Origin of the sequence: Methylocella sp. CPCC 101449 (genome assembly GCF_031921685.1) — a bacterium.
Taxonomy (GTDB): domain Bacteria; phylum Pseudomonadota; class Alphaproteobacteria; order Rhizobiales; family Beijerinckiaceae; genus Terripilifer.
Genome location: NZ_JAPDHU010000001.1, coordinates 1,429,777 through 1,545,119 on the forward strand (window position 1 = coordinate 1,429,777; position 115,343 = coordinate 1,545,119).

The following is a 115,343-nucleotide window of genomic DNA, read 5'->3' on the forward strand; positions in this document are numbered from 1 at the left end:
CGGCGCCTTCCAGCACGCGCTCGTCGACCTCAGGGCTCAGGGTTTCAAAAGGCAATCGTGCCTCGCGCAGAATCTTGGCGCGCGAGGCGCTGCCGGACGCCAGCACCAGCGGCTGTTGCGCCTGCCAGAGCGAGAACATCGTGTGGATATCCGTAGCCATCGCCTTGTTATGACTCGGCAATGAACTTCAGCCGATGCTCGCGATAGAGATCGATGATCGCCGCAGCGGTTTCCTCGATCGAGCGGCGGGTGACGTCGATGGTCGGCCAGCCGTTCTGTTGAAACAGCCGCCGGCTGTTGTTGATCTCTTCGGCCACGGCCATGCGATCGACATAGGGCGTTTCCTGATCGGCATTCAACGTCAGCAAACGGTTCTGGCGGATCTGTACGATGCGTTCGGGCGAGGCGAGCAGACCAACGATCAGAGGATTGCGCGCCTGCGTCAGCGCATAGGGCGGCGGCACATTGGGAACGAGCGGAATATTGGCGGTCTTGATGCCACGATTGGCGAGATAGATGCTCGTCGGCGTTTTTGACGTACGGCTGACACCGAGCAGGATGACATCGGCATCCTCGAGATTTTCCGGCAATTGTCCGTCGTCATGCATCATCGTGAAATTCAACGCGTCGATGCGTTTGAAATATTCGGCATTGAGCATGTGTTGTGCGCCCGGCCGCGAGGTCGAGGCGGTGCCGAGATAAGATTGAAACAGGTTCAGCACCGGTTGCAGCACATTCAGCGCAGGACTGCCTGTCTCGGCGCAGACGCGTTCGAGTTCGGTCGACAATTCCTCATCGACCAAGGTGTAGAGCACGATGCCCGGCGAGACCGATAATTCCGACATGGCGCGATCAAGCTGCGCGCGATTGCGGATCAAAGGATAGACGTGCTCGATCGCCGAGATCCCCTGAAACTGCGCGGTGACCGCACGACTGACCGCGATAAGTGTTTCACCGGTCGCGTCCGACACGAGATGCAAATGGAAGTAATTGCGGTTCACGAGGCCTCGCTGAAAAATGACGGACGGCGGTTGGGGCCGCTGTGTGTTGGTGTGGACAACTAACCGAGAATTGGTTGCTTCGGACTTATCGGCAAGGCTGCGGGGATAAGCCGGCGGATTCCACCGGGTCGCCCAGGCTGGGGATAAAAGACCAAGTGCCGCAGTCGGAGTCGTTAACGCAAATTAAACATGGGCCCCATCCACAGCAGGGCCTTAACGTATCTTAATGAAATCCTAACGGAAACATTGCTCCGCACAGGCGTGCGCGCGCCCCCTCACAACAGCCTGATGACTGTGGAAGGGAGCGGGGAAGAAACATGGTTAAGAATTTATGAGTCTTATCCCCTGGCTAGGAATCTAATAAACAGACTCTTCAAATCTATATATTTTCTTAAAGAGCGACCGAGTGACGAAACTGTCTGGTGAGGTTAGGTCTGAAATGAAGCCGGGAATGACTCCCAAGCTTCTCTCGGTTCTCGACGGAAGGACCTCCGGTCCACCGCCCATCTGGTTGATGCGCCAAGCTGGACGTTATCTTCCCGAATATCTGGCCATTCGCGCCCAGACGAAGTCGTTCCTGGAATTCTGCTACAATTCGGAATTGGCGATCGAAGCGACCTTGCAGCCGATCCGCCGCTTCGGTTTCGACGCCGCCATCATCTTCAGCGACATTCTCGTCATCCCCGATGCCCTGGGGCAGGACGTCAGATTTGAAGTCGGTGAAGGGCCTCGTCTTGCAGCCATCGAGACTCCCGACCAATTGAAGGGCCTGGCCAGCACACTCGACCTCGATCATCTGGCACCGGTCTACAGGGCCATTGCGGGTGTGCGGGCGAGCTTGGCCCCGGACGTGGCGCTGATCGGCTTCTGCGGGGCGCCTTGGACCTTGGCGACCTATATGATCGCCGGACGTGGCACGCCGGATCAGGCGCCGGCGCGGCTCTTCGCCTATCGTCACCCGGAAGCCTTCAGCCAGCTCATCGACAAGCTCGTCGATGCCGCCGTGGTGCATCTGTCAGCGCAGATCGAAGCCGGCGCCGATGCCGTGCAGATTTTCGATTCCTGGGCCGGCAGCCTGCCCGCTGGGGAACTCGAGGTCTGGTCGGTGCGGCCGATCCAGCGCATCGCCGAGGCGGTGAAGGCGCGCCATCCGCAAACCAAGATCATCGGTTTTCCGCGTGCTGTCGGCGAGCAGCTCCTGCCTTTCACCCAGATTGCCGCGCTCGACGGTCTGAGCCTCGACACGACGGCGGATCGTCGGTGGGCGCGTCAGGTCGCTGGCGGCAAGCCCCTTCAAGGCAATCTCGATCCGCTGGCGATTTTGGCCGGCGGTGCCGCTCTTGACCGGGCGATCGACAGCATTCTTGAAGATTTCGCCTCATATCCCCATATCTTCAACTTGGGACACGGTATTCTGCCGCCGACGCCGATCGCAAATGTCGAGCGTTTGATCAGTAAAGTCAGATCAGGTGGCAGATGATGACTTTCTATACTGTGGTCAAAATCGTCCACGTCCTGGCGATTATTTCATGGATGGCGGCAATACTCTATCTGCCGCGTCTGTTCGTCTATCACGCTGATCAAAAAGCAGAATCCGAGACCAGCAAAGTCTTTTGCGTGATGGAGCGGCGCCTGCTCAACGGCATCATGACGCCGGCAATGATCCTCGCCTGGATCACTGGCGTCACCTTGGCAGTAACCGGCGGTTGGTATCACGACATATGGTTCGCGGTGAAGTTTCTTTGCGTGCTTGTTCTGTCCGGCATGCATGGATTTTTGAGCCGGGAGCGCAAACTGCTCGAGCAGGGGCAGCGGCCGCATACGTCGCGGTTTTACCGGATCATCAATGAAGTCCCGACCCTGCTGATGATCGTCATTGTGATCATGGTTATTGCCAAGCCTTTCTAAATTCGTGATTCCGAAGCCACAACGAAGGTTTCACTTGAAGTCGGGGCGGAATCGCATTATCCGAAAAGTCCCTCCCCAAATCCGGCCTTTCTGTCTTTTCAGGTTCGCTGCCGGCCATCGCCGAATCGTCATATCTGCCTCATTTAGCGATCTGACCGCCCGGTGTGTCATTTCTGTCTATTAGCTACGGCACCACTCAATGCCCGAGATCAAACTCCAAGATTTAAAGAAAAAGTCCCCCACCGAACTGCTTGCGTTCGCTGAGGAGCACGAGGTTGAAAACGCCTCGATCATGCGCAAGCAAGAATTGATGTTCGCCATTCTCAAACAATTGGCGAGCAAGGAAATCGAAATCGTCGGCGAAGGCGTCGTCGAGGTTTTGCAGGACGGTTTCGGCTTCCTGCGCTCAGCCGATGCGAATTATCTCGCCGGCCCCGACGACATTTACGTCTCGCCCTCGCAGATCCGCCGCTTCGGCTTACGCACCGGCGATACGGTCGAAGGTCTCATCCGCAGCCCGAAGGAAGGCGAACGCTATTTCGCGCTGCTCAAGGTTAACTCGATCAATTTCGAGAACCCGGAGAAGGCCCGCCACAAGGTTCACTTCGACAACCTGACGCCGCTCTATCCTGATGCGCGGTTGAAGCTTGAAATCGAAGATCCGACCCGCAAGGATTTTTCCTCCCGCGTCATCGATATCGTCTCGCCGATCGGTAAGGGCCAGCGCGCTTTGATCGTCGCGCCGCCGCGGACCGGTAAGACGGTGCTGTTGCAGAACATCGCCCAATCGGTGACCGCCAATCATCCCGAATGCTATCTGATCGTTCTGCTGATCGACGAGCGTCCGGAAGAAGTCACGGACATGCAGCGTTCGGTGAAGGGCGAGGTCGTGTCCTCGACCTTTGACGAACCGGCGGTGCGCCACGTGCAGGTCGCCGAAATGGTGATCGAAAAGGCCAAGCGCCTGGTCGAACATGGTCGCGACGTGGTCATTCTGCTCGACTCGATCACTCGCCTCGGCCGCGCCTACAACACCGTGGTGCCGTCGTCGGGCAAAGTGCTCACCGGCGGTGTCGACGCCAATGCGTTGCAGCGGCCGAAGCGCTTCTTCGGCGCGGCGCGTAACATCGAAGAAGGCGGTTCGCTGACCATCATCGCCACGGCGCTGATCGACACCGGCTCGCGCATGGACGAAGTCATCTTCGAAGAGTTCAAGGGCACGGGTAACAGCGAAATCATCCTCGACCGCAAGGTGGCGGACAAGCGCGTCTTCCCGGCGATCGACATCACCCGCTCCGGCACTCGTAAGGAAGAACTGCTGGTGCCGCCGGACATCCTCAAGAAGATGTACGTGCTGCGGCGTATTCTCAATCCGATGGGTACGATCGACGCGATCGAGTTCCTGCTCGGCAAGCTGCGTGAAACGCCGAAGGGCAATGCGACGTTCTTCGATTCGATGAACACCTAAGAGATTCATCGGTAAGAAATGTGCGCCGGTCGATTCGGATTCGTGACGAATGGGCCGGCGTTTTCTTTGGTGAAGTATGAGCCTGTGGCTCTGGATTGCTTCGCTTCGCTCGCAATGACGGGCGTTCGTCATTGCGAGGAGCGCAGCGACGAAGCAATCCAGAGCCACTGCTTCAGCCTCAAAGCCTGAGGCATTCGCGTTCGATTGAAACGCGATAGAGGACAGACGCACCATGGCCGATACGATCTTTGCTGTTTCGAGCGGGATGGGTCGATCGGCGGTTGCGGTGATCCGCATCTCGGGATCGCAAGCCGGTCCGCTGTGCCGCAGCCTGATCGGCACACTCCCTGCCCCGCGCCACGCCCATCTCGCCGCGCTGCGCGATCCCCAGACCCAAGACATTCTCGATCGCGGTCTGGTGCTGTGGTTTCCTGGTCCGCGCAGTTTCACCGGCGAAGACAGTCTCGAGCTGCAAATCCATGGCGGACGCGCCAGCATTGCCGCGGTGCTGCGCGTGCTCGGCGCGCATCCGTTCTGCCGTTCGGCTGAGCCTGGCGAATTCACCAAGCGCGCCTTCACCAATGGCAAGATGGATCTCGTCGCTGTCGAAGGTCTCGCTGATCTCATCGATGCGCAGACCGAATTGCAACGCCGGCAAGCGATCAATCAGACCGATGGTGCGTTGGCGCGGCAGGTGGATCGGCTGCGTGAAAGCCTGATCGAGATCATGGCTCTGGTCGAAGCCAGTATCGATTTTGCCGACGAAGGCGAAGCGCCTGCCTTCCAACCGGCTGAGCTCACCACCCTTCTGCAGAATATGCGCGCGCGCCTCATGCAGGCGCTGGCCAGCTATCGTCGCGCCGAAATCGTCCGCGAAGGTTTTACGGTTCTGCTCAGTGGACCGCCGAACGCTGGCAAGTCGAGCCTGCTCAATCATATTGCCGGACGTGAGGCGGCTATCGTTTCCGACGTTCCCGGCACGACACGCGATCTCCTGGAAGTGACCATCGATCTCGATGGCCTGCCAGTGGTGCTGATCGATTCCGCCGGCATTCATGAAGCCGCCGATATGGTGGAGCAGATCGGTATTGAGCGGGCGCGCACGCGCGCGGAACATGCCGATCTCGTGCTGTGGCTCAGCGATCGCGCCGAGACCGATGTGTCTTTGGTGCGGGAACGTGACGAAGGACAATCGATTCGGATCAGAACCAAATCCGATCTGACTGGGCGCACGGCTGATCCGCTCGATATCGCTATCTCGACACGAACGGGTGAAGGCATCGATGCGCTCTTGGCTCTTGTTCGGGAAAGACTGTTTGCTGTAGAGAATTTCGCGGAAACGGCCGTGGTTACTTCGGAGCGGCAGTTCGCGGCGCTCTCGGATGCTGTCGTCGGTATTGACCGGGCGTTGGTTCGGGTTGCGGGGCAGCCGGAGGTCCTGGCGGAAGAGCTTCGGGCCGTTGCTGTCTCCCTTGGACGTGTATCGGGCCGGATCGGAGTCGAGGACCTCCTTGATTCTATTTTTGCCCGGTTCTGTTTCGGTAAATAATTGGTTAACGGCCGGATCGACGGATCAGAGGCCGAGCGTCAGATCCAGAGTGTTTCACGTGAAACATTCCGGGTCGATTCGGAAACGGTTTGATGACCCAGTTCTATGATGTGATCGTCATCGGTGGCGGACATGCTGGCTGCGAGGCCGCGGCTGCAGCTGCCCGCATGGGCGCCCGGACGGCTCTGGTCACCCATTCGGCCCAAACGATCGGTGAAATGTCCTGTAATCCGGCCATCGGTGGTCTCGGCAAAGGCCATCTGGTGCGCGAAGTGGATGCGCTCGACGGTCTGATGGGCCGGGTGGCCGATGCCGCCGGCATTCAGTTCCGCGTGCTCAATCGTTCGCGAGGCCCGGCCGTGCGGGGTCCGCGCGCTCAGGCTGATCGCAAACTCTATCGGATGGCCATGCAGGCGGCGATTGCCGATCAGGCCAATTTGACTGTCGTCGAGGGGGATGTCGAAGAAATCTGCCAGGCGAATGGCCGGATCACCGAGGTGGTGGTCTCGGGCGAACGTCGATTCGGATGCGGTTCGGTGGTGGTGACCACCGGCACTTTCCTGAGGGGTCTGATCCATATTGGTGACCAGCGCGTACCGGCCGGCCGGGTCGGCGAGGCACCGTCCACCCGGCTTTCCGCCTCGTTCGAGCAGTTTGGTCTGCGTCTTGGCCGGTTGAAGACCGGCACCCCTGCCCGATTGGACGGGCGGACCATCGATTGGGCCAGTCTGGAGCGTCAGCCGGGCGATTCGGTACCGGAACCGTTTTCGGAGCTGACCGACAAGATTACCACGCCGCAGGTGGACTGTTTCATCACCCGCACGGTGGACGCGACCCACCAGATCATTCGCGACAACATGCATGTCGCACCGATCTTCAACGGCTCGATCTCCGGGCGTGGTCCGCGCTATTGCCCCTCCATTGAAGATAAGGTGACCCGCTTCGCCGACCGCGACAGTCACCAGATCTTCCTGGAGCCGGAAGGGCTCGACGATCCGACGGTCTATCCGAACGGCATTTCGACCTCCCTGCCCGCCGACGTTCAGGCGGCCTTTCTGCGTACCATCCCGGGTCTCGAACAGGTCGCGATCATCCGGCCGGGCTATGCGATCGAGTATGACCATGTCGATCCGACTGAACTCCGCCCGACTTTGGAAACGAAGAAGGTGGAGGGCCTGTTCCTGGCCGGTCAGATCAACGGTACGACCGGCTATGAGGAAGCGGCTGCCCAAGGGATACTGGCGGGTATGAACGCCGCTGCCAAATCAGCGGGTTCCGAGTCCATCACCTTGAGTCGTACCGAGGCTTACATCGGCGTGATGATCGATGACCTGATCACCCGGGGCATTACCGAGCCGTACCGGATGTTTACCTCGCGCGCCGAGTTCCGACTGTCGCTGCGGGCCGATAATGCCGATCAGCGATTGACCGAGCGCGGTATGACCCTGGGTGTCGTTGGGCCGAAACGAACCGCCTATCATCAAGACAAGATGAAGAAGCTGGCTGGAGCCCGGCAGATGCTGGAAGCCAAGAGCCTGTCGCCAACCGAGGCGCGCCGCCATGGCCTGATGATCAATCAGGACGGCGTGCGCCGGAATGGTTTCGAACTGCTGTCGCATCATGAGATCGAAGCGCCGACCTTGGCGGCCATCTGGCCGGAGCTCGACACGCTCGATCCGAAGATCTTGGAGCTGGTCGGCTGCGAGGCGAAGTATCACGTCTATCTCGACCGGCAGCGTGCCGAGGTTCGTGACAGTCAGCGCGAGGAAAGCCTCGTGATCCCCGCAGATCTCGATTTCGCTTCCATCTCCGGTCTGTCACAGGAATTGCGTTTGCGTCTGTCACAAGTCGCTCCGGCGACCATCGGCCATGCGGGACGGATCGAGGGCATGACGCCGGCAGCCATTGCTCTGCTGATCGCGCATTCACGCAAAAATCCGCGCGAGAAGAATTTGTCCGACAAGAGCCAGCGGCAGGCGGGCTGACGTGGACCAGACGACGGATCGAGAGCGGGCGGCGCGGTGGCTGAATGTTTCACGTGAAACATGGGCCAAGCTAGAGCTTTATGAAAACCGGCTTCGCAGATGGCAGAGGGTGAAGAATCTGGTTGCGCCGTCGACCCTCGACCAGATCTGGTCCCGGCATTTCGCTGATTCCCAACAGATTTTGGCCCATGCGCGGACAGCGGGGGGATATCCGAAAACCTGGGTCGATCTTGGTTCTGGCGGTGGTTTTCCGGGGTTGGTCATCGCCATCTGTCTGGCCGGCACGGATACTCGGGTGCATCTGGTCGAGAGCGATCATCGCAAATGCGCCTTTCTGCGCGACGTAGCGCGGGAAACGCAGGCGCCGGCCGTCGTCCACAACCTTCGCATTGAAGACTGCTACGCAGACGTGGGACGGGTTGATATGGTGACGGCTCGGGCCCTGGCGCCCCTGTGGAAACTGCTCGATCTGGCGGCGCCATTTATCGAGGACGGCGCTAAGTGCCTGTTCCTAAAAGGACAAGATGTAGAGTCAGAGTTGACCGAAGCTACAATATCTAGTAGTCTGAAGGTGAGTCTGATCGAGAGCCAGGTGGATCCGCAGGGCCGGCTGGTGGCTGTGCATAAAGCGGGTCTGGATCAGTAATGCGAGCCATTCAGGCAGCCCAATCGGGCCTGCGGCGAGGCAAGAGACATCATCATGGGTACGCCAGCTAACCTGAGAGTCATCGTTCTCGCCAATCAGAAGGGTGGCGTCGGCAAAACTACGACCGCCATCAACCTCGGCACCGCTCTGGCGGCCATCGGCGAGAAAGTTCTAATCATCGATCTCGACCCGCAGGGCAATGCCTCGACCGGGTTGGGCATCGACCGTCAATCGCGCAAAGTCTCAACCTATGACGTGATGGTGGGCGAGAAGGGGCTTCTCGAAGTATCCCGTCCCACCAGCGTGCCGCGACTTTTTGTCGCGCCCTCCACTCTCGACCTGCTCGGCGTCGAATTGGAGATCGCCGCCGACAAGGATCGCGCCCACCGCATGAAAAACGCCATCCGTGATTTCGCCTTGGCGACCGAGGGCACCGACGATCCTTTCACTTATGTCCTGTTCGATTGTCCGCCGTCGCTCAATCTGTTGACGGTCAATGCGCTGGTGGCGTCCGACAGCGTGCTGGTGCCGTTGCAGTGCGAATTCTTCGCGCTCGAGGGTCTGTCGCAACTGCTGTCGACCATCGATCAGGTGAAACGGGCGCTCAATCCGGAACTCGCCATTCACGGCGTCGTGCTGACCATGTTCGATCCGCGCAACAATCTGGCCACTCAGGTCGTCGCCGACGTGCGCAAGTTCATGGGCGACAAAGTCTACGACACGATCATTCCGCGCAACGTGCGCATTTCCGAAGCGCCGTCGCATGGCAAGCCGGTGCTGCTCTACGATCTGAAGTGTGCCGGCAGTCAGGCCTATCTCAAACTGGCCTCGGAAGTGATTCAGCGTGAACGACGGCTGCGCGCGGCTTGATGAATAAGAAGAGGTTGATGTGATGGCAGAAGAATCGCGCCAGCGATTGGGACGGGGTCTGGCGGCGCTCTTGGGCGATTCGGCGCCCGATCCGGAAGTCAAAACGCCGGCCGTGCCGACGCGGCAAGTGTCGGTCGATCTGCTGCGGCCGAATGCGCATAATCCGCGCAAGATGTTCGATGAAGAGGCGCTACAGGAGCTCGCTTCATCGATCCAAAAGCGCGGCATCATTCAGCCGATCGTCGTGCGCAAATCGACCAATCCGTCCGACACGTCCAACGTCTATGAGATCATTGCCGGCGAGCGGCGCTGGCGCGCGGCGCAACGTGCGGGCCTGCATGAAGTGCCCGTGCATGTGGTCGATGCGGACGACCGGATGGTGCGCGAACTGGCGATCATCGAAAACGTGCAGCGTGCCGATCTCAATCCGATGGAAGAGGCGGCTGGCTACGAACAATTGATGCAGGACTATTCCTATACGCAGCAGGATGTGGCGCAGATCATTGGTAAGAGCCGCAGTCACATCGCCAATACGCTCCGTCTGCTGAACCTGCCCGAACTGACAAAGCAGCTCGTGCTGATTGGTCAGTTGACCGCCGGCCATGCGCGCGCGTTGCTGTCGCTGCCCGATACGGATGCGGTGGCGCAACGTGCCGTCGCGCAAGGCCTCACCGTGCGCGATCTCGAAAAGATGGTGCAGGAGCAATCGGCGCCCAAGGCCGCCGCAGCCCCGCGCAAGCCGAAGGCCGAAAAGGATGCCGATACGCGCCAGATCGAACGCGAGCTGAGCGAAGCGACCGGCCTCAAGGTGACGATCGACGCCAACAATCCCGACAATGGCCAGGTGGTGTTGCGTTACACCTCCTTCGATCAGCTCGATGCGATCATCGAGCGGCTGCGGCAGGGCCTGCATCTGTCGGGTTCGCGCTGAAGGCGCTAGACTCGGGCCAAAGCCGAAACCTTGGTGTCATCCCGGACACGCGCAGCGTGTTAAGGCGTAGGATCGTGCCAGATATGCCTGCGCCACAGGTACTTGTTGACGCTCTGTCGGGCATCAATGGATTGCTTCGTCGCTGCGCTCCTCGCAATGACGGCACGGCGTTCAACGATTCCATTAAACTGTAACAAGGCTCTACTGCTTGCCCTGGTTCCCGGATCGCGCTTGCAGCGCGTCCGGGATGACACCGAAGTTTCGGCTTAAATATCACCGTCCGGGATTGCGTCCCGCGAGCGCGATTGACCAGAGCGCGCGCGTGGCGATCTCCGGCGCCAGATGGGCTTCCAGGCGTGAGCGCTTGATGGCGTCGCCCAGGGTCGTCACCGCGCGGGCGAGTTTCGGCGCGCTCCACTGCCGCGCATGGACGGCGAGGGGCGCGCGGCGCGGAAAGGGCACCGGCATGATGCGCGTCGCCGTTTCCACCGCGCGATCCGCCGGTGTGCCGCTGTCGATTTCGAGTCGGGCGCGATGGGCGATGACGGCATGGCGCAGCGCCTGGATGAGAAAACCGCCTGGATCATTGCCGGCGGCGAAGACCCGCTCAAGGGTTTCGCTGACCGCCGCGTGATTGCCGGCGAAGGCGCCGTCGATCGCTTCATCGATCACCAGGGCCGAGGCGTCGGCGCAGCTCTCAAGCACCGCATCGAGATCGACCACGCCTTTCTGATGCGCATAAAGCAAGAGCTTGTCGATCTCGCTGCGCGTGGTGAGGCGGTCGGCGCCGAGCAACGAGACCAGCAATTCCCTGGCATCGGGATTGATCGTCATCTGCGCCTGCGCCACTTCCGTGTCGATCAGCCGAATGAGGTCTTCCTCGCGGTCCGGATTGCATTCGATGGCGACGGCCTGGCGATGCTGGGTGAACAGCTTGCGCAAGGCGGAATCGCCGCGCAGCGCGCCGGCTTCGACGATGACGGTCGAATCGACCGGCGGCACATCGAACAGCGGTTCGAAGGCCGGCATGAGATTGGCCGAGCCGGCGGTGACGAAGACGGCGCGCTTGCCGCCGAACAGGCCCACCGTATTGGCTTCGTCGAGCAGCTTTTGCGGATCGCCGGCCAGTTCCTCGCTGGTCATTTCGACCACCTGGAACGGGTCCTTGGGGTCATCGACCGACAGGCGCAACGCCTTGCGGGCGCGCTCGCTGATCAGGCCCGTGTCCGTGCCGAAGAACAGATAGAAGCGGATGTGATCTTGCCGCGAAGCGAGAAGGCGATCCGCTTCGCCGCTGCGAATCGCGACCATGGCGGCGGATCAGGCTTTGCGGGCCAGGCCCGCCGCGAGGCGCGTGCGAATCTGGTCGGCGATCACTTTGGCGTTGCGGATTTCGGCATCGCGCGCGGCGCGCTGGTTGGCGAAACGCTGGCTGGTACGATCGTAGCTCTGCGCCGCCACGGCGACGCCTTCGAGAACCGGCTTCTGATCGTCGGTGACGGAATAGAGTTTGTATTCGGCATCGACCAGAACCGTGCCGGCGGTGGCACGGGCAGTGACGGTATCGACCAGCGGCGAACTCACCCGCTCGCGCGCGGTGATGACGAGGCGATATTTCGGAATCACCGTCGATCCCGTGCCGTTGAGCGCGAAGATCAACTCGTTGCCGAGATAGTGGCCGAGGCGATCGGGCACGGGTTCCACCTTGATGGCCGCCAGATCGTCCCGGAGCTGTTCGCCGGCGAGGCCGCCATACATCGGCTGGAAGCAACCGCCGAGCGACAGAGCCAGCGTGCCGGCCAAAGCCAGCGCCGCCACAGATCGAACCCGCCTTGCACGCAGGTCTTGTCGGTTAAACGACCACATTGACGATCCTGTTGGGTACGACGATGACTTTCTTGGCGGCCTGACCATTCAGGAGCTTTTGCACGTCATCGAGTTTCAACGCTTCGGCTTCCAGCAACTTTGCATCAGCATCGCGCTCGATGACAAGCTCGCCGCGCTTCTTGCCGTTCACTTGAACGGGAATGGAAATCGTGTCTTCGCGGGCCAGAGCCGGGTCGACTTTGGGCCAGGGCGCATAGGCGGCGGCGCCGGAATGGCCGAGCCGTTCCCAGCATTCCTCCGCCAGATGCGGCATCATCGGCGCGAACATCAGCACCAGCGCATCGGCCGCTTCGCGACAGGCGAGGCGGAACTGCGGCGTCATCTGTTCGGGCGACTGCACGTCGCCGAGAATCTTGCTCAATGCGTTCGACAGCTTGCGGATTTCCGCGATGGCGGTGTTGAAGCGCAGGCGCTCGATATGATCGGCGATGCGCGCGCAATGGCGATGGGTCAGGCGGCGAATGTCGAGCGCCGCCGCTTCGCTGATATTTTCAATCGGTGTTCCGGCGGGCGCCGCGATCTCGGCGAGCTGGCCGATCAGGCGCCATAACTGCTGCACGTAACGGGCCGCGCCCTGCACGCCTTCTTCCGACCAGATGACGTCGCGATCGGGCGGCGAATCCGACAGCATGAACCAGCGCGCCGTGTCGGCGCCATAAGTGCCGATGATGTCGTCGGGGTCGACGGTGTTGCGCTTCGATTTCGACATCTTCTCGACCGAGCCGATGCTGATCTCGCTGCCGGTGGCGAGCGAGAACGCCTTGCGCACGCCATTCTCGGTGCGCATGTCGATCTCTGAGGGCTGCAGCCAGTCGCCGTTGGGCGAACGATAGGTTTCGTGCACCACCATGCCCTGGGTGAACAGTCCCTCGAACGGTTCGGCGATGCCCAGATGCCCGGTCTTGCTCATGGCGCGAGTGAAGAAGCGCGAATAGAGCAGATGCAGGATCGCGTGTTCGATGCCGCCGATATACTGGTTCACCGGCAGCCATTCATCAGCCACGCGGCGGGTCGTCGGCGCATCTTCCCGCCACGGATCGGTGAAACGGGCGAAATACCAGGACGAATCGACGAAGGTGTCCATCGTGTCGGTTTCGCGCGTCGCCGGCTTGCCACACTGCGGACAAGCGACATGTTTCCATGTCGGATGGCGCTCCAGCGGATTGCCGGGACGGTCGAAGGTGACATCCTCGGGCAGTTTCACCGGCAGATCGTCTTCGGGCACCGGCACGCTGCCGCAATCCTCGCAATGGATGATCGGGATCGGACAGCCCCAATAGCGCTGGCGCGAAATGCCCCAGTCGCGCAGCTTGAAGTTCACCTGGCGGGCGGCGCGCGGGCGACCGTCCAGTGTCTCGTTCTCCAGGCGGCGCGCCACTTCGTTCTTGGCATCCGCGATGGTCATGCCGTCGAGGAAGCGCGAATTGATCATGCGGCCGTCACCGTCATAGGCGGTGTCGGTGATGACGAAGGTCGCGGGATCGACATCGGGCGGGCAGACCACCGGCGTGTTGCCCAGGCCATAGGCGTTGGCGAAATCCAAGTCGCGCTGGTCGTGGGCCGGGCAGCCGAAGATGGCGCCGGTGCCGTAATCAAGCAGCACAAAATTGGCGACATAGACCGGCAAGGTCCAGTTCGGGTCGAACGGATGGGTGACCCGCACGCCGGTGTCGTAGCCCTTCTTCTCCGCGGTCTCGAGCGTGGCCACCGACGTGCCCATGCGATGGCATTCGTCGATGAAGGCCTGCAAGCCCGGATTGCCGACGGCCAGCGACTTGGCGAGCGGATGATCGGCGGAGATCGCCATGAACTTGGCGCCGAACAAGGTGTCGGGCCGCGTGGTGTAGACCTCGATCTCGCGCGCATCGGTTTTGGACGAAGGAGCGATGTCGAAGCGCACCAGCAGGCCTTCCGACCGGCCGATCCAGTTCTGCTGCATCAGCCGGACCTTTTCCGGCCAGCGGTCGAGGGTTTGCAGGGCGTCGAGCAATTCCTGCGAATAGTCGGAAATCTTCAGGAACCACTGGGTCAGTTCGCGCTGTTCGACCAGCGCGCCCGAGCGCCAGCCGCGCCCGTCGATGACCTGCTCGTTGGCGAGCACGGTCATGTCGACCGGATCCCAGTTCACTTTGGACTTTTTGCGATCGACCAGGCCATTGGCCAGGAAATCCAGGAACATTTTCTGCTGGTGGCGGTAGTAGCTCGGGTCGCAGGTGGCGATTTCGCGCGACCAGTCGAGCGACAGGCCCATGGACTTGAGCTGCCCACGCATGGTGGCGATGTTCTGGTAGGTCCAGGTCGCCGGGTGGGTGTTGTTCTGCATGGCGGCGTTTTCAGCGGGCATGCCGAAGGCGTCCCAGCCCATCGGATGCAGCACGTTGAAGCCGGTCGCGCGCTTGTAGCGGGCCACGACGTCGCCCATGGCATAGTTCCGGACGTGGCCCATATGGATGCGCCCGGACGGATAGGGAAACATTTCAAGGACATAATACTTCGGCTGCGGCCCGTCGTTGCGCGTTTTGAAGGTGCCGGACTCCTCCCAGAACCGCTGCCATTTCGGCTCTGTCTCACGTGGGTTATATCGGTCGGAAAACATTCAAGGATCGCAATCTGCTGACGGAGGGCGCACATACGCGCCGAAGTTGGCGTTCTTTTACGGTCCAACACAAGGGCTTGCAACTTGTGGCCAGCAAGTTGTGGCGCAGTTAAGGAGCAGCGATGACGCTGACGAAAATAAGTGATTCCGGCAAAGACGCCGCCGATATTCTGGCACGGTTCCGCACGGTGCGGGAGGATATCGACCGGGCGGCGCGCCACGTGCCGCGCGACCCGGCCGGGGTAACGCTGCTGTGTGCCTCCAAAACCCAAGGTGTCGAGCGAATCGAGCCGCTTTTGGCGGCGGGTCATCGCCTGTTTGGCGAAAATCGGGTGCAGGAGGCCAAAACCAAGTGGCCGGAGCTGCGCGCCCGCTATCCTGACGTGGATTTGCACCTGATCGGCCCGCTGCAGACCAATAAGGTACGCGACGCCCTGAAACTGTTCGATGTCATCGAAACCCTCGACCGCGAGCATCTGGCGGAGGCGATCGCCACTGAGAGCGCCAAGCTCGGCAAGCGGCCGAAACTGTTCGTCGAGGTCAATACCGGCGCCGAGCCGCAAAAGGCTGGCCTTCTGCCGGCCGAGGCCGATGCCTTCATCGCCCGCTGCCGGCAGGTGCATGGCCTGGATGTGGTCGGGCTGATGTGCATTCCGCCGGCCGACGATCAGGCGTCGCCGCATTTCGCTTTGCTGAGCGAGATCGCCAAGCGCAACGGGCTCAGCCAGCTCTCGATGGGCATGAGCGCCGATTTTGGCCAGGCGGTGCAATTGGGCTCGACCGAAGTGCGGGTCGGCACGGCGATCTTCGGGGCGCGGCAGGCTTAATCGACGTAAAGCGCCGCGAGTCTTGCGCCGATCTCCGACATGTCCAACGCCCGGCCCTCGATATGAGTGACGGGGGCGAGGCCGAGGCTGTTGGTGATCACGGCCTCGTGGATCGTGCCGAGTTCGGCGGCGGCGATGCGGCGCTCGCGGGCATCGAGCATTTGGAGGATGCGGGCGCGTGTGAGGCCGTTCAGCACGCCGTCTTCCAGGCGCGGCGTCGCCCAGCCGTTGCCGTCGCGGATGAAGAGATTGCCGACGGTGCAGCAGGCGACATCGCCTTGCGTGTTGAGCAGCACCGCATCGGTGGCGCCGCGCGCCAGCGCTTCACGCTTGGCGATCAGCGCGTCGCCATAGGCGAGAACTTTGAGGCGCGAGAGCGGCGAGTGTTCGTTGCGACGCGTCGTCTGGCTGACGATGAGTTGCGCCGGTGACGCAGCGACATAAGGCGCGATGCTGGCAAGCAAAGTGGGATGCGCCGCGTCTTCGCTCGGCCAGAGACCGCGCTTGTTCGACGGGCCGCGGGTGAGGGTGAGCCGCAAAGCGGCGTCCGATAGGCCAGCTTTTTGGATGAGGCCGTCGAGACCGTTGCCGATCGCGGCATCGGAAAAGGGGATAGGAATATCGAGCTGCTGTGCGCCGGCGCGCAGCCGCTCAAGATGCGACGTCAGCCACAGCACTTTGCCGTTGCGGGCGCGAAAAGTCTCGAACAGGCCGTCCGCCAGCAGGAAGCCACGATCGCTCGGTGCGATGCGGGCTTGTCTGTCGTCAACTAGATGTCCGTTGAGCCAGTAGTAAGTCATCGTTGTCGACTTCGTTGGTCTGGTGGTCTTCCTCGGCGCCCTCGATAATGAAGGCGTTTTCATCGAATGATCCTGTGGCCGCCGTGACGATGGCCTGAATCGAGGCCTTGGCTTTCAGCAACATTTCGTCGAATTCCCGCTGCGGCGTCGATTGCGCGACGACACCGCCGCCGACACCGATGGAAAGTTCGCGTCCCGCCTGGACGATGGTGCGAATGACAATGCTGAGATCGGCGGCGCCATCATAGCCAATCCAACCGAGCGCGCCGGAATAGACACCGCGCGCCCGGCCTTCGAGCTGGTCGATCAAGGCGAGCGTGCGCGTCTTCGGTGCGCCGGTCATCGATCCACCAGGGAAAGCGGCGCGCAAGAGATCGACGATGGTTTTGTTCGGTTCGAGCTGGCCATGAACGGTGCTGACCAATTGATGCACCGTCGCATAGGATTCGATATCGCAGAGTTTTGGCACGGTGACGGTGCCCGGCCGGCAGACGCGCGACAGATCGTTGCGCAACAGATCAACGATCATGACGTTCTCGGCACGGTCCTTGTCGCTGTGCGCGAGCTCCGTTGCGAGCTTTCGATCGCCGATCGGATCGGCATCGCGCTTGACCGTGCCCTTGATCGGTTTGGCCTCGACATGTCCGTTTTTGTCGACATGCAGGAAGCGTTCGGGCGAAGCGCTGAGAACGGCACCGCCTGGCCATTTGATATAAGCGGCGAAGGGCGCGGGATTGATGCGCCTCAACACGCGATAGAGATCGAAGGATTCGATGTCGAGTTCGGTCCGGATCGTGTTGGTCAGGCAGATTTGATAGGACTCACCGGCATGGATCCAATCGAGGCATTGCTCGACGTCGCGTAGATACGTGTCGCGATCGCGGTCGAGCCGAAAGCTCATGATGCGATCTTGCGCGTGTGGTGCGGATTGCGGCACCGCTTGTTGGCGGATCGCCGTTTCGATCTCGCTCAGCCACGTCTGCGCCTCCTGCCCCTGCTCCACCGTACAGACCGCATACATCTTGCCGGTTTCGTGATCGAAAGCCAGGAAGCGATCGACATGCTGTAAAAGCGCATCGGGCATGGTGCTGATGCCGTGCGTGGCGCCGCCGAAGTCGCGTGCCAATTCGTAGCCGAACCAGCCGATCCAGCCGCCGACGAACGGACAAGGCGGGGAATTGTCGATTTCGGCTGGAAGCCGATGCGCGAGAAGATCAAGAATACCAGGGGTTTCTTTGTCTTCGCTCTTCGCCTTGTAAAGATCGAGCGCGCTGGCCTCGCCGAAGTAAGACCAGCGTGCTTGGCTCTGTTCCGCCGCGCTGTCCAACCAGAAAGCGCACTCTTTCGCCGCAAAGGCATTGGTATAGGCGGTCTCGGGCGATGGCGGATCGATGATCTCGGCCCAGGCCAATGACACCTGCTGCTTCGCTTTCGCCTTTTCCGGCACGAAGTGCGAGACAGGATGCAGGCTGCGCGGCGCGGCCGCCTGCGACAGATCGCGGAAATTGCGCAGCAGCCGGTCACCGCCTTCGCAGATGATCGATTCCGGATGGAACTGCACGCCCCAGAGCGGGCGCGCGCGATGCATCAGCGCCATCACCAGATCATCGTCGCTCCACGCGATCTCGATGAGATCGCCAGGCAGCGGGCGCTGCACGGTGAGCGAGTGATAGCGCGCGGCCAGGAAAGGCGACGGCAGGCCTTGCAGCAGGCCGGTGCCGGTGTGGCGCACGGGCGTTGCCTTGCCATGGACGGGGCGCGGTGCTGGGATTACCGCGCCGCCCGCCATCGTGGCGATGCCCTGATGGCCGAGGCAGACGCCGAGGATCGGCTTTTCGCAGTGGCTGAGAACGTCAGCGCAAACGCCGAAATCGCCAGGGCGGCCGGGATGGCCGGGGCCGGGCGAGATGATGACATTGTCGAACGCCATCGCGCGCAAGCTCGCCCAGTCGCAGGCATCATTGCGCAAAACGAGCGGCATCTCCTGGTTCACCACGGCGACCAGATGCACGAGGTTGTGGGTGAAGGAGTCGTAATTGTCGATGATCAGGGTGCGCATGAGGTCAGCCGATGATCATGCGGCAGTCGCGGGCGAGGCGCGGCAGCAGCCGGCGCATGGCGTCCGCTGAGACAGCGACGCAGCCGGCGGTCGGGGCCGGCGGGGTTCGGGTCAGGTGGAAGAAAATGGCGCTGCCGCCGCCTTTGATCCGGGGCTGGTGGTTATGGTCGAGGATCAAAACAACGTCGTAAATCGGCGCCTCCATCCACATCGCCTCATGGCTGGCGGGGAAAGGCCGGGTGACCAGGCGGTTGTATTGGCCGCTTGCCCGGTCGTCACACCAGCCGTCCTGACGGCGCAACGGCCGGATCGGGATTGCGATTATGGGTCGGGGGAGGCGATCCGGGCGGTAAAAGCCACGGTAAAGGTGATAAATGCCGGCCGGCGTCGCCCCGTCGCCCTCCCGCTTGGCATGGACGATCCCGGCCGGGCCCAGTTTGCAGGGAAGGGTTAACGCGCCGATGGTCAGCCGGCCGTTGGCGCGGCCGCCGAGAGCTTGGAAAACGCGGAGACGGGAAATCGGCTTCACGGCGACACGGGGCTGCGGCATTCACCTGTTTGTGCATGGCATTTGACGGCAGATCAATCAGTTCGGGGCACCGTCGCTTGCGGATCGGGCCGATTTCCTCGAATATCGTGCAGCGCAAATCATTTGCGTTTCGCAATTTCCGCGCTTCGTGGCTTCGCCCAGCGCCCAGTTGGACCGGCACCGCACTTGATCCGAAAAATCCTCATCACCGACGATGACGTCGATTTGCGCACCGCTTTGGCCAGCCAGCTCGATTTGCATGAAGAATTCTCGACCATCGAGGCCGATACGGCGACCAAGGCGCTGCAAATTACCCGCGCCCAGACGCCCGATCTCGTCATCATGGACGTAGGCCTGCCCGACATGGATGGACGGGAGGCGGTGCGGATCATGCGCAAGGACGGGTTCAAGAACCCGATCATCATGCTGACCGGCCAGACCTCCGATGCCGATGCGGTGCTGGGGCTCGATTCCGGCGCCAATGACTATGTCAGCAAACCGTTCAAATTCGCCGTGCTGCTGGCGCGCATCCGCGCCCATCTGCGCCAGCACGAATCGAGCGACGACGCGACTTTCCAGATCGGCATCTATTCGTTCAAGCCGAGCAGCAAAATGCTGGTCAACGACAAGGGCAGCAAACTGCGGCTGACGGAAAAGGAAACGGCGATCCTGCGCTTCCTCTATCGTGCCGGCCAGCAGGTGGTGACGCGCGACGTGCTGCTGCGCGAAGTGTGGGGCTATAACGCCAATGTCACCACGCATACGCTTGAAACGCATATCTATCGCCTGCGCCAGAAGATCGAGAAAGATCCCGCCAGCGCCCAATTGCTGGTGACGGAAGCGGGCGGCTATAAGCTGGTGCCTTGACGCGTTGAGAGAGTAATGGTTCGCCATGTCCCTAGAAGACGATATCCGAACCCTGTCGGCGGTGCCGGTTTTCGATCAGATGGAAGTCGAGGCGATCCGTCTGATCGCTTTCTCAGGGATAACGCGCAATCTCAAAGCCGATGACGTGCTGTTCAAGGCGGGCGATCCGTCGGAAGGTGGCTATCTGGTGTTGAGCGGCCGCGTCGCGCTCGATCAGGGCGGCAGCGTCGCGCGCCATATCGCGGGTGCCGGCACGCTGATCGGCGAAGTGGCCTTGATCTCGGAAACCGAATGCGGCGCCACTGCCACGGCGCTGCAACCTTCGCAGGTGCTGTTCGTGTCGCGCGCGCTGTTTCGCCGCGTGCTCGGCGAATTTCCGGTGAGCGCCAACCGGCTCAAGACGCGCATGACTGAACGGCTGACGCGCACCAGCCGCGATCTGGCGCAGATGCGCGGCGTGTTGGAAGGCTGATGTAGGCCGCTGTGTCATACCGGACGCCGCAGGCGATCCGGTATCCAGGGGCGAGCGGTAAAGCGTTCAATCGCGCTAATATCCGCCTCAACGCTTCAAGACAATTCTCATTCGTCACACGCCCCTGGTTCCCGGATCGCTTCGCGTCCGGGATGACACCGAGGCTTCGAATTAATCCTCGAGATCGACGGTGACGGGCACGTGATCGGAGGGGCGATCCCAGCCGCGTGCGTCTTTCAAAATTTCCATCGTCTTCAATTGCGGCGCCAGGGTTTTGCTGAGCCAGATGTGATCGAGGCGGCGGCCTTTGTTGGCGGCTTCCCAATTGGGCGAGCGATAGCTCCACCATGTGAAAAGCCGCTCCGGCTCGGGCACAAGATGGCGGATGGCATCGACCCAGGGACCGGCGCCGAAGACGCGTTGCAGACGGTCCACTTCGATCGGCGTGTGGCTGATGATTTTCAGCAGCGCCTTGTGATTCCATACGTCGGTTTCAAGCGGCGCGATATTGAGATCGCCGACCAGGACCGACTTGCCATTGGCAAGGCCGTCGCTCTTCGTCCAGGCTTCAAGCTCGTCGAGGAAACTGAGCTTGTGTTCGAATTTCGGATTGAGCTGCGGATCGGGAATGTCGCCGCCGGCGGGAATGTAGAAATTATGTACGGTCACCGGTTCGGCGCCGAGCACGCCGGGATCGAAGGTCGCCGCGATATGGCGCGCGTCGCCCTTCTGGCAGAATTCCCGCGTGAACGATCTATCGAACGGCACGCGCGAAGCGATGGCGACGCCGTGATAGCCCTTCTGCGCATTGATCGCGATGTGCTTGTAGCCCATGGCCGTCAACGGCGCGGAGGGAAATTCCGCCTGCCGGCATTTGATTTCCTGCAGACACAGAATGTCAGGCTGATGCGATTGAACGAATCGCTCGATCAGCGGCATGCGCAGGCGGACGGAATTTATATTCCACGTGGCGATACGTTTGGTCATCGACTATCCAAGCTTCTCTCATGCATCCGATAGCATGCGAGGCGCTGAAGTCGAAATGGCCGAGCTGTGGTCGCTCGGCGGCCGATCAGTTGTTGTCGGTGCGGTCGTAGTTGATGCGGAAGAGGCTCGGGTCCGGCGTCTTCTTCAGGTCGACATTGCTCAGCACGACGCGGGTTTCATAACCCTGCGGGTCGGTGACGACCCAATTGCGCAGGCTGAAATCCGATGAGTTGAACACCAGCGAGATGCGCGATGTGCCGCCGAAAGTGGCCTTGTCCTCGATCTTGATCGTGGTCACGTCGGCAGCCTGGGTGACATCGAGAATCTTGGTGTCGCGGGCGAGGTCGATGTTCTGCTTGAGCAGGAATTTCAGCGGCGTCTGGCCGATGAAATAGAGATCCTGGGTGGCCAGCTTGCGATTGCGGATGGCGACGCTGGTGCCGTCGGCGATGATTTCCAGCGGCGAGGGCCGGTCATATTCGAAGCGCAGCTTGCCCGGCTTCTGCACCGAGAGCGTGCCGGACGTTTTCTTGCCGTCGTTGCCGGTCTGGGTGAAATCGCCGACCAGCGTGGTCACGCCGTTGAAATAGGCGTTGGCGCGCCGGACGGCCGCGGCGCCGTCTTGCGTGGCGATGCGGGCCGGCGGGGCGGCCTTGTCGATCGCCTGGGTGGCTGGTGCGGGCTTTTTGCCGCCGCCCAGAATATCCATCTGCGCCCAGGCGGGACCCATCGCGGGCGAAGCTGCGGAAATCGCGGCTCCAAGGCCCAGAACGAGCATAAAATGGCGCATTTCAACTGCCTTTCGAACGGTCATGGGCTTAAATAGGCACCGGTTATGGCGAATGTTCGGCCGTTACACGACCGTTTCAGTCATCCGGACCCGGGTCGAACGCGCCACGATCTACGCCACCACCCACCAGGATTTCACGTTTGCCGGCGTGATTTGCCGCACTGACAACGCCTTCTTGCTCCATCCGCTCGACCAAGGAGGCGGCCTTGTTGTAGCCGACCGACAGGCGCCGCTGGATGTAACTCGTCGAACATTTGCGGTCGCGCAGCACGATGGCCACGGCGCGGTCGTAATAGTCGCCCGATTCCTCGGCGTCCATCGAGCCGGGATAGGCCGCTTCGCCACCGCCGTCGTCGCTTTCGTCCTCGGTGGTGATGGCTTCCAGATATTCCGGCGTGCCCTGGGTCTTGAGATGGCCGACGATCTTTTCGACTTCCTGGTCCGAGACGAAGGGTCCGTGGACGCGCGAGATGCGGCCGCCGCCGGCCATATAGAGCATGTCGCCCTGGCCCAGCAGTTGTTCGGCGCCCTGCTCGCCCAGAATGGTGCGGCTGTCGATCTTCGAGGTCACCTGGAAGGAAATGCGCGTCGGGAAGTTGGCCTTGATCGTGCCGGTGATGACGTCGACCGAGGGGCGCTGCGTCGCCATGATGAGGTGGATGCCGGCGGCGCGCGCCATCTGCGCCAGACGCTGGATCGCGCCTTCGATGTCCTTGCCGGCGACCATCATCAGGTCGGCCATTTCGTCGACGATGACGACAATGAAAGGCAGACGGTCGAGATTCATCTCTTCCGTCTCGAAAATCGCTTCGCCGGTCTCGCGGTCATAGCCGGTCTGCACGGTGCGGGTGATGACCTCGCCCTTGGCGGCCGCTTCCGTGACGCGCGCGTTGAAGCCGTCGATGTTGCGCACACCGACCTTCGACATTTTCTTGTAGCGATCCTCCATCTCGCGCACGGCCCATTTAAGAGCCACGACGGCTTTCTTCGGATCGGTGACGACGGGGGTCAGCAGATGCGGAATGCCGTCGTAGATGGACAGTTCCAGCATCTTCGGATCGATCATGATCAGTTTGCACTCGTCGGGCTTGAGCCGATAGAGCAGCGACAGGATCATGGTGTTGATGGCGACCGACTTGCCCGAGCCGGTGGTGCCGGCGACGAGCAGATGCGGCATGCGCGCGAGATCGACGATGACCGGCTCGCCGCCGATGGTCTTGCCGAGCGCGATGGTCAGGCGGTGCTTCGACTTCTCGAAATCTTCCGAGGCGAGAAGTTCGCGCAGATAAACGGTTTCGCGACGCTGGTTCGGCAGTTCGATGCCGATGGCGTTGCGACCCTGCACGACGGCGACACGCGCCGAGACCGCTGACATGGAGCGGGCGATGTCGTCGGCGAGGCCAATGACGCGCGACGATTTGATGCCGGGCGCCGGCTCCAGTTCATAGAGCGTGACGACCGGGCCGGGGCGCACATTGATGATCTCGCCCTTGACGCCGAAGTCGTCGAGCACGCCTTCGAGCAGACGCGCATTCTGTTCGAGCGCGTCCTCGGAGAGTTTGCCGACGCTGAGCTTCTTGGCTTCGGCGAGCAGCAGCAGCGGCGGCAGTTCGTAGCGTGAACGGTCGAGGAAGGAGGGCTGGGCTTCGCGCGAGGCGCGCTTGCCCGGCTTGATCGCGGCCGCCGGTTTGGCGACGCGCGATTCCGCCGTCAGTTCGAGGTCTTGATTGGCGGCATCATATTGCGCGGCTTCGCGGGCGACGGGCACGTCGAAGGAAACCGGCGCATCGATGGTGATGCGGCGCGGCGGCTTGCGCGGCGCAGGCTCCGGCTCATAGTCGGGTTCGACGGGCGGTGTCACGCGGGCGCGGGGTTTCGGCTCGAAATCCGGCTCGTCGCGGTCGTCGTAAGTGGAACGTGCCGCCTTGCGGCTGAAGAGGCGGCCAAGAGTTGCCTTGCTGCGCAGCGCCAGATGGATGGCGCCACCGAGCAAGGTCAGCGCGAAGCCCGGTTCGCTGCCGCGATCTTCCTCGTCTTCCGGTTCGGCCGCGGCGCGGGCGCGCTTCTTCTTCGGCGGCAGATCGTATTCATCGGCCAGGGCTTCCTGCGGATCGTCGGCGACGCGGCCCATGGCGGCGGTGAAGGCGACGATGGCGACGGCACCGATGATGGCGGCGAAAACGCCGACGATGATGGTGCTGCCGCCGAGCCCGCGCCGGGGCAGCGCCAGCATGGCATCGCCGATGACGCCACCGAGGCCTGTCGGCAGCGGCCAGCTGCTGCTGGCGGGAAATAGGGAGACGATGCCGGCGGCGCAGACCACGCCGACGACCATGCACAGAATGCGGAAAGCGATGCGATCGAGGCGGCGGCGCGACAAGAGCGACACGGCCCAGCCGAGCAGAGGCGGTATGAAGCCGATCGAGGCCAGTCCGAACAATTGCATGCTCAGATCGGAGACGATGGCGCCGTTCTTGCCGAGCAGATTGCGGACGCGGCCGGAGGCGGCGTAGTTCAGGCTTGGGTCAAGCGCCGACCATGAGACCAGAGCGACGACGAAACACCCGGCGAGCACCAGCAGCAACAGGCCGGCGCTTTCGGCCAGACGGCGGCCGAAATAGAGGCGGACTGGATCGGGAATGCGTTCCAGTACCGATGAATTGTGGGTGCGCATCGTGCAAGCAAACAATCAGTCGCGAGGAATGGTCTGGCGGGCCGCCGCGTGAGCCTTAATGCTACGGTGCGCGCGGTTAATGCGCGCTTAACCTTACCCCTCCCGCACCATGCCATTTCGCCGTCTGACGGGTGAACGTCAAACGGCGAAACAGCCTGTTAAAATAAGCGGTTAGAGAGCTGCGCCTCGATCGAAGCGCGGTTTACTTCACGTCGACAAATGCTTCAGGATCGGCAGTTGGCGCACCGTTTTTCCCGTCGCTGCGCGCAGCGCATTGGCGACCGCCGGTCCGATCGGCGGTACGCCCGGTTCGCCGACGCCGGTCGGCGGCTCGTTCGACGCCACGATATGCACCTCCACCTTGGGCATCTGGTTGATGCGCAGGGGCGTGTAGGTGTCATAGTTCCGCTGGTCGACCACGCCGCCCGTTAGGGTCAGCTCTTCCTGCAGAATGGCGCCAAGGCCGAAGCCGATGCCGCCTTCCATCTGGGCGCGGATCTGATCGGGATTGATCGCCGTGCCGCAGTCGACGGCGCAGACGACCCGGTCGACCGAGAAGTCATTGCCACTTTTGACCGTGATCTCGACCACCTGCGCGACAAAAGTGGAGAAGCTTTCGTGCAGCGCCACGCCACGGAAGCGGCCCTGCGGCAGCGGCGTGCCCCAGCCGGCCTTTTCAGCGGCGAGTTTCAGCACCGCGGCATGGCGTGGATGCTTGTCGAGCATGGCGAGCCGGAAGTCGATCGGATCGCGCTTGGCCGCCGCCGCCAGTTCATCGACGAAAGTTTCCACCGCATAGGCCGTATGGGTGGAGCCGACGGAACGCCACCACAGCACGGGTATTTTGGAGGAGACCGTGGAGAGATCGACTTTCAGGTTGGGGATCGCATAGGGCATGTTGGCCGCGCCCTCGACCGAAGTCGGATCGATGCCGTCCTTGATCATCATGGCAAACGGACCGCCGTCCATGATCGACTGACCGACGATGTGGTCATAGAGCGCGATCAGTTTGCCATCCTTGTCGAGGCTCGCTTTCATCGCATGCACGTAAGCGGGACGGTAACGCCCGCCGCGCATATCGTTCTCGCGTGTCCATTGCACCTTCACCGGCTTGCCGGGGCCAAGCGCCTTGGCGATGGAAACCGCTTCGGCGATCAGATCGCCATCGGCGACGGCGCGACGGCCGAAGCTGCCGCCCGTCTTCATCACATGCAGAACGACTTTGTCCGGCGTCGTGCCGGCCACTTGCGCGGCGATCGCCTGATAGAGGCCCGGCATCTGATGGCCGCCCCAAACCTCGACGCGGCCGTCTTCGCTGATGCGCGCGACCGCGTTCAGCGGTTCGATGGCCGCATGCGCCAGATAGGGAAACTCATAGACTGCTTCGATCGTCTGCGCGCCCGTGCTGAAAGCGCCGGCGACATTGCCGTCATTGCGCGCGGTGACAGCGCCCGCGCCTTTGGCGAGTTTCTGATATTGGTCGAGCAGTTCCGCACTGCCACGTTGCTCGGCCTGGCTTTCGTCCCACTCGACCGATGTCAGGTCGCGGCCTTTCAAAGCGGCCCACATGTTGCGGCCGACGACGGCGATGCCGCGCGGGATCTGCACGACATCGACGACGCCGTCGAGAGCTTTCGCCTTCGACGCATCGAAACGCTTCACCTGCGCACCGAACTTCGGCGGATGGATCATCACCGCCGTCAGCAGGCCGTCCATCTTCACGTCAATGGTGTAGTTTTGCGTGCCGTTGGTCTTGCCGGTTGAATCGTAGCGCTTGAGCGTGGTGGAGCCGATCTGCGTCCAGCGCTCGCGCGGCTTCAGCGGCACGTTGGCGGGAATGGGCAGCGCGGCTGCCGCCGCCGCCAGATCGCCGAAGGTCACCGTTCGGCCTGCGGCATTGGTCAGCGTGCCGCCCGCGACCTTGATCTCGCTTTCCGGTACATTCCATTGCTTCGCCGCGGCTGAGACCAGCATGGCGCGCGCGGTGGCGCCGGCCTTGCGATAGCGCTCCCACGAGGATGTCATCGACGTCGAGCCGCCGGTGATCTGGAAGGCACCGCCCATGGCGAGATTGCCGTAGAGAGCGGTGGGGCCCCAGGCGCCGATCACGTCGACCTGCTTCCAGTCGCCGTCCAATTCCTCCATCACCAGGGTGGCGATGCCGAAATAGGAGCCCTGCCCCATTTCGAACTGCGAGGAGTGGATGACGATCCGGTTGTCAGGCGTGATCTCCACATAGGCCTGGAACGGATTGATGGCTTGCGGGGCCGGCGCGGTCTGGGCCTCGGCGGGTGAGACCGCCAGCTGGTAACCGATGGTCAGACCGGCCGTCGCGGCGGCGGTACCGATGAGGAAATGCCGGCGGGTCGGTTGGGCGGCGCCGGTTTGTGCGCGGAAGTGCAACATGATCAGCCTCCCAGCCGGTTGGAGGCTTCGTGGATGGCCGCACGGATGCGGTGATAAGTGGCGCAGCGACAGAGATTGCCGCTCATGGCCGAATCGATGTCGTCGTTCGAGGGTTTCGGCGTGTCGGTCAAAAGAGCGGTGGCCGACATGATCTGGCCGGACTGACAATAGCCGCATTGCGGCACGTCGAGTTCGCTCCAGACCTTTTGCACGGTTTCGGCGACCTTGCCCGACAGGCCTTCGATGGTGGTGATCGAAGCGCCGTCAATATTGCCGATCTCGGTCTGACACGCGCGCACCGGCGCGCCATCGACATGAACCGTGCAAGCGCCGCATTGCGCCATGCCGCAACCGAACTTCGTGCCGGTCAGGCCAATCACATCGCGGATTGCCCACAGCAGCGGCATCTGTGGGTCAACGTCCAGCGTGTGTGCTTTGCCGTTGAGGGTGAAAGCAACCATTCTGCGCTCCTCTGAGCTTCGATCTTTATGAGTTGTGTCGCCGGCGCCGGAGGGAAGGAGAAGGGCGGCGCCCCGCGCGGGAATCGTGGGGTTGCGGAACGATCCCATCAAGTGTGGCTCACGCCGTTGTGAAGGGACGCATCGCGCGGAGAAAATATCTCCGGGCAGAATTAATGCCTGTCGAAGGGCGATGGATTTTGTAAGGGATCGCAAACAAAAACGGCGCCCCGAAGGGCGCCGTTCGTGATCGCGAATGAGCGATGATCAGTTGTTGTAGGCACGCTCGCCGTGTTCGGCGATGTCGAGACCTTCGCGTTCCTGGTCGGGAGCGACGCGCAGGCCGATGATCAGATCGACGATCTTGTAGAGGATCGCCGAGCCGATGCCGGACCACAGCAGAGTGAAGATCACGGCCTTCACCTGCGCCATGAATGCCGGACCGAAGTCATAGACCGCGAGGGCCAGTTCGCCGGGCTTGCTTTCATAGTCGGGGATGCCGGCGCCGCCGAGTGCCTGGTTGACCAGGATGCCCGTGCCGAGCGCGCCGATGATGCCACCGATGCAATGGACGCCGAAGACGTCGAGCGAGTCGTCGTAGCCGAGTTTGTTCTTCACCGTCGCGACGAAGAAGAAGCAGACCACACCGGCGACGATGCCGAGGACGATCGAACCCATCGGTCCGGCGAAACCCGACGCCGGCGTGATGGCGACGAGACCGGCGATCGCACCCGAGACCATGCCGAGCAGCGACGGCTTGCCCTTCGCACCCCATTCCGCGAACAGCCAGGCGAGCGCCGCGGCCGACGTGGCAACGAAGGTGTTGAGGAAGGCCATGGCGGTGGTGCCGTTGGCTTCGAGGTTCGAACCGGCGTTGAAGCCGAACCAGCCGAACCACAGCAGCGAAGCGCCGACCATGGTCAGCGTCAGCGAGTGCGGCGCCATCATTTCACGCGGATAGCCGATGCGCTTGCCGAGCATCAGGCAGCCGACGAGACCAGCAATACCGGCGTTGATGTGAACGACCGTGCCGCCGGCGAAGTCGAGCGCGCCCCACTGGAACAGCATGCCGGCATCGAGCTTGACTTCGTCGAGCTTCGCCTGCGCCACTTTCTTGGCCGCTTCGTCAGCCGCGCCAGCCACTGCCTTGGCCGCATCGCCGATCGCATCCGGGCCGGCCCAGTACCAAACCATGTGGGCCATCGGGAAGTAGATCAGGCTCACCCAGAGAATGGTGAACAGCACCAGCGCCGAGAACTTCATGCGTTCGGCGAAGGCGCCGACGATGAGGGCCGGGGTGATGCAGGCGAAGGTCATCTGGAAGGCCAGATAAGCCATTTCCGGAACGACGACACCGTTCGAGAACGTGCCCGCCGTGGTTTCAGGCGTCACGCCCATCAAGAAGGCCTTGGAGAAGCCGCCGACGAAGTCGTTGAGGCTGCCGCCGTTGGTGAAGGCCAGCGAATAACCGTAGACGACCCAGATGATCGACACGAGACAGACGATCATGAAGACCTGGGTGAGCACCGACAACATGTTCTTGCTGCGCACGAGGCCGCCGTAGAACAGCGCGAGGCCGGGGATCGACATCAACATGACGAAGGCGGTGGCGACGAGCAGCCAAGCGGTGTCGCCCTTGTTGGGAACCGGGGCGGCCGCGGCCTGGGCGAAAGCCGGCAGAGCCGAGCCAAGCGCCAGGGTGCAGGCCAGGCCAGATAGGCCGGCAAACCTGCGAAGGTGAGGTATCAGTGTCATTAAGTTGCTCCTGGAGAAAGGCTTAAGGCTCAAAGCGCGTCGGAATCTTTTTCGCCCGTGCGGATACGGACGGCACGTTCGAGGGATGAGACGAAAATCTTGCCGTCGCCGATCTGGCCGGTGCGGGCGGCGGCGATGATGGCGTCAACGACCGTGTCGGTGAGTTCGGAGGCGACCGCGACTTCGATCTTCAGCTTCGGCAGGAAGCTGACAGCATATTCGGCGCCGCGATAAATTTCGGTATGGCCCTTTTGGCGGCCGTAACCTTTGACTTCGGAAACGGTGAGGCCGTGCACCCCAACGGCGGTGAGCGCATCGCGCACCTCGTCAAGCTTAAACGGCTTGATGATTGCCATGACTATCTTCATTCGCTTTTCCCTGCTTGGCCGCAAATTCGACGCGCGGAATGCGACGCCCCCGGCTAGTCACGCGGCGCATCGTACGGACGGCCCCGTGCTCGTTTGGGAATCAATCTGCGTGCCAAATGACTTAGGCGGGGCTGCTGCCGTGATTCGGCGCAGGGCGACAGGAATCTATGGCTAAAATTTAGGCAGATAAGGGGTCTCTGCCCAGAATCTGATCATTTCACCTGTGAAGCTTGGCTTCCGCGCGGCGCCGCGTCTTATTTGGCTGCCTTCGGCCGGATCAGCCCTTCCTGGGCGACGGAAGCGACCAAATCGCCATTGCGGGCATAGATGCTGCCACGGGTGAGGCCGAGAGCGCCATTGGCATTGGGGCTGTCTTGAACGTAGAGCAGCCATTCATCGGCACGGAACGGCCGGTGGAACCACAAAGCGTGGTCGAGGCTCGCCGCCTGCATTTCCTGGCTGAACACGGTGGTGCCGTGGGTGACGAGCGAGGTGTCGAGCAGGGTCATGTCGGAGAGATAGGCGAGCACGGCGCGGTGCAGGCCTGGGTCATCGGGCAGTTTGCGGCTGGCGCGCACCCAGGCGCGCTGCTCGGCCGGCCGGATTTCGCCGTCCTTCAGCGGCAGATAGCGGCCGAGATCGATCGGGCGCAGTTCGATCGGCCGTTCGCCGGTGAAATATTGCTTGATGACCGGCGGAATGATCTCGCCGTAATTCTTCATGATGTCGGCGAGACTGGGCAGGGAATCCGGATCGGGCACGTTCATCGGCATCGGCGTCTGATGCGAGAAGCCGTCTTCCTCAAGATGGAAGGAGGCCGAGAGAAAGAAGATCACCTGGCCGTTTTGGATGGCGACGCAGCGCCTTGTCGAAAAACTGCGGCCGTCGCGCACCCGCTCCACCTGATAGACGATGGGTTTCACGGAATCGCCGGGCAGGATGAAATAGCCGTGCAGGGAATGCATCGGCTTGTCGGGATCGACCGTGCGGGCGGCGGCCGTCGCCGCCTGGGCGATCACCAGGCCGCCGAATGTGCGCCGCCAGCTCGTGCGCAAGCCGACACCGCGAAAAATGGTCTCCTCGATCTGTTCGAGATCGAGGAGATGCACAATGTCGTTGTCGCTATTGTCGCTGGCCATCGCACACACCCGGAAAACGGTCGTTGAACCTTCCTAGGGGTGTTCGCGCCGGCCCGTCAAATCGGCGATTTTAAGGGTGAATCGCCTCGCCGTGCATCGACAGATCGAGGCCCTCGCGCTCCTGATCGGCGCTGACGCGCAAGCCGATGGTCAGGTCGAGGGCTTTCAGCACGATGGCCGTGCCGATCACACACCAGATAATGGTGACGATGACGCCGATGGCTTGAATGCCGAGCTGGCGAACATTGCCTTCGAGGAGGCCGGCGACGCCGGGCGCATCGGGCGCGGCGGAGAGAGCAGCGGTGGCGAAGACGCCGGCGGCCAAGGTGCCGAGAATGCCACCGACACCGTGAACGCCGAAGACGTCGAGGGAATCGTCATATTTGAGCCGCGTCTTGATCGCCGTGCAGAAATAGAAGCAGACGATGCCGGCGACCGCGCCGATGATCAGGCCATGCCAGGGCAGGACGAAGCCGGAGGCCGGCGTGATCGTGCCGAGGCCGGCGATGGCGCCGGAAATGACGCCGAGCACCGACGGCTTGCCGCGTTCGATCCATTCGAGCGCGCTCCAGGCGATGGCGCCGGCGCACGCGGCGAGATGGGTGGCAACGATGGCGAAGACGGCGCGCGAGCCCGCACCCAGCGCCGAGCCGCCATTGAAGCCGAACCAGCCGACCCACAGCAGGCCGGTGCCGACCACCGCGAGGGTGAGATCGAAGGGCGACATGTTCTCGCGGCCCCAGCCCTGGCGGCTGCCGATCATATAGCAGGCGACGAGGCCGGCGACGCCGGCATTGATATGCACCACCGTGCCGCCGGCGAAATCGATGACGCCGAGGCTCGCTAGCCAGCCGCCGCCCCACACCATATGCGCCAGCGGCACATAGACGACGAACAGCCAGAGCACGCAGAACCAGCAGAAAGCCGAGAATTTCATGCGATCGGCCACGGCGCCGCCGACCAGCGCGCAGGTAATCACCGCGAAGGTCATCTGATAGGCGGCGAACAGCAGTTCCGGGATGGTCTTGGCTGCCGGATTGATCGACTCCAGGCCGATGCCGGCGAAGAAGATGCGATCGAACGAACCGAAAATGCTGCCCTCGCCGGCGAAGGTCAGCGAATAGCCGGCGACGAACCACAGGATCGAGACGATGGCGGTGGCCGCTGCGCTCTGCGCCATGGTGGCGAGCACGTTCTTTTTGCGCACCATGCCGCAATAAAACAGCGCCAGGCCGGGCAAGGTCATGAGCAGCACGAGGCCGGTGGCGATGATCATGAAGCCGGTATCGGCCGGATCGATTTTCATCGTTTCTTGTGCATGCGCTGCCGTCGTCGCCAGCATGGTTGCCGCGGCGGCCGTTCCTACCAAACGCTTCATCCGAAATGCCCCTGCCTTAAAATCCTGCGGTTTGGGCAAATTATGAGCAAATCTTATGCCAAATGCTCGAATAAGCGGCGGAAGATCGGGGCGGCTGCGCAATCGCGGTTCAGCGGGCGGGATTCACGCGTGTCCTGAAGCCGTGACTAATCCGGCGGCGGCTTAGATGCAGCGAATCGCGGCAAAGTGCCTATTTTCTATTCACATCGATAAGCCTGACCGTGTGGATAGGCCGTGATACAAGCGCGCATCAGGGATTTTCGCAGATGCGTAGCAGTCATGATGTCATCGTCGTCGGCGGCGGCCTGTCGGGGCTGGTGCTGGCGACGGCGTTGAAGCGGCAGGCCGGTTCGGCGCTTTCGGTCGCGCTGGTCGACGGCGCGCTCGCCCGCCCGCGCCGGCATCATCGCACCTCGGCGGTGGCGCCGGGACCGCGGATCATGTTGGAGCGGCTGGGCATCTGGCCCGAGGTGGCCGACCGGGCGGCGGCGGTGACGCGGATGGAAATCTCCGATTCCCGGCTTTCCGATGCGGTGCGCATCCCCAACCTCACCTTCGACAGCGCCGATGTAAAAGGCTCCGTTCTCGCCCACATCGCCTTCCATGCCGATCTGGAAGAGGCGGCGCAGCGCGCGGCCGCCACTGCCGGCGTGGACTTCAAGCCGGTGCATGCCGCGTCTTTCGAAGCTGGCGTGGCCATGGCGCGGCTGCGGCTTGCCGATGGCACTGAGATGACGGCGCGGCTGGTAGTCTCGGCCGATGGCAGCCGTTCGTCGCTGCGCGATCAGGCCGGGCTGAAATCGATCGCCTGGGACTATCAGCGCACGGCTCTGGCCGCGACCATTGGCCATGAAGCCGATCATGAGGGCGTGGCGGTTCAGCATTTTCTCGAATCCGGCCCGATCGCCATGCTGCCTCTGCCGGGGCGGCGTTCGTCGCTGATCTGGACGGCGACGCCCGATGAGGCGAGTGCGGCGATGGCGCTCACGGACGACGCCTTTCTCGCGGAAGTCGAGCGGCGCGTCGGCCATCGCTGGGGCGCGCTGAGCCTTGTCGATCAGCCGCTGACCTTTCCGCTGACTTTCGCGCTGGCGCGCACGTTCGTTGCGCCGCGCTTTGCCCTGGTAGGCGATGCGGCGCATCGCATTCACCCGCTTGCCGGGCAAGGCCTCAATCTGGCGCTGCGCGATGTCGGCTGCCTCACCGATGCGATCATCGATCAGGCGTCGCTGGGCCTCGACATCGGTTCCGACATCACGCTGAAGTCTTATGAATCATCGCGCCGCTTCGATTCCGCCGTCTCGGCGATGGGCGTCGATCTGTTGCATCACATCTACAAGATGAAAGGTCCGCTCGCCGATCTGCGCCGCAGCGGCGTCGCCGTGGTTGAGAATTCGCGGCTGTTGAAGCGCGCTTTGCTCAACGAAGCGATGGGCCTGTCGGGCGTGCCGCCGCGCCTGTTTCGCGCGGAGAAAGCGGCGGCTTAATCCTCCAGCCGTCTTGCCTCATCGATGATGAGAATCGGAATGCCGTCGCGCACCGGATAGGCATAGCGCGCCGATTCGGAAATCAGCTCCTGCGCTTCGCGATCATAGGTCAAAGGACCGCGCGTTACCGGGCATACCAGAACCTGCAACAGGCGTTGATCCATCACCGTGCGATCGTCGGCGGCGGGCGGCTCGCGCGGGCCCTCCGGTTCGACGGGAACAGGTATGTTGTCGCTGTCGCTCATTGCAAGGCGGAAGGCGGTGTCGTGCCGTCGCGCGCCAGTTCGAATTCGGTGATGGCGACGAGGGTTTCGGCGCGGCTCTTGAGGTCGTCGGCTTCCAGCAGCGCCTGTTTCTCGCTCGGGCCGAACGGGCTCATCATCGACAAAGCATTGATCAGCGCCTCGGTGGGCGCGCGTTGAATCTCGTCCCAGTCGATGCGTAGGCCGCGCGCCTTGGTGAAGGTGCGCAGCGCATCGACGACGCTCGGCCGATCGACTTCGTCCTCGCCGGCATTGGCTTCGAGATCATGGGCGAACTCGGTGTAGGAGACGCGGCACCGGCGATAGAGATGCTGCATCGGCAGTTCGTCGACGATGCGGAAACGGCACACGCCCGACAACGTGATGAGATAGCGGCCGTCGCCGGATTCGGCGATCTGTGTGATGCGGCCGACGCCGCCCACCGCATGCAGCGAGGGATGATCGAACTGCGCGCTGGCCTCCGTGGCGCTCGGTTGAATCATGCCGACGAGACGGTCGCTCTTCATCGCATCGTCGAACAGGGCGAGATAGCGCGGTTCGAAAATGTTCAGCGGCAGTTGCGTGCGCGGCAGCAGGATGGCGCGCGGCAGCGGAAACACCGGGATCGTCTCGGCGAGGTCCGAAATGGATCGATAGGGTTTGTTGATCGCCATACCGGACCCTCGCTGATTTAAGAAAACAAAGCCGCCGACAGTTTGCGCCGGGCCGAAATCGTCTCTTCGTCCATATGGCCCCAGGCCTCGAAGAACTGCACGAGCTGCTTGCGCGCGCCGTCGTCGTTCCAATTGCGATCGCGCTTGATGATGGCGATCAACTGATCGGTGGCGGCCTCGCGCTTGCCTTGCGCATTGAGCGCCAGCGCCAGATCGAAACGCGCCTGATTGTCGGCCGGATTGGCTTGCACCTTGGCTTCGAGTTCGGCGGTCTCGCCGAGATTGCCGGATTGTTCGGCGATCTCGATAGCGGCCTTGGCGGCAGTAATGGCCGGATCGTTCTCGCTGCCCTTCGGCGTCTGCGCCAAAGCGGCGCGGGCCTGTTCGAGATCGCCCAGGGCGACGAGCACGCGCACCAGGCCGCCGAGCGCCTTGGTGTTGGCCTCGTCTTCCTGCAGAGCGGCGGCGAAGGTTTCGGCGGCCGCTTCATGCTCGCCGGCGGCGAGGGCGGCTTCCGCTTCGGCGATCAGATCGTCGGCGGCGCCGGTGAGCGGGCCGACGAGCCGTTCGATGAAATTCTTGATCTGGCCTTCCGGCAGCGCGCCCATGAAACCGTCGACCGGCTGGCCGCGCTGAAAGGCGATGACGGCGGGAATCGACTTGATGCCGAGCTGGCCGGCGATCTGCGGATGCTCGTCGATGTTCATCTTCACCAGGCGCACCTTGCCCTGGGTCGACTGGACCACTTTTTCCAGCACCGGGGCGAGCTGCTTGCAGGGGCCGCACCACGGCGCCCAGAAATCGACCAGAACGGGCTGGCGCGCCGATTCGGCGATGACGTCGACGCGGAAGCTGGCGCTGGTGACGTCCTTGATGGCCTCCGCACCGCCCGTGGCCGCGCCGTCGCCGATGATCATCTGGTCGTTCATCTCAATTACCCCGAAGTCTTTCACGCGGACGCGGCCCGCCGGCTTGTCTTAAAACCACTTGCCTCAAAACATATGCCACATATGGCGCCGAGAATACCGTTTCGCTACCGGCTTCTACCGTCTTTTGTCCCGTTAGTCCGCGAGTGGCAGCACCAGCGGTGGATGGCCCGTCGCTTCGAGAAAACGCCGGAAGTCGGCCATCTTGATGCTAGTGGTCATCGTATTGGTGAGGGGGTGGCAGTTGATGATTTCGGCCCCGGCCAGCGCCGGGTCGAGAACGAACTGCACCGCGTGGGTTTTGTCGTTCACCAGGCCGAAGGGGGTGACGGAACCTGGCGTCACGCCCAGAAATTCCAGCATCTTGTCCTCTGAGCCGAACGACAGCCGGCCGGCGGCGCCAAGTTTGCGGTGCAGGCCGTTGAGGGCGATTTTCGTGCTCTCCTTAGCGGTGACCAGGAAAAACTTCGATTTCCGGTCCCACAGGAACAGATTCTTGGTGTGGGCGCCGGCGATGGTGTCGTGCAGGTGGCGCGATTCCTCCACCGTGAACACCGGGCCGTGGCTCTCCGTCGATGTTTCGACGCCGATTTCGTCGAAATAGCGGAACAATTCCTCCGGTGTGCTGGCCATGGGTGTGCGTGTCGCCTTTTGCGCTGATTCTTCGATTCAGGGCCGTTTAGGGCAAAATGCCGCTGAAATCACCGGTGATATGAGAGAAAAATCGCGCATCAGGCGTGTTGCAATCGCGAAAGGAATCCGGCATATACGCCGCCGGAAGCGACGGCGTCCACGTGACGCGGGTGTAGCTCAGGGGTAGAGCACAACCTTGCCAAGGTTGGGGTCGAGGGTTCGAATCCCTTCGCCCGCTCCAATTTCAGATATCAAAGGCTGGCACGGCGACCTTCGGGTCGCCGCCTTTGTTTTGCTGCCGGCGTTCTCTCGCAGGGGCGGATTTCTTCCGACATTCCACGCTCACCTGCGGAAGCTCGCGGGGATCGTTAGCCTGAAGCCGAGGGAGGATTGATCGGAGATACCTAAGCCTTGGGCTGCGCCATATCCGCATCCGCGCAAATTATGAGATCAACTTAGGAAAAAATTGTTTCGATTGGCCCAGAATATTGAGAACGCTTGGGGGCCACATGAAATCGATATTTTCATTCTTACTGATCCTCTCGGCGATCACACCGCTTTCTGCGCAACAAGAAAATGCAGAAAAAAACCTCCAGATAATCGAAGGAAATGTTCAGCACGAGCGTCGAGCACGCAGAGAAATTTGGGACGAAGCCCAACACCTAGTCTTGAAACGCGACTTTTCCGAACTTGAACGGATATCAACCCTATATCGCAACGAAAAGTCCTTGACGCCGAGTGGCGATTGGAAACTGAGGCATTTTTACAATGCGCTTGCGTCAACAAAAACGTCGTTCGATGAAAGCGAGCTAGAGGGTGCAAGACGGCGCGAGCGCGTTGCCAGAGAGTGGCTGGAAAAAATACCAACTTCTCCTACAGCAAGCGTCCTTATTGCTAGCGAGCTACTCGCACAAGGATGGACACAACGTGGCTATGGTCCGGGATCCAGCGTTTCCGATAAGCAAGCTAGGATATTCCGTGCGTTTGTTCGTGACGCGAAAGCGCAACTGGTGGCCTCGGCCTCATACGCTAAGGTAGATCCTGAATGGCATCATATGATGATTGAAACTATGATGCTTGAAGGCGGGCCGGTCGATGAATATTTCGGCGCGCTTCATCAAGCGCTGAACCTTGCTCCAACGTATATTCCTCTCGCCGCGAGCGCTGTGCGTCGTTTTCAACCGAAATGGGGCGGCTCGATAGATGACCTTGACGCGATCATAAATTCGATTGCGAGCCGCAACAACGTGGAAGACGGCAAGATCATGTACACCCGCATGTACATCGCCGTATCTAGGGAACTGACAAGCCCGGCCATGACCAATATCTTTCGAGATTCAAAAGCTGATTGGTCCAAGGTCAAAGAAGGCTTCGAGGCGCTGTTGGCGCGCCATCCTACGTTATGGAACAAAAATCTGTTCGCTGAGTTCGCTTGTGATGCAGGCGATGGTGAAACATTTGAGCGATTAATTAAGGAAAACATTTTGGAGGAGCGGCTGTGGGCTTACAACAGCCGCCTCAGAGTATGCCTGAATTGGGCCGGCCCGGGCGCTGGTCCTTCTAACGATTAGCACTTTGACCGGTCTCACGTCGTGCGAGGATCCCATGTTCGAGATCGCGAAACGTTTGTGGGGCAGCAGGGGGCGGGCGCAGCCAAGCAGCGTCGTGACGGTCGATAAAATGCGCGAGGTCTTTGCCTATGGCGCTGAGAAGGGCGTGACCGGATTGAGCCTGCCGGAACAGGAAGTGCGGGGCAATAAAACGCAGAATCTCGCGCGGTTGATCGACTGGCAGGCGGAGCCGCGCGACTGGACGATCAAGGTGGCGATCAAGCAATTTCAGCTTGGCGACACGCTGGTCATCCCGCCGCATATCAAATGGTCGGCCAATCCGCTGTTCGCTTATGTCGGCATCGTCGATGGCGCGGTGGAATTTCGCTGCGGCAACGATCGGGCCTCGGCGTGGTTTCTGTGCCCGAAGGCCGAACAGGCCGAGGACATCAGCAAGATCGAGACGCTGTTTCAATTCTGGTACGACAAGTTCGGTCTGCCGCAAAGCCTGACCGGCGGCGCGGCATCCGTCGATGGTGCAACGACGGCATCGGACACGCCGATCCGCGGCTTCAAAGTTTTCGCCCATCGCTATCCCAATCACACGTCATCGCCGCGCGTGACGTTGTCCGCGCCACAGTTGGCGGAAGCTTTGTCGCGCGAGATGGATGTCGCCTGGTTCGGCACCACGCCCGAGATGACCCATTTCGCCGTGACCGATCTGTCGCCAGGTACGGGCGATCACGAAGGCGCCATCGCCTTCGACTTCGGTCCTTATGATGAAAGCGCTGAGGGTTTCACGACACGTCATACGGTGATCGTGCGCACGACAGCGGGCGGCGGCTTCATGCTGCTGGTGCAGGATGCGGCGGCGGCTTATGGACCGAAGGTCGCCGATTTCTTCGACAAGGTCATTGCCGAAGCGTCTCATCCTTTGTCCTGATGTCCCGTTTCGCGGGTTCTTGGCTGTCGCATGTCGACAGCGCCGCTGGCGCCGTGCAAAGTGGCGATCAGACGATGAGACCCGCATTCGGCTGATGACCCAAGCTGTTACGTCCCATGAAACCCTGCATCGCGACGATGTCGCGGTTTTGGTCGCGCCGGAATGGGCGTTTCGGGCAGCGCAACATCTCCTGCAACAGCCGGTCGACGCGGCGATTGCCGCGCTGCTGGAAGAGGTCGGCGATCAGGCGCAGGCTGATCGCGCCTGGATGTTCGAATATGACGACGCCCTGCTGCGCTTTCGCAATACGCATGAATGGTGTCGCGCCGGTGTCTCGTCCTTCGTCGACGATCTCCAGGACGCGCCGGTCACGATGATTGCCTGGTTGCAGCAATATCTGCAGAACAATCGTGCGGTGATGATCCATCGCGTTCAAGCCCTGCCGCGCGCCGCGCGGCCATTGCAGGTCGAGATGCTGCGCCAGGGCGATCGCAGCGTGCTGAGCGTACCGGTGTTTCACGGCGAGCGATTGCGCGCCTGTATCGGCTTCGATGCGGTGCGCCATGAAAAGTCGTGGTCGTCGGCGGAAATCAAAGCGCTGTTTCAATGCGCCGACCTGATTGCCAGCGCGCGTTATGGCGCGGCCGACAAGCCTTCGACGGCGGGACGGAACGACTTCGCGCCGTTGATCTATCTGCGCAAGCGCGGCGGCGTGCGCGGCGTCACGCCCGACATGATCGTCGGCCTGCGTTCGGCACGCAATTACACAGAAGTCTGGCTGACCGACGGCTCGTCCGTTCTCGATCTGCGCGCGCTGGCGATCTGGTCGGCACTGGTGCCGGCTGCCGCTTTCTTGCGCATCCATCGCACCGCTATCGTTAACACGATGCACATTCGCGATGTCGAGCGACCGGCGAATGGTAAATGGCAGGCCTGGATGCGCGGCCTGCAAAATCCATGGGCCGTCTCGCGTTCCTATCGCCAGGAGCTGCGCACGCGGCTCGGCATCTGATGCGCTTCATGCGTGCTGTTTGACCGACCGGCATGTCGATTGGTCCTGATCGTCTTGTCGGTTGCATGAAGCTGGTTCTTTATGACGGGGCTTGCCGCGATTCTGGGGGCTGCATATGGGCGAAGCGGGACGGCGCGTTGGTGGCGCGCAATGTCCGCCTGCGGGTTGGGATCATCGGTTGAACCTGATACGGCACGCAACGCGCCGTCGGCGCGCGGCTTATCTCGCTGCGACGTCCCTTGGTGCGCTGACCGTCTCGTGGACCGTTTCTTGGCTGGGCGCAGGGCCGGCCCTGGCCTGTTCGCCGAGCTCGACCGGCACGCCCGCGCCGATGCCCTATTATTTCGATTGCAGCGGCGCGCGTGGGGCCGACGATTACCATCAATCCAATGGTCAGGACGGTGGTGATGGCGGCGTGGCGAATGCGACGCTGCCCTATGATGTCACCGCCCACACGCAGGATGGCTCTGGCGCCGTGACCGTGATCAGCCGTGGAGGCGATGGCGGGAACGGCAAGGACTATGCCAGCAGCCAGAACCATTGGGGCGGCAATGGCGGTGCCGGCGGCACGGTCAATTTCTCGGCCGCCAATATCGTCATCACCAATCAGACCGGCCCAGGCGTCGTGCTCGATGTGTCGGGCGGCAAGGCCGGCGCCTATGCCTTCATGAGCGACGACGGCAACGACGTTTATGGCACGGGCGGCAGCGGCGGTCAGATCACGCTCAACCTGCAGAACGTCACGATCAATGCCAATGGCACGGCCGCTTTGATCGCCACGGCGAACGGTGGCCACGCGGCGCCGTCCTCGATCCGCGCGATCGGCGCCAATCCGAGCGGCGGCGAAGGCGGCTTTGCCGGTGCCATCGGCGGCACGATCTCAGGCAATGTCAGCAATGCGGCCGGTGCCGGATTCGTTTTGCAGGGCAATGGCGATGTCGGCGGCATGGGCACCGGCGATGGCGATCATCCCTCGGGCATGGGCGGCCTCGGCGGCGCGATCAATGTCACCTATGCCGCCGGGACGATGAACACGAAGCAAGTGGGTATCTATGCCACGAGCTTCGGCGGCATCGGCGGCTCGGCGCAGCCGGGCTATCAGACGCCGGGTGGCGCTGGCGGGGACGGCGGCCAGATTTACATCACGGTCGGTTCGGGTGCCTCGATCACAACCAGCGCCGATACGACCGACATCTACAATCCATCCGCCATCGGCGACGGTGTGTTCGCGTGGAGCCGGGGCGGTGCCGGTGGCAATGGCGGCGACAGCGGCTTCCTCAATCCGCATACCGGCAAGCCGGGCGGCGATGGCGGCGCCGGCGATCTCGTCAGCATCAGCAATTACGGCTCGATTTCGACGTTGGGTTTCAGCGCGCGCGGCATGGTGGCGATTTCCGAGGGCGGTTTCGGCGGCAGCGGCGGATCGGATTCCGGCATCATCTATTCGCACGCCGGCAATGGCGGCAGTGGCGGCAGCGAGGGCGACGTTCTTCTCGACAATTACGGGTCGGTGTCCACACGCGGCCATCGGGCGTCGGGCGTCGTCGGGCAAAGCCTTGGCGGTGGCGGCGCGACGGCGGGCTCGGCGAACGGCGGCATCGTTTCCATCGGCGGCAGTGGCGGCAATGCGGGCAGCGGCGGCTGGATCGTCATCCACAATCAGGCCGGCGGTTCGATCAAGACCCAGGGCAACCAGAGCAGCGGTCTCGTCGGCCAGAGCATCGGCGGCGGTGGCGGCGATGCCGGCAGCGCGCTCGCCATCGGCGTGCTCATTCCGATCACGGTCAGTATTGGCGGCAGCGGTGGCGATGGCGGCAACGGTGGCACGGTCAACATCTCCAACCGGGGCAGTATCGACACCGGCAGCGGCCATCAATCGTTCGGCATCCTGGCGCAGAGCATCGGTGGTGGGGGCGGCAATGGCGGCAATGCGACCTCGGATCAGCTCACCTTGGCGCCGCCCAACCCAAGCGGCATCAGTCTCGTCAGCGTGAATCTGGCGATCGGTGGTCGCGGCGGCCACGGCGGCGATGGCGATCACGTTTCCGTCGACAATTACGGCATGATCACCACGCGTGGCGCGCAGTCGCATGGCATTTTCGCGCAGAGCATTGGCGGTGGCGGTGGCAATGGCGGTTCGGCAACGAGCAATACGATTACCGTGGCGCCGAATGTCTCCCTCTCCTTCACCGCCAGCATCGGCGGCAGCGGTGGTGTCGGCGGTGCCGGTGGCGGCGTGTCCGTCTACAACGATGCCAATGGCGAGATTGCCACTTCGGGCCATGGTGCGGCTGGCGTTTTCGCGCAAAGCGTCGGAGGCGGCGGCGGCCAGGGTGGCAGCGCGATCAGCCATGTCGGTGGCGCCGCACTCGTCACCGGCTATTCGCTGACGGCGGGATTGAATCTGGGCGGCAGTGGTGGCAGCGGCAATGTCGGTGGCGGAGTCGATCTCATCAACAACGGCGCCATCGGCACGAGCGGCGATCATGCCTATGGCCTGTTCGGGCAAAGCATCGGCGGCGGTGGTGGGATCGGTGGCAACAGCCAGGGCCTGTCGAGCCCGACGCCGGTGTTCAACGCAACGGTGACGCTCGGTGGTGCGGGCGGCAGCGGCAATACGGGCGGTCCGGTGACGGTGGCCAACGGCGGCCATATCGCGACTGCCGGTGCCGGCTCGGTCGGCATTTTCGCGCAGAGCGTCGGGGGTGGCGGCGGCAATGGCGGTAATGCCAGTTCGGTTGCCAATTCGGTGTATCAATCGGCGTTTTCCGACGTCAACGCGCTGCAAAGTGTGGCGCTGGCGATCGCCAAAGGCACGATCAATTTCATTCCTGGCGTCGATCCCAACGATCCAACGCCGCCGGGCAAGCTCGCGGCCGTCAATGTCAGTGTCGGCGTCACCGTCGGCGGCGCGGGCGGCAGCGGTAATCATGGCGGCTATGTCGAAGTCGACAACACCGGCTCGGTCGATACGTTCGGCGCGGGTTCGACTGGCATTCTGGCGCAAAGCATCGGCGGTGGTGGCGGCAACGGTGGTTCGGTCGATTCCGTCAGCAACATGTCGCATGTGCAATTGCTGCTCGATCTCATCGCGGCCACCGGCAGCGGTGGCGCCTCGATCTATGGCGGGCGCTATTCGCCCAATATCGGCGGCCAGTTTTCGGTGGGGGGCTCCGGTGGCGGCGGTGGCGATGGTGGTTCCGTCATCGTCAACAATACGGGCACGGTTACCACGCGCGGCGACAATTCCCCCGGCATCATCGCGCAAAGTATTGGCGGCGGTGGTGGCAATGGCGGCGGTGTCGAAAAACCGCTCAGCTCGCTGCTGTCCGACCTCGATCAATCGACGCAGGATCTCATCAACGGTATTTTGAAGCTCGTTCCCTATCAGGCGAGTGGTGCGATCTCGTTCTCGGTGGGGGGCCGTGGCGGCGCGGCGGGCGATGGCGGTTCGGTCACCGTCACCAACGCCGGCACGATCGTAACCTTAGGCGACAATGCCGATGGCATTTTCGCGCAGAGCATCGGCGGCGGTGGCGGCAATGGCGCGCATGCGGCGGCCGTGCAGAACAGCGGCACGGTCGATCTGACGTTTGAGATCGGCGGCAAAGGTGGCGGCGGCGGCAATGGCGGAACCGTCGCGGTCGATCTGCAAGACGGCGCGGGCATTCACACCAATGGTGTGAATGCGATCGGCATCTGGGCGCAAAGCGTTGGCGGTGGTGGCGGCAAGAGCGCCGAGAAATTCGGCGGCGGCATCGGCGTGATCGGCGGCCATGGCAATTGGTACAGCCGGGTTGGCGCGGACGGCGCTTCCGGCAGCGGTGGCGCCGCGACGGTGACGACGCGGGCCAATAGTTCGATCACGACGGCCGGCGAGCTGTCGCATGGCATTCTGGTGCAAAGCGTTGGCGGTGGCGGTGGTGGCGGGGTGATCACGTCCGACGTGCCGTTCGCGCCGTCCACCGCTGCGGTCAACGTTCAGGCGCCGACGCACGATCTTGGCGGTACCGGCGGTGCGCATGGTGATGGCGGCGCGGCCGCCGCGACGGTCGGCGGCACGATCCAAACCTCGGGCGCGCTCGCCTTCGGCGTTCTCGCCCAGAGTGTCGGTGCCGGCGGCGGCTATTCGGCCTTCGCCGGCTCGTCGTCGCCGTTCGATCTCAAGATGGGCGCGACAGGCAATGCCAGTGGTGCAGGCGGTCTCGTCACCGTCACCACGCAAGCCGGCAGCAGCATCGTCACCAGCGGCCAGAACGCTTTTGGTGTGCTGGCGCAGAGTGTCGGTGGCGGCGGTGGCGTGGCGGGGCTGACAAGCCAGTCGAACCTGATCAATCTGACTGTGGGTTCCGGACAAGGGTCCGGCAATGGCGGCACGGTGAATGTCGATGTCTACGGCCGCATCCAGACCAGCGGCGCTGGCGCTGCCGGCGTGGTGGCGCAAAGCATCGGCGGTGGCGGCGGGCTGGCCGGCAATATGGCCGGCGTCACCTATGATGTGAATCTCGTCCGCGGGGTCGCGCAGACCGGTGGGTCGGGCGACGGGGGCACTCTCAACATCAATGTCATCGGCAATGGTGACAGCGGCAACGGCCACCCCGGTCTCATTCGCACGACGGGCGCCAACGCGCCGGCCATTCTGGCGATGAGCATTGGCGGTGGCGCGGTGTTCACCGATGCCGGCCTGCTGCTGCGCCAGCCTTCGGGGGGTACGGGCCATAGCGGTGGCGCGATCAACATCACGGTCGACAAGGCCGCGTCGGTGATCGCGCAGGGCGCCAATTCGCCGGGCATCTATGCGATCAGCTTTGGCAATGTTGATGCGGCATCCGGCGAGCCGGGCGGCGCGATCAATATTACGATCGGCAATTATTCCACTGTTCAGGGCGGCACGGGGGCAGGCGGCGCGGGCATCGTCACCAAGACGACCCAGATGACGACCATCAATAACAGCGGCTCGATCTCATCGCTTGGCCCCGATGCCATCGTGACCGCCGGCGAAGCGACGATCGTCAACACGAGCACCGGCAGCATCAATGGCAATGTCCGGATCGGCCATGGCGGCACGTTGGTCAATGCCGGTGATTTCAACCCCAACGATACGATCGATCTCGGCGTGTTCGGCGAGCTGCGCAATACCGGCTATCTGGATCTGACCAGCAATGGCTATGGCGTGACGCGTCTCACCGGCGGTTTCATTCAGACGATTGAGGGCAATCTGGTCGTCGGCGTCGACTTCCTGAACAATCGCAGCGATCAACTGTCTGTCAGCAGCGGATCGAGTTTCGCCGGCACGATCAATTTCGAAACGCAAAATCCCTTGCGCGGGCGCTCCCTCACCATCGCCCATTTCGATACGCCGCTGTTGGATTTCTCGGCCAAGCCGATCGATATCAACGGATTGCCGATCAGCTACAATCTGCAGTTGAGCGCGGATGGAAGCAATGTTTCGGTTTCTGCCAACGGCAATTTCAGCAAGGCGGCCGCAGCGCTTCCCGCCGATCGGGCCAACACCGCCCATTATCTGCAAGCCTTGTGGGATTCCGGCTATGAGGGCGCGGCGCCGCTCTTCACCTATTTCGCCCGGCTGAACAGCGCGAAGGGCTATGGCGACATGCTGTCCGGCATGGCCAATGATGCGACACACAGCCGGCTGGCGGCGCAAGCGCATCATTCCTATTCCTTCTTCAACACGCTGATGAGCTGCCCTTATTTCCTGAGCGGCAGCACGCAGCGCGGCGAGGGCGAATGCGTGTGGGGCCGCGTCACCGGCAATCGCGTCAATCGCAGCGGCACCAGCGATGACACCGGCTATCGCGCGACGGTTGCGACCTATCAGATCGGTGCGCAGCGGCAGATCGCGCACAACTGGTTCCTCGGCGGTTCGCTGAGCTATATGGCAAGCGATACCAAGTCCGATGCCAATGCCGTTGCCATCACCAGCAATACGGTCAATGTCGGTCTTGCCCTCAAGCGGCAGATGGGCCCCTGGCTGTTCGCTGCCGCCGTGCGCGCCGGCTACGAAAGCTCCGACATGACGCGCCAAGTCTTCCTGCCGGGCTTTGGCGCGGTGGCGCGTAGCCGTCCGCAATTCGTGCATTTCGGCGGCCGGTTGCGGGCGGCTTATGAGTTCTCATTCGACAACTGGTATCTCAAGCCCTTCGCCGATCTCGACATCAGCTATGTCCGCCAATCGGCCTATCGCGAGACGGGCGCCGGCCTGTTCGATCTGGCGGCCCTGGCGACGAGCCGCACCAGTGTCATGGCGACGCCGGGGCTTGAGATCGGCGGGCGGATCGACATCAACAAGACCATGACGCTGCGGCCCTATCTGATCGGCGGCGTCAGCTTCCTCGGCAATGGCGGCTGGACGGCGCGCATGCAACTCGCCGATTTCGCCTTGAGCAGCATCGCGCCGTTCCAGATCACCACCGGCGCGCCAAAGGTCTATGGCAATCTGACCGCCGGCCTCGAACTGGCGACGGCGGGCGGCTTCGAATTGCGCGCCGAATATATTTTGCGCGGGGCACGCAATTACATCGACCAGACGGCTTCGTTGCGCGCGGCATTGCGGTTTTAAGCGGGACGAATCAAACGAATCGAACAATGACGCGCGTTGCGTGGTCGTTTCGTGAAGAAACAATAGAAAACAACAAGTTCTAAAGATTCAAAGCAAGGCTTGTGTCTGCGGGCGTTTCAGCCCACTCTTGGCGGATGCAAGAGGCTCTTCTTTCAGTGCGAACTGCGAAGGCCGACGACATCGCCGGCATGGCGGATGTTTATGCTGCCGCGTGGTTCCATGCTTACCGGGGTATTATTCCGGGGCGCGAACTTGATCGCATGGTGCGCCATCGCGGCGGACGCTGGTGGCGGGCGGCGATCCAGCGCGGCGCCGGCCTGCTCGTCGCCGATTTCGAGGACAGTATCGCCGGCTATGTCAGTTATGGCCGCAATCGCGATGCTTCGGCGCGTGGCAGCGGCGAAATCTACGAACTCTACATGCTGCCGGAATTCCAAGGGCTCGGCTTCGGCCGTCGCCTGTTTCGCGCGGCGCAGAGCGATCTCGTGCGGCGCGGTTATGGTACGCTCGTCGTCTGGGCTCTGGCGGAAAATGAACTCGCCACCGGCTTCTATGAGGCGATGGGCGGCAAGCCCATCGCCAAGGCGCTGGAATATTTCGGCGCGAAAGTCTGCGAGCGCGTCGCCTATAAATTCGAGCGCTGATTTCAGCCCGCGAGCAGGTCGTGCACCATTGGGATGACCTTGCGGCCGTAGAGCTCGATGCTGCGCATCAGCTTGCCGTGCGGCAAGGGACCGGCGCTGTATTTCATGTCGAAGCGGGCGATGCCGAGGCCTTTCGCCGTGGCGGCGATCTTGCGGGCGACGGTTTCCGGCGCGCCGACATAGAGCGAGCCATGGGCGATTTCCTGATCGAACTGGGCGCGGCTCGTCGGCGGCCAGCCGCGCTCGGCGCCGATACGATCATGCATGCGCTTGTAGCAGGGCCACAGATCCTCGCGCGCCTGTTCGTCCGTGTCGGCGACATGGCCGGGCGAATGAACACCGATCGGCAGCGCCGGCTTTTTGAACTCGTTCAGCGCCCGGTGGAAGAGATCGACGTAAGGGTGAAAGCGCTGCGGATCGCCGCCGATGATGGCGAGCATCAATGGCAGGCCGTAATGAGCGGCGCGCACCACCGATTGCGGACTGCCGCCGACGCCGATCCAGGTTTTGAGCGTGCCGCGTTCGATCGGCGGATAGACGCGCTGCTTGTCGAGCGGCGGGCGCACGCTGCCATGCCAGGAGATTTCCTGCTGCGGCAGAAGCGCGGCGAAGAGATCGAGCTTCTCCTCGAACAGCTTTTCATAGTCATTGAGATCGAAGCCGAACAGCGGGAAAGATTCGGTGAAGGAGCCGCGCCCAAGAATCACTTCGGCGCGGCCGTTGGAGGCCGCATCGAGCGTCGAGAAGCGCTGGAAGACGCGCACCGGCTCATCGGAGGAGAGCACGGTGACGGCGGAACCGAGGCGAATGTTCTGCGTGCGCGCGGCAATGGCAGCCAGCACCACTTCCGGCGCTGAAATGGCGAAGTCGCTGCGGTGATGTTCGCCCAGACCGATGAAGGCGCAGCCGACCTCGTCGGCCAGCACAGCTTCGTCGATGACGTTGCGGATCACCTGGGCGTGCGGCAGCAGTTCGCCATCATCGCCAAAGGTGACATCGCCGAAGGTATCGAGGCCGAGTTCGAGGGGGCGCGGGGTCGCGTCATCAGTCATAAGGGGGATCCGAGTGAGGAAAGTTGCTCTTTATTTAGGTTAGCGTTCGCTCAGCGCAAGCTTGGCCCCAAGGGCAACGAAGGCGGCCGCAAAGGACCGCCGCATCCAGGCCAGCACCGTCGGGCTCGACAGCACCTTGTCGCGCATCGTCGCCGCGAACAGGCCGTAGAGCGCGAACACCACGAAGGTCGCCAGCATGAAGACCCCCGAAAGAGCCATCATCTCTTTCAGAACATGCGGCTCCGTGGGGCTGATGAACTGCGGCAGGAAGGACACAAAGAAGATCGACAGTTTGGGGTTCAACAGATTGATCAGAATGCCATCGACGAGCACATCGATGATACCGCGCCAGCCGGTGCGCGCGGTGGTCTGGCTCTCGATCTTCATCGAGCCCCGCTCCTTGAGCGTCGCCCAGGCCATGTAGAGCAGATAGGCGACGCCGACATATTTGACGATGTCGAACAGCAGGGCCGAGGTGTGCAGGAGTGCCGCCAGGCCGGTCATCGCCGCGATGAGATGCGGCACGATCCCCAAGGTACAGGCGAAGGCGGCCCAGAGGCTCGCCTTGGCGCCGCGGTTCAAGCCGGAGGCGATCGTATAGGTCGCGCCGATGCCGGGCGAGGCAACGATGATGAGCGTGGTGACGAGGAATTCGGGGGACATGGCGGCTTCCTTTGGCGCGCAGCTTGGCATAGCCGCGCCCAAGGGCCTAGCGGGGTCCGCGTTTCAACAGAAAGAGCCCCTGCTCGCCGAACATGTTCCAGACCCACCAGGGCGCGGTGAAGCCGAGCGGCGCGCCATAGCGGTTGAGCGCCTCGGCCCGTTCGATCTTGGCGCCCACTTCATCGACCAGGCCGACGAAGTCGCGGATGGTGCAGAAGTGAATATTGGGCGTGTCGTACCAGGGATTGGAGAGAATACCCGTCATCGGCATTTTGCCTTTGACCAGCAATTGCAGGCGCAACTTCCAATGGCCGAAGTTGGGAAACGAGACGATGGCGTGGCGGCCGACGCGCAGCATATGTTCGAGAACGACTTTCGGGCGGCGTGTTGCCTGGATCGTTTGCGACAGGATCACATAGTCGAAACTGTCGTCGGGATAATCGGCGAGATCGGTGTCGGCATCGCCCTGGATGACCGACAGGCCTTTGGCGACGGCTTCGTTGACGCCGCTCTTCGACAGTTCGATGCCGCGCCCATCAACACCGTGTTTGTCGGTGAGCAGACGCAGCAGCGCGCCATCGCCGCAGCCGACATCGAGCACGCGCGTGTTGTCGTTGACCATGCTGGCGATGAGGAGATGATCGAGGCGGCCTTCGTCACTGAGGGACGGGACGTTGATGCCGCCCGATCGCGTCACGGTGTCTGCGCTCATCAGGAGGATTTCACTTTCGGCGCGATGCCGCGCGCGCGGGCCGCTGCTTCGAGGAAGCCGCGCGAGGTGGCGAAGAGTTCCGGCACGTTGAGCAGAAAGGCATCATGGCCGCGATCGGTTTCGATCTCGACGAAGGAAACCGAAGCGCCGCTGGCATTCAACGCATGTACGATGGCGCGTGAATCGGCCGTCGGGAACAGCCAGTCGGACGTGAAGGAGGTCACGCAGAAGCGCGTGCGGCTGCCCTTGAAGGCATTGGCGAGCACGCCGCCGTAATCCTCGGCGAGATCGAAATAATCCATCGCGCGGGTGACGTAGAGATAGGAATTGGCGTCGAAGCGCTCGACGAAGGTCGAGCCCTGATAGCGCAGATAGCTTTCGACCTGGAAGTCGGCATCGAAGGAGAAGGTCGGCGCTTCGCGGTCCTGATATCGGCGACCGAATTTGCGCTGCAACGCTTCGTCGGACAGATAAGTGATATGCGCGGCCATCCGCGCGACGGCGAGGCCCTTATGCGGCTTGATGCCTTGATCGATATAGCGGCCGCCGCGCCAGTCAGGATCGGCCATGATCGCCTGGCGGCCGACTTCGTGGAAGGCGATGTTCTGCGAGGAGTGCCGCGCCGCGGCGGCGATCGGCATGGCGGCGAAGACGCGCTCGGGATAAAGCGCCGCCCATTGCAGCACCTGCATGCCGCCCATCGAGCCGCCGGCGACACAGAACAATTGATCGATGCCGAGATGATCGATCAGCATGGCCTGGGCGCGCACCATGTCGCGGATGGTGACGACGGGCAGGTCGAGGCCATAGGCCTTGCCCGTGGCGGGGTTCAGCGAGGTCGGGCCGGTGGTGCCCATGCAGCCCCCGACCACGTTGGAGCAGATGACGAAATAGCGGTCGGTATCAATAGGCCGGCCGGGGCCGACCATGGTGCCCCACCAGCCGGGCTTGCCGGTGACCGGGTGAATATTGGCGACATGCTGGTCCCCGGTCAGCGCATGGCAGATCAGCACCGCGTTGGATTTGTCGGCATTGAGGGTGCCGTAGGTCTGATAGGCGATGGTGAGCGGGGCCAGCAGCACGCCGGCATCCATGGCCAGGGGCTGGTTTTCGGGAAAATGGACGAATTGGGTCGGTATATCGTCGGGAACGGCCGTGGCCAGGGGCGCATCCGCCGTCGGGAGCGTTCCGGTGCCTGCCACGCTCAAGTCCTTTCGATCGCGTATCGTTCTCTATTTCGAACGCGTTGTGCGATATATAGGTGTCGGGTTAAGAGCAAGTCAAGGCAAGCGCGGCTGGCGATCCGGAGCCGGTTCCGTTCCCGGTTCTATTCCTTTGCCTTCGGCGGGGTGCCTGATTATGACAATCCGCCCGCTCAATCGTGTTTCAGGCCGTGAAGCAAGCCATGTCAGCAGACGTCAAGTCGCCCCCTGGTTCCGCTGCCGATCCCGTCGTGGATCTGGCGACGCTCCGTGTCGATATCGACCGGATCGACCAGGAGATGCATGAGCTTTTGATCGAGCGCAGCGCCATCATCGACAAGCTGATCGCCATCAAGGCGCGCCAGGGCGGTGGCTCGGCGTTCCGGCCCGGCCGGGAGGCCGACATGATGCGGCGTATCGCCATGCGCCACCGTGGGTTGCTGCCGCTCGATACGGTCGAGGGCATCTGGCGCATCATCATTTCCACTTTCACTTATGTGCAGGCGCCCTACAGCGTCCATGTCGATACGGCGGCGGGCGATGCGATGATGCGCGATTCCGCCCGCTTCCACTTTGGCTTCACCGTGCCGTTCATTCCCCACTATGGGGCTCTCGGCGTGATCGATGCGGTGCAGGCCTCGCAGGGCGATCTCGGCATGGTGCGCATGGACAGCGGTGCCATGGCGCTGCCGTGGTGGCACCGCCTCGCCCCGCCGGAAGCGCCGAAGATCATCGCCCGCCTGCCCTTCGTCGAGCGGCCTGATCACCCCGCCGGCGTGCCGGCCTTTGTCCTTTCCCTGCCCTTGGCGGAAGCGGCCTCGCGCGACGTGGTGATCTACGAAGCCTCGATCCTGCGCTGGCGCGACGCACTGCCCGAACTCGTCGGCCGGGCCGGTGGCGAAATCCTCGGCAATGTCGGCAGCGAATTGGGCCTGTCGATCCTGCTCGCCATGCCGGGCAACGTTCCCCTCGCCGATCTCAAGGCGCTTTTCGTCCAGGCCGGCCATCGCGACGTGCGCCTCGCCGAAATCGGCAGCCATGCGGCGCGACATCAGGTGCATCGACATCCGGCGCCAGCCGAAGTTTCCGCCGACACCTGATCCAACCTTTCTGACGTATCGACGTTTCCGGAGTTTCTGATGACCACCACTTTGTCCCGCCCCGCCCCGCGCGCCGGCATTCTCGATATCGAGGCCTATGTGCCCGGCAAGAGCCCGGCCAAAGGTAGCGGCAAGACGTTCAAACTGTCTTCCAACGAAACGCCGTTCGGGCCGTCGCAGGCATCGCTTGAAGCCTATCAAGCGGCCGCCAAGACCCTCGATCTCTATCCCGATGGCGCGGCGCGCGTGTTGCGCGACGCCATTGGCGCGCGCTTCAGTCTCGATCCCAATCGCATCGTCTGCGGCTGCGGTTCCGACGATCTGCTGCACTTGCTCGCCGCCGCCTATATCGGGCCGGGTGACGAAGGCATCATGACGAAGCATGGCTTCCAGATCTATTACATCGCCATCCAGGCGGCGGGCGGCACGCCGATCATTTCGGAAGAAAAGAACTACACCACCGATGTCGACGACATCCTGTCGCGCGTGACGGAACGTACCAAGGTCGTCTTTATCGCCAATCCGAACAATCCGACCGGCACCTATCTGCCCTTCGAAGAGGTGCGGCGTCTGCACGCCGGCCTGCCGTCGCATGTGCTTCTCGTGCTCGACGCGGCCTATGCGGAATATGTGCGCAAGAACGATTACACTTCGGGCCTCGAAATGGTGTCCGAATTCTCCAACGTGGTGATGACACGCACCTTCTCGAAGATCCACGGCCTGGCGGCGGTGCGCATCGGCTGGATGTATGCGCCGGAAGAGGTCTGCGACATCATCAACCGCGTGCGCGGTCCCTTCAACGTCAGCGGGCCGGGTTTGATGGCTGGTGCTGCGGCGATCAACGATACGAAACATGTCGAAATGTCGGCGGCGCACAACGAGAAATGGCTCGACTGGCTGACGCAGGAAGTGCGTGCCGCCGGCCTCGAAGTGACGCCGAGCGTCGCCAATTTCATTCTCGTGCATTTCACGAAGAAGCCGGGCTTCACCGCCAAGGAAGCGGAAGCTTTCCTGGCGCAGCGTGGCTTGATCGTGCGCGGCGTCGGTTCCTATCACCTGCCCGATGCGATCCGCATCACCATCGGCACCGATGAGGCCTGCCGTCTCGTCGCGCAAGCGCTGGGCGATTTCGCCAAGCATGGTGCGAAAGGCGGCTAGAGTGCCCAACACCACCGATCACGCGCCGCTGTTTGACCGCATCGCCATCATCGGCGTCGGTCTCATCGGCTCGTCGATCGCCCGGGTGGCGCGGGAACGCCAGCTCGCCCGGCACATCGTCGCTTGCGACAGCGATGAGGTGGTGCGCAAGCGGGTGGTCGAACTTGATATCGCCGACGAGGTGAACGGCGACGCGGCGCAGGCGTGTCGCGATTGCGATTTTGTCGTGCTGTGCGCGCCGGTTGGCGTCAACGGCGCGATCGCTGCCGCCGTCGCACCGGTTCTGAAGCCGGGTGCCATCGTCTCCGATGTCGGATCGGTGAAACAGGCGGTGGTCGACGCGGTGGCGCCGCATATCCCGAAGGGCGTGCATTTCGTGCCAGCCCATCCGGTCGCCGGCACCGAATATTCCGGCCCCGATGCCGGCTTCGCCACGCTGTTCATCAATCGCTGGTGCATTCTCACGCCGCCGGAAGGCGAGGACGAAGCAGCGATCGACAAGGTGCGCCGTTTCTGGGAAGCCTGCGGCGCCAATGTGGAAGTGATGTCGCCCTTGCATCACGATCTAGTGCTGGCGATCACCAGCCACGTGCCGCATCTCATCGCCTATAATATCGTGCGCACGGCCGACGATCTGGAAAGCGTGACGCAATCGGAAGTGATCAAATTCTCGGCCGGCGGCTTTCGCGACTTCACTCGCATCGCCGCGTCCGATCCGACCATGTGGCGCGACGTCTTCCTCAACAACAAGCAGGCGGTGCTGGAAATGCTCGGCCGCTTCCAGGAAGACCTCGCCTCCCTGCAGCGGATGATCCGCTGGGACGACGGTCAGGGCTTGTTCGATCTCTTCACGCGCACGCGTGCGATCCGCCGCAGCATCATCGCGCAGGGCCAGGAAACCAACGCCGCCGATTTCGGACGCGGCAGCGCGCCGCCGCCGAAGAGCTAACTGACGGCTGATTGTTTCGTCGCGATACTCCACGTGATCGCGCGCCAAGCGACATGCTCCAAATCCCTTGTATGGCCGCCCCTTGTATCGACCTGAAATTATCTTAGGCTAGCGCCGCGGATTCGGTGGGGCAGCAATGGGTGGCGGGTTCGACAAGCGGGATCACACCGCCATCTCTCTGCAAACATCGGCAGAACGTGAGGCCATCACGCCGATCATCGCGATCGTCATGCTGTTGTGGACGATCGCATTGTGCGGGCCGTATTTCATCGAACTCTGGAGGTTGGACGAGCGCGGCTTCTCCGCCCTCGCCGGCACCGTGCCCTATTGGGATTTTTCGAATTTATGGGCGGGCTCCAAACTGGCGCGGCTGGGAGAAACAGCGGCACTGTTCGATGTCGAGCTCTATCGCCAACGGCTCACCGAGCTGCTGGGCGTTCCCGTCAATGCGCAGGAGTGGAGCTACCCGCCCTCCATTCTGCTCATCGGCGTTCCCCTGTCGTATTTGCCGATCGGTATCGCCTATGTCGTCTGGACCTTTGGCACGCTGGCCGGTTTCGTCGGCAGCTTATGCCTGATGCGCTTGCCGGTTCGGACGATCGCCGTGGCGACGCTGTCGCCGGCGCTCGCGCTGAGTGCGCTGCTCGGCCAGAATGGCGCTCTGACGGGCGCGCTGTTAATCGCCGGATTGGTTCTAGCGCCGCGTCGGCCGTGGCTGGGCGGCTTTCTCATCGGGCTTTTGTGCATCAAGCCGCACATGGCGATGTTGGTGCCGATCGTCTTTCTGGCTGCCGGAAATTGGCGCGCTATCCTTTCCGCCGGGCTGACGGTGGCCGTTCTCATTCTGGCACCGGGTTTTCTCTTCGGCTTCGAGAGCTGGGCGCTGTTCTTTGCCGAAACGCGCCAAATCATGACGCGCATTCTGGAAGCGCCTTACGGGGCAGGCCATCATGTGAGCGGTATTTCCATCTTCCTGATGGCGCGGTCCTTCGGCGCCGGTTTGCCCGTGGCTTATGCCGCGCAAACCATCGCAATCGCTCTCGTCGCCATCGCTGTCTGGCTGCTGTGGTGGAAAAACAAAAGACCTTCCGTCCGCGTGATCGCGGCGACGCTGATCCTGTCCGGTTTCGCTTTGCCATACGGCTATACGTACGACCTGGCCGCGCTGTCGGCTGGCGCGGTCATCGTCATGCAAGCGTCGGGGCAAGCGAACCTGTCGGCTTTGGCCGGGTGGATGTGGCCGGCCTTGGTCAGGCCGACCGTTCTCTTCCTTCAACTGTCACTCTCTCCCCTGGTCTTCTTGCCACTGGCGATCACCGCCTGGCTCAGCGCCTGGAGGATGCGTGACGTGGAAGGGGAGAAGGTCCCGCGGTGACGAGCTGCGGTATCTTCTCTTGGCTAATACAGCGGATGCAGGCGCAGCGGCGCGCGCACCGGGCCGACATAGACGCCGCCATTGCGCAGCGACACGGGCAGGCGCAGGCCTGCCGGCTGCGGGGCTTCGCTGGCCGGCGTGCGGCGGCGCATCAGGCTTTCGATGGCGGTGAGGCCGGTGGGAATGCCGAAGCGGGCGAGCAGCGGTTCGATGCCGGCAAAGCGCGCATCGATCTCGCCAGTCAGTCGGTGCGAGTCATCGATGGCCAGCCGTCCGCTCGCTTCCGCCGTCGTGTCGCCCTTGGCGAAGCGCAGCGTGTTGATGACGAATGTGCCGCCGAGCAGGCGAAACTCTTCCAGCCGGTCTTCAAGCGTTCTGGGGCCGAAGGGCTGGAATTGCGACAGCCGCCCCTTGCCGTCGAGACGCGCCGTCTGGCCGTTGGCGATGAAGGATTCCAGCGCTGGTGAGATCACCCCGGCGAGCTGGAAGGTGATGTCATAGGCGTTCTGGTCGGCGGTGACGTCATGGGCCCGGCCGATGTCGAGCGAGACATGGTCGATGCTTTCGACCTCGCCGTCGGGCATCAGCGATTTGCCGGTGAAGGCGAGTTTGTCGCCGGTGAGGCGCGCGGCGACCGGGCCGCTCGCGCCAAACTGCATTTCCGTGCGCAGGCCCTGCCAGGTGACGGCGCTCTGCTGGCCTTCGATCTCGACGTTGAACGGAGCCTTGGCATCGAGCAGCAGGGTGCGCGGGGCCTGCGCCTCGGCGCGTGCGATGAGGCTGGGCAGGGTCGCCGCGAAGACCTTGCCGGCATGGGTGCCCGACACTTTCACGTCCTTGCAGGCGATGCCCAGGGTGAAGGGAAAGCCGAAGGCGCTTTGTTCGCCGCAGGTCCAGGTGCGGCCGCGCTCGGCCTCTGTGCTCATCCACTGGTTCAGGTGGTGGCGGGTGAGCAGCAGGCCGGCATACCAGACGGCGGACCAGATCGCGGCGAGCGCCACCACAAGGCCGAGGAGGAGAACGGGAAGTCTGGCCTTGCGGCTTGCCATTTCAACGGGGCTCCGAACTTTGGGAACTGTGGCGGGCACTTGCCGGGGCGGCAAGTGCGTTTGGTCAGATTGCGTTTGCTCAGGTCTCTACCGCAGAGGCACCAGAACGTGCAAAAGCGGCCGATTTACAGCGATGGACCGTGGCGATATGTCCAGTTTCATGACGACGGCGCAGGATTTCTGGGTGTTTGGCTATGGGTCGCTGATGTGGCGGCCGGGTTTTCCGTTCGAGGAAAAGCAGATCGCCATGGTGCATGGGTATCACCGGTCGCTGTGCATCTATTCGCATGTGCACCGGGGCACCCAGGAGGTGCCGGGGCTGGTGCTCGGGCTCGACCGGGGCGGCTCCTGCCAGGGCGTGGCCTTCCGCGTGCGAGCCGACAATTGGGACGAGGTGATCGCCTATCTGCGCGAGCGCGAGCAGGTCACCATGATCTATCTCGAAACCATGTTGCAGGTCCGCCTGCCCGATGGCCAGAAAGTCGTCGCGGTGGCTTACGTGGTCGATCGGCAGCACCAGCAATATGCCGGCCGGCTCGAGCGCGATGCGCTGATCCGTTTCGTGCGTCAGGGCAAGGGCGTGTCGGGCGACAATCCGGATTACGTGCTCAGCACCTACGAACATCTGCGCGAGATCGGCGTGCACGATGCGACCTTGGCCTGGCTGGCGAAGCAGCTCGCGGTCCAGACGCCGGTCTAATCTTCTTTCACCATCAATTCCGCCAGCGAAGGATCCTTGGCGATGGCTTCGGCCATCAGCCTGTTCGAAGCCTCCTCGATGTCGTTTTGCAGACGCGTGAAAAACTCTTCGCGCGACAGGCCCGGCGGAATGACCGGCAGGAATTCGACGACGATCGTGCCTGGGCGGCGCACGAAACTGCGGCGCGCCCAGAACAGGCCGGAGTTCATGGCGATCGGCAGGCAGGGCATGCCGGTCTCCACATAGATCTGGGCGATGCCGATCTTGTAACGTGGCTTGGCGCCGGGCGGCCGGCGCGTGCCTTCGGGAAAGCAGAAGAGCTGGCGGCCCTGCGGCAGAAGTTTCTTCGCCTGCTGGATAATCTGTTCCAGCGCCGACTTGCCGCTGGCGCGGTCGATGGCGATCAGTTCGGCGCGTTTGAGATACCAGCCGAACAGCGGGATGAACATCAACTGCCGCTTCAGGATGATCGAATAGTCGGTGAAGAACATTTCCAGCGCGAAAGTCTCCCAGACCGACTGGTGTTTCGGCGCGATGATGAGCGAACCTTTGGGGATGTTCTCGAGGCCGCGAAATTCCGCCTTGGTGCCGCAGATCTTGTCGAGCAGCCAGAGCGTCGACTTGCCCCAGATCTTGCACAGAAAGAACACCGAATGCCGGTTTGTCGCCAGCAGGGGCAGGCCCAAAATCATGATGACGATGGTGTTCAGGTAGAACAGCGCATTGAACAGGGCGGAACGGATGTAGAGCATTTCGGGCCAAAATTGAGTTCGGCTGCTTCTATAGCATTTTCGGGCGAAGAAAATGCGTCCGATCGGTCGATGTCAGTTCATGTCAATTCATGCGCCGCAGGCGCCGCAGCACTACCGAGCGCGACATGGCGGCGGTGAGCAGAGCGATGGCGCCCGACAGGACGATGATCGTCAGATAGCCCAGCGCGCCCAGGGCAAACCGGCCAAACAGGGCCTCGACCTGGCTTGCCTCGGGGCTGGCGATCCACCAGGCGGTGAGAAGCCCGGCCAGGTAGAACACCACCAAAGCGAAACCGCCGCCGATCAGCCCGCCCCTGAGGCCGAGCTTGAGGAAATGGCGCTGGAATTCGGCGGCGATGAACCGGTTGGGGGCGCCGACGAAATGCAGGACATCGATGATCTCCCGGCTGCCGGCCATGGCGCCCCGGGTGGCGAAGGCGACCGCCAGCACCATGGCGAGCAGCACCAGGAGCAGGATGATGACGGCGACGACCACCAAGGCCCGCGACATGGTGCTCAGCCGCTCAAGCCAGATGTGGTGATCGTCGAGCGCCGCATTGGGCACCTGCTTGCTCAATTGCTCGCGCAGGGCTGCCAGATCGGGCCGTCCGCCCGGATCGATCTTGAGGACGATGAGGCGCGGCACGGGCAATTCGCTGAGGTCGAGCCCGGCGCCGAGCCAGGGTTCGAGCAGGCGCGAGGATTCCTCGCGCGAGAAGACGCGTATGTCGGCGAAGCCGGGCATGCGCGCGATATCGGCCGCCTTGCGCACGTCGGCTTCGATGTCGCGGCCGAGTTGCGGCTTCACCTGAATGGTCATTTCGCGCGAGATCGCCGAGTTCCAGTTCTGCGAGGCCTGGTAGATCAGCATGGCGCTGCCACCGGTGAGGGTGGCGAGAAAGGTCATGATGGCGATGACGATGACGAGCGCGCGGCTGGCGGTGCTGTCGGCCGGGATCAATGTCAGGCGCGGCTGCGCGAAAGCTTGAATCGAACGCTTCAGCCGGTTGTCGCTGGCCGGCGGGGAAGCAGCTTCCGGGTGCGAGGCGTCAGTCATAGATGTGCAACCGTCCATCGCCGAGCACGAAGCGACGCGCATCTTCGAACTGATCCATCAGCGCGAGATCATGGGTGGCGATGACGACGGAGGTTCCCGATTTATTGAGTTCCATGAACAGGCGCAGCAGGCGGCGCGCCAGGGTCGGATCGACATTGCCGGTGGGCTCGTCGGCCAGCAGCAGTTCCGGCTGCACGATGAGGGCGCGGGCGATGGCGGCGCGCTGTTTCTCGCCGCCCGAGAGCACCGGCGGATAGGAATGGATGTGCTCGCCCAGACCGACCCAGCGCAACAGTTCGACCACCTGCGGGCGATAGGTGCTTTCCTCCTGGCCCTGGACGAACAAGGGCAGCGCCACATTCTCATAGGTGGTGAGGTGGTCGAGCAGGCGGAAATCCTGGAAAACGACGCCGATGCGGCGGCGGATCGCCGATATGTCGTCCTTCGTCAGTTGCGAGGCATCCTGGCCGAACAGCGAAATGAAGCCGCGTGTCGGCTTCAGCGACATGAGAATCAGGCGCAACAGGGTGGTCTTGCCGGCGCCCGAGGGGCCGGTGAGAAACTGGAACGACTGCGGTTCGACGGAGAAACTGATGTCTTTGAGAACTTCCGTCCCCATGCCGTAGCGCAAGCCGACATTCTCGAAGCGAACCAAACCCAACCTCTTAGAACCAGGGTTACTGGTGCGTCGATACCGTGGCTCAACCCCGTTTCGGCGCGTTGCGAATCTTTAAGTGGAATTAACCATAACCGCAGATGATCACAACGTCGCGGGGTTGATCCCGGCGTCCTCAAACCGGTTCCCGATGATGAATTCGCAGTCGCTTGTCACCACTTCTCCCGATCAATGGCCCGTTGCCGACGAGACCGCTCCATTTGCGGCCGAATCCTGCCCGGCAGAGGTGGCGCGCGACGATATGGCCTTCGACGTGCTCATTCTGCGTGACGAGCAGTTTAGACCGCGCTCGGCCCCCTTCAAGAGCGTTGCGCCGGTTGTGGACACGATCCGCGACATTCCCGCTCGGCAGAATCCGCCGCGCCGCTTGCGGCGGCAGGCCGAGGCGCCGGCACGCCCGGTGCGCCGCTGGTCGGCACGCTTGCCGTTGGCCGCCGCCGTGGCGCTGCTCGGCCTTTCCAGCGCGGCGCTCGCCGGGCGCCATCAATTGGTGGCCATCGCGCCGCCGACCGCCAGCGTCTTCAGTGCCATCGGCCTGCCGGCGAATACGCTTGGCGTCGAATTGCGCGACGTGAAGGCAACGCTGCATGAAGCCAACGGCCAGACCTATCTCATGGTCGAGGGCGAGATCGTCAATGTGCAGAAGACACGCCGCAAGATCGGCGAGCTCAATCTGTTCCTGCAAGACAAGAGCGGCCGCGATATCTATCGCTGGTCGGCGGCCGCGCCCGTGACCCATCTCAACGGTGGCCAGAGCGCCACGTTCAAAAGCCGGTTGGCTTCCCCGCTCGGTGAGGCTAACGACGTTTTGGTGCGGTTCGCGCCGCGTGGATGATATGCGGTTGAGTGAGCATGGCTGAGAAGGACGGTTTGCGGGCGCGCTCCTGGCTGGCGCAAGCGCTGGGGTGGATCGATGAAGCGAGCGGCGCCATCGTGCCGCCGATCCATGTGGCCAGCACCTACGAACGCGACGCCGATAACGCCTACAGCCGTGGCTATAGCTATGGCCGGCCCGACAATCCCACTGTTCAGCATGCCGAAGAGATCATCCGCACGCTCGAAGGCGGTGCGGCGGCGATGGTGTTGTCGTCGGGCATGTCGGCGGCGCTGGCGGTTTTCCTGGCGCTGAAGCCGGGCGATCGCGTCATCGTGCCGCCAGTTTTCTATTGGGGCCTGCGGCGCTGGGTGATGCAGGATGCCACCCAATGGGGCCTCATTGTCGATGTCGTCGACATGCGCGATCTTGCTGCGCTCGAAGCCAGTCTGAAACGCGCGCCGACAGCCTTGGTGTGGATCGAAACGCCGGCCAATCCGCTCTGGCATGTGTGCGATATCGCAGCCATCGCCCAACTGGCGCATGACCATGGCGCGCTGCTGGCGGCCGATTCCACCGTGGCGACGCCGATCCTGTCACAGCCTTTGCGCCTCGGCGCCGATCTCGTCATGCATTCGGCGACCAAATATCTCAATGGTCATAGTGATGTGATCGCCGGTGCGCTGGTGACGGCTGCTGTCACCGATGTCTGGTCGCGCATCTCAAGCGTGCGCAGTGCGCATGGCATGATCCTGGGTTCGTTCGAAGCGCATCAGTTGATCCGCGGCATGCGCACGCTGGATCTGCGCGTGCGCGCCGCCTGCGAATCGGCGCAGGCGATCGCCGAAAGCCTGTCGGTGCATCCGCGTGTCGATGCGGTGCTCTATCCGGGGCTATCGGATCATCCCGAACATGCGATCGCCGCGCGGCAGATGCACGGCGGCTTCGGCGGCATGCTGTCGATCCGTTGCCATGGCGGCGCGGCGGCAGCGATCAAGACGGCGGCGCAGGTGCGTCTGTGGAAACGCGCGACGTCGCTCGGCTCGGTCGAAAGCCTGATCGAACATCGCGCCAGCGTCGAAGGGCCGGGCACGCCCTGCCCCGACGATCTCTTGCGGCTGTCGGTCGGTATCGAGGATCCGGAAGATCTGCTCGAGGATCTCGATCGCGCGCTGCGGGCGTAATTTCCACATCGGCTGAATATCAGATGGCGCCGATGGCCGGGCATTGCCATTTCGCGGGAACCATTGTACCGTTCGGTACAATGCAGTCCCATCGGTCAAGGAGTTCCGCATGTCCCGTCCGCCGTTGCCGCCGTTCAATGCCGAAACCGCCGCGCAGAAGGCGCGGATGGCGGAAGATGCCTGGAACAGCCGCGATCCCGAGCGGGTGTCGCTCGCCTATACGCCGGATTGCCCTTGGCGCAATCGCGCCGAATTCATCGCGGGGCGCGGCGCAATCGTCGCTTTCTTGCAGCGCAAATGGGCGCGCGAACTGGATTATCGCCTGATCAAGGAAGTCTGGACCCATGCCGGCAACCGGATCGCCGTGCGCTTCGCCTATGAATGGCATGACGACAGCGGCCATTGGTTCCGCTCCTATGGCAATGAGAATTGGGAATTCGATGAAGCCGGGCTGATGTCGCGGCGCATCGCCTCGATCAACGATCTGCCGATCCAGGAGAGCGAGCGCAAATTTCATTGGCCGCTCGGTGCGCGCCCGGCCGACCATCCATCGCTGAGTGATCTGGGCCTCTAGTGCCGCGCGTTGTCGCCGAGCGCGCCGATGCGCTGCCAGGTTTGGCGGAAGTGTTTCGCGAACATGGCTATGAAGGCGCGAGCCTGACGCTCATTTCGGCGGCGACGGGCCTGGGCAAAGGCAGCCTCTATCATTTCTTTCCGGGCGGAAAGGAAGAGATGATGGCGGCCGTGCTGGCGGATATCGACGCGTGGTTCGAAACGGAAATCTTCGCCAAACTGGCGCATGCCAAGGACGCGCCGGCCGTCGTCGATGCGATGTTCGATGCGGTCGACGGCTATTTCCGTTCCGGGCAGCGCGTCTGTCTCGTCGGCGTGGTTGGGCTGGGCTCGGCGCGCGACCCCTTCGCAGCGGCGGTGGCCGACTATTTCAGCCGCTGGATCGAGGCCTTGCGCAAGGCGATCGTCAAACGAGGCGTCGCGTCGAAGACGGCGAGACTTCTGGCCGAGGAAGCGGTCGCGGGCATTCAAGGGGCGATCGTGCTGTCGCGCGCGCTCGACGACACCGGCACGTTTCAGCGCATCACAGGGCAATTGCGCCAGCGGTTGTTGGACGCGATGGGCTACAGCGTTCTCTGGGCTGACCTCGTCAAACGGCAAAAGGGTGCGCCGAAGCAAAAGTCGTAAGGGGCCTAAGCCTCTTCCAGCAATCGCCGGCCGATGACATGGGCCTGGATTTCGGCGGCGCCTTCAAAGATCGACAGAATGCGGGCATCGCAGAGCAGGCGGGAAGCGGGATGTTCAAGCGCGAAGCCGGTGCCTCCGTGAATCTGCACGGTGTTGTCGGCGCAGGCCCAGGCGATGCGCGCGGCTAACAGTTTCGCCATGCCGGCTTCGAGATCGCAGCGCCGGTCAAGATCCTTGGCGCGGGCCGCGAAATGGGTGAGTAGCCGTCCGGCGAAAATCTCCGCCGCCATCAAAGCGATCTTGTCGCTGACGCGCGGAAAATCCATCAGAGCCTTGCCGAATTGGCGTCGTTCGAGGGCGTAATGCACGGCGAGTTCGAAAGCCGCGCGCGCCGTGCCGATGGCGCGGGCCGCCGTTTGAATGCGCGCCGATTCGAACGTCTGCATCAATTGGCGAAAGCCCCTGCCCTCGGCGCCGCCGAGCAGAGCCGCTGCCGGTACGGCGACATCGTTGAACACCAGTTCGAATTCCTTCATGCCGCGATAGCCCAGCACTTCAATCTCGCTGCCGGAAAGCCCTTGCAGCGTGAACGGTTCGGCATCGTCGCCGCGCGGCTTTTCGACGAGAAACATCGACAGGCCGTCGTGTCGCGTTTCACTCGTGCCGGTGCGTGCCAGCACCAGCATCAGATCGGCGCGCGCCGCATGGGTGATCCAGGTCTTGGCGCCGCGCAGCAGATAATGATCGTCCACACGTGTGGCGCGCAGGCGCAGGCTCGCCAGATCGGAGCCGGCCTCGGGCTCGGTGAAGACGGCGGTAGTGATGATCTGCCCCGAGCCGATGCCCGGCAGATATTTGCGTTTCTGCTCTTCGGTGCCGCCGGCCAGCAGCAATTCGGCGGCGATCTCCGAGCGCGTGCCGAGTGAGCCGACACCGATATAGCCGCGCGACAATTCCTCGGTGACGGCGCACATGGCGGTCTTGCCGAGGCCAAGACCTTTGTAGTCCTCCGGCAGGGTCAGGCCGAAGACACCCAGGCGCGAGAGATCGGCAATGATGTCGAGGGGAATATAGGCATTGTCGCAATGCCAGCCGTGCGCCTGTGGCACGATCTTCGTGTCGACATAGCGGTGAATCGTTTCGGTGATCGCCGCCAGATCGCTTTCGAGATCGCTATCGAAAAGGCGTGATGGTTCCGCCTGCCGTATGGCACGCGTTAGCGCGGCGCGAGTCGCGGCGGTATTGCCATGGGCGATCAGCCGTTCGACAGCCGGCGTCTGGTAAGCGGCCGCTTCCGTCGCTGAGAACCCGAAATCATGCGGACGGGCGAATTCCAATTGGCTCATCGGCAGGCCGCCGAAACATTGTGCCAGATATTCGCTGGCGGCGATCAAGCCCATGGCCTGCGTCACGGCGCTCGTCTGTCCGCGCGCCTTGGCTTGCACCAGATGATCGGTGATTTCTTGCAGGGTCTGGCGATAGGTGGCGAGCCAGGCAAGGCCATGCAGGGCGCGTTGTTCGGCATCGAGACCGCCAGCCGATATCTCGATCTTTCGCCGTACGCGGGTGCGCACCGCATCTTCGAAACGGGTCAGAGCCGTCACCGCGTCCGGCAGCAGAGCGAGCAGCGCATCCATGTCGTTTGGCTCGTTGGCTCGCCCGCGCATGCTCTCCCCTTAAAACAAAAAAAGCCGGGCGACGCTAACACGCCGCCCGGCTTGAAAGGAAACATCAGGAACGATTACGCGCCTTTGGGAAAGTTCACCACCGTGGCGCCGCCGCTCTTGGCTTTCTCGGCCGCGCTCTCGCTCTGCGCCTTGCCGTTGATGACAATGGCGCCGCGCTCGGCCGAGATGCGCACGGTTTCCTGATCGTGGATCTCGCCCGACAGAATGGCTTCCGCCAGCGGATCCTGAACGCTTTTCTGGATGACGCGCTTCAACGGGCGCGCGCCATAGGAGGGATCGTAGCCCTTGTCGGCCAGCCAGGTGCGGGCCTTCGGGTCGAGGTCGAGGGTGATCTTGCGATCCTCCAGCAGCTTCGCCAGACGGCTCATCTGGATGTCGACGATGGCGCCCATGTCTTCGCGGCGCAGCCGGTGGAACAAGACGATTTCATCGACGCGGTTCAAGAACTCCGGCCGGAAATGCGCGCGCACCACGTTCATCACTTCGGTCTGCACGGCGCTTGAATCCTCGCCTTCCTTCTGCATGACGAGATATTCGGCGCCGAGGTTCGACGTCATGATGATGAGCACGTTGCGGAAGTCGACCGTGCGGCCCTGCCCGTCCGTCAGCCGGCCCTCGTCGAGAACCTGCAACAGAACGTTGAAGACATCGGGATGCGCCTTCTCGACTTCGTCGAACAGCACGACCTGATAAGGCCTGCGCCGCACCGCTTCCGTCAAAGCGCCGCCCTCGTCATAGCCGACATAGCCCGGAGGCGCGCCGATGAGACGGGAGACCGAATGTTTCTCCATATATTCGGACATGTCGATGCGCACGAGCGCCGTCTCGTCGTCGAACAGGAAGTTCGCCAACGCCTTGGTCAGCTCGGTCTTGCCGACGCCGGTGGGCCCTAAGAACATGAACGAGCCGATCGGCCGGTTCGGGTCCTGCAGGCCGGCACGGGCGCGCCGCACGGCGGTCGAAACCGCATGCACCGCTTCCTTCTGGCCGACGACGCGCCGCGACAGATCCTCTTCCATCTTGAGGAGCTTTTCGCGCTCGCCTTCGAGCATTTTATCGACGGGCACGCCGGTCCAGCGCGACACGACCTGCGCCACGTGATTGGCCGTCACCGCTTCCTCGACGAGGCCGGCGGAAGCCGCGTTCTCGTTGTCGGCAAGCGTCTTCTCCAGCTCCGGGATTACGCCATAGGCGAGCTTGCCGGCTTCGGCGAAATCGCCACGCCGTTGCGCATTGGCGAGATCGGTGCGGGCCGCTTCCAGCCGCTCCTTGAGCTTCTGGGCGTCGCCGAGCTTGCTCTTCTCCGCCTTCCACTTGTTGGTGAGCACGGTCGACTTCTCTTCCAGTTCGTCGATTTCCTTGACGAGCTTGGCGAGCCGATCGCGCGAGGCGGCATCGGATTCCTTCTTCAGCGCTTCGCGTTCAATTTTCAGCTGGACGATGCGACGATCATATTCGTCGAGCTCTTCCGGCTTGGAATCGACCTGCATGCGCAGGCGCGAGGCGGCTTCGTCGACAAGGTCGATGGCCTTATCGGGCAAGAAGCGGTCGGAGATATAGCGGTTCGACAGAGTCGCGGCCGCGACGATCGCCGCGTCGGTGACGCGCACGCCGTGGTGCAGCTCATACTTTTCCTTCAGGCCGCGCAGGATTGAGATCGTGTCCTCGACCGACGGTTCGTTGACGAACACCGGCTGGAAACGCCGCGCCAAGGCCGCGTCCTTCTCGACATATTTGCGATATTCGTCGAGGGTCGTGGCGCCGACACAGTGCAATTCGCCGCGCGCCAGAGCGGGCTTCAGCAGATTGGACGCGTCCATCGCGCCATCCGCCTTGCCGGCGCCGACCAGGGTGTGCATCTCGTCGATGAAGAGGATGATTTCCCCCTCGGCCGCCGTCACTTCGTTGAGAATGCCTTTCAGGCGCTCTTCGAACTCGCCGCGATATTTCGCGCCGGCGATCAGGCTGCCCATGTCGAGGGCGAGCAGTTTCTTGTCCTTCAGGCTTTCCGGCACGTCGCCATTGATGATGCGCAGTGCAAGGCCTTCGATGATGGCGGTCTTGCCGACGCCGGGCTCACCGATCAGGACAGGGTTGTTCTTGGTGCGGCGCGACAGCACCTGGATGGTGCGGCGGATTTCCTCGTCGCGGCCGATCACCGGGTCGAGCTTGCCGTTGCGGGCGGCATCGGTCAGGTCGCGGGTATATTTCTTCAACGCGTCATAAGCGTTTTCCGCCGTCGCATTGTCGGCGGTACGGCCCTTGCGCAAGTCCTCGATGGCGGCATTAAGAGTTTGCGGGGTGACGCCCGCATTGCTCAGAATCTTGGCGACGTCGCTCGACTTCTCCATGGCCAGCGCCAGCAGGAGGCGTTCGACGGTGACATAGGAGTCACCGGCCTTCTGGGCGATCTTTTCGGCCGAGTCGAAGACCCGGGCCGTGGTCGGCGCCAGATAGAGCTGGCCGGCACCGGTGCCCTGTACCTTGGGGAACTTCGATAGCGCCAGTTCGGTCTGGACCAGCGCATCGCGCGAACGGCCACCGGCACGGTCGATGAGACCGGCGGCGAGACCTTCGCTGTCGTCCAATAAAACTTTCAAGAGATGTTCGGGCGCGAACTGCTGATGGCCTTCGCGCAAAGCCAGCGATTGCGCCGACTGGATGAAGCCCCGCACCCGTTCGGTGTATTTGTCCAAATTCATCAAATCCTCCTGCCCGCGCCCTAGCCCCGAAGCGACCGTTGCGCGTCACGCATACTGATTCGGCCCCGATTGGCAGCCGTCGACTATGATGTAAGGAGCATTCGACGAAGTAAAAGACGCGCAGGTTTTATTCTGGCAAAAATTAGGGCCGAAATCCGCATGTTACCGCGGCCCACAAAGGAAAGGCCCGGTTCGGGAACCGGGCCTTTTGATCTTCGCCTGATTATTCGCCGGCCGGCACGTCATCGGCCACGGGGGTGTCCCCCTCGGAGGCGGCCTTGGGCCGGCGGCGGCGCCGGTTGCGCAGGTGGAAGGTGGCGTCCTCATGTTCGGTGCCAGCTTCCGGCGCGGCGGCGCGGGGCGGAGCCTCGGCGACCGGGGCTGCGTCCTGCGGCGCGGGGCGGCTCGGCGCGGTGATGAAGGAGGGCAGGCCGACGGGCATGTCCGGCTCGACCGCCGGGGCGCGGTTGCCGTTCTGCTCCGGCTGCGCTTCGAAGCGCGGCTGTTCCTGCTGGTAGTCGCCGCGCGGCTGGTAATCGCGCTGCTGGCCATTGCCGCGATAATTGTCACGGTTCTGGTTGCGGTTGCGGTTCTGGTTGCGGTCGTAGAACGGCCGGTCTTGCCGATCCTGGCGCGGGCCGCGATCCTGATACTGGCGGTCGCCCTGCTGGCGATCTTGCCGGTCTTGCCGATCCATCTGCTGGCCGGGCTGGCGCTGGTCGCCCTGCGGGCCGCCGTAGGGCTGCTGGTTGGGATATTGACCCTGCGGCTGCTGGGCGTGCTGCGGATAGGGCTGCTGCTGTTGCGGCTGCTGGCGCTCGAGCGGCGACGCGAAGCGGTCGGGCATGACGCCGAAGTCGTCGTCATCCTCGCTCTCGTCGGCGGTGTCGGGGGCTTCGCCCGGCGGACGGCTGGCGCCCATCTGCGCCTGCTGCTGGGCAAGCTGGGCCGCGGCGATCAGGCGGAAATAATGTTCGGCGTGCTGGAGATAGCTCTCGGCCATGACCGGATCGCCGGAAGACTGGGCGTCACGGGCAAGCTGAAGGTACTTTTCAGCCACGTGATGGGCGGTGCCTCGGATTTTGACGTCTGGACCGTTGGATTCGTAGGTACGTGTGAGCGGATTAGGACCCTTGCGGTTGTTATTGTTACGACCGCGCATCCGCTTGTTCTGACCTGGTCTCATGGATCTTTCCTAAGGCATACCAATCAAGACGGGCGCCCTGCATGGCGACTGTGCCATGTGCGTCCGCAATTCAAGGATCATTCCTGGATCATTCGATTGCGAATAATGAGGCTCTCCGGCCAAGGTTCGCTCGCCACGGCCCCGCCGTGGAACCATCTTCCCGGTTCGTCACACCGAACCGATAGATTAGGAGAAACATTTATCGTCGTTTCGGCGCTGCCTTTAGCGGCAAGCTCGCCCGTCAAGACGATTCAATATCAAAACCCTAGTCGGTTTTTGCGCGTCTGCCAAGCGGCAAGTTTGCGCGTTCACCCTCTGATTGTCCCCGGCCCCACACCACCCGGTCGCGGCCGCCGAAATCCTTGATTACCTCAATATGGGTAAGCCCGGCGGCTTCGACAATGGCCGAGACGTCGGCGGCCTGGGCGGCACCGATCTCCAGAAAAACCAAGCCCGTGCCCAAGCCCCTGCCTTTGTCTCCGTCGGTGGCCAGAAGCTTGGGCAGAGCGGTGGCGATGGCGCGATAGGCGGTCAGGCCGTCCGGCCCGCCGTCGAGGGCCAATTGGGGGTCGAAATGTCGCACCTCGGGGTCAAGCCCAGCCAAGGCCGAGGTTTCGATATAGGGCGGGTTGGAGACGACAAGGTCGAAAGGACCAACGATCCCATCGGCCCAATCGGCGATGCGGATCTCGCCCCGGGCGGCCAGGCCGGTGGCTTCGAGGTTCTGTCGGGCGATGGCGCAGGCGGCGGGGCTGATGTCGGTGCCAAGTCCGGTGGCGTTCGGGAATTCGCTGAGCAAGGCGGCGAGAATGGCGCCCGAGCCGGTGCACAGATCGAGAATGCGCAACGGCTCATCGCGCCGTGCGCGGCAGGCCGTAACGGCCGCCTGCACCAGGGTTTCAGTGTCGGGCCGAGGGTCGAGCACATCGGGGCTGATCGCCAGATCGAGCGTCCAGAAGCCGCGTGAGCCCAGAATGCGCGAGACCGGCTCGCGATCGAGCCTGCGTGTGACGAAGCCGATGAGCGTGTCGAGCGCTGTTTCATCGAGCGGATCATTCATCCGCGCCAGAAGTCCGGCGGCGTCGATGCCGGTCGCGGCCGAGAGCAACAGGCGCGCGTCGAGGCGTGCCGTATCGATGCCAGCTGCAGCGAAGGCTTCGGCGATACGATCGAGCACTGCGGCCATGCTGGGCTGCGCGCGCAAAGTTTGCGTCAGCGCGCGCGCCGCAGGGCTCATCGATACGTCCTCGACTTATTTCTCATGGCTTATTTTCCATGCCTGCCTTGGTCATCATCCGGAACAGGCGATTGGCGAAGGCGCTCATGTCGGCGATCTTCTCGCCGTCCATCAATCGCGCCTCGTCATAGATCAGCCAGGTCGCATCCTCGACGAAGCTCTTGTCGCCGTCGCCTTGCACGCGCTGCTTCAACACCTCGATCAACGGATGGGTGGCATTGATTTCGAGAATGGCCTTGGAGACATTCTGCAAGCGGCCATGTTCGGCGAGAATGCGTTCCAGCCGGCGATCGGGGCCTGAGTCGGGCGCAATCAAACAGGCCGGGCTGTCGGTGAGGCGATCGGAGACGCGCACGTCTTCCACCGTCTCGGACAGGGTCTGCTTCATGTAAGCGAGCAAGCTTGCGGTCTCGGCGGAATTGGCTTCAGCGGCTGGCTGCTCGCGGCCATCGGTCAGCGGAATGTCCTTCAGATCGGCCGCGCCCTGCGTCACCGACTTGAACGACTTGCCGTCGAAACCGAGCGCCGTCGTCACCCAGAAGGCATCGACCGGGTCTGAGAGCAGCAGCACTTCGATGCCACGGGCGTGGAAGCCTTCCAGTTGCGGGCTGGCCGCAAGCTGCTTCGCATCGTCGCCGGTGACATAGAAAATGGCGTTCTGATTGGGCTTCAGATCCTTCACATAATCGGCGAGCGAGCGCTTGCCGTCTTGATGCGTCGAGGTGGCGAAGCGGGCGATCTTGAACAGTTGATCGCGCCGTTCGGGATCCTCATAGAGACCTTCCTTGATGACCGGACCGAAATTCTCCCACACGCCGTTGAATTTTTCGGCGTCGTTTTCGGAGAGCTTCACCAGTTCCTGCACCAGGCGGTTGGCGACGGCCTTGCGGATGGTGGCGAAGACCGGGCTCTGCTGAATGAGTTCGCGCGACACGTTGAGAGGAAGATCGGCGGAATCGACCAGCACGCGGAAGAAGCGCATCCAGCCGGGCAGCAGATCGGCTTCGTCAGTGATCAAGACGCGGCGCACGTAGAGGCGGGCGCGGCCCTTGCGCATCGGATCGAACAGATCCATCGGGCGCGAGCCCGGAACGAAGCCAAGCACCGTATACTCGTGGCGGCCTTCGGCACGCCAGTGCGCGGTCAGTGCCGGCTCATCGTACTGATGGGCGAAGCCGCGATAGAATTCCGTATAGTCTTCCGGCGTGATGTCGCTCTTGGCCTTGGCCCAGATCGCCACGCCTTCGGTGAGGCGGCGCGGTTCGGCATCGGGCTTGTCGCGCAACTCGACGGGGATCTGCACGGCGCCGGAATGTTCGCGGACGACGCTCTCGATCTTGTAGGTTTCGAGATAAGTCGCAGCGTCTTCCTTGATGTGCAGCACGACGCGGGTGCCGCGCGCGGGCGCGTCGTCGGTGGTTGCCGCTTCGATCGTATAAGCGCCGAGGCCGTCCGACGACCAATGCCAGGCCTCCGATTCGCCGGCCTTGCGGGTGAAGACGTCGACTTTGTCGGCGACCATGAAGGCGGAATAGAAACCGATGCCGAACTGGCCGATGAGCTGGCCGGGAGAATTTTCTCCGCCGCCGTCGACTTCGCGCTCCTCATCGCTTTTCGGCTTTTCGAGCTTTTCGAGGAAGGCGCGCGTGCCGGAACTGGCGATCGTGCCCAGTGCCTGAACGAGATCGGCGCGGTCCATGCCGATGCCGTTGTCGGTGATCGTCAGCGTGCGCGCATCCTTGTCGAGGGTGAGGTCGATCTGGAAGGGCGCTTCGTCGCTGAGAAGTTCTGGAGATTGCACGGCGAGATAGCGCAGCTTCTCGCAGGCGTCGGCGCCGTTGGAAATCAATTCGCGCAGGAAAATATCGCGGTCCGAATAAATCGAATGGACCATGAGATGCAGCAGGCGCGCCACGTCGGCCTGGAAAGCATGGGACTCGGTTTTTGCGGTTGCTTCAGTCAAGGATAAGCTCGCTCACTGCGTCGGGGGGAATTCGGCGCTCATATCGCGGGATTATCGGGAGGTTTCAAGCCCGTCAGTCCGGGGTGGCGTGACAGAGCGGACAAAGAAAAGGGCCGACAGGCGCGCGGCGCTCTGTCGGCCCAGGAATCGCTCGCCCTCTGGGGGCTCTCTTACCGACCGTCATTCCCGGGGGGCTGGGGGGCTGACGAAATCCAGGAACAGGCGGTCGTACTCAAGAGGCGATGGTCAGAAGATGCCGCTTGATCGGGGCGTGTGTTCGGCTGGAAAGCGGCGAAACTGTGATATTTTCAATGAAAGAATCACGGGGAAAATCCCACAAAATCCGAGAGATTGGTGCGGCGGCCAAAAGGCGCGGCAAAGGGTGGGATCATCAGTCTTCCGGCTTGCTGCGCCGGCCCGTCGGGTTCACAATACAGTCATGTGATTTGCTCGCGTCGGCCTGAGGATTTGGTGCGCGGGATCACTTTGGAGGCCGGATGAGCGACAGCGATCAAGGATCGACTGACGGGAGTCGGGGGCAGATTGCGTGGCTGCGCCCGCTCAACCCCCAAAATTCTCACATGAATTCCTCCGGGTCCCGCGCGGCGGTCCCAACGGTCGTTTCCTTCAACCGGCACGAATTGCGCGAGATCATGAATCTCTATGGCCGCATGGTCGCTGCCGGTGAGTGGCGCGATTATGCGATGGATTTTACGACCGACAAGGCGGTGTTCTCGATTTTCCGGCGCACGTCGGAAATGCCGCTCTACCGCATCGAGAAGGATCCGAAGCTGGCGCGCAAACAGGGCGCCTATAGCGTCGTGGCGCCGATGGGCCAGATCCTGCGCCGCGGCCATGAGCTGGCGAAGGTCATTTCCGTGATCGATCGTAAACTCAAGCTCGTCGCTGGCTGAGCCTCGGTGTCATCCCGGACGCCGCAGGCGATCCGGGAGCCGGGGGCGAGCGGTAGAGCATAGACTCCCAGCGGTGAAGCGGCGTTCGCAACCAACCAAGATTTCGTCACGCGCCCCTGGTTCCCGGATCACGCTGCGCGTGTCCGGGATGACACAGAGGCTGTGGCGTATTCGACTGACTTGATGACACGAAGGTCAGCGCAAAGAAAAAGGCCCCGGTTTTTCGCCGGGGCCTTTCTTATTCACGATCCAGCGGCGATCAGTCGTCGCGCGCGCCCGTCAGCGACAGGATGAACTGGAACATGTTGACGAAGTTCAGGTAGAGCGACAGCGCGCCCATAACCGAAGACTTGGCCATCAGTTCGCCGTCCTGCGACAGGTAATCATAGTCTTCCTTCAGGCGCTGGGTGTCCCAAGCGGTGAGGCCGGCGAAGATCAGCAAGCCGATCGCGCTGATGGCGAAGCTGAGTACGCCCGAGCCGAGGAAGATGTTGATGATGCTCGCGACCACGAGGCCGATGAGGCCCATGATCAGGAACGAGCCCATGCCCGACAGACTGCGCTTGGTGGTGTAGCCGTAGAGGCTGAGACCACCGAAGGCGATCGTCGTCACGAGCAGCGCCTGGACGATGCTGCCGACCTTGAAGACAAGGCCGATCGAACCAAGCGACAGACCCATCGTCGCCGCGAAGGCCCAGAAGGTGCCAAGCAGCGCGGTGTAGCTCATCTTCTCGAAACGGAAGGAGAGCACGAAGACGAAGGCGAGCGGCGCAAGCATGATGACCCAGCGCAGCGGCGAGCCATAGAGTGCCTGCGTGATCGGGCTGCCACGGCCGAGCATGAAGATGCCTGTCGCGACAAGCGCCGAGATCGCCAGCGCCAGCGTCATGTGATTGTAGATGCCGAGCATATACGACCGGAGTCCGAGGTCGTATTCGGCAGTACCGGCGCGGGCGGTGCTGGTCCGGCCCCAGACGGTTGCGTTGCGATCGAAGTCCGACATGTGTCCCTCTCTGAATTCCGTCCGACGTCCTGCCGGGCCGGTCCGACGCCACGGTGGCAATCGAATTGCCGATAATATGGAGAGAGGCGAAGTTACACACAAGGGGAGTTTGCGTTGCGGCGTACGATAAAGCGCTCGCTTAATGGCTAAAATCAAAGCGAATTCGCCTCATCGTGACTTCACGCTCAGAGGTCCCGCAGATGTCTCGCTGGTTTCTGCCCTAGTATTCTTACGGTGGCAGCCAGGCCCAACACCACGCTGACCACCAAGGCAGCCAGGGCGCCAAGCGAGGCTGCACCCCAGGCGAAGCTGTAATCCTCGACACGCATCACGCGCGTCATGATCGCCCAAGCGGCGATCGAACCGGCCAGCACGCCGAAGACGGCGGTGGCGGCACCGAGGATCGAATATTCGAGCACGAGTGCGCTCAACAGTCGTCGCCGGGTGGCGCCCAGGGTTTTCAGGATCACCGCATCATAGATGCGCGCCCGCTGTCCGGCAGCCAAGGCGCCGCCCAGCACCAGTAGCGCGGCTGCCAAGGCTATGCCCGTGGCGCCGCGAATGGCGAAGGCCAGTTGATCGGCAATCTTCGAGACGGCCTCAAGCGTGTCCTTGATGCGGATGCTGGTGATCGTCGGAAAGGTCGCAGCCAGGTCGCGCAGCAGCGCGACTTCCTGCGCGCCATGATCGCCATCGGCAAACGTCGCTGTGGCGAGATGGGTATGTGGCGCGCCCGCGAATGTATTGGGCGAGAAGACGAAGACGAAATTGATGCCCATGGTGCGCCAATTGACAGCGCGCAGATTGGCGACCTTGGCGGTGATGTTGCGGCCGAGCACGTTGACGATCAGCGTGTCGCCGACATGCACGCCAAGGCCGTTGGCGGCATCGCGCTCCATTGAAACGAGTGGTTGGCCTTTGTAGTCGGCGGGCCACCATTCGCCTTCGGTCAATGTCGAGCCTTCAGGCAGATCGGCGGAATAGGTGATGCCTCTGTCGCCTTCGAGCACCCAGGCGGCATCTTCCTTGGCCTTGATGTTTTCAGCTCTGGTTTCGTTGAGCTGAACGAGGCGGCCACGCATTATCGGCACGCGTTCGAGCTTGGCGTCCGGCGCATGGGTTTTCATGAAGGCGTCGAAGTCGGCGGTTTGCCGGTTCTGAATGTCCATGAAGAAGAAGCTCGGCGTCTGGCCGGGCATGCCTTGGCGCAACTGACCGCGGATGTTGATGTCGATGAGGGTCAATGTGGTCAGCAGCGCCAGGCCCAGGCCGAGCGCCAGCACGACGGAATGGGTGAGCGCGCCGGGCCGATGGATGTTGGCGACGGCCATGCGCAAGGCGGTGTTCGACGAGCGCGGCGCGCGGCGCGCCAGAGCGATGATGCCGATGCCGACGAAGCGCAAAAGCGCCATGCCGCCGAAGGTGGAGAGGATGTAGATCAGGGCCAGCCGGCGATCGTTGGCGAGCACGACGATGGTGCCGATCAGGAGAGCCGCGACGACGCCGATCATGGCGAGATAGCGCCAGCGCAGCCGCGTCGCGCGATGATCGATGCGGTCGCGGAACAGCGCCGAGACCGGCAGGTCATGGGCGCGGCCGATCGGCCCGAGCGAAAAGGCCAAAGTCGTCAGCACGCCATAGAGCAGGCCCGACATCGTTTCGGTCGGATAAATAGCCGCTTTGAACGGTACGGGAATGATCGTGCCGAAGCCCCAGGAGATGACGAACGGCAGTGCCAGACCAAGCGCCATGCCGATGGCGATGCCCGCCGCCGACATCAACAGCACCTCGGTCAAAGCGACGATGAACACATCCTGACCGGTGGCGCCGAGGGATTTCAGCGTGGCGAAATCCGGCGTGCGGCGGTCGATGAAACTGCGCACCGCATTGGCGACGCCAACGCCACCGACGATCAAAGCGGTGAGGCCGACGAGGGTGAGGAATTGCGTGAAGCGCTCGATGTTTTTTTGAAACTGCGGCGAGACATTGTTGCGGGTGCGGACCTGCCAACCCGCATCGGGAAAGGCTTTTTCGCCCGCGCGCATGATCGTGTCGATGGCCGGATCGGGCGCGGTGCCGCCGCTGCGATCCTCGACGAGAATACGATAGGACCAGCGGATCAACGATCCTGGCGCGAGCAGGCCCGTTGCTTGCAAAGCATCTTGCGAGAGGATGACGCGCGGGCCAAAGCCAATGCCGCCGGCCAGTTTGTCGGGCTCGGAGAGCAAAGTGCCGCGAAATTCAAACTCGCCGTCGCCGAGAAAAAAACGGTCGCCGGGTTTCAGATCGAAGCGGGCCTGCAGCGCCGCATCGGCGATGGCGCCGGGTAGGCCGTTGCGCGGCTGGAGCAGTTGCGTCAGCGGCTGTGTCGAATCGATCTCGACATCGCCGAGCGCCGGATAACTGCTGTCGACGGCTTTCAATTCGACGAGCGAAGGCGTGCCGTTGCCGGCGCGCGCCATGGCGCGCATGGTGGCGATGGTCGAGACCTTGCCTTGTTCCCTCAGCCACGCTTCTTCCTGCGGATTGGCCTGGCGATGAATGAGCGAGAAGGAAATATCGCCGCCGAGAATGCGGCGGCCTTCCTCGGCGAGAGAATCGGAGAGGCCGCGCGAGGTCGCATTGACGCCGACGATGGCGGTGACGCCGAGCGCGATACAGGCGAGGAAAATGCGAAAGCCCCGCAGGCCGCCGCGCAGATCGCGCACGGCGAAGCGCAAAAGCGCGCCAAGCCGTGTCATGCCGGATGTGGAGGTGGTGGCTTTAAAGGATGTGTCGGCCGTCTGGACGTTGGCCATGTCAGGCATCCGCCTTGGCGGTCGCGGCATGTTCGGGGTCGATTACGCCGGAGCGCAGACGGATGCGGCGGTCGCAGCGCGCGGCGAGATTGGCATCGTGGGTGACGAGCACCAAAGTGGCGCCGCGTTCGCGCTTCATGGCGAACAGCAGATCCATGATCGACAGGCCGGTGGTCTCGTCGAGATTGCCGGTCGGTTCGTCGGCGACGAGGATTGCCGGATTGGGTGCCATGGCGCGGGCCAGCGCGACGCGCTGCTGTTCGCCGCCGGACAATTGCGCCGGATAGTGATCGAGCCGTTCGCCCAGGCCGACCGCGCTCAGTTCGGCAGCGGCGCGGCGATCGGCATCGGCGATGCCGGCGAGTTCCAGCGGCACGGCGACGTTTTCCAGCGCCGTCATCGTCGGGATGAGGTGGAAAGATTGAAAGACGATACCGATATTAGCACCACGAAAACGCGCCAGCGCGTCTTCGTCCATATCGGTGAGCCGGGCGCCGTTGATGGAAATGGCGCCCGAATCCGGCTTCTCGAGGCCGGCCATGGTCATCAGCAAGGTCGATTTGCCCGATCCGGACGGGCCGACGAGGCCGACTGCCTCACCACGGCCAATTTCCAATGACACGCCCTTGAGGATATGGACACGGGCCCGCCCCTGACCGAGGCTGAGATGAACGTTTTCGATGGCGATAACAGGTTGAGACAAAGCCAGGTTTTCCCCGATGAGAGCCATATGCGCGGGCAATCGCAGTCATATGGTGTGTCGCGCAATTTCGTCCAGCAGATGGCGAAGCGAGTTTCGAGCCATGCGGCGTGGCTGCTTGTCGCGCTCACGATTTGCGTGATGAGCACTACGGTCAAGGCAGAGGCAGCGACGCGCATTCTCGCTTTGGGCGACAGTCTGACGGCCGGTTTCAATCTGCCGGCCAATGCCATGTTTCCGGTGGTGTTGGAGCGGCGTCTGCGTGCCGCCGGCCATGATGTCGAGGTGGTTAACGCCGGTGTCTCGGGCGATACGGCCCAGGGCGGGCTTGAGCGGCTCGACTGGGCGCTCGGCGACAAGGTCGATGCGGTGATCGTCGAACTGGGCGCCAACGACATGCTGCGCGGCATCGATCCGGCGCTCACGGAAAAGTCACTCGATGAAATTTTACGTAAACTGAGCGAGCGCAAGATCCCGGTCTTGCTCGCCGGCATGTTGCCGGCGCCCGGGCTCGGCAAGGAATATGGCGGCCAGTTCGCGGCGATCTATCCGCGCCTGGCGAGCAAATACAACGCCGTCCTCTATCCGTTCTTTCTCGATGGTGTCGCCGGCGACACGGCGTTGAATCAGGCCGATGGCATGCATCCGACGCGTGCTGGCGTCGAAGTCATCGTCGAGCGCATGCTGCCGAAAGTGGTGGAACTCCTGGAGCGCGCGAAGGCGACGCAGTGAGGTGAATCAAGCCGTCATGAAAGGGTGCTTTTGTTCCCCTCGGCAAAGTGAAATGCTGCAACTGTGGATTTGCCGATTTGATTCGGCCTGCCGGGCCGGTCGGCGCTTTTGAAGAAAGGGCGAGCCATGCCAAGACTCTTCACCGGACTCGAGCTTCCCGATGATCTCTCCGATGAATTGGCTCTGTTGCGCGGTGGCCTGCCCGGCGCCAAATGGATCGAACCGGAAGACTATCATCTGACCTTGCGCTTCATCGGCGACATCGGCGATGCGATGGCCAACGAAGTCTATGATGCCTTGTCGTCGATCCGCCGCTCGGCTTTCACCGTGACGCTCGAAGGGCTGATGACGTTTGGCAGCGACAAGCCGCGCGCCATCGTCGCGCGCGCCAGACCAACACAGGAACTCACTGAGCTGCAGCAGGATCTTGAACGCGCCATGCGTCGTCTCGGCCTGCCGGCGGAGACGCGCAAATTCGTGCCGCATGTGACGATCGCACGCTTGCGCAATGGGTCGGCAGTCTTAGCGGCCGACTGGCTTGGCTCGCGCGCCTTGCTGCCGAAGACTTTCACCGTCACCAACTTCGTCTTGTTCTCGTCGCGCGCTTCGACAGGTGGCGGCCCTTATGTCAGCGAGGCCAGCTTCCAGCTCGAACGCTCAGCGTTTGGTGGGCGCTTCGCGGCGGCGGGTGAAAGCCCAGTAAATCGCTCCCGATAAAGCGGCGCAGATAAAGAACAACGCCAGGAAGCGGTTTTCGACCGGCGTCTGATTCGTTGCCTGTGTGGTGTCGCCGCGCAAAGTGAGGCGCAAGATCCACGGCATGGCGGCGGAGAGGATGCCGGGTGCCAGCACGTGCCAGAGAAACGAGCGCAGCCGCGCCGCTTCCGCCAGCACCACCGACAATACATGCGGCACGACGCAGATGGCGACGACTGCGTGGGAGAGCACGTTGGCGACGAGGATCAAGGATGCGCCCGATTGCCAGTCCTGATTGGGTGCGAAGGCTGCGTCGAACAGGCCTGCGAGGAGTTGCAACGTCGCACCGCCCGCGATCGGATCGGAGACGATCGCGATAAAAAGAAAAACAACATTGCATGCGATCGCCAAGGCGAGCGCGAAAAGGGCAACAAGCAACCGCCGCATCGTGTCTCTTTACTAGGGCTCCAGAACGGAATCCCAGTATAGATAATCCATCCAGCTTTCGTGCAGATAATTCGGCGGGAACAATCTGCCGCTTTGATGCAGATCGCCAATCGACGGTTGGAACGGTTCGCGCGCCGGCCACATATGGACGTCGTCGGGCAACCGATCGGCCTTGCGCAGATTGCAGGGCGAGCAGGCGGCGACAACATTCTCCCACGTCGTCATGCCGCCACGCGAACGCGGGATCACGTGGTCGAAGGTGAGATCGTCGCGGGCACCGCAATATTGGCAGGAGAAGCGATCGCGCAGGAAAACGTTGAAGCGTGTGAAGGCCGGTTGCCGCGTCGGCTTGATGTAGGTCTTCAAGGAGACCACCGAGGGCAATTGCATTTCGAAGCTGGGGCTGCGCACCGTCTTCTCATAGTGGGAGACGATATTCACCCGATCGAGAAAGACCGCCTTGATGGCGTCCTGCCAGGACCACAACGACAAGGGATAGTAACTCAGCGGCCGGAAGTCGGCGTTGAGAACCAGAGCTGGACAGGCTTCCGGCGAAATCGCCGGATGGACGTGAACCGTCACTCCCGCAATCCTCTCGATACCCGGACAGGTAGAATCGCGTCCGGTCTCGCTGAAGATTAATCTACAGGTGGGATGACGGCTTTGTGAAGGCCCTAGATGTCGCGGCCGAATTTACCGATTTAACGCGAATTATCGCGTCGGCACCGGGCTGCCGGAGCGATAATCGTAGAAACCGCGCTTGGTTTTGCGTCCCAGCCAGCCGGCTTCGACATATTTCACCAGCAGCGGGCAGGGCCGATATTTGGAATCGGCGAGGCCCTCATGCAGCACCTGCATGACGGACAGGCAGGTATCGAGGCCGATGAAATCGGCCAATTGCAGCGGACCCATCGGATGGTTAGCGCCGAGCCGCATCGCCGTGTCGATCGCCTCGACCGAGCCAACGCCTTCATAAAGCGTGTAAATCGCCTCATTGATCATCGGCAGCAGGATGCGGTTGACGATGAAGGCGGGGAAATCCTCCGACACGGTGGAGGTCTTGCCGAGCTTCTCGATGAAGCCCTTGGCGGTCTCGAACGTGCTGTCGTCGGTGGCGATGCCGCGGATCAGCTCGACGAGCTGCATCACCGGCACCGGATTCATGAAATGTATGCCGATGAACCGCTCCGGCCGGTCGGTGACGGAGGCCAGACGGGTGATCGAAATCGACGAGGTGTTCGAGGCGACGATCGCATCGGCCCGCAGCGACGGGCACAATTTCACGAAAATCTTACGCTTGGTGTCCTCGTTCTCGGTCGCGGCCTCGATCACCAGATCGCAGTCGGACAGATCGTTGAAATCGGTCGACGGCGCGATGTGATCGAGCGCGGCCTTGCGATCGACTTCGCTGAGCTGGCCGCGGCCGATCTGACGGGCCATATTGCCGTTGATCGTCGCCAGCCCGGCCGCCACCCGCTCTTCCGACACGTCATTGAGCCGGACATCGAGGCCCGCGAGCGCGCAGACATGGGCAATTCCATTGCCCATTTGTCCCGCGCCGATAATGCCGATCTTTTTGACGTCGAGGGCCATGGTGTCCTTTTGCCTGGCGAATTCCTTAATCGCCATAATCATAAGGCAAGCGCCGGGAAGGTCCAGCGCCAGCCCCTTTGCTCGCCCAGACTAACCCTTGATCTTGTCCAACTCTTGGGCAAGTTCGGGCAAAGCGGTAAACAGATCGGCAACAAGGCCGTAATCCGCCACCTGGAAGATCGGCGCTTCCTCGTCCTTGTTGATCGCGACGATCACTTTGGAGTCCTTCATGCCGGCCAGATGCTGGATCGCGCCGGAAATGCCGGCCGCGATATAGAGCTGCGGCGCGACGATCTTGCCGGTCTGGCCCACCTGCCAGTCGTTGGGGGCATAGCCCGCATCGACGGCGGCGCGCGAGGCGCCCATGGCGGCGCCGAGACGATCGGCGACCGGCTCGATGTATTTCTTGAAATTCTCGGCGTTCTGCATGGCGCGGCCGCCCGAGATGATGATCTTCGCCGAGGTCAGTTCCGGACGATCGGATTTCGCCACCGCTTCGTCCTTGAACGTCGACAGCGCCGGATTGGCGGCGGCGGCGACCTTCTCCACGGGCGCGGAACCGCCAGCGCCGGTCGCGGCGAAAGCGGCGGTGCGCACGGTGATGACCTTGATCTTCTCGCCGCTCTGCACGGTCTGAATGGCATTGCCGGCGTAGATCGGCCGCTCGAACGTGTCTGGTGAGACGACCTTGATGATTTCGGAAATCTGCATGACGTCGAGCAGAGCGGCGACGCGCGGCATGATGTTCTTGGCGCTCGTCGTCGCGGCCGAGACGATAGCCGTATAATCCTTGGCGAGGCCGACGATCAAAGCGGCGACAGGCTCGGCGAGCTGATGATCGTAGATTGCGTCATCGGCAACGAGCACCTTCGCCACGCCGTCGAGTTTCGCAGCAGCATCGGCAGCCGCGGCGCAATTGTGGCCGACGACGAGAACATGCACCGGCGCACCGAGTTCCTTGGCGGCGGTCAGCGTCTTGGCGGTGGCATCGCCGAGCGTATCCTTGGCGAGATCGGCCAGAACAAGCGTGGTCATTTAGATCACTCCCGCTTCGTTTTTCAGTTTGGCGACAAGCTCGGCGACCGAGCCGACTTTCACGCCGGCCTTGCGTCCGGCCGGTTCCGTCGTCTTGAGCACTTTCAGGCGCGGCGCCGTGTCGACGCCGTAGTCGGCCGCCGTCTTTTCATCGATCGGCTTCTTCTTCGCCTTCATGATGTTGGGCAGCGAGGCATAGCGCGGCTCGTTGAGGCGCAAATCGGTGGTGACCACCGCCGGCAGTTTCAACGTCACCGTCTGTAGGCCGCCGTCGACTTCGCGCGTCACATCGAGCGAACCGTCGCCGATGACGACCTTGGAGGCGAACGTGCCCTGGCTCCAGCCGAGCAGCGCAGCGAGCATCTGGCCGGTCTGATTGCTGTCGTCGTCGATGGCCTGTTTGCCCAGGATGACCAGGCCAGGCTGTTCGGCGTCGATGACGCCCTTGAGGATTTTAGCCACCGCCAGCGGTTCGACCACGCCGTCGGCCTTCACCAGGATGCCGCGGTCGGCGCCCATGGCGAGACCGGTGCGGATGGTTTCCGACGCCTGCGCCGGGCCGATCGAGACGACGACCACTTCGGTCGCCTTGCCGGCCTCTTTCAGGCGCAGCGCCTCTTCGACGGCGATTTCGTCGAAGGGGTTCATCGACATTTTCACATTGGCCAGCTCGACGCCGCTGCCGTCAGATTTGACCCGAACCTTGACGTTATAGTCGACGACCCGTTTCGCCGGCACAATGATCTTCATTCCGCGTTCTCCCGGAGGCGATCCCGTATGGTAGGGGGTTTCTGGTAAATGTGGCATGGGGCCAAGTCAACGCACCAAGGCCTGATCGAGCCAGCACGTGAAGTTAGCCTGGCCAACCGTTTGCTTCATAGCGTTTTGCAGTTTGACGGAAGCGTCAAACGCCACAAAGGCGCGTCAAAACAAAGGTCCTAGGCAAAATTGCGTTTCTGTCGAAACGCAATTTGCTCTAGGCGGTGCGTTTGCCAAAAAGCGGAACTTGCGGCCGGCGCAGCAGCGGCGTCAGCGCGGCGCCGGCGATGAGGCCGCCGACATGGGCCCACCAGCCCGTGGCCTGATCGCTGCTGAACAGCGCCGATCCGACCTGGAGGGCGATCCAGGCGAGGATGATGTAGAGCGCGGTGATCGACAGCGGCAGCCAGGCGAAGGCCAGCACGAAGACGTGGACGCGCGGATAGAAGATCACATAGGCGACGACGACACCGGAAATCGCGCCCGAGGCGCCGATCAGCGGCGCCTGGGACTGCGGGTCGAGGAAGGCGTAGAGCAGGCAGCCGGCGATGCCGCTCAGCAGATAGAAGAGGGTGAAGCGCAGCGAGCCCATCGCATCCTCGACATTGTCGCCGAACACCCAGAGGAACAGCATATTGCCGGCGAGATGAAAAAAGCCGCCGTGGACGAAGAGGCTGGTGAACAGCGTCGCCCAGGTCGGCACATGGGCGATGGTCTGATCGATGACGGCCGAGCCGAACAGGACGGCGGGGATCATGCCAAGCCCGAGGCCGACATTTTGCGGGGTGCCGATAAGGCCGGTGGCGATCGTCAGATAGACGAAGACGTTGAGGCCGAGCAGAACATAGGTCGCGATCGGGCGTTTGAGATAGCGCAGTTCCACGCCGTCGTAGAGCGGAATGAACACGGACACTCCGAAAACAGAGGAGAAGTGTCGAACCTAGCGGTTTCCGCCCGGCGTCCACAAGACGTCGCCCTTGGCCTTCCAGTTGCAATAGCGCGAAGCGACGAAGAGCAAGTCGGAGAGGCGGTTGACATATTTCAGCGCCGGCGCGCCGACGGTCTCGTCCGGCCGCGCCACCAGTTCCACCATACGCCGCTCGGCGCGGCGGCAGATGGTGCGCGCCACATGCAGGGCCGCCGCGGTGGGCGTGCCGCCGGGCAGCACGAAGGAGCGCAGCGGTTCGAGATGGCCGTTGAGCTGATCGATCTCGGCTTCGAGGCGATCGACCTGCGTTTGGATGATGCGCAGCGGTTCGTAGCCGAGATCGCGATCGACCGGCGGCGTGCATAGATCGGCGCCGAGATCGAACAGATCGTTCTGGATGCGGCCGAGGATGGCGTCGAGCGTTTCGTCTTCCTGTGGCGCGGTGAGGCGGGCGACGCCGATGGCCGAATTGGTCTCGTCGATCGTGCCGAAAGCTTCGATGCGCAGATCGTATTTGGCGCGGCGCTCGCCGGTGCCAAGCGCGGTCGAGCCGTCATCGCCGGTGCGCGTGTAGATGCGGTTGAGTACGACCATGCTGACCTCCCGGCGTCCGGCCTCGCGGACCAGCCAAGGCCCTATAACGTTTCAGCGTTGGATGGAATCGGCAAACGTACGAAAGCGCCACTATGGCGTTTTCCAGCTAGCCGCCGCGGAACCAGAGAACGGCGAGGACGACGATGATGGCGACGAACTGGAGAATGACGCGCCAGCGCATCAGTTTCTGCGACAGATTGGGATCGCCGCCGCGCAACATATTGAAGAGACCGAGCAGCAAAACGACGACGACGGCGCCGACTGCGATCCCTGGAAGTATGCCGGATGTCATCATGGAAGCCGGCTCCTCGCGGCGAAGTTCATTATAGGCTCGAATAGCTGGCGAGGAAGTGCAGCAATTTAGCCGATCGCGACAGTCTCAATAACGTCGCAGCAGGCGCTCCAGATAGTCCAATTCCTCGCGCGGGCGGGTCTGGTCGCCCAGGCGCCGGCGCAGCTCCTCCAGCACCTGCTGGGCGCGCTGGGCGGCGGGCACGCCGAGCGGATCGTAGCGGCTGCGGGAATTGTCGCCGCGATCGCGCGATTCACGGCCCAGTGGATCGGAGCGGGCGGCGTCGCGGCCGCGCTGGCCGGGGCCGTTGGGATCGCCCGGGCCACCGGACTGCTCACCGGGCTGGCCGCCCTGCTGCTGCATCTGCTGGGCCATCGACTGGGCACCCTTGCGCAGGCTTTCGAGCGCCCGGCCCTGCGAGCCCACCGCCTTGCCCTGGCCCTCGCCCGAACCTTCGCCGAGTTGCTGCTCGGCCTCGTTCATGGCGTCCTCGGCGTCGGAGAAGCCCTGTTCCGGCGGCAGGCCCATTTCGCGCATGCGCCGCTGCAAATCCTGCAACTGCTTGCGCAAAGCTTCCTGGCGCTGTTGCAGGCTCTGGCCGTTTTGGTTGTCGGCATTGTCCTGCTCGTCGCCTTCGCCCTGTTGGCCCGGCTGCTGCTGGCCCTGCTGGCGTTGGCCGCGCTGCTGCTGACCGTTCTGGCGCTGCTGTTGATTGCGCTGGGCGCGCTGGCGTGGCCGGCCCTGGCTTTCGCCATAGGTGTCGTCGCGCAGCTCCTGCTGGTCGCGCATCATCTGGTCGAGCTGGTTGAGCGCGCGGTTCATTTCACGTTGCGCGGAATTCTGCTGGCTCTGGCGGCGCGCGGTTTGCAGATTCTCGAGCATGTTCTGCAACTGATCGAGCATGCGCTGCGCGTCGGCCATATTGCCGTTGCGCGCCATGTCTTCCATGCGATCGAGCATGGAGCGCAGATCCTGCGGCGTGATGAAACGCGTGTTCGGATCGGGCTGCTGATTGTCAGCCTGCTGATCGCCGTCGCGCATCTGGCGCTCGGCCAGTTCCTGCATGAATTTATCGAGCGCGGCACGGAACTGATCCATCAGCTTGCGCAATTCCTCGTCGGAAGCGCCGCGATTCATCGCATCGCGCAAGGCCTGCTGCGCGGCGCGCAGATCGCGTTCGGCGCCGGTGAGATCGCCTTCCTCGAGCCGCAGCGCCATTTCCCACATCAGGTCGGCGGTGTCGCGCAATTGATCGTCGGTGCGTGCCGCTTGCAGCCGTTTGGCGATGGCATAGAGGCCGAGATAAACGGAGGTACCCGTCTGAAACTTTTCCGGCTCGATCATCAAGGCTTCCATCGCCGCCATGACGCGCGCCCGGTTGTCAGGCGCGAAGACGAGGTTGCGCCGCTGTTCGACCAGTGCGCGGGCGAGCGGCTTGACGAAGGTGCGTTGCGGCAGCGTCAGTTCCACCGGATCGCTATGGCCGGTGTTGCCGGCTTCATCGCGCGCCATCAGGCTCATGGTGACTTGTGCGCCGGCCCAGGGATGTTCGGAGAGATCGCCCGTCGTCTCGCCATCGCCGAGGCCGCCGGGGCCTTGCGCCAAAGCGAGCGGCATTTTCGGCGCTTCGTAAAGCATGCGGCCAGTGACCGGCTTGCCGCGCAGCGACGGCTTGGTGAATTCGGCTTCCGCGCCGACGACGCCGTAATCGTCTTCGATCTTGTAGGAGAGCGTGAGCGAGCCGCGCGCATTGCTCTTCGGTTCGCCCTTCAAGGTGATCACCGGCGGCCGGTCGGCGATGGCGGCGATCTCGAACGTAGCGACGGTGGAGCCGAGACGGCGCAGGGTCAGCGTGCCGTCGGCGCGCAGCGACCAGCGCTTCTCCTGATCGGAGCGCTTGGCATCGGCGACGGGCCGGTTGGTCGCCGGCTTCGTCTTGTCGTTTGTCTTGTCCTCGGCCTTTTCTTCGTCCGCCTTGTCGACGATGCCGCCCTTGATCTCGGCGCTGACGCCGGCGCCATCGGACGCGCGCATGATGATGGTGGAGCCGGCGGGGGCCTGAATCTTTTGCGCGACATTGCCGGGGCGGGCGCCCGTTTCGTCCTGCAGACGCAGCACCTGCGGCGCGCGGCCGGTATAGGCCGGCGGATCGATCCAGGCGTCGAGGCGATAGCCCTGGGAAATGGAACCGGCGGCGCTGAAATCGAACGCCGCGAGAACGCGCGGATATTTCTCCGGCCCGGCGATGAAGGCCGAGGCGATGAGGGCAAGGAGTACGCCGCCGCGCACCGCATAGCGATCGAAGCGCGAAACGCCGGGCGAGGGCGTGGCAATCTTGAATTGCGAGGCCGTCTGCGCCGCCCGTTGCAGGTGAATGCGCCACAGCGCCCGGGTGGAGGGATCGGCGGTGGCATTGGCGAGCTGGTCGTCGAGGGTGGCGGCCGGGCGATGCGGCAGGCCTGAATCGCGGTCGATGCGGTCGAGCGCCTCGGCGCGCGAGGGCAGGCGCACGCGCCAGAACAGCCAGGCCGGCCAGGCCAGTAGAGCGGCGAAAACGATCAGGCCGGAAATCCGGCCCCAGCGCGGCAGATGCAGCCACAGGCCGAGCCAGGACACGGTGAGGAACAGGGCGACGATGACGCCCAAGGCCAGCAGCGGCGGCCACAGCCGCTCCCAAGACAAAGTCAGCCCGGCGACGCGCGCCAGGCGATCAAGCCGCTGGGTCAAAGATGAGCTACCGGTCCGGTCCTGCAATCGGCATCCCCGAGGCGCCTTCTCGCGCCGCACACAAAGCTAATGGTATAGGCTAACACGCGTTCCCTAGGGATGCATATTGTCTGTCTGCTCTTGACGTGAATGTGTTCGCGCGGCGTCGCGAACAAGGCGTTTGGCGCATTTGAAAAGCGCCGGCACATGGGCGCCGACGCTGCGGTTCAAACTTAATCTTAACTTTGAATCAAGATTGGGGAACCCTAGGGCTCGCCTATTTTGGCCCGAATGGCGATATCGCCGAGGCGTTTGCGTTCCCGGGCGATGAATTCGGCGAATTCGGCGACGGAACCGCCTGCCGGCTCGATGCCGGTGCTCGACAGTTTCTGCATCACCTCCGGGCTTTTCAGTGCCGCCCGGAGTTCCGCATTCATCTTGTCGATGATCGCCTGCGGCGTGCCGCGCGGCGCCAGCAAGCCGGCCCAGTGGCCGATCTCGATGGTCGGATAGCCTTGTTCGGCCGTCGTCGGCAGGGACGGATAGGCGCTGATGCGCTTGGTGTAGGTGGTGGCGATCGCCTTCAACAAACCGGCTTCGATCTGCGGCAGCACGACGATGCTGGCCTCCGAGGTTGCCGCCACCGTGTTCGACATCACCGCATTGATGCTGTCACTGCCGCTGCGAAACGGCACGATGGTGACGGAAACATCGCCCGCTTCCTTGATCATCTCGGCGACGAAATGCGGGGTGCTGCCGCTGCCGGCGGTCGACCAGGTGATGCCTTTCGCGCCCTGCGCCTTCGCCCAGGCCATGAACTCTTTCATGTTGGACGCGGGCACGCTGGGATGGACGACGATGGTTGAAGGCGCGACGGCAATCATGCCGACCGGCACTAATTCGTCATCGCTATAGCCGAGATTCTTGAGCAGGATGCTGTTGGTCGCCAGCCCCGTGCTGCCGATCAGAAACGTGTAGCCATCGGGTTCTGCCTTCGCCACCGCCATCGTGCCGGTCACCGTGCCGGCGCCAGGGCGATTCTCGATGACGATCGGTTGTTTCAGCCGTTGGCGAACGGCTTCGGCCGCGACGCGCGCGATGAGATCGTTAGCGCCGCCTGGACCAAAGGGCACGACCCAACGAATCGGGCGTTCGGGCCATTGCGCGTGTGCCGCCGATGTCGAGGCGGCGCAGGCGAGAATTGAAAAAGCGGCGGCGCGTAGAACCTGACCAATCATGAGACACTCCCTCGTTCATGATGATTGCAAGATGATTTCGGCGTTACGCTCCTTGTGCGATGGCGTAGCGGCTGGAGAGCGCGTCGAAACGCGGCTTGTCGACGAGACGCTGGCGCTCGGCGAACGTCGCCGTAAGCCCAGAGGCTTCATCGAGCGCGCCGTGATCGCGCAATTCTGTCAGTGCGGTTTGCATGCCTTTGATGGCGCCCTGCAGCGCGACATTGGCGTAGAGCACGAGATTGAAACCCATGTCGGCGGCAATGGTTCGATCGGTGATCGGCGTTTTGCCGCCGACGACCATGTTGAGCATCTGCGGCACCGGAAGAAGCTGCGGAATTTTCCGTAATTGTTCGGCGGTCTTGGGTGCCTCGACGAAAGCGATGTCGGCGCCGGCTTCGATATAGCCGTGCATGCGATCGATCGCTGCTTCGAAACCTTCGGCCGCGCAGGCATCGGTGCGCGCGACGATGAGGACGCCGTCGCGCCTCGCATCGACGGCGGCTTTCACTTTGCCGATCATTTCGGCTGACGGGATCAGCTCCTGTCCGTCGAAATGGCCGCAGCGCTTCGGCGCGACCTGATCCTCGATCTGAATGGCGCTGGCGCCGGCGCGTTCCAGCATGGTGATCGTGCGGCCGACGTTGAGCGCATTGCCGAAGCCCGTGTCCGCATCGACCACGAGGGGAAGCGAGACGACATTGCGGATCGCCATGGTGTAATCGACGAGCTGGCTCAGATCGACGAAGCCGAGATCGGGCAGGCCGAGATGCATGTTGGTGAGGCCGGCGCCGGTCAGATAAAGCGCTTCGAAGCCGAGATCGGCGATGATGCGGGCGGTGAGAGCGTTCGCCGCGCCCGGCATCAGCACGCCGCGCTTTTGCGCGAGAAGCTGTCGCAAGGTTTCGATGTGATCTTGAGCCATGTCGTGTTCCCGTCGAACCGCGGACCGCGCCTCTTCGTCGGGCTCTGGCCGGTTCTGTCGGGCATTTATGGGCCGCTCGCGGAAACGATATCAAATATATTGTTTTGGCATTTTTGATACTTTATAAATATTAAATGGAACTTCGCCATCTGCGTTATTTCTGCGCTGCCGCCGAGGAATTGCACATCCGCCGCGCCGCCGAGCGCCTGGGCATCGCGCAACCACCACTGACGCAGCAGATCAAAGCGCTGGAGAATGAGCTGGGCGCCAAGCTGTTCATGCGTGTCGGCCGGGGCGTGGCGCTGACCGAGGCGGGCCGCCTGTTTCAGGCCGAGGCGCAATTGATCCTGGCGCGTGTCGACCATGTGGCCATGCTCACCCGCCAAGTCGCCAGTGGTCAGGTCGGGCGACTGCGGGTTGGCTTCACCGAATCGGCGTCGTTCAGCCCGGTGTTCACGGCGACCTTCGCGGCCTTCCGCGCCCGATGGCCGGGCGTCGAACTGGAACTCGAGGAAGCTCATACCGAAATTCAGGTCGAGTGGTTACGCCAAGGACGTTTGGATGCGGGCTTCGTGCGTCCGCCCATTCCGGTCGGCAGTCCGATTCAATTCGAAGCTTTGACCAGCGATCCGGTGATGCTTGCGGTGCCGCGAGGCCATCGCCTGGCGGGGCGCAAATCGATCTCGCTCAAAGAACTCACGAACGAAAATTTCATCGGCTATGCGCGCCAGCACGGCACGGGACTGTCGGACGCGGTCATCGCCGCCTGCCGTCGCGCCGGCTTTGAGCCGCGATTGGTGCAGCAGGCGCCACAGCTTTCATCGACGATCAATCTCGTCGCAGCGACGGTCGGCATTGCAATCGTGCCCGCGCGCATGCGTCATCTGCGGCCGGACAGCGTCGCTTTCGTCAAACTCTCCGACATCGACGTGCGGGCGCAGCTCGGCATCGCCTATATCCGCACCGAACATTCAAATGCCGTCCGCCATCTCATCGAAATGGCGAGATCGCAGGTGAAGGCGATTGTTGATTAAGCGAGCCAGTTCGGCGTCCGGTCGAGGCCGATCAGGTCGTCGAAGGTCTGGCGTGGGCGCACCACGGCCCATTTGTCGCCGTTGACCAGCACTTCCGGCACCAGCAGACGCGAATTGTAGGTGCCGGCCTGAACCGCGCCATAGGCGCCGGCGGAGAGAACCGCCAGCAGGTCGCCCGGTGCCATGTCCGGCAGCCGGCGGTGCAGGGCGAGATAGTCGCCGGTCTCGCAGACCGGGCCGACGATATCGGCATAGATCATCGCCGCATCCGCAGCCGTTTCCTTGATCGGCCGGACGCGATGGTAGGCGTGATAGAGCGTCGGGCGGATCAGATCGTTCATCGCGCCATCGACGATGAGGAAATTCTTGCCGTCGCCGTGCTTCAGATAGAGCACGCTGGTGACGAGAATGCCGGCATTGCCGACGAGAAAGCGGCCCGGCTCGAACACCAGTTTGCAGCCGAGATTGTGGGTGTGCTTGCGCACGATCGCCGCGTACTTTTCCGGCTGCGTTTCGTCTTCCCGATCGGAGCCGCGATAGGCGATGCCGAGGCCGCCGCCCAGATCGATGTGATCGATCGCATGGCCATCGCCACGCAAGGTGCGCACGAAATCCGAGAGCAGAGCGAAAGCTTCATCGAAGGGCGTGAGATCGGTGATCTGCGAGCCGATGTGCATGTCGATGCCCGTCACCTTGATACCGGGCAGTTTGGCGGCGCGCGCATAGACCTCGCGCGCCTGCACAAGCGGAATGCCGAACTTGTTTTCCGACTTGCCGGTCGAAATCTTCTCGTGCGTCTTGGCATCGACATTCGGATTGACGCGCAGCGAGACATGCGCGGTCTGGCCGCGTGCCTTGGCGATACGCGAAATCAGTTCAAGCTCGGGCTCGGATTCGACATTGAAGCAGAAAATGCCGGTTTGCAGGGCCAAGTTGATTTCCGCTTCGGTCTTGCCGACGCCGGAGAAGGTGATCTTCTTGCCGGGCACGCCGGCGGCGATGGCGCGGCGCAATTCGCCTTCCGACACCACGTCCATACCGGCGCCAAGGCGCGCCAGGAGTTTCAGCACGGCCTGGTTGGAGTTGGCCTTCATGGCGAAACAGACGAGTGCGTCGGTGCCGGCGAAAGCCTGCGTGAAGGCGCGATAGCGCGCTTCGATCGCGGCGGTCGAATAGCAATAGAACGGCGTCGGCAATTCGGCGGCGATGTCACGCACGTCGACAGCTTCGGCATGCAAGGTGCCGTGCCGATATTCGAAAGGAGTCATGATGGCGCTGTTGGCGGTCTGTCAGAGAATGGGATCGAGAATGAACGGTTCCTTCGACGGCACGATCACTTTCGGTTTGTCGGAGGCTCGTGTCGGCGAATAGACGTTGGAACTCTGCGATTGCGCCGGCTGGCTGGCGCCGCCTGGAATTTCCAGCGGGCCGCGACGGCCGCAGGCGGACAGGCCGAGGGCGAGCACCGCCAGCAGCGGAGCGAGTACGAACAGGCGCGATTTGGTTTGCGGCGTCACTGACATCTCCAGATCAGGCGACGTGAGTATCACAAGCGAAGACGAAAGGCGCTCCCACCGCCGGCATGGGCCGCCCCGGTCGCGCGGCCCATTCTGCGGCGTTTTGCCGCATCAACCGAGGCGCTTGAGCCAGGTGTCGGCTTGCTGGCGGACGTTACTGGGCGCGGTGCCACCATAGGAGGTGCGGCTTTCGACCGATTTTTCGACGCCTAACACGTCGAAAACCTCCGCCGTGATGCGCGGTTCGACGGTTTGCATGTCGGCCAAGGACAGTGCTTCCAGGCCGATGTTGCGGTCGGAGGCCAGTTTTACCAAGGAACCGGTGACGTGGTGGGCGTCGCGGAACGGCATTTTCAAGGTGCGCACCAGCCAGTCGGCGAGGTCGGTGGCGGTGGCGAAGCCCGCGCCGGCGGCGGCCTTCATGCGCTGGGTGTCCGGCGTCATGTCGCGCACCATGCCGGCCATGGCGGCCAGGCACAGCGAGAGGGTGTGCAGGGCGTCGAACGTGCCCTCCTTGTCCTCCTGCATGTCCTTGGAATAGGCCAACGGCAGGCCTTTCATGACGATCAGCAGGCCGTTCAGGCCGCCGATGACACGGCCGGTCTTGCCGCGCACCAGTTCCGCCGCGTCGGGATTGCGCTTCTGCGGCATGATCGACGAGCCGGTGGTGAATTTGTCGGACAGACGCACGAAACCGAACTGCGGCGTGGTCCACAGCACGAATTCCTCGGCCAGGCGCGACAGGTGCACGGCGCAGATCGAGGCGGCCGACAGGGTTTCGAGCACGAAGTCGCGATCGGAGACGCTATCGAGCGAATTGGCCGTCGGCCGGTCGAAGCCGAGCGCGGCGGCGGTCATGTTCCGGTCGATCGGGAAGGACGTGCCGGCCAGCGCGGCGGCGCCGAGCGGGCATTCGTTGAGCCGGTCGCGGGCATCGGACAATCGGCCGCGGTCGCGCGCCAGCATCTCCACATAGGCGAGCAGATGGTGGCCGAAGGTGACCGGCTGGGCCGATTGCAGATGGGTGAAGCCGGGCATGACGGCATCGGCATGCTGCTTCGCCCGTTCCGCCAGGGCCTTCTGCAAGTCTTTGATCTGACTGTCGATCTGGTCGATGGCGTCGCGCACCCAGAGGCGGAAGTCGAGCGCCACCTGGTCGTTGCGCGAGCGTGCCGTGTGCAGCCGGCCGGCGTTGGGGCCGAGCAGTTTGGCGAGCCGCGACTCGACATTCATATGAATGTCCTCGAGTTCCCGCGAGAACGTGAACGTGCCCGCCTCGATTTCGGCCTTCACCTGATCTAAACCGGCCGAGATCGCCTGGGCATCGGCTTCCGTGAGAATGCCGGTCTTGGCCAGCATGGAAACATGCGCTTTCGAGCCCGCAATATCCTGCGCGGCGAACCGGTAGTCGAAACCGATCGAAGCGTTGATTTCTTCCATGATGGCGTCGGGACCGGTTTCGAACCGGCCGCCCCACATCTTGTTACTCATCTTGCGCCCTTTGGAACGAAACCTGATGGCTGAAGCGGAAAAGAACATTGCGGACGGCGCGGCGGGCAAGCCCGGAACGCCCCGCGGCGCGTTCGTGCTGGCGGGGGTGGCCGCCATCGCGATCGCGGCTGTCGTATACGGGATCATCGCCGTCGGCGGCAAGGAAACGGGCACCGGAAATTGCGCGGTGAGCGAGGCGGGCCTGGCGCCGCTGCGCGCCGCCGCCACCGGCGACGTCGCCGGGCTGACCGTCAGCAAGGTGATGAAACCGGCCACCGACATCTCTTTTGACGGGCCGGACGGCACGCGCAAGACGCTCGCCGACTTCAAGGGCAAGACCGTGCTGCTCAACCTGTGGGCCACCTGGTGCCTGCCCTGCCGGGCGGAAATGCCGGCGCTCGACCAGCTCCAGGCCAAGCTTGGCGGCGATCATTTCGAAGTGGTGGCGGTCAATATCGACACCGCCCGGCTGGAAAAGCGGCAGGCTTTCCTCGACGAGGCGGGGGTGAAATCCCTCGGATTCTACGCCGATCCGAAGGCGGCGGTGTTCCAGACCCTGCGCCAGGCCGGCAAAGTGGTCGGGCTGCCGACGACCTTGCTGATCGATTCGCGCGGCTGCGAGCTGGGAATCATGTCCGGTCCCGCCGAATGGGCCTCCGAGGATGCGCAGCGGCTGATCCGGGCGGCGACGGCGCTGAAACCGGGAACTTAGGGAATCTCCGCGTAAATCCCTGGTTCTGATGGTCTCAGGACCTGCAAGCATGGCTGAAATGCCCGGCTCAAGGTTCGGATTGCGCGGTGCACACTCTTCGATTAGTGAAACCCCGACGAATTCAGAGCGAAGGGGCCCTCCCATGGCCGAACCAAATCCGAGCCCGCTGGCCGCAGAAGCGCGCCGTCCATTGTCGCCGCACCTGCAGGTCTACCGCCTGACACTCACCATGATGATGTCAGGCATCCACCGCATCACCGGCATGGGCCTTTATCTGGGTACACTGCTTCTGGCCTGGTGGCTGATCGCGGCGGCGACCGATGCGGCTTCTTTCGAGACCGTGTCCTGGGTCATATCGTCGATCATCGGCCGGCTGATCCTGCTCGGTTTCACCTGGGCGCTGTTCACGCACATGCTCGGTGGCGTCCGCCACTTCATCTGGGATGCCGGCCGCGGCATGGAGCATCCGGAGCGGGAATATCTCGCGCATATGACGATCTGGGGCGGCCTCGCGCTCACCCTCATCGTCTGGATCATCGCTTACGCGGTTCGCTGAGATCGGGAACGCCGTCATGACAAACACACCTCACTCCATGCGCACGCCGATGGGCAAGGTTCGCTACCTGGGCTCCGCTAAGTCCGGCACGCGCCATATGCTGCACACCCGGCTGACCGCGATCGCTCTGCTGCCGCTGTCCATCGCCTTCGTGTGGATCGTCGTGTCGCTGGTCGGCAAGGACTACAACACGGTGCGCGCGACGCTCGGCAATCCGCTCGTCTCCGTCACGCTGCTGTTGTTCCTGATCGCCGGCATCTATCACATGATGCTCGGCATGCAGATGGTCATCGAAGACTACGTGTATGGCGAGCACACCAAATTCTGGCTGCTTGCCCTCAACACCTGCTTCGCCATCGCCGTCGGCTTGGCCTGCGCCTATGCGGTGCTGCGGTTGAGTTTCGTCTGAGCACTTCGTTTCGAGCGCAGGGTTGAAGACCTGCGCCGCAAGATCACGAAAAGGGTAGACCCATGGCCACTTCTTCCGCCGCAAACGGCACGGCCCCTTCCGCCAACGGTAAGGCTTATCCGATCACCGATCACACGTTCGATGTGGTGATCATCGGTGCCGGCGGCGCTGGCTTGCGCGCCACCGTCGGCTGTTCGCAGGCGGGCCTGCGCACTGCTTGTATCTCGAAGGTGTTCCCGACGCGCTCGCACACGGTGGCGGCGCAGGGCGGCATTTCCGCTTCGCTCGGCAACATGGGTCCGGACGACTGGCGCTGGCACATGTACGACACGGTCAAGGGCTCCGACTGGCTCGGCGACCAGGACAGTATCGAATATCTAGTGCGCAACGCGCCGGCCGCCGTCTACGAACTGGAACATTGGGGCGTGCCGTTCTCGCGCACCGAAGAAGGCAAGATCTACCAGCGCCCGTTCGGCGGCATGACCACCGACTTCGGCAAGGGCATCGCGCAACGCACCTGCGCCGCCGCCGACCGCACCGGCCACGCCATCCTGCACACGCTCTATGGCCAGGCGCTGCGCAACAACACCGAATTCTTCATCGAATATTTCGCCATCGACCTGATCATGGATCAGGAAGGCCGTTGCCGCGGCGTTGTCTGCATCAAGATGGACGACGGTACGATCCACCGCTTCCGCGCCAATCTGGTCATTCTCGCCACCGGCGGTTATGGCCGCGCCTATTTCTCGGCGACCTCGGCGCATACCTGCACCGGAGACGGCAACGCCATGGCGCTTCGCGCGGGTTTGCCTCTCGAAGATATGGAATTTGTCCAATTCCACCCTACGGGCATCTATGGTTCGGGCTGTCTGATCACCGAAGGGGCGCGCGGCGAAGGCGGCTATGTCACCAATTCGGAAGGCGAGCGCTTCATGGAGCGTTATGCGCCCTCAGCCAAGGATCTGGCTTCGCGCGACGTCGTTTCACGCGCCATGACCATCGAGATCCGCGAGGGACGCGGCGTCGGCAAGAAGAAGGATCACATCTTCCTGCATCTCGACCATCTTGACCCGAAGGTGCTGCACGAACGCCTGCCCGGCATTTCGGAAAGCGCGCGCATCTTCGCCGGCGTCGACGTGACCAAGGAGCCGATCCCGGTCATTCCGACCGTCCACTACAACATGGGCGGCATTCCGACGAATTATCACGGCGAAGTGCTGACCAAGAAGAACGGCGATCCGGACTTCATCATTCCCGGCCTGATGGCGCTGGGCGAAGCGGCCTGCGTGTCGGTGCATGGCGCCAACCGTCTCGGTTCCAACTCGCTGATCGATCTGGTCGTGTTCGGCCGCGCCGCCGGTCTGCGCGCCGCCGAACTGATCAAGCCCGGCGAGAAGCAGGCCGATCTGCCGGCGGATTCGGCCGATCTGGCGCTGTCGCGTCTCGACAAGTTCCGCTGGGCTAAGGGCGGCACGCCGACGGCAGAACTGCGCAACAAGATGCAGACGACGATGCAGTCGAACTGCGCCGTGTTCCGCACCGGCGAAGTGCTGGAAGAAGGTTCCAAGCTCATCCACGACGTGTGGGGCGGCGTGCAGGACATCGGCGTCACCGATCGTTCGCTGGTGTGGAATTCCGATCTCATCGAGACCCTGGAGTTCGACAATCTCATCATCCAGGCGGTGGTGACGATGGACTCGGCGGTGCAGCGCAAGGAAAGCCGCGGCGCGCATGCGCGCGAGGATTATCCGAACCGCGACGACAAGGATTGGATGAAGCACACGCTGGCGTGGGCCGACGACGAGAAGCGCCAGGTGACGATCGATTCACGTCCCGTGCACACCTACACGATGTCAAACGAAATCAGCTATATCGAGCCCAAGGCTCGCGTTTACTGAGCCGGAGAATTCCGCAATGGTCGAATTCGCACTTCCGAAGAACTCGCGGCCTACAAAAGGCAAGACCTGGCCGAAGCCGGCTGGCGCCAAGAACGTGCGTGAGTTCCGCATCTACCGCTGGAATCCGGACGACGGGCAGAATCCGCGCATCGACACCTATCATGTCGATATGGACGATTGCGGACCGATGGTGCTCGACGCCATCATCTGGATCAAGAACAAGGTCGATCCGACGCTGACCTTCCGCCGCTCCTGCCGCGAAGGCATCTGCGGCTCCTGCGCGATGAACATCGACGGCGCCAATACGCTGGCGTGCACTAAGGACATGGCAACCATCAAGGGCGCGGTGGCGATCTATCCGCTGCCGCATATGCCGGTGGTCAAGGATCTCGTTCCTGATCTGACGCGCTTTTATGCGCAGCACGCCTCGATCGAGCCGTGGCTGAAGACCGTGTCGCCGCAGCCGGAGAAGGAATGGCGGCAGTCGCATGAAGACCGCGTCAAGCTCGACGGTCTCTACGAGTGCATTCTGTGCGCCTGCTGCTCGACCTCGTGCCCGAGCTATTGGTGGAACGGCGACCGTTATCTCGGTCCGGCCGTTCTGCTGCAGGCCTATCGCTGGCTGATCGATTCGCGCGACGAAGCGACGGGCGAGCGCCTCGACAATCTCGAGGATCCGTTCCGCCTCTATCGCTGCCACACGATCATGAACTGCGCCAAGACCTGCCCGAAGGGTCTCAATCCGGCGAAGGCGATCGCCGAGATCAAGAACATGATGGTGGCGCGGCAGATCTAAGGGATTAGATCGGGACCTCTGTGTCATCCCGGGCGCCGCAGGCGACCCGGGATCCAGGGGCGTGTGGTACCACTTGAGATCGCGATACAGTCGCGTCTTCTTCAGATCGTCAAATTCAGCAGCGTTTCATCGCTTGCCCCTGGTTCCCGGATCACGATGCGCGTGTCCGGGATGACACAGAGTGCGAGCCTTTAGCTCGCCGGCTTGTCCTTCAGCCAGGTGCGCTTCTGCAGATCGACCATGGCGATGGCGAAGCTGGCGCTGTCCTCGACCATTTCCTGCCAAACCGAAGCCGGCGAAGCGGCGAGCGGCTTGAAGGCGGCGTCGACCTGATCGACGTCGTGTTGCAGAACGGCGGCGAACTTGCGGGCGATGCGCTGCATCGGCGTGTTATGCGGCAGGCAGCTCATATAGAGCTCGCCGGCGCGGCGGTTGCGCGCGGCGCGCACGATGCGTTCCATCAGCTCGGTGCCGATGCCCCGGCCGCGCCAATCCTTTTCGACGCTGAAGGCGGCTTCGGCCGCGCCGCCGAAGGCGAGCGGCAGGCCATGGCCAAGGCCACGCAGTTCGCCGGCGCCGCGCAGGACGCCGTCAACGAAGAACCCGTGGATCACGTCGTCCATGCCGAAACAGCGCTCGGCATAGCGGGCGATGAAATCGTCGGAGACGCCGAAACCGAAACGGTCATGGCGGCTTTGCGGGTCGAGACGGAGGAGATGGTCGCGGAAGGCGGCCTCGTCAGCCCGCCAGATGCGGCGGAACTGCTCGCCAGCCTGCGGTGCATAGCGGCTCTGCGCCGGAGGGCGCGCGGGAGGCGGCAAAGGGGGCGGCACGTGCTGCATTGCGTCAAATTCCTATCGACACTCTCGATCGTCCCCGCTCCCGGCCGATCGAACGATGGTAACTCCCTTTCGAATCAGTGATGAGTCCAATATCCTCAATATCCTAAGGAGATATTGCACTGCAATATCGCTAAAATGATGGCAGGGCCCCTGAAAATCAAGCTCGACTATTTGTCGCGCTTGCGTGGGGTGCGTCCGCGCCGGTAAGTGGGTCAGGTTTCATTTCACCGCTTGTTGTCACGTGACCCAGACCGTTTCGGATTTGTATTCCCAGCATGTCCGCGACGGACATATCGAGGACGACCCGGCGCAGCGCCAGTTGGTGCGCCGGCTCGATCAATTGGTCGACGCGCTGCGGGAAACCCAGTTGGCGCGTAAATCCAATCCGCTCGGCTGGCTGTTTGGCCGCCGCCAAGCCAAAGCCAAGAACGACATTCGCGGGCTCTACATCTGGGGCTCGGTCGGTCGCGGCAAGACGATGCTGATGGACCTGTTCTTCGAGGTGGCGCCGGTCGCTGCCAAGAAGCGCGTCCATTTCCATGCCTTCATGGCCGACGTGCATGCGCGGGTGCATGCCTGGCGCCAGGCGCGCAAAGCCGGCACCGCCAAAGGCGAGGAGCCGATCCATCCGATCGCCGACGATCTGGCCGACGAAGCGACCCTGCTCTGCTTCGACGAATTTTCCGTCACCGACATCGCCGATGCGATGTTGCTCGGCCGTCTGTTTGAGGCGCTGTTCGCACGCGGCATCATCGTCGTGGCGACGTCGAACGTCGAGCCGTCGCGTCTTTACGAGGGCGGTCTCAACCGGGCCTTGTTCCTGCCGTTCATCGCGCTGCTGACCAAGAAGATGGACGTGGTGTCGCTCGATTCGCGCACCGACTTCCGCTTGGAGAAGCTCAGCGGTTCACCGGTCTATTACGTGCCGGCGGATGCGACGGCACGGGCGGCGATCGATCGCATGTTCAAATCGCTCAGCGGCGCCGAACAGGGCACGCCGACCACTTTGCGCGTGCTCGGCCGCGATGTGCCGGTGCCCGAACAGGCGGCCAACGTGGCCCGCTTCACCTTTCGCGACCTGTGCGAGAAACCATTGGCAGCGGCGGATTATCTCGCCATCGCCGAGCATTATCATACGGTGATCGTCGAGAACATTCCGGTCATCAAGGCCAGCCAGCGCAATGAAGCCAAGCGCTTCATCAACCTGATCGACACGTTCTACGATCGGCACGTCAAACTGATTGCGTCGGCGGAAGCCGAGCCGCACAATCTCTTCTTGGGAACGGAAGGCCGTGAGGCGTTCGAGTTCGAGCGCACCGTCTCGCGCTTGATCGAAATGCGCTCGGAAGAATATCTGTCTTTGCCGCACGGCCATGTCACGTCGGAAGCCTCCGGCGATACGACCGGGCTGATCGATACGTAGGGTTTTGGACACGTGGGGTTTTTGTTTTGACGCGTCTTCGTGGCGTTTGATGGGTCCATCAAACCGCGAAACGCTATTGAGCGGAGGTTCGCATGGCGCGTCGCGCTCAGCCTGAGCCGGTTGATGCCCGTCTGCTCAAGATCGCGGCGGCGCATATCCGCCGTCACGGCATCGCCAAGACGACGATCGTGTCGATCGCCGCCGAGGCCGGCATGTCGCATGCCAATGTCTATCGCTACTTCCCGTCGAAATGGGCGCTGTTCGAGGCGCTCGGCGATCGCTGGCTGAAGCCGGTCGAAGCGCGGCTGCGCGAGGTGGCTGATGGGCCAGACCCCGCCGACGACAAGCTGGAGCGGCTCGTCAGCCTGCTGCATCGGGCCTATCGCGACAAAGTGGAGAGCGAGCCGGAACTGTTCGCGATCTTCGTCGAATCGGTCGAGAAGGGCCGCGCCGGTGCCCGGCGCCACCGCGCCCGCGTGCAGCAGGAAGTGCAGCAGGTGATCGAGGACGGAATCGCCGCCGGTGTGTTCCTGGCTTCCGATCTGCGCCGGGCCATGGCGCTGGTTTTCGACGTGCTGCACCGCTTTATTCACCCGGCGGCCATCTGGCACGACCGGGAGGTGCCGCGCGACCAGCTTCAGCGTCGCTTGGATCGGGTGACCGCCCTGGTCACTCGCGCGCTGGTCGGCGGGCTTCGCCAAGTGCTTTAAAAGGGCCAAAAATGCGCTCTGACAAATTACAAAAATTGAAATTTGTTACATAAATTTTCCGTGTTCGGGAGGGACCGGGAAAATTGTCCTAAGAACATGAATTGACGGGCGAATAGCGCGCCTTACCGAAGCTGTCCCGCGCTCCTCGCTCGGCTTCCATGCAATTGAATTGGCGGGTTTGGCTTGCCTGGATCGCCAGAAAGAGTCAAAGACGCGCCGCCGGCCCGAACAGAGGCCCGAGATTCAACTGCGAAGGACGTCAACCTATGGCGCGAAATAAGATTGCATTGATCGGAGCGGGACAAATTGGTGGCACGCTCGCCCTCCTCGCCGGCATTAAAGAATTGGGGGATGTCGTTCTCTTCGACATCATGGAAGGCACGCCGCAGGGCAAGGCGCTCGATCTCGCCGAAGCGTCCCCGGTCGAAGGTTTCGACGCCAAGATGACCGGCGCGAACGACTATTCCGCCATCAAGGACGCTGACGTCATCATCGTCACTGCCGGCGTGCCGCGTAAGCCCGGCATGAGCCGTGACGATCTGCTCGGCATCAACCTCAAGGTGATGGACTCGGTGGGCGCGGGCATCAAGCAATATGCGCCGAACGCTTTCGTCATCTGCATCACCAATCCGCTCGACGCGATGGTGTGGGCTTTGCAGAAGGCCTGTGGTCTGCCCGCAAACAAGGTCGTCGGCATGGCTGGTGTGCTCGACTCGGCGCGCTTCCGCTACTTCCTCGCTGAAGAGTTCAACGTCTCCGTCGAAGACGTCACCGCCTTCGTGCTCGGTGGCCATGGCGACGACATGGTGCCGTCGGTGCGCTACTCAACGGTTGCCGGCATTCCGTTGCCCGATCTCATCAAGATGGGCTGGACGACGCAGGAAAAGCTCGACGCCATCGTCAAGCGCACCCGCGGCGGCGGCGGCGAAATCGTCAACCTGCTCAAGACCGGTTCGGCTTTCTATGCGCCGGCTTCCTCGGCGATCTCGATGGCCGAAAGCTATCTGCGCGACAAGCGCCGCGTGCTGCCCTGCGCCGCTTACCTCACCGGCCAGTATGGCGTGAAGGATATGTATGTCGGCGTGCCGGTGGTGATCGGCAAGAACGGCGTCGAGAAGATCGTCGAGATCTCGCTCGATGCGGCCGAAAAAGAAATGTTCGCGACGTCGGTGAAGTCGGTGCAGACGCTGGTTGAAGCCTGCAAGACCATCAATCCGGCTTTCGCCTGATCACAATCGATCCGTCACGAACCGCTGCCATGGTTCGTGACGGTTTGAACTGAAGCCGATCGCCATAGCGGCATCCGGGGGTTTGCATGAACATTCACGAGTATCAGGCCAAGGCAGTGCTGAAGGAATTCGGCGTGCCGGTTTCGAAAGGTGTCGCCATTCTCAAGGCCAGCGACGCGGAAGCGGCGGCCAAGGAACTGGGCGGACCGTTGTGGGTCGTCAAGTCGCAGATCCATGCGGGCGGTCGCGGCAAGGGCAAGTTCAAGGAAGCGGCGGCCGGCGACAAGGGCGGCGTGCGCCTCGCCAAGTCGATCGACGAAGTGAAGACCTTCGCCCAGCAGATGCTCGGCAACACGCTCGTCACCGTGCAGACCGGCCCGGCCGGCAAGCAGGTCAACCGCCTCTACATTGAAGACGGCTCCGACATCGAGAAGGAATTCTATCTCTCGGCGCTCGTCGATCGCTCCACCAGCCGCATCTCCTTCGTCGTGTCGACCGAAGGCGGCATGGACATCGAAACCGTCGCGCATGACACGCCGGAAAAGATCGTCTCCTTCTCCGTCGATCCGGCCACCGGCATCATGCCGCATCACGGCCGCACGGTCGCCGATGCGCTGGGCCTGGACGGCGATCTCGCCAAGCAGGCAGGCAAGATCGTCGCGCAGCTCTATGCGGCTTTTGTCGCCAAGGACATGGAGATGCTCGAGATCAATCCGCTGATCGTCACCAAGCAGGGTCAGCTCAAGGCGCTCGACGCCAAGGTCTCCTTCGACAGCAACGCGCTCTACAAGCACCCCGAAATCGTCGCCCTGCGCGACGAGACCGAAGAGGATGCCAAGGAGATCGAAGCCTCCAAGCACGATCTCGCCTATATCGCGCTCGACGGTAACATCGGCTGCATGGTCAACGGCGCCGGCCTCGCCATGGCGACGCTCGACATCATCAAGCTCTACGGCATGGAGCCGGCCAACTTCCTCGACGTCGGCGGTGGCGCCAGCGAAGAGAAGGTGACGGCGGCGTTCCAGATCATCACGGCTGACCCGAACGTGAAGGGCATCCTGGTCAACATCTTCGGCGGCATCATGAAGTGCGACGTGATCGCGCGCGGCGTGCTGGCGGCGGTGAAGACCGTCGGCCTGCAAGTGCCGCTGGTGGTTCGCCTCGAAGGCACCAATGTGGAAGAGGGCAAGCGCATCATCCGTGAGAGCGGCCTCAATGTCATTCCGGCCGACGATCTCGACGATGCGGCGCAGAAAATCGTGAACGCCGTCAAGGCCGCCGCGTAAGGAGCCCCGATGTCCATTCTGATCAATAAAAATACCCGCGTCATCACCCAGGGCTTCACCGGCAAGAACGGTACGTTCCATTCGGAACAGGCGCTGGCCTATGGCACCAAGGTCGTCGGCGGCGTTTCGCCGGGCAAGGGTGGCTCGCGCCATCTCAACCTGCCGGTGTTTGACACCGTGGCGGAAGCGGCCAAGGAAACCGGCGCCGATGCGAGCGTGGTCTATGTGCCGCCGCCGGGCGCGGCTGATGCCATCTGCGAAGCGATCGATGCGGAAATCCCGCTGATCGTCTGCATCACCGAAGGCGTGCCGGTGCTCGACATGATGCGCGTCAAGCGCTCGCTGTCGGGTTCCAAGTCGCGGCTGATCGGCCCGAACTGCCCGGGCATCGTCACCGCCGGCGAATCGAAGATCGGCATCATGCCGGCCAACATCTTCAAGCCCGGCTCGGTGGGCATTGTTTCGCGCTCGGGCACGCTTACATATGAAGCGGTGTTCCAGACCACCCAGGAAGGCCTCGGCCAGACCACGGCGGTCGGCATCGGCGGCGACCCGATCAAGGGCACCGAATTCATCGACATGCTGGAAATGTTCCTCGCCGACGAGGCGACGAAATCCATCGTCATGATCGGCGAAATCGGCGGCTCGGCGGAAGAAGACGCGGCGCAGTTCCTCAAGGACGAAGCCAAGCGCGGGCGCAAGAAGCCGATGGTCGGCTTCATCGCCGGCCGCACGGCGCCTCCGGGACGTCGCATGGGTCATGCTGGCGCCATTATTTCGGGCGGTAAAGGTGGGGCGGAAGACAAGATCGCGGCGATGGAAGCCGCGGGCATCAAGGTCTCGCCGTCGCCCGCCAGGCTTGGTCATACGCTGGCCGAGTTGTTGAAGGGTTGAGTTTCAAGGCCGGGCCGCAAGCCCGGCCCTTTCGGTTGACATAAACGGCGACAAACGCTGCGAGGAAAACGGCCATGTCTCGTCAGGATTCAAACGCTGCACTGAGCAGGACATCGTTTCTTGATGGTGCCAACGCGAGCTACATCGAGAGCCTCTACGACAAGTATCGCAAGGATCCGTCGAGCGTCGACGCCGAGTGGCGCGACTTCTTCGCCGGTCTTGGCGATGACGCGGAGGATATTGCCGAGAACGCGCGGGGCGCGTCGTGGAAGAAGCCGAACTGGCCGATTCCCGCCAATGGCGAACTGGTCTCAGCCCTCGACGGCAATTGGGTGCAGGTCGAAAAGGCGATCGGCGACAAGATTGTCGCGAAGGCGGCCGCCAAGGGCGCGCCGACCAGCGAAGGCGACACCTTGCGTGCGACGCGCGACAGCGTCCGCGCTCTGATGATGATCCGCGCCTATCGCATGCGCGGCCATCTGCACGCCAATCTCGATCCGCTCGGCCTGCAAGTGGTCAAGGACGATGAGGAATTGCATCCCTCCAACTACGGCTTCACCGAAGCCGATTGGGATCGCCCGATCTTCATCGACAATGTGCTGGGCCTGGAATTCGCTACCATTCGCGAAATGCTGGCGATCCTGAAGCGCACCTATTGCGGCACGATCGGCTTCGAATTCATGCATATCTCGGATCCCGCCGAGAAGGCCTGGATTCAGGAACGCATCGAAGGTCCGGATAAGGAAATCACCTTCACCGCCGAGGGCAAGCGCGCCATTCTGCAGAAGCTGATCGAGGCGGAAGGCTTCGAGAAGTTCTGCGACCTGCGCTTCCGCGGCACCAAGCGCTTCGGCCTCGATGGCGGCGAAGCGATGGTTCCGGCGCTGGAACAGATCATCAAGCGCGGCGGCGCGCTCGGCCTGCGCGACATCGTGCTCGGCATGCCGCATCGCGGCCGTCTCAACGTGCTCGCCAATGTGATGCACAAGCCGACCCGCGCCATCTTCCACGAGTTCAAGGGCGGCTCCTTCGCGCCGGATGAAGTGGAAGGTTCGGGCGACGTCAAGTATCACCTCGGCGCCTCGTCGGACCGCGAGTTCGACAACAACAAGGTGCATCTGTCGCTCACCGCCAACCCGTCGCATCTGGAAATCGTCGATCCGGTCGTGCTCGGCAAGGTGCGCGCCAAGCAGGATCAGCTCGGCGACGTCACCGAGCGCAACAAGGTGCTGCCGCTGCTCATCCACGGCGACGCGGCTTTCGCTGGCCAGGGCGTGGTCGCGGAATGTTTCGCGCTGTCGGGCGTGAAGGGTCATCGCACCGGCGGTTCGATCCACTTCATCGTCAACAACCAGATCGGCTTCACCACCTATCCGCGCTATTCGCGCTCCTCGCCCTATCCTTCAGATGTGGCGAAGATGATCGAAGCGCCGATCTTCCACATCAACGGCGACGATCCGGAAGCGGTAGTGTTCGCCGCGAAGGTGGCGATCGAGTTCCGGCAGAAGTTCCACAAGCCGGTCGTCCTCGACATGTTCTGCTATCGCCGCTTCGGTCACAACGAAGGCGACGAGCCGGGCTTCACCCAGCCGCTGATGTATCGCAACATCCGCAATCATCAGCCGATCCAGGAACTCTATGCCGACAAGCTGATCGGCGAGGGCGTCATCAGCCGCGAGGAAGTCGATGCGGCGGTGACCGAATGGCGTACCAAGCTCGATGTCGAATTCGACGCGGGCCAGAGCTACAAGCCGAACAAGGCTGACTGGCTCGATGGTCGCTGGGCTGGCCTGAAGGCCGGCGAAGGCATCACCGACGATCCGCGCCGTGGCGAAACTGGCGTCGAACTGTCGAAGCTGCAGGCCATCGGCACCGCGATCACGACGATCCCGGAAGGCTTCCACATCCACAAGACCATCCAGCGCTTCATCGAGAACCGCCGCAAGATGGTCGAAACCGGCACCGATATCGATTGGGCGATGGGCGAGGCCCTGGCCTTCGGTTCGCTGCTCGATGAAGGCCATCCGGTGCGTCTGTCCGGCCAGGATTGCGAGCGCGGCACGTTCTCGCAGCGCCACTCGGTGCTCATCGACCAGGAGAACGAAGACCGGCTGGTTTTGCTCAACCGCATCCGCGACGGTCAGGCCCGCTATGAGGTGATCAATTCGATCCTCTCGGAAGAAGCGGTGCTCGGCTTCGAATATGGCTTCTCGCTGGCCGAGCCGAACGCGCTCACCATGTGGGAAGCGCAGTTCGGCGACTTCGCCAACGGCGCGCAGGTGGTGTTCGACCAGTTCGTGTCGTCGGGCGAGCGCAAGTGGCTGCGTCTGTCGGGCCTCGTCTGCCTGCTGCCGCATGGCTATGAAGGCCAGGGTCCGGAGCATTCCTCCGCCCGTCTCGAGCGCTATCTGCAGATGTGCGCGGAAGACAATATGCAGGTGGCGAACTGCTCGACGCCGGCGAACTACTTCCACATCCTGCGCCGGCAGCTCAAGCGCGACATCCGCAAGCCGCTGATCCTGATGACGCCGAAGTCGCTGCTGCGCCACAAGCGCGCCGTGTCGACCATGGCGGACCTGGCGACCGGTTCGTCGTTCCACCGTCTGCTGTGGGACGATGCCGAGCGCTCGATCGCCGGCGACAAGATCAAGCTGGTCAAGGACGACAAGATCCGTCGCGTCGTGCTGTGCACCGGCAAGGTCTATTACGATCTCTACGAGGATCGCGAGCAGCGCGGTGTCGATGACGTCTATCTCCTGCGCACGGAACAGCTCTATCCGTTCCCGCTCAAGGCGCTGGTCAACGAGCTGAGCCGCTTCCCGAAGGCGGAAATCGTCTGGTGTCAGGAAGAGCCCAAGAACATGGGCGCCTGGGCCTTCGTCGAACCCTATCTCGAATGGGTTCTGTCGCAGACCGGCGGCGTCTCGAAGCGGCCGCGCTATGTTGGACGTCCGGCTTCGGCGGCAACGGCTACGGGCCTGATGTCGAAACACCTGGCGCAGCTCAAGTCCTTCCTCGACGAGGCGTTCGCGGAATAAGGCCGCGACCGTTTCGTCTGAACGATGCTTTGCGAACGATCATTTGAAAGGCCGCCCGCGGGCGGAAAACACCGATGACAACAGAAATCCGCGTTCCTACTCTCGGCGAATCCGTTTCAGAAGCGACCATCGGCAAGTGGTTCAAGAAGGCCGGTGACGTGGTGAAGGCCGACGAGCCTTTGCTCGAACTCGAGACGGACAAGGTCACCCTGGAAGTGAACGCGCCGGCGGCTGGCGTTCTCGCCGAGATCACCGCCAAGGACGGCGAGACCGTGGAGCCCGGCGCTCTGCTCGGCCAGATCGCGCCGGGTGGCGCGGGTGCCGTCGCGGCACCGGCGGCCAAGCCCGCCGCTGCCAAGGAAGCGCCGAAGGTGGAAGCCAAGGTCGAAGCCAAGACGGACACAAAGTCCGACGGCAAGATGCCGCCGTCGCCGGCCGCCGCCAAGGTCGCTGCCGATAAAGGTGTCGATGTCGATACGGTTCAGGGTTCGGGCAAGCGCGGCCAGGTGCTGAAGGGCGATGTGCTGGAAGCTGCCAGCGCGCCGAAGGCCGCTCCGGCGCCGGCTCCTGTGGCCGTGCGCGCGCCTTCCGTCGCCGACGATGCCTCGCGCGAAGAGCGCGTGCGCATGACCAAGCTGCGCCAGACCATCGCGCGCCGCCTGAAGGAAGCGCAGAACACCGCCGCCATGCTGACGACGTTCAACGAAGTCGACATGACGGAAATCCTGGCGCTGCGCGCCAAGTACAAGGATATTTTCGAGAAGAAGAACGGCGCCAAGCTCGGCTTCATGGGCTTCTTCGTCAAGGCTTGCGTGCAGGCGCTGCGCGACGTGCCGGCCGTCAATGCCGAGATCGACGGCACCGATCTGATCTACAAGAATTACTATCACATCGGCATTGCGGTGGGCACCGATAAGGGCCTGGTGGTGCCTGTGGTGCGCGACGCCGATCATCTGAGCATTTCCGGCATTGAAAAGGCGATCTCGGATTTCGGCAAGCGCGCGCGCGACGGCCAGCTCAAGATCGACGAAATGCAGGGTGGCACATTCACCATCACCAACGGCGGCATCTACGGTTCGTTGATGTCGACGCCGATCCTGAACGCGCCGCAGTCGGGCATTCTCGGCATGCACAAGATCCAGGAACGTCCGATGGTCGTCGGCGGCAAGATCGAAATCCGCCCGATGATGTATCTGGCGCTGAGCTACGATCACCGCATCGTCGACGGCAAGGAAGCCGTCACCTTCCTGGTGCGCGTCAAGGAAGCCCTGGAAGATCCCGCCCGGCTCGTGCTCGATCTCTGATCGGGCATGGCGGCCGTGATTGGCCGGCGCTTGCGACTTGGTTTGCGACTTGGTCTGGCGCCCGTCATGGTGATGGCTGCGATGATGTTTTCCAACACAGCGAGTGAAGCCGCCGACGAGAAGCCGTTCAGCGACGGCAATCTCGTCGTCGTCGACATGACGGCCGCGGAACTGCAGGCGCGCAAGATCGAGCCGATCGCGCTCGGCGATGTGGAATTGCCGAGCGGGCAGGTGGTGGCCGCCGATCCATTGGTGCAGCCGGAGCGGCCGGCCTTCGCGCGCAAGGTGCCGCCCGGCCGCTATCCGGTGACGCTTTACAAGGCGCAATATCGGATCGCGCTGGCAGCCCTGCGCTTCGCGCCAGGCAAGGTCGTGCGCTGGGAGATGGCGACCATCCCCGGCCAGGATCTCGCCACGCTGAAGGCCGATGAAATCTACGGCTACGGCGTCGATGCCGGGCTCGGCTGTTTCATGGATGCGGGCGCGAATCTCGCTATCGAAAAGCGCGAGGCACAGCAGAAGGCGCAAGCGCGCAACTACAGCAATTATTACGACGACGTGCTGGCCGACGAACTGGCCGCCAATGGCGATACCTATGTCATGCATCGCCCGCTCGCGGACAGTCCGCTCAACATCGCAGTGTTTCAGAGCGGTTGGGGCGACGGTTTCTATGCCTCCTATTGGGGGCTCGATACGGACGGCAAGGCTTTGGTGCTCGTTACCGATTTCAGCGTCATGACCAATGCGGACGGGCGCAGCGACTATGACAAGCGGCATGAAGCGACGATCGCCGCCATGTCGCCCGATGAGCGCGAAGCGAGCGGCGAAGCCTATGATGCGTTCGAAAAGAACGATCTGCCGCGGTTGCAGGCCTTGCTCGCAGCAGGCCGCATCCGTCCCAACACCTATATCGAAGCCAAGGGCGAGAACTTCATCTCCGAGGCGATCCGGCTCGACAAGCCGGCGATCCTCGAAATGCTGGTGCGCTACGGCGCCAGGCCCGAGGCGCCCGCCACGCTCTATGACTGGCTACCGGAGAAGACCTATCCCGCCTTCACGCGCTGGCTGGCCGAGCGCTCGCGCGATCCGGAAACCGCGCGCAAGCGCGCCGAGAACGGCTTAGGGCCGGTCTCGAGCGAACTCTTGGACGTTGTCGCCCGCTGGGAAGCGGGCAAAATTCCCCTCGCGGACGATCGACCCGCACCCCAAACTGGAACGCAGGAAGCAAAACCATGAGCACTTACGATCTCGTCGTCATCGGCACCGGCCCTGGCGGTTATGTCTGCGCCATCCGCGCGGCGCAGCTCGGCATGAAGGTCGCCGTGGTGGAGAAGCGCAAGACGCTGGGCGGCACCTGCCTGAACATCGGCTGCATTCCCTCCAAGGCGATCCTGCATGCTTCGGAAATGTTCGAACAGGCGGGCCATGATTTCCCGGCGCTCGGCGTCGTCGTCGGCAAGCCGAAGCTCGATATGGCTGCCTTCATGAAGCATAAGGACGACACGGTGGCGGGCAACGTCAACGGCGTCGCCTTCCTGATGAAGAAGAACAAGATCGACGTGGTCTTCGGCACGGGCACGATCGCCGCTGCCGGCAAGGTCAATGTGACCGGCGAAGACGGCAAGGTGCAGACGCTCGACACCAAGAACATCGTCATCGCCACGGGCTCCGATGTCGCCACGCCGCCGGGTGTCGCCGTCGAATTCGACGAGAAGACCATCGTCAGCTCCACCGGCGCGCTGTCGCTGGCCAAGGTGCCGGGCAAGCTGGTGATCGTCGGTGCCGGCGTCATCGGCCTTGAACTGGGTTCGGTGTGGAAGCGGCTTGGCGCCGAAGTGACGGTGATCGAATTCCTCGATCGCATCCTGCCGGGCATGGATGGCGAAGTCGCCAAGCAGTTCCAGCGTTTGCAGGAACGCCAGGGTGTCACCTTCAAACTGTCGTCGAAGGTGACGGCGATCGCCAAGAGCAAGTCCGGCGCGTCGGTGACGTTCGAGCCGGTGGCGGGCGGCGAAGCGGTGAAGCTCGATGCCGATGTGGTGTTGGTGGCGACCGGCCGTCGTCCCTATACCGACGGCCTGGGCCTGGAAGCGGTCGGCGTCGCGCTGGAACGCGGCCGCGTCGTCATCGACAATCAGTTCAAGACCAATGTCCCCGGCATATACGCGATCGGCGACGTGGTGCGCGGGCCGATGCTGGCGCATAAGGCCGAGGATGAAGGCATGGCGACGGCGGAGATCATCGCCGGCCAGCACGGCCATGTGAACTACGACGTCATTCCGGGCGTCGTCTATACGACGCCGGAAATCGCCGCTGTCGGCAAGACCGAGGAAGAGCTGAAGGCGGCGGGCATCGCTTACAATGTCGGCAAGTTCCCGATGTCGGCGAACGGTCGCGCGCGCGCCATGCGCGCCACCGACGGCTTCGTCAAAGTGCTGGCCGATGCCAAGACCGACAAAGTGCTCGGCGTTCACATCGTCGGCTTCGCGGCGGGCGAGCTGATCGCCGAAGCAGCCGTGCTGATGGAATTCGGCGGTTCGTCGGAAGATCTGGCGCGCACCTGCCATGCGCATCCGACCATATCGGAATCGGTGAAGGAAGCGGCGCTCGGCGTCGAGAAGCGCTCGATCCATATTTGATCGGGCGTGCGTAACGCCTTGGTGTCATCCCGGACGCGCCAACGGCGCGATCCGGGATCCAGGGCGTGTGACGAATGCTGATCGAACGCGCTACCGCGCGCCCCTGGTTCCCGGATCACTTGCTGCGCAAGTGTCCGGGATGACACGAAGGTTGCGGTGTGATGCCCATCCTAGTGCAGCACAAGATGCAGCACTTCCGGCTTCAGCATCGCAAATAGCATCACGATCAACGATACGCCGCCCAGGCCGCCGGCGGCCCAGGCGAGAGCGCCGATGCCGGTGATGATCATCGCTGACGCCAGCACGATGCCGATCTGCACCAGAGCCGAAGCGATCTCGAACAATTCATTGCGGGCGCGTTCGTGGTCGCGCCGTTCTTCCGCATGTTTGGCGCGCGCGACGAGTTCCTTGCGGCCTTCGCCGGTCGAGGGTTCCGATTCATAACGCTCGGCCGTCGCCTTCCAATCGGCGATGCGCTTTTCCATATTGGCCTTCACCGTCGGATCGGTGGCGAGCGGCAATTGGGTTTCCATCTGTTCGGCCGCCACCTGAACGGTCGTACGGCGCACGGTCTTGGCCTGGAAAAAGGACCAGAGATTGGAGGCTTCCAGATTATGCGCCACCGCTTCGCGTTCGCCGTATTTGACACCCATTTCCGCGAAGGCCAGCATGAGGGCAAGGATGGCGATCAACAGCGCCACCCCTTTATTGCCGCCTTCCGGCGCATGTGCATGACCTGACATTACATAGTCTCCATAGTCCGAAGTCCGAATCGTTGATCGAGGCAGGCTGTCTCGCTCCCTTTGCGCAATCAAGTCGGGCCGCGATGCAACTTCGCCACAATTTCATGACGCAATCAGCCATGCGCCAGTTTCGTCGTATCCCGCTCTACATTCTCGCCCTGCTGTTTCTCTTCGAAGCATGGCTCTGGGATCTCTTTCGCGCGCTCGGCGATTGGCTGGCGCGGATCATTCCGTTCGAGCGGTTCAAGGCCTGGATATCTGGCCAGATCCAACGGCTGCCGCCCTATGCGGCGCTGTGTCTGTTCTGCATTCCGGTCCTCGTCATCTTTCCGTTCAAGGTCGCGGCGCTGTGGCTGATCGCCAAAGGTCATGTGGTGTTCGGCGGTTGCGCCTTCTTCGCCGCCAAGGTGACGGGCCTCGGCGTCACGGCCTTTCTCTACAATTTGACGTCTGAAAAGCTGATGACATTGGATTGGTTCCGCCGGCTTTATGCTCTCGTCATGAGCTGGCGCGATTGGGCGCATCGTCTCGTCGATCCCTACAAGCAGCAGCTCGCGGACTTCATGCGCGCGCAGCGGGAGTGGGCGTTGCGTCTGGTCGGTGAACGCAATCAAGGACCGAGCTTCAATCGGCTGGTGGTGCGGTTGCGTCAACGCATCCGGCGTCGCTTCAGTTAGAAGCTGATCATTTTAGCTTGAAGCGCGTGGCTCTGGATTGCTTCGCCTCGCTCGCCAAGACGGCGCGTGTCATTGCGAGACGCGCAGCGACGCAGCCATCCAACTTTCAACTCGCGCGTGGGTGCGCATTGCGCCACGCATCCATCAGGCGGGTGGTGTCGACGGCCGTGTAGATTTGCGTCGTCGACAGGGAGGCATGGCCGAGCAATTCCTGGATCGATCGGAGATCGCCGCCGCGCGAGAGCAAGTGCGTGGCGAAGGAATGGCGCAGCGCATGCGGCGTCGCCGTCTCGGGCAGGCCCAGCGCGCCGCGCAATTGCTCGACGCAAAGCTGGATGATGCGCGGCGACAGCGGGCCGCCTTTGGCGCCGACGAAGAGAGGTCCGTCCGGCGGCAGAGGATAGGGGCAGAGCTCGAGATAGGCTTCGATCGCTTGGCGGACCGGCTGAATCACCGGCGTCATACGGGTCTTGCGGCCTTTGCCGGTGACGGTGAGCTGGTCAATGGCGCCAATGGGCGCCTCGCGGCGGCGGATGGCCAGGGCCTCGGAAATGCGCAGGCCCGACCCGTAGAGCAGGGCCAGGACGGCGGCGTCGCGGGCCAGGATCCAGGGCGCCCTGGTATCGCCGGCCCGGCTCTCGGTCTGGGTCATGTCGCGGGCCGCTGCCGGCGATACGGGCTTGGGCAGGGAGCGGGCGATTTTCGGCGTCTGCACCAGGGCCAGGACCGAGGCCGAGCCCTTGCCGTGCTTTTCCAGGAAACGGGCGAAGGAGCGCAGGCCGGCCAGCGCCCGCAGCAGGGAGCGGCTTTCGACCCCGGCCGCGCGACGGCTGGCCAGAAAACTTCTCAGATCCGCCGGGGCCAGGGCGGCGAACAGGGCGAGCGATACCGGCTCGCCAAAATGGCCCTGCAGGAAGGTGACGAATTGTTTGAGATCGCGGCCGTAGGCGGTCAGCGTGTGGTCCGACAGGCGCCGTTCGCTGGCCAGCGCCGTCAGCCAGCGGCGCACTTCCGCAGCGAAGGCGGCATCGGCGCCCGGCAGGACGAAGCTCGAAAAAGGGGTCGGGGTGTCTGGGGCGGCGCCGGTCATGGCGTCAGCCTCGCCGGCGCCGGCTAATTTTCGGTTTCGGGCCGAGCCGGAACCAACAAAAACTGGGTTCCGATCCGATCGGAACCCAGCGAAACGGGCTTATTTGCCGTTCTTGATCTGGTCGATGGCCTGGGCGAGCAATTCGTCCATGGTGCGACGGATCTGGTGGTCGGACTGGGCCACGCCGGCGGCGTCGAAATCCTTGCGCAGCTTGCGGAAAACGTCCTCGTCGCCCGCTTCCTCGATGTCGGCGGCGATTACCGCCCGGGCATAAGCCTCGGCGTCGTCACCACTTTTGCCGAGTTTTTCGGCAGCCCAAAGGCCGAGCAGCTTGTTGCGCCGGGCATTGGCCTTAAAGCGAAGCTCCTCATCGTGGGCGAACTTCTTCTCGAAGCCATCCTCGCGCTTGTCAAACGTGCTCATGCCTAGCGGGTCCTCTCAGGGGGTTGGCGGGATCAAATCGGCGGTTCCCATATAAGGCCCGACGGTGACGATTGAAAGTGTGGCGGGTTCGCCGGTGATCCTCCTGAGGCGTACCGAAGCCGTGGGCCCGGGCGCGGCAATTTGCTGGGCAAGAAAGGGTTTTGGCGGGCCTTCGGCGATTGTCAGAACCGGCTGGACGGGATAGGAGAAAGCCCGCTCCGGAACGATCAGCGAAGGGCCGAATCATTTGTCTGGCTGGTGCGGTCCGCAAGCCGGACGACCGCCCGTTACGCCATCAAACGGATGCCGGTCCTCAAACCACGGTAACGTCGATGAAATCCAAACGCCGCATCTACGAAGGCAAGGCCAAGGTTCTTTTCGAAGGACCAGAACCGGGCACGCTGATCCAGCATTTCAAAGATGACGCGACCGCCTTCAATGCCAAAAAGCATGAGGTGATCGACGGCAAGGGCGTGCTCAACAACCGCATCTCGGAATATGTGTTCCAGCACCTGAACGAGATCGGCGTGCCGACCCATTTCATCCGCCGGCTCAACATGCGCGAGCAGTTGATCCGCGAGGTCGAGATCATTCCGCTCGAAGTGGTGGTGCGCAACGTCGCCGCCGGCTCGCTGTCGCAGCGCCTGGGCATCGAGGAAGGCACGCAGCTGCCGCGCTCGATCATCGAATTCTACTACAAGAACGATCAGCTCAACGACCCGATGGTGTCGGAAGAGCATATCACCGCTTTCGGCTGGGCGACGCCGCAGGAAATCGACGACATCATGGGCCTCGCCATCCGCGTCAACGACTTCCTGTCGGGCCTGTTCCTGGGCGTCGGCATCCGTCTCGTCGACTTCAAGATGGAGACCGGCCGCCTGTGGGAAGGCGACATGATGCGCATCGTCGTCGCCGATGAAATCTCGCCGGACTCGTGCCGGCTGTGGGACATCAAATCGGCCGACAAGCTCGACAAGGACCGGTTCCGTCGCGACATGGGCGGCCTCGTCGAAGCCTATACGGAAGTGGCGCGTCGCCTCGGCATCATGAACGACAACGAAGCCGCGCGTCCCACGGGCCCGAAACTGGTTGAGTAGTCGTTTTACAACCGCCTTATTCGAACTGAAGTCGGCCTTCGCCTTTTCGGCGGAGGTCGCGATCTGGAGCAAAGAATGAAAGCGCGTGTCACCGTCACGTTGAAGACGGGCGTTCTCGATCCGCAGGGCAAGGCCATCGAAGGCGCGTTGCGGTCGCTCGGCATCGATGGTGTCGACAGCGTGCGGCAGGGCAAGGTGTTCGACATCGAACTCGGCACCGTCGACAAGGCCGGCGCCGAAGCGGCGTTGAAAAATGCCTGCGAGAAGCTGCTCGCCAATACGGTGGTCGAGAACTATCGCGTCGAAATTCTCTGAGGCTTATTCATGAAAGCCGCCGTCCTCCTATTTCCTGGCATCAATCGCGAGAACGATGTGGCGCGCGCGCTGGCGCAGTCGGGCGTCAAGCCGACCATCGTCTGGCATGCCGAACATGACCTGCCCCAAGGCACCGATCTTGTCGTCGTGCCGGGTGGGTTCAGCTATGGCGATTATCTGCGCTGCGGGGCCATCGCCGGGCGCGCCAACATCATGGACGCGGTGCGGGCTCATGCGGCGCGCGGCGGCCTGGTGCTGGGCATCTGCAACGGCTTCCAGATCCTGTGCGAGAGCGGCCTTCTGCCGGGCGTACTGATGCGCAACCGCGATTTGAAGTTCATCTGCAAGGAACAGTATCTGCGCGTCGAGCGCCACGATACGGCCTATACCAATGCCTATAGCC

General features: G+C 62.8%; 102 protein-coding genes, 1 tRNA gene and 1 pseudogene (2 of these 104 only partly in view). 49 read left to right on the top strand and 55 right to left on the bottom strand.

The window, feature by feature from the left end:
- On the bottom strand, positions 1–160 hold the beginning of the coding sequence (locus OIM99_RS06585) for a Maf family protein (RefSeq protein ID WP_311849530.1). It extends 479 nt beyond the left edge of the window; 160 of the gene's 639 nt are visible here — the first part of the coding sequence; the start codon lies at positions 158–160; its stop codon lies off the left edge, out of view.
- A gap of 7 nt (positions 161–167) precedes the next feature.
- Entirely contained in the window at positions 168–1,001 is an 834-nt protein-coding gene (locus OIM99_RS06590; protein WP_311849531.1) for a pyruvate, water dikinase regulatory protein, read from the bottom strand.
- Positions 1,002–1,440: 439 nt separating this feature from the next.
- Between OIM99_RS06590 and hemE the strand changes: the two genes are divergently transcribed.
- The 8 genes from hemE to OIM99_RS06630 all read left to right on the top strand — a co-directional run bounded on the left by hemE (position 1,441) and on the right by OIM99_RS06630 (position 10,358).
- Positions 1,441–2,481, top strand: a complete 1,041-nt coding sequence (hemE, locus tag OIM99_RS06595) for a uroporphyrinogen decarboxylase (RefSeq protein ID WP_409371477.1) — start codon at positions 1,441–1,443, stop codon at positions 2,479–2,481.
- Complete coding sequence (hemJ, locus tag OIM99_RS06600) at positions 2,481–2,909, top strand: protoporphyrinogen oxidase HemJ (protein ID WP_311849533.1); 429 nt, start codon at positions 2,481–2,483, stop codon at positions 2,907–2,909. Before hemE ends, hemJ begins: the two co-directional genes overlap by 1 nt.
- Positions 2,910–3,108: 199 nt before the next feature.
- Positions 3,109–4,377, top strand: a complete 1,269-nt coding sequence (rho, locus tag OIM99_RS06605; RefSeq protein ID WP_311849534.1) for a transcription termination factor Rho — start codon at positions 3,109–3,111, stop codon at positions 4,375–4,377.
- Positions 4,378–4,609: 232 nt separating this feature from the next.
- Positions 4,610–5,926, top strand: a complete 1,317-nt coding sequence (mnmE, locus tag OIM99_RS06610) for a tRNA uridine-5-carboxymethylaminomethyl(34) synthesis GTPase MnmE (protein WP_311849535.1) — start codon at positions 4,610–4,612, stop codon at positions 5,924–5,926.
- A gap of 92 nt (positions 5,927–6,018) precedes the next feature.
- Positions 6,019–7,911, top strand: a complete 1,893-nt coding sequence (gene mnmG / locus OIM99_RS06615) for a tRNA uridine-5-carboxymethylaminomethyl(34) synthesis enzyme MnmG (protein ID WP_311849536.1) — start codon at positions 6,019–6,021, stop codon at positions 7,909–7,911.
- 1 nt (position 7,912) lies between these two features.
- Positions 7,913–8,557 (top strand): 16S rRNA (guanine(527)-N(7))-methyltransferase RsmG, encoded by a 645-nt coding sequence (gene rsmG / locus OIM99_RS06620; protein ID WP_311849537.1) that lies wholly within the window; start codon positions 7,913–7,915, stop codon positions 8,555–8,557.
- A 54-nt stretch (positions 8,558–8,611) separates the two neighbouring features.
- Positions 8,612–9,427, top strand: a complete 816-nt coding sequence (locus OIM99_RS06625; RefSeq protein ID WP_311849538.1) for a ParA family protein — start codon at positions 8,612–8,614, stop codon at positions 9,425–9,427.
- Positions 9,428–9,449: 22 nt separating this feature from the next.
- On the top strand, positions 9,450–10,358 hold the full coding sequence (locus tag OIM99_RS06630) for a ParB/RepB/Spo0J family partition protein (RefSeq protein ID WP_311849539.1): 909 nt from the start codon (positions 9,450–9,452) through the stop codon (positions 10,356–10,358).
- Positions 10,359–10,631: 273 nt separating this feature from the next.
- Here OIM99_RS06630 and holA read toward each other — a convergent pair whose 3' ends face one another.
- From holA to leuS, 3 genes are read right to left on the bottom strand one after another with little or no spacing between them, the layout of a single operon-like run.
- On the bottom strand, positions 10,632–11,669 hold the full coding sequence (holA, locus tag OIM99_RS06635) for a DNA polymerase III subunit delta (RefSeq protein ID WP_311849540.1): 1,038 nt from the start codon (positions 11,667–11,669) through the stop codon (positions 10,632–10,634).
- Between the two features lie 9 nt (positions 11,670–11,678).
- On the bottom strand, positions 11,679–12,176 hold the full coding sequence (lptE, locus tag OIM99_RS06640) for an LPS assembly lipoprotein LptE (RefSeq protein WP_311849541.1): 498 nt from the start codon (positions 12,174–12,176) through the stop codon (positions 11,679–11,681).
- A gap of 34 nt (positions 12,177–12,210) precedes the next feature.
- Positions 12,211–14,841 (bottom strand): leucine--tRNA ligase, encoded by a 2,631-nt coding sequence (gene leuS / locus OIM99_RS06645; RefSeq protein ID WP_311849542.1) that lies wholly within the window; start codon positions 14,839–14,841, stop codon positions 12,211–12,213.
- Between the two features lie 122 nt (positions 14,842–14,963).
- Here leuS and OIM99_RS06650 point away from each other — a divergent pair, with 122 nt between their 5' ends.
- Positions 14,964–15,668, top strand: a complete 705-nt coding sequence (locus tag OIM99_RS06650) for a YggS family pyridoxal phosphate-dependent enzyme (protein ID WP_311849543.1) — start codon at positions 14,964–14,966, stop codon at positions 15,666–15,668.
- Here OIM99_RS06650 and OIM99_RS06655 read toward each other — a convergent pair.
- From OIM99_RS06655 to OIM99_RS06665, 3 genes are read right to left on the bottom strand one after another with little or no spacing between them, the layout of a single operon-like run.
- The gene (locus tag OIM99_RS06655; RefSeq protein WP_311849544.1) at positions 15,665–16,468 is read right to left on the bottom strand and encodes an aminotransferase class IV; all 804 of its coding nucleotides are present in this window, start codon (positions 16,466–16,468) and stop codon (positions 15,665–15,667) included. The two genes, OIM99_RS06650 and OIM99_RS06655, sit on opposite strands and share 4 nt — an antisense overlap.
- Positions 16,434–18,527, bottom strand: coding sequence for an aminodeoxychorismate synthase component I (gene pabB, locus OIM99_RS06660; RefSeq protein ID WP_311849545.1), 2,094 nt, complete (start codon positions 18,525–18,527; stop codon positions 16,434–16,436). Before pabB ends, OIM99_RS06655 begins: the two co-directional genes overlap by 35 nt.
- 4 nt (positions 18,528–18,531) lie before the next feature.
- Positions 18,532–19,077 carry a L,D-transpeptidase family protein gene (locus OIM99_RS06665; protein ID WP_311849546.1) on the bottom strand — a complete coding sequence of 182 codons (546 nt, stop codon included), beginning with the start codon at positions 19,075–19,077 and terminating at the stop codon, positions 18,532–18,534.
- Between the two features lie 165 nt (positions 19,078–19,242).
- On the opposite strand from OIM99_RS06665, the gene OIM99_RS06670 reads away from it, so the two are divergent.
- Both OIM99_RS06670 and OIM99_RS06675 read left to right on the top strand, forming a co-directional pair.
- Positions 19,243–19,923 carry a response regulator transcription factor gene (locus OIM99_RS06670; RefSeq protein ID WP_311849547.1) on the top strand — a complete coding sequence of 227 codons (681 nt, stop codon included), beginning with the start codon at positions 19,243–19,245 and terminating at the stop codon, positions 19,921–19,923.
- 25 nt (positions 19,924–19,948) lie between these two features.
- Positions 19,949–20,395: a cyclic nucleotide-binding domain-containing protein gene (locus OIM99_RS06675; RefSeq protein WP_311849548.1), complete on the top strand. Its 447-nt coding sequence runs from the start codon at positions 19,949–19,951 to the stop codon at positions 20,393–20,395.
- A gap of 171 nt (positions 20,396–20,566) precedes the next feature.
- Here the strand turns inward: OIM99_RS06675 and OIM99_RS06680 are convergent, their stop codons facing one another.
- The 9 genes from OIM99_RS06680 to OIM99_RS06720 all read right to left on the bottom strand — a co-directional run bounded on the left by OIM99_RS06680 (position 20,567) and on the right by OIM99_RS06720 (position 32,350).
- Complete coding sequence (locus OIM99_RS06680; RefSeq protein ID WP_311849549.1) at positions 20,567–21,382, bottom strand: exodeoxyribonuclease III; 816 nt, start codon at positions 21,380–21,382, stop codon at positions 20,567–20,569.
- Positions 21,383–21,467: 85 nt separating this feature from the next.
- On the bottom strand, positions 21,468–22,172 hold the full coding sequence (locus OIM99_RS06685; protein WP_311849550.1) for an outer-membrane lipoprotein carrier protein LolA: 705 nt from the start codon (positions 22,170–22,172) through the stop codon (positions 21,468–21,470).
- Between the two features lie 76 nt (positions 22,173–22,248).
- Positions 22,249–24,846 (bottom strand): DNA translocase FtsK, encoded by a 2,598-nt coding sequence (locus OIM99_RS06690; protein WP_311849551.1) that lies wholly within the window; start codon positions 24,844–24,846, stop codon positions 22,249–22,251.
- Between the two features lie 207 nt (positions 24,847–25,053).
- Positions 25,054–27,252 carry a xanthine dehydrogenase family protein molybdopterin-binding subunit gene (locus OIM99_RS06695; protein WP_311849552.1) on the bottom strand — a complete coding sequence of 733 codons (2,199 nt, stop codon included), beginning with the start codon at positions 27,250–27,252 and terminating at the stop codon, positions 25,054–25,056.
- A 2-nt stretch (positions 27,253–27,254) separates the two neighbouring features.
- Positions 27,255–27,713, bottom strand: a complete 459-nt coding sequence (locus OIM99_RS06700) for a 2Fe-2S iron-sulfur cluster-binding protein (RefSeq protein WP_311849553.1) — start codon at positions 27,711–27,713, stop codon at positions 27,255–27,257.
- Between the two features lie 264 nt (positions 27,714–27,977).
- The gene (locus OIM99_RS06705) at positions 27,978–29,465 is read right to left on the bottom strand and encodes an ammonium transporter (RefSeq protein ID WP_311849554.1); all 1,488 of its coding nucleotides are present in this window, start codon (positions 29,463–29,465) and stop codon (positions 27,978–27,980) included.
- Between the two features lie 29 nt (positions 29,466–29,494).
- The gene (locus OIM99_RS06710; protein ID WP_311849555.1) at positions 29,495–29,833 is read right to left on the bottom strand and encodes a P-II family nitrogen regulator; all 339 of its coding nucleotides are present in this window, start codon (positions 29,831–29,833) and stop codon (positions 29,495–29,497) included.
- Between the two features lie 254 nt (positions 29,834–30,087).
- Positions 30,088–30,972 (bottom strand): acyl-CoA thioesterase II, encoded by an 885-nt coding sequence (locus OIM99_RS06715; RefSeq protein ID WP_311849556.1) that lies wholly within the window; start codon positions 30,970–30,972, stop codon positions 30,088–30,090.
- A gap of 70 nt (positions 30,973–31,042) precedes the next feature.
- Positions 31,043–32,350, bottom strand: coding sequence for an ammonium transporter (locus OIM99_RS06720; protein WP_409371478.1), 1,308 nt, complete (start codon positions 32,348–32,350; stop codon positions 31,043–31,045).
- 266 nt (positions 32,351–32,616) lie between these two features.
- Here OIM99_RS06720 and OIM99_RS06725 point away from each other — a divergent pair, with 266 nt between their 5' ends.
- Positions 32,617–33,837 carry an FAD-dependent monooxygenase gene (locus OIM99_RS06725; RefSeq protein ID WP_311849557.1) on the top strand — a complete coding sequence of 407 codons (1,221 nt, stop codon included), beginning with the start codon at positions 32,617–32,619 and terminating at the stop codon, positions 33,835–33,837.
- Here OIM99_RS06725 and OIM99_RS06730 read toward each other — a convergent pair.
- The 4 genes from OIM99_RS06730 to OIM99_RS06745 form a co-directional block, all read right to left on the bottom strand.
- Positions 33,834–34,001, bottom strand: a complete 168-nt coding sequence (locus tag OIM99_RS06730; protein ID WP_311850364.1) for a Trm112 family protein — start codon at positions 33,999–34,001, stop codon at positions 33,834–33,836. The two genes, OIM99_RS06725 and OIM99_RS06730, sit on opposite strands and share 4 nt — an antisense overlap.
- 77 nt (positions 34,002–34,078) lie before the next feature.
- Positions 34,079–34,753: an LON peptidase substrate-binding domain-containing protein gene (locus tag OIM99_RS06735; protein WP_311849559.1), complete on the bottom strand. Its 675-nt coding sequence runs from the start codon at positions 34,751–34,753 to the stop codon at positions 34,079–34,081.
- Between the two features lie 17 nt (positions 34,754–34,770).
- The gene (trxA, locus tag OIM99_RS06740; RefSeq protein WP_409371479.1) at positions 34,771–35,682 is read right to left on the bottom strand and encodes a thioredoxin; all 912 of its coding nucleotides are present in this window, start codon (positions 35,680–35,682) and stop codon (positions 34,771–34,773) included.
- A 132-nt stretch (positions 35,683–35,814) separates the two neighbouring features.
- Entirely contained in the window at positions 35,815–36,312 is a 498-nt protein-coding gene (locus OIM99_RS06745) for a prolyl-tRNA synthetase associated domain-containing protein (RefSeq protein ID WP_311849560.1), read from the bottom strand.
- A 166-nt stretch (positions 36,313–36,478) separates the two neighbouring features.
- Here OIM99_RS06745 and OIM99_RS06750 point away from each other — a divergent pair.
- The 6 genes from OIM99_RS06750 to OIM99_RS06775 all read left to right on the top strand — a co-directional run bounded on the left by OIM99_RS06750 (position 36,479) and on the right by OIM99_RS06775 (position 47,041).
- A tRNA-Gly gene (locus OIM99_RS06750) sits at positions 36,479–36,553 on the top strand.
- Between the two features lie 268 nt (positions 36,554–36,821).
- Positions 36,822–37,883 (top strand): hypothetical protein, encoded by a 1,062-nt coding sequence (locus tag OIM99_RS06755; protein WP_311849561.1) that lies wholly within the window; start codon positions 36,822–36,824, stop codon positions 37,881–37,883.
- Positions 37,884–37,917: 34 nt separating this feature from the next.
- Complete coding sequence (locus OIM99_RS06760) at positions 37,918–38,805, top strand: hypothetical protein (RefSeq protein ID WP_311849562.1); 888 nt, start codon at positions 37,918–37,920, stop codon at positions 38,803–38,805.
- Between the two features lie 94 nt (positions 38,806–38,899).
- On the top strand, positions 38,900–39,817 hold the full coding sequence (locus tag OIM99_RS06765; protein WP_311849563.1) for a LytTR family transcriptional regulator DNA-binding domain-containing protein: 918 nt from the start codon (positions 38,900–38,902) through the stop codon (positions 39,815–39,817).
- Between the two features lie 178 nt (positions 39,818–39,995).
- Positions 39,996–46,397, top strand: coding sequence for a hypothetical protein (locus tag OIM99_RS06770; RefSeq protein WP_311849564.1), 6,402 nt, complete (start codon positions 39,996–39,998; stop codon positions 46,395–46,397).
- 134 nt (positions 46,398–46,531) lie between these two features.
- Positions 46,532–47,041 (top strand): GNAT family N-acetyltransferase, encoded by a 510-nt coding sequence (locus tag OIM99_RS06775; protein ID WP_409371480.1) that lies wholly within the window; start codon positions 46,532–46,534, stop codon positions 47,039–47,041.
- Positions 47,042–47,043: 2 nt separating this feature from the next.
- On the opposite strand, the gene OIM99_RS06780 is transcribed toward OIM99_RS06775, so the two are convergent.
- Genes OIM99_RS06780 through OIM99_RS06795 form a run of 4 tightly spaced genes read right to left on the bottom strand, consistent with a single transcriptional unit; the run spans position 47,044 to position 50,607 of the window.
- Positions 47,044–48,093 (bottom strand): LLM class flavin-dependent oxidoreductase, encoded by a 1,050-nt coding sequence (locus OIM99_RS06780; RefSeq protein ID WP_311849566.1) that lies wholly within the window; start codon positions 48,091–48,093, stop codon positions 47,044–47,046.
- Between the two features lie 39 nt (positions 48,094–48,132).
- Positions 48,133–48,756, bottom strand: coding sequence for a LysE family translocator (locus OIM99_RS06785; RefSeq protein ID WP_311849567.1), 624 nt, complete (start codon positions 48,754–48,756; stop codon positions 48,133–48,135).
- A gap of 46 nt (positions 48,757–48,802) precedes the next feature.
- Positions 48,803–49,468 (bottom strand): methionine biosynthesis protein MetW, encoded by a 666-nt coding sequence (gene metW, locus OIM99_RS06790; RefSeq protein ID WP_311849568.1) that lies wholly within the window; start codon positions 49,466–49,468, stop codon positions 48,803–48,805.
- The gene (locus OIM99_RS06795) at positions 49,468–50,607 is read right to left on the bottom strand and encodes a homoserine O-acetyltransferase (protein ID WP_409371504.1); all 1,140 of its coding nucleotides are present in this window, start codon (positions 50,605–50,607) and stop codon (positions 49,468–49,470) included. Before OIM99_RS06795 ends, metW begins: the two co-directional genes overlap by 1 nt.
- 266 nt (positions 50,608–50,873) lie before the next feature.
- On the opposite strand from OIM99_RS06795, the gene OIM99_RS06800 reads away from it, so the two are divergent.
- The 4 genes from OIM99_RS06800 (at position 50,874) to OIM99_RS06815 (ending at position 55,252) form a co-directional block, all read left to right on the top strand.
- The gene (locus tag OIM99_RS06800; RefSeq protein WP_311849569.1) at positions 50,874–51,770 is read left to right on the top strand and encodes a chorismate mutase; all 897 of its coding nucleotides are present in this window, start codon (positions 50,874–50,876) and stop codon (positions 51,768–51,770) included.
- A 39-nt stretch (positions 51,771–51,809) separates the two neighbouring features.
- Positions 51,810–52,928 (top strand): histidinol-phosphate transaminase, encoded by a 1,119-nt coding sequence (gene hisC, locus OIM99_RS06805; protein WP_311849570.1) that lies wholly within the window; start codon positions 51,810–51,812, stop codon positions 52,926–52,928.
- Position 52,929: 1 nt separating this feature from the next.
- Positions 52,930–53,877, top strand: a complete 948-nt coding sequence (locus OIM99_RS06810) for a prephenate/arogenate dehydrogenase family protein (protein WP_311849571.1) — start codon at positions 52,930–52,932, stop codon at positions 53,875–53,877.
- Between the two features lie 136 nt (positions 53,878–54,013).
- Entirely contained in the window at positions 54,014–55,252 is a 1,239-nt protein-coding gene (locus OIM99_RS06815; RefSeq protein ID WP_311849572.1) for a glycosyltransferase family 87 protein, read from the top strand.
- A 23-nt stretch (positions 55,253–55,275) separates the two neighbouring features.
- Here OIM99_RS06815 and OIM99_RS06820 read toward each other — a convergent pair whose 3' ends face one another.
- Positions 55,276–56,301 carry a DUF2125 domain-containing protein gene (locus OIM99_RS06820; protein WP_311849573.1) on the bottom strand — a complete coding sequence of 342 codons (1,026 nt, stop codon included), beginning with the start codon at positions 56,299–56,301 and terminating at the stop codon, positions 55,276–55,278.
- Positions 56,302–56,449: 148 nt separating this feature from the next.
- On the opposite strand from OIM99_RS06820, the gene OIM99_RS06825 reads away from it, so the two are divergent.
- Positions 56,450–57,001 carry a gamma-glutamylcyclotransferase gene (locus tag OIM99_RS06825; RefSeq protein ID WP_311849574.1) on the top strand — a complete coding sequence of 184 codons (552 nt, stop codon included), beginning with the start codon at positions 56,450–56,452 and terminating at the stop codon, positions 56,999–57,001.
- On the opposite strand, the gene OIM99_RS06830 is transcribed toward OIM99_RS06825, so the two are convergent.
- The 3 genes from OIM99_RS06830 to ftsE form a co-directional block, all read right to left on the bottom strand.
- Positions 56,998–57,753, bottom strand: a complete 756-nt coding sequence (locus OIM99_RS06830; RefSeq protein ID WP_311849575.1) for a lysophospholipid acyltransferase family protein — start codon at positions 57,751–57,753, stop codon at positions 56,998–57,000. The two genes, OIM99_RS06825 and OIM99_RS06830, sit on opposite strands and share 4 nt — an antisense overlap.
- An 82-nt stretch (positions 57,754–57,835) precedes the next feature.
- Positions 57,836–58,810 (bottom strand): ABC transporter permease, encoded by a 975-nt coding sequence (locus OIM99_RS06835; protein WP_311849576.1) that lies wholly within the window; start codon positions 58,808–58,810, stop codon positions 57,836–57,838.
- Complete coding sequence (ftsE, locus tag OIM99_RS06840) at positions 58,803–59,465, bottom strand: cell division ATP-binding protein FtsE (RefSeq protein WP_311849577.1); 663 nt, start codon at positions 59,463–59,465, stop codon at positions 58,803–58,805. The genes OIM99_RS06835 and ftsE overlap by 8 nt, the downstream gene beginning before the upstream one ends.
- A gap of 154 nt (positions 59,466–59,619) precedes the next feature.
- On the opposite strand from ftsE, the gene OIM99_RS06845 reads away from it, so the two are divergent.
- The 4 genes from OIM99_RS06845 to OIM99_RS06860 all read left to right on the top strand — a co-directional run bounded on the left by OIM99_RS06845 (position 59,620) and on the right by OIM99_RS06860 (position 62,684).
- Positions 59,620–60,321 (top strand): hypothetical protein, encoded by a 702-nt coding sequence (locus OIM99_RS06845; protein ID WP_311849578.1) that lies wholly within the window; start codon positions 59,620–59,622, stop codon positions 60,319–60,321.
- Between the two features lie 17 nt (positions 60,322–60,338).
- Positions 60,339–61,484: a PLP-dependent aspartate aminotransferase family protein gene (locus OIM99_RS06850; protein ID WP_311849579.1), complete on the top strand. Its 1,146-nt coding sequence runs from the start codon at positions 60,339–60,341 to the stop codon at positions 61,482–61,484.
- A 109-nt stretch (positions 61,485–61,593) separates the two neighbouring features.
- Positions 61,594–62,058 carry a nuclear transport factor 2 family protein gene (locus OIM99_RS06855; protein WP_311849580.1) on the top strand — a complete coding sequence of 155 codons (465 nt, stop codon included), beginning with the start codon at positions 61,594–61,596 and terminating at the stop codon, positions 62,056–62,058.
- The gene (locus OIM99_RS06860; protein ID WP_311849581.1) at positions 62,058–62,684 is read left to right on the top strand and encodes a TetR/AcrR family transcriptional regulator; all 627 of its coding nucleotides are present in this window, start codon (positions 62,058–62,060) and stop codon (positions 62,682–62,684) included. The genes OIM99_RS06855 and OIM99_RS06860 overlap by 1 nt, the downstream gene beginning before the upstream one ends.
- 5 nt (positions 62,685–62,689) lie before the next feature.
- Here the strand turns inward: OIM99_RS06860 and OIM99_RS06865 are convergent, their stop codons facing one another.
- The 5 genes from OIM99_RS06865 to htpG form a co-directional block, all read right to left on the bottom strand.
- Positions 62,690–64,351: an acyl-CoA dehydrogenase family protein gene (locus tag OIM99_RS06865; protein ID WP_311849582.1), complete on the bottom strand. Its 1,662-nt coding sequence runs from the start codon at positions 64,349–64,351 to the stop codon at positions 62,690–62,692.
- Positions 64,352–64,425: 74 nt separating this feature from the next.
- Positions 64,426–67,074, bottom strand: coding sequence for an ATP-dependent chaperone ClpB (clpB, locus tag OIM99_RS06870; protein ID WP_311849583.1), 2,649 nt, complete (start codon positions 67,072–67,074; stop codon positions 64,426–64,428).
- A 223-nt stretch (positions 67,075–67,297) separates the two neighbouring features.
- Positions 67,298–68,260, bottom strand: coding sequence for a DUF4167 domain-containing protein (locus tag OIM99_RS06875; protein ID WP_311849584.1), 963 nt, complete (start codon positions 68,258–68,260; stop codon positions 67,298–67,300).
- Between the two features lie 265 nt (positions 68,261–68,525).
- A complete protein-coding gene (prmC, locus tag OIM99_RS06880; protein ID WP_311849585.1) occupies positions 68,526–69,497 on the bottom strand; it encodes a peptide chain release factor N(5)-glutamine methyltransferase in 972 nt (323 codons plus the stop codon).
- A 22-nt stretch (positions 69,498–69,519) separates the two neighbouring features.
- The gene (gene htpG / locus OIM99_RS06885; protein WP_311849586.1) at positions 69,520–71,460 is read right to left on the bottom strand and encodes a molecular chaperone HtpG; all 1,941 of its coding nucleotides are present in this window, start codon (positions 71,458–71,460) and stop codon (positions 69,520–69,522) included.
- 581 nt (positions 71,461–72,041) lie between these two features.
- Between htpG and OIM99_RS06890 the strand changes: the two genes are divergently transcribed.
- On the top strand, positions 72,042–72,374 hold the full coding sequence (locus OIM99_RS06890) for a DUF2794 domain-containing protein (protein ID WP_311849587.1): 333 nt from the start codon (positions 72,042–72,044) through the stop codon (positions 72,372–72,374).
- A 259-nt stretch (positions 72,375–72,633) separates the two neighbouring features.
- On the opposite strand, the gene OIM99_RS06895 is transcribed toward OIM99_RS06890, so the two are convergent.
- The 3 genes from OIM99_RS06895 to OIM99_RS06905 form a co-directional block, all read right to left on the bottom strand.
- Positions 72,634–73,377 (bottom strand): Bax inhibitor-1/YccA family protein, encoded by a 744-nt coding sequence (locus OIM99_RS06895; RefSeq protein ID WP_311849588.1) that lies wholly within the window; start codon positions 73,375–73,377, stop codon positions 72,634–72,636.
- A gap of 185 nt (positions 73,378–73,562) precedes the next feature.
- Positions 73,563–76,118 carry an FtsX-like permease family protein gene (locus OIM99_RS06900; RefSeq protein ID WP_311850367.1) on the bottom strand — a complete coding sequence of 852 codons (2,556 nt, stop codon included), beginning with the start codon at positions 76,116–76,118 and terminating at the stop codon, positions 73,563–73,565.
- Positions 76,119–76,176: 58 nt separating this feature from the next.
- Entirely contained in the window at positions 76,177–76,905 is a 729-nt protein-coding gene (locus tag OIM99_RS06905) for an ABC transporter ATP-binding protein (protein ID WP_409371481.1), read from the bottom strand.
- Positions 76,906–77,016: 111 nt separating this feature from the next.
- Here OIM99_RS06905 and OIM99_RS06910 point away from each other — a divergent pair, with 111 nt between their 5' ends.
- On the top strand, positions 77,017–77,607 hold the full coding sequence (locus OIM99_RS06910) for an arylesterase (protein ID WP_311849590.1): 591 nt from the start codon (positions 77,017–77,019) through the stop codon (positions 77,605–77,607).
- Between the two features lie 126 nt (positions 77,608–77,733).
- Positions 77,734–78,324, top strand: a complete 591-nt coding sequence (gene thpR, locus OIM99_RS06915) for an RNA 2',3'-cyclic phosphodiesterase (RefSeq protein WP_311849591.1) — start codon at positions 77,734–77,736, stop codon at positions 78,322–78,324.
- Here thpR and OIM99_RS06920 read toward each other — a convergent pair.
- The 11 genes from OIM99_RS06920 to OIM99_RS06970 form a co-directional block, all read right to left on the bottom strand.
- Complete coding sequence (locus OIM99_RS06920; RefSeq protein ID WP_311849592.1) at positions 78,265–78,750, bottom strand: hypothetical protein; 486 nt, start codon at positions 78,748–78,750, stop codon at positions 78,265–78,267. The two genes, thpR and OIM99_RS06920, sit on opposite strands and share 60 nt — an antisense overlap.
- A 12-nt stretch (positions 78,751–78,762) precedes the next feature.
- Positions 78,763–79,332, bottom strand: coding sequence for an HNH endonuclease (locus OIM99_RS06925; protein ID WP_311849593.1), 570 nt, complete (start codon positions 79,330–79,332; stop codon positions 78,763–78,765).
- A gap of 129 nt (positions 79,333–79,461) precedes the next feature.
- Entirely contained in the window at positions 79,462–80,343 is an 882-nt protein-coding gene (locus tag OIM99_RS06930; RefSeq protein ID WP_311850368.1) for a 3-hydroxybutyryl-CoA dehydrogenase, read from the bottom strand.
- A 90-nt stretch (positions 80,344–80,433) separates the two neighbouring features.
- Complete coding sequence (locus OIM99_RS06935) at positions 80,434–81,378, bottom strand: FAD-binding protein (protein WP_311849594.1); 945 nt, start codon at positions 81,376–81,378, stop codon at positions 80,434–80,436.
- Entirely contained in the window at positions 81,379–82,128 is a 750-nt protein-coding gene (locus OIM99_RS06940) for an electron transfer flavoprotein subunit beta/FixA family protein (protein WP_311849595.1), read from the bottom strand. It lies immediately after the preceding gene.
- A gap of 226 nt (positions 82,129–82,354) precedes the next feature.
- Positions 82,355–83,044, bottom strand: coding sequence for a rhomboid family intramembrane serine protease (locus tag OIM99_RS06945; protein WP_311849596.1), 690 nt, complete (start codon positions 83,042–83,044; stop codon positions 82,355–82,357).
- A 33-nt stretch (positions 83,045–83,077) separates the two neighbouring features.
- Positions 83,078–83,659, bottom strand: a complete 582-nt coding sequence (locus OIM99_RS06950; protein ID WP_311849597.1) for a cob(I)yrinic acid a,c-diamide adenosyltransferase — start codon at positions 83,657–83,659, stop codon at positions 83,078–83,080.
- Between the two features lie 106 nt (positions 83,660–83,765).
- The gene (locus OIM99_RS06955) at positions 83,766–83,951 is read right to left on the bottom strand and encodes a twin transmembrane helix small protein (RefSeq protein ID WP_409371505.1); all 186 of its coding nucleotides are present in this window, start codon (positions 83,949–83,951) and stop codon (positions 83,766–83,768) included.
- 87 nt (positions 83,952–84,038) lie between these two features.
- Positions 84,039–86,678: a TIGR02302 family protein gene (locus OIM99_RS06960; protein WP_311849599.1), complete on the bottom strand. Its 2,640-nt coding sequence runs from the start codon at positions 86,676–86,678 to the stop codon at positions 84,039–84,041.
- 245 nt (positions 86,679–86,923) lie between these two features.
- On the bottom strand, positions 86,924–87,895 hold the full coding sequence (locus tag OIM99_RS06965) for a tripartite tricarboxylate transporter substrate binding protein (RefSeq protein WP_311849600.1): 972 nt from the start codon (positions 87,893–87,895) through the stop codon (positions 86,924–86,926).
- 43 nt (positions 87,896–87,938) lie between these two features.
- Positions 87,939–88,817 (bottom strand): isocitrate lyase/PEP mutase family protein, encoded by an 879-nt coding sequence (locus tag OIM99_RS06970; RefSeq protein ID WP_311849602.1) that lies wholly within the window; start codon positions 88,815–88,817, stop codon positions 87,939–87,941.
- 134 nt (positions 88,818–88,951) lie between these two features.
- Here OIM99_RS06970 and OIM99_RS06975 point away from each other — a divergent pair, with 134 nt between their 5' ends.
- Entirely contained in the window at positions 88,952–89,851 is a 900-nt protein-coding gene (locus OIM99_RS06975) for a LysR family transcriptional regulator (protein WP_311849603.1), read from the top strand.
- On the opposite strand, the gene lysA is transcribed toward OIM99_RS06975, so the two are convergent.
- The 3 genes from lysA to argH form a co-directional block, all read right to left on the bottom strand.
- On the bottom strand, positions 89,848–91,119 hold the full coding sequence (gene lysA / locus OIM99_RS06980) for a diaminopimelate decarboxylase (protein ID WP_311849604.1): 1,272 nt from the start codon (positions 91,117–91,119) through the stop codon (positions 89,848–89,850). The genes OIM99_RS06975 and lysA overlap by 4 nt on opposite strands.
- A 21-nt stretch (positions 91,120–91,140) precedes the next feature.
- Positions 91,141–91,368 (bottom strand): LPS translocon maturation chaperone LptM, encoded by a 228-nt coding sequence (gene lptM / locus OIM99_RS06985; protein ID WP_311849605.1) that lies wholly within the window; start codon positions 91,366–91,368, stop codon positions 91,141–91,143.
- Positions 91,369–91,479: 111 nt separating this feature from the next.
- Positions 91,480–92,859 (bottom strand): argininosuccinate lyase, encoded by a 1,380-nt coding sequence (argH, locus tag OIM99_RS06990; RefSeq protein ID WP_311849606.1) that lies wholly within the window; start codon positions 92,857–92,859, stop codon positions 91,480–91,482.
- A gap of 25 nt (positions 92,860–92,884) precedes the next feature.
- Here argH and tlpA point away from each other — a divergent pair, with 25 nt between their 5' ends.
- The 5 genes from tlpA to OIM99_RS07015 all read left to right on the top strand — a co-directional run bounded on the left by tlpA (position 92,885) and on the right by OIM99_RS07015 (position 97,230).
- Positions 92,885–93,571, top strand: a complete 687-nt coding sequence (gene tlpA, locus OIM99_RS06995; protein WP_311849607.1) for a thiol:disulfide interchange protein TlpA — start codon at positions 92,885–92,887, stop codon at positions 93,569–93,571.
- 142 nt (positions 93,572–93,713) lie between these two features.
- Complete coding sequence (sdhC, locus tag OIM99_RS07000; protein WP_311849608.1) at positions 93,714–94,127, top strand: succinate dehydrogenase, cytochrome b556 subunit; 414 nt, start codon at positions 93,714–93,716, stop codon at positions 94,125–94,127.
- A gap of 16 nt (positions 94,128–94,143) precedes the next feature.
- Positions 94,144–94,536, top strand: coding sequence for a succinate dehydrogenase, hydrophobic membrane anchor protein (gene sdhD / locus OIM99_RS07005; protein WP_311849609.1), 393 nt, complete (start codon positions 94,144–94,146; stop codon positions 94,534–94,536).
- A gap of 62 nt (positions 94,537–94,598) precedes the next feature.
- Positions 94,599–96,434, top strand: coding sequence for a succinate dehydrogenase flavoprotein subunit (sdhA, locus tag OIM99_RS07010; RefSeq protein WP_311849610.1), 1,836 nt, complete (start codon positions 94,599–94,601; stop codon positions 96,432–96,434).
- 16 nt (positions 96,435–96,450) lie between these two features.
- Positions 96,451–97,230, top strand: a complete 780-nt coding sequence (locus OIM99_RS07015; RefSeq protein ID WP_311849611.1) for a succinate dehydrogenase iron-sulfur subunit — start codon at positions 96,451–96,453, stop codon at positions 97,228–97,230.
- Between the two features lie 191 nt (positions 97,231–97,421).
- Here the strand turns inward: OIM99_RS07015 and OIM99_RS07020 are convergent, their stop codons facing one another.
- Positions 97,422–98,072, bottom strand: coding sequence for a GNAT family N-acetyltransferase (locus OIM99_RS07020; protein ID WP_311849612.1), 651 nt, complete (start codon positions 98,070–98,072; stop codon positions 97,422–97,424).
- Positions 98,073–98,313: 241 nt separating this feature from the next.
- Between OIM99_RS07020 and zapE the strand changes: the two genes are divergently transcribed.
- The 9 genes and pseudogenes from zapE (at position 98,314) to lpdA (ending at position 110,595) form a co-directional block, all read left to right on the top strand.
- Positions 98,314–99,495, top strand: a complete 1,182-nt coding sequence (zapE, locus tag OIM99_RS07025; RefSeq protein ID WP_311849613.1) for a cell division protein ZapE — start codon at positions 98,314–98,316, stop codon at positions 99,493–99,495.
- Between the two features lie 92 nt (positions 99,496–99,587).
- Positions 99,588–100,205: a TetR/AcrR family transcriptional regulator gene (locus OIM99_RS07030; protein WP_311849614.1), complete on the top strand. Its 618-nt coding sequence runs from the start codon at positions 99,588–99,590 to the stop codon at positions 100,203–100,205.
- Between the two features lie 266 nt (positions 100,206–100,471).
- Positions 100,472–101,434 (top strand): malate dehydrogenase, encoded by a 963-nt coding sequence (gene mdh / locus OIM99_RS07035; protein WP_311849615.1) that lies wholly within the window; start codon positions 100,472–100,474, stop codon positions 101,432–101,434.
- 86 nt (positions 101,435–101,520) lie between these two features.
- Positions 101,521–102,720 (top strand): ADP-forming succinate--CoA ligase subunit beta, encoded by a 1,200-nt coding sequence (sucC, locus tag OIM99_RS07040; protein WP_311849616.1) that lies wholly within the window; start codon positions 101,521–101,523, stop codon positions 102,718–102,720.
- Positions 102,721–102,729: 9 nt separating this feature from the next.
- On the top strand, positions 102,730–103,614 hold the full coding sequence (gene sucD / locus OIM99_RS07045) for a succinate--CoA ligase subunit alpha (protein ID WP_311849617.1): 885 nt from the start codon (positions 102,730–102,732) through the stop codon (positions 103,612–103,614).
- Between the two features lie 74 nt (positions 103,615–103,688).
- The gene (locus OIM99_RS07050) at positions 103,689–106,652 is read left to right on the top strand and encodes a 2-oxoglutarate dehydrogenase E1 component (RefSeq protein ID WP_311849618.1); all 2,964 of its coding nucleotides are present in this window, start codon (positions 103,689–103,691) and stop codon (positions 106,650–106,652) included.
- Between the two features lie 74 nt (positions 106,653–106,726).
- Entirely contained in the window at positions 106,727–107,956 is a 1,230-nt protein-coding gene (odhB, locus tag OIM99_RS07055) for a 2-oxoglutarate dehydrogenase complex dihydrolipoyllysine-residue succinyltransferase (protein WP_311849619.1), read from the top strand.
- Between the two features lie 6 nt (positions 107,957–107,962).
- Positions 107,963–108,718: pseudogene (locus OIM99_RS27835) on the top strand (DUF4241 domain-containing protein); the annotation flags it as partial.
- A 470-nt stretch (positions 108,719–109,188) separates the two neighbouring features.
- The gene (gene lpdA, locus OIM99_RS07065; RefSeq protein ID WP_311849621.1) at positions 109,189–110,595 is read left to right on the top strand and encodes a dihydrolipoyl dehydrogenase; all 1,407 of its coding nucleotides are present in this window, start codon (positions 109,189–109,191) and stop codon (positions 110,593–110,595) included.
- A gap of 170 nt (positions 110,596–110,765) precedes the next feature.
- Here the strand turns inward: lpdA and OIM99_RS07070 are convergent, their stop codons facing one another.
- Positions 110,766–111,338: a DUF4337 domain-containing protein gene (locus OIM99_RS07070; protein ID WP_311849622.1), complete on the bottom strand. Its 573-nt coding sequence runs from the start codon at positions 111,336–111,338 to the stop codon at positions 110,766–110,768.
- Positions 111,339–111,421: 83 nt separating this feature from the next.
- On the opposite strand from OIM99_RS07070, the gene OIM99_RS07075 reads away from it, so the two are divergent.
- A complete protein-coding gene (locus OIM99_RS07075) occupies positions 111,422–112,015 on the top strand; it encodes a hypothetical protein (RefSeq protein ID WP_311849623.1) in 594 nt (197 codons plus the stop codon).
- A 106-nt stretch (positions 112,016–112,121) separates the two neighbouring features.
- Here the strand turns inward: OIM99_RS07075 and OIM99_RS07080 are convergent, their stop codons facing one another.
- Complete coding sequence (locus OIM99_RS07080; RefSeq protein WP_311849624.1) at positions 112,122–113,105, bottom strand: tyrosine recombinase XerC; 984 nt, start codon at positions 113,103–113,105, stop codon at positions 112,122–112,124.
- 99 nt (positions 113,106–113,204) lie between these two features.
- Complete coding sequence (locus tag OIM99_RS07085) at positions 113,205–113,528, bottom strand: DUF1476 domain-containing protein (protein ID WP_311849625.1); 324 nt, start codon at positions 113,526–113,528, stop codon at positions 113,205–113,207.
- 332 nt (positions 113,529–113,860) lie between these two features.
- On the opposite strand from OIM99_RS07085, the gene purC reads away from it, so the two are divergent.
- The 3 genes from purC to purQ form a co-directional block, all read left to right on the top strand.
- Positions 113,861–114,625, top strand: a complete 765-nt coding sequence (purC, locus tag OIM99_RS07090; protein ID WP_311849626.1) for a phosphoribosylaminoimidazolesuccinocarboxamide synthase — start codon at positions 113,861–113,863, stop codon at positions 114,623–114,625.
- Between the two features lie 75 nt (positions 114,626–114,700).
- Entirely contained in the window at positions 114,701–114,940 is a 240-nt protein-coding gene (gene purS, locus OIM99_RS07095) for a phosphoribosylformylglycinamidine synthase subunit PurS (protein ID WP_311849627.1), read from the top strand.
- Between the two features lie 9 nt (positions 114,941–114,949).
- Positions 114,950–115,343 carry the 5' portion of a phosphoribosylformylglycinamidine synthase subunit PurQ gene (gene purQ, locus OIM99_RS07100; RefSeq protein ID WP_311849628.1) on the top strand. 305 nt of this gene lie beyond the right edge of the window, so 394 of the gene's 699 nt are visible here — the first part of the coding sequence; its start codon is at positions 114,950–114,952; its stop codon lies off the right edge, out of view.

Coding starts and splice junctions, on each gene's coding strand:
- hemE (WP_409371477.1), top strand. CDS start 1,441: ATGAAGCCGGGAATGACTCCCAAGCTTCTCTCGGTTCTCGACGGAAGG.
- hemJ (WP_311849533.1), top strand. CDS start 2,481: ATGACTTTCTATACTGTGGTCAAAATCGTCCACGTCCTGGCGATTATT.
- rho (WP_311849534.1), top strand. CDS start 3,109: ATGCCCGAGATCAAACTCCAAGATTTAAAGAAAAAGTCCCCCACCGAA.
- mnmE (WP_311849535.1), top strand. CDS start 4,610: ATGGCCGATACGATCTTTGCTGTTTCGAGCGGGATGGGTCGATCGGCG.
- mnmG (WP_311849536.1), top strand. CDS start 6,019: ATGACCCAGTTCTATGATGTGATCGTCATCGGTGGCGGACATGCTGGC.
- OIM99_RS06625 (WP_311849538.1), top strand. CDS start 8,612: ATGGGTACGCCAGCTAACCTGAGAGTCATCGTTCTCGCCAATCAGAAG.
- OIM99_RS06630 (WP_311849539.1), top strand. CDS start 9,450: ATGGCAGAAGAATCGCGCCAGCGATTGGGACGGGGTCTGGCGGCGCTC.
- holA (WP_311849540.1), bottom strand. CDS start 11,669: ATGGTCGCGATTCGCAGCGGCGAAGCGGATCGCCTTCTCGCTTCGCGG.
- leuS (WP_311849542.1), bottom strand. CDS start 14,841: ATGTTTTCCGACCGATATAACCCACGTGAGACAGAGCCGAAATGGCAG.
- OIM99_RS06650 (WP_311849543.1), top strand. CDS start 14,964: ATGACGCTGACGAAAATAAGTGATTCCGGCAAAGACGCCGCCGATATT.
- OIM99_RS06655 (WP_311849544.1), bottom strand. CDS start 16,468: ATGACTTACTACTGGCTCAACGGACATCTAGTTGACGACAGACAAGCC.
- pabB (WP_311849545.1), bottom strand. CDS start 18,527: ATGCGCACCCTGATCATCGACAATTACGACTCCTTCACCCACAACCTC.
- OIM99_RS06665 (WP_311849546.1), bottom strand. CDS start 19,077: ATGCCGCAGCCCCGTGTCGCCGTGAAGCCGATTTCCCGTCTCCGCGTT.
- OIM99_RS06675 (WP_311849548.1), top strand. CDS start 19,949: ATGTCCCTAGAAGACGATATCCGAACCCTGTCGGCGGTGCCGGTTTTC.
- OIM99_RS06680 (WP_311849549.1), bottom strand. CDS start 21,382: ATGACCAAACGTATCGCCACGTGGAATATAAATTCCGTCCGCCTGCGC.
- OIM99_RS06685 (WP_311849550.1), bottom strand. CDS start 22,172: ATGCGCCATTTTATGCTCGTTCTGGGCCTTGGAGCCGCGATTTCCGCA.
- OIM99_RS06690 (WP_311849551.1), bottom strand. CDS start 24,846: ATGCGCACCCACAATTCATCGGTACTGGAACGCATTCCCGATCCAGTC.
- OIM99_RS06695 (WP_311849552.1), bottom strand. CDS start 27,252: ATGTTGCACTTCCGCGCACAAACCGGCGCCGCCCAACCGACCCGCCGG.
- OIM99_RS06700 (WP_311849553.1), bottom strand. CDS start 27,713: ATGGTTGCTTTCACCCTCAACGGCAAAGCACACACGCTGGACGTTGAC.
- OIM99_RS06705 (WP_311849554.1), bottom strand. CDS start 29,465: ATGACACTGATACCTCACCTTCGCAGGTTTGCCGGCCTATCTGGCCTG.
- OIM99_RS06710 (WP_311849555.1), bottom strand. CDS start 29,833: ATGAAGATAGTCATGGCAATCATCAAGCCGTTTAAGCTTGACGAGGTG.
- OIM99_RS06715 (WP_311849556.1), bottom strand. CDS start 30,972: ATGGCCAGCGACAATAGCGACAACGACATTGTGCATCTCCTCGATCTC.
- OIM99_RS06720 (WP_409371478.1), bottom strand. CDS start 32,350: ATGAAGCGTTTGGTAGGAACGGCCGCCGCGGCAACCATGCTGGCGACG.
- OIM99_RS06725 (WP_311849557.1), top strand. CDS start 32,617: ATGCGTAGCAGTCATGATGTCATCGTCGTCGGCGGCGGCCTGTCGGGG.
- OIM99_RS06730 (WP_311850364.1), bottom strand. CDS start 34,001: ATGGATCAACGCCTGTTGCAGGTTCTGGTATGCCCGGTAACGCGCGGT.
- OIM99_RS06735 (WP_311849559.1), bottom strand. CDS start 34,753: ATGGCGATCAACAAACCCTATCGATCCATTTCGGACCTCGCCGAGACG.
- trxA (WP_409371479.1), bottom strand. CDS start 35,682: ATGAACGACCAGATGATCATCGGCGACGGCGCGGCCACGGGCGGTGCG.
- OIM99_RS06745 (WP_311849560.1), bottom strand. CDS start 36,312: ATGGCCAGCACACCGGAGGAATTGTTCCGCTATTTCGACGAAATCGGC.
- OIM99_RS06755 (WP_311849561.1), top strand. CDS start 36,822: ATGAAATCGATATTTTCATTCTTACTGATCCTCTCGGCGATCACACCG.
- OIM99_RS06760 (WP_311849562.1), top strand. CDS start 37,918: ATGTTCGAGATCGCGAAACGTTTGTGGGGCAGCAGGGGGCGGGCGCAG.
- OIM99_RS06765 (WP_311849563.1), top strand. CDS start 38,900: ATGACCCAAGCTGTTACGTCCCATGAAACCCTGCATCGCGACGATGTC.
- OIM99_RS06775 (WP_409371480.1), top strand. CDS start 46,532: ATGCAAGAGGCTCTTCTTTCAGTGCGAACTGCGAAGGCCGACGACATC.
- OIM99_RS06780 (WP_311849566.1), bottom strand. CDS start 48,093: ATGACTGATGACGCGACCCCGCGCCCCCTCGAACTCGGCCTCGATACC.
- OIM99_RS06785 (WP_311849567.1), bottom strand. CDS start 48,756: ATGTCCCCCGAATTCCTCGTCACCACGCTCATCATCGTTGCCTCGCCC.
- metW (WP_311849568.1), bottom strand. CDS start 49,468: ATGAGCGCAGACACCGTGACGCGATCGGGCGGCATCAACGTCCCGTCC.
- OIM99_RS06800 (WP_311849569.1), top strand. CDS start 50,874: ATGTCAGCAGACGTCAAGTCGCCCCCTGGTTCCGCTGCCGATCCCGTC.
- hisC (WP_311849570.1), top strand. CDS start 51,810: ATGACCACCACTTTGTCCCGCCCCGCCCCGCGCGCCGGCATTCTCGAT.
- OIM99_RS06815 (WP_311849572.1), top strand. CDS start 54,014: ATGGGTGGCGGGTTCGACAAGCGGGATCACACCGCCATCTCTCTGCAA.
- OIM99_RS06820 (WP_311849573.1), bottom strand. CDS start 56,301: ATGGCAAGCCGCAAGGCCAGACTTCCCGTTCTCCTCCTCGGCCTTGTG.
- OIM99_RS06825 (WP_311849574.1), top strand. CDS start 56,450: ATGTCCAGTTTCATGACGACGGCGCAGGATTTCTGGGTGTTTGGCTAT.
- OIM99_RS06830 (WP_311849575.1), bottom strand. CDS start 57,753: ATGCTCTACATCCGTTCCGCCCTGTTCAATGCGCTGTTCTACCTGAAC.
- OIM99_RS06835 (WP_311849576.1), bottom strand. CDS start 58,810: ATGACTGACGCCTCGCACCCGGAAGCTGCTTCCCCGCCGGCCAGCGAC.
- OIM99_RS06845 (WP_311849578.1), top strand. CDS start 59,620: ATGAATTCGCAGTCGCTTGTCACCACTTCTCCCGATCAATGGCCCGTT.
- OIM99_RS06850 (WP_311849579.1), top strand. CDS start 60,339: ATGGCTGAGAAGGACGGTTTGCGGGCGCGCTCCTGGCTGGCGCAAGCG.
- OIM99_RS06855 (WP_311849580.1), top strand. CDS start 61,594: ATGTCCCGTCCGCCGTTGCCGCCGTTCAATGCCGAAACCGCCGCGCAG.
- OIM99_RS06865 (WP_311849582.1), bottom strand. CDS start 64,351: ATGCGCGGGCGAGCCAACGAGCCAAACGACATGGATGCGCTGCTCGCT.
- clpB (WP_311849583.1), bottom strand. CDS start 67,074: ATGAATTTGGACAAATACACCGAACGGGTGCGGGGCTTCATCCAGTCG.
- OIM99_RS06875 (WP_311849584.1), bottom strand. CDS start 68,260: ATGAGACCAGGTCAGAACAAGCGGATGCGCGGTCGTAACAATAACAAC.
- prmC (WP_311849585.1), bottom strand. CDS start 69,497: ATGAGCCCTGCGGCGCGCGCGCTGACGCAAACTTTGCGCGCGCAGCCC.
- OIM99_RS06890 (WP_311849587.1), top strand. CDS start 72,042: ATGAATTCCTCCGGGTCCCGCGCGGCGGTCCCAACGGTCGTTTCCTTC.
- OIM99_RS06895 (WP_311849588.1), bottom strand. CDS start 73,377: ATGTCGGACTTCGATCGCAACGCAACCGTCTGGGGCCGGACCAGCACC.
- OIM99_RS06900 (WP_311850367.1), bottom strand. CDS start 76,118: ATGACACGGCTTGGCGCGCTTTTGCGCTTCGCCGTGCGCGATCTGCGC.
- OIM99_RS06905 (WP_409371481.1), bottom strand. CDS start 76,905: ATGGCTCTCATCGGGGAAAACCTGGCTTTGTCTCAACCTGTTATCGCC.
- OIM99_RS06910 (WP_311849590.1), top strand. CDS start 77,017: ATGAGCACTACGGTCAAGGCAGAGGCAGCGACGCGCATTCTCGCTTTG.
- thpR (WP_311849591.1), top strand. CDS start 77,734: ATGCCAAGACTCTTCACCGGACTCGAGCTTCCCGATGATCTCTCCGAT.
- OIM99_RS06920 (WP_311849592.1), bottom strand. CDS start 78,750: ATGCGGCGGTTGCTTGTTGCCCTTTTCGCGCTCGCCTTGGCGATCGCA.
- OIM99_RS06930 (WP_311850368.1), bottom strand. CDS start 80,343: ATGGCCCTCGACGTCAAAAAGATCGGCATTATCGGCGCGGGACAAATG.
- OIM99_RS06935 (WP_311849594.1), bottom strand. CDS start 81,378: ATGACCACGCTTGTTCTGGCCGATCTCGCCAAGGATACGCTCGGCGAT.
- OIM99_RS06940 (WP_311849595.1), bottom strand. CDS start 82,128: ATGAAGATCATTGTGCCGGCGAAACGGGTCGTCGACTATAACGTCAAG.
- OIM99_RS06950 (WP_311849597.1), bottom strand. CDS start 83,659: ATGGTCGTACTCAACCGCATCTACACGCGCACCGGCGATGACGGCTCG.
- OIM99_RS06955 (WP_409371505.1), bottom strand. CDS start 83,951: ATGACATCCGGCATACTTCCAGGGATCGCAGTCGGCGCCGTCGTCGTC.
- OIM99_RS06965 (WP_311849600.1), bottom strand. CDS start 87,895: ATGATTGGTCAGGTTCTACGCGCCGCCGCTTTTTCAATTCTCGCCTGC.
- OIM99_RS06970 (WP_311849602.1), bottom strand. CDS start 88,817: ATGGCTCAAGATCACATCGAAACCTTGCGACAGCTTCTCGCGCAAAAG.
- OIM99_RS06975 (WP_311849603.1), top strand. CDS start 88,952: ATGGAACTTCGCCATCTGCGTTATTTCTGCGCTGCCGCCGAGGAATTG.
- lysA (WP_311849604.1), bottom strand. CDS start 91,119: ATGACTCCTTTCGAATATCGGCACGGCACCTTGCATGCCGAAGCTGTC.
- argH (WP_311849606.1), bottom strand. CDS start 92,859: ATGAGTAACAAGATGTGGGGCGGCCGGTTCGAAACCGGTCCCGACGCC.
- tlpA (WP_311849607.1), top strand. CDS start 92,885: ATGGCTGAAGCGGAAAAGAACATTGCGGACGGCGCGGCGGGCAAGCCC.
- sdhC (WP_311849608.1), top strand. CDS start 93,714: ATGGCCGAACCAAATCCGAGCCCGCTGGCCGCAGAAGCGCGCCGTCCA.
- sdhD (WP_311849609.1), top strand. CDS start 94,144: ATGACAAACACACCTCACTCCATGCGCACGCCGATGGGCAAGGTTCGC.
- sdhA (WP_311849610.1), top strand. CDS start 94,599: ATGGCCACTTCTTCCGCCGCAAACGGCACGGCCCCTTCCGCCAACGGT.
- OIM99_RS07015 (WP_311849611.1), top strand. CDS start 96,451: ATGGTCGAATTCGCACTTCCGAAGAACTCGCGGCCTACAAAAGGCAAG.
- OIM99_RS07020 (WP_311849612.1), bottom strand. CDS start 98,072: ATGCAGCACGTGCCGCCCCCTTTGCCGCCTCCCGCGCGCCCTCCGGCG.
- OIM99_RS07030 (WP_311849614.1), top strand. CDS start 99,588: ATGGCGCGTCGCGCTCAGCCTGAGCCGGTTGATGCCCGTCTGCTCAAG.
- mdh (WP_311849615.1), top strand. CDS start 100,472: ATGGCGCGAAATAAGATTGCATTGATCGGAGCGGGACAAATTGGTGGC.
- sucC (WP_311849616.1), top strand. CDS start 101,521: ATGAACATTCACGAGTATCAGGCCAAGGCAGTGCTGAAGGAATTCGGC.
- sucD (WP_311849617.1), top strand. CDS start 102,730: ATGTCCATTCTGATCAATAAAAATACCCGCGTCATCACCCAGGGCTTC.
- OIM99_RS07050 (WP_311849618.1), top strand. CDS start 103,689: ATGTCTCGTCAGGATTCAAACGCTGCACTGAGCAGGACATCGTTTCTT.
- odhB (WP_311849619.1), top strand. CDS start 106,727: ATGACAACAGAAATCCGCGTTCCTACTCTCGGCGAATCCGTTTCAGAA.
- lpdA (WP_311849621.1), top strand. CDS start 109,189: ATGAGCACTTACGATCTCGTCGTCATCGGCACCGGCCCTGGCGGTTAT.
- OIM99_RS07070 (WP_311849622.1), bottom strand. CDS start 111,338: ATGTCAGGTCATGCACATGCGCCGGAAGGCGGCAATAAAGGGGTGGCG.
- OIM99_RS07075 (WP_311849623.1), top strand. CDS start 111,422: ATGCAACTTCGCCACAATTTCATGACGCAATCAGCCATGCGCCAGTTT.
- OIM99_RS07080 (WP_311849624.1), bottom strand. CDS start 113,105: ATGACCGGCGCCGCCCCAGACACCCCGACCCCTTTTTCGAGCTTCGTC.
- OIM99_RS07085 (WP_311849625.1), bottom strand. CDS start 113,528: ATGAGCACGTTTGACAAGCGCGAGGATGGCTTCGAGAAGAAGTTCGCC.
- purC (WP_311849626.1), top strand. CDS start 113,861: ATGAAATCCAAACGCCGCATCTACGAAGGCAAGGCCAAGGTTCTTTTC.
- purS (WP_311849627.1), top strand. CDS start 114,701: ATGAAAGCGCGTGTCACCGTCACGTTGAAGACGGGCGTTCTCGATCCG.